Below are 112,019 nucleotides of genomic sequence, written 5' to 3'. Positions count from 1 at the left end.
CGAGGCACTCCCTACATAATGCACAGACCGCCCGATACCAACGACCCGTTATGACCCAGAGGTTGCCTGCATGTCCAACCCGCTTCTTCAGCTGATCGTCCTTGCCGGGATCGCGATCTTCCTGATCCTACGGCTGAAAAAACGTGCTGGGGACGCGTGACGGCTTTGAGCCGCCGCAGGTCGACCAGCCGACGGCCAGCACCACGCCCGCCCGTTTCGAGGTGATCGAGGGGTCTGCTGACGAGGTCGATCACGACATCCTGGATCATGCCGAGGCCGGCGGTGCCGCGGCCAAGGCGCTGGCCGCGATGAAACGGGTCGAACCGTCGTTCGGGCTGCGCGATTTTCTGGGCGGTGCCCGCAGCGCCTATGAGATGATCCTGATGGCCTTCGAACGGGGCGATCTGACCGAGGTGCGCCCGTTCCTGTCCGATCCCGTGGCAGAGGCGTTCCAGTCGGTGATCGACCAGCGCGTGGCCAACGGCCAGACGGTCGAGGCGACCTATCTGGGTACCCGCGACACCAAGCTGGCCGCGGCCGAGTTCGACCCCGCGACCGGTCTGGCCGAGATCTCGATCCGATTCGTAGGAGAGCTGATCGCCGCGACCCGCGACGCCGACGGCACGGTGATCGATGGCGATCCCAAGGCTTCGCGCAAGCAGAAGGACACTTGGACCTTTGCGCGCCGCATGGGCCAGGACGATCCGAACTGGCAGCTTGTCGCGACAAGCTGATGCGCCGGCGCAGGGGCCTGACGCCCGAAGACCGGGACCTGTGGTCCCGCGTCGCCCGAACCGCAGAGCCGCTTGACCCCAAGCGCAAAGGACAGGCCGCCGATCTGGCGGCCTTTTCCGCATTCGTCGCACCGCCCGCGGTCGCCCCGGCCGCCGCGCCGCCGCAGCCGCAGGCGATGCCCCGGTTCCGCATCGGTCAGGCCGCCAAGCCCGCGACCCCCGTCGTCGCGCGCCCTCAGACCCCGACCGAACATCTGGCCCAAGCTGGGCTGCGAATGGATGCCCGCACGCATCGCAAGATGAGCCAGGGCAAGCTGCGCCCCGAGGCCCGTCTGGACCTGCACGGGCTGACGCTGGCCGCGGCGGGACCGGAATTGCTGCGGTTCATCCTGTCCTGCCATGCGTCAGGGCTGCGGCTGGTGCTGGTCATCACGGGCAAGGGGCGGGGCGATCACGGCCCGCTGCCGACGCGGCCCGGCGCGCTGCGCCATCAGGTGCCCTATTGGCTGCACAGCCCTCCCCTGGCGGCGGTGGTCCAGCAGGTGACGGCCGCGCATTTCCGTCATGGCGGCGACGGCGCCTATTACGTCTATCTGCGCAGGCCGCAATGAAAGACGCCCCCCGAAATCGGGGGGCGCTGGCGTCAGGTCAGTGTGGTCGCGTCAAAGCCTGACGTTGGACTTGGGTCCGGCAAAGTACCAGATGATCAGGCCGACCACCGGCAGGATCACGATCAGCAGGATCCACAGGATCTTGGACTTGTTGCTGGCATTGGTGTTGATGATCTGCGCGATCGCCCAGACATCCAGTGCAAAGATGATGACGCTGAAAAGCCAACCCATGTGATCCGTCCCCTGTTGTGTTCAGCCAGCCAACACCACAGGCTGGCCGCAGGTTCCCCCGTTCACAGCACGTAGCGCGACAGGTCGGTCGACCGCGACAGATCGCCCAGATGGCGTTCCACGAAATCGGCATCGACGCTGACCGACTGGCCGCTGCGGTCCGGGGCGGTGAAGGACAGCTCCTCGAACACCCGCTCGATCACGGTGTACAACCGGCGTGCCCCGATGTTCTCCACGGATGCGTTCACCTCGGCCGCGATGCGGGCCAGGGACGCGATGCCGTCCTGGGTGAAATCGACCGTCACGCCCTCGGTCTGCATCAGCGCGGTGTACTGGCGCGTCAGGGCGTTGTCGGTCTCGGTCAGGATGCGGATGAAATCCTCCTCGGTCAGGGCGCGCAGTTCGACCCGGATCGGCAGGCGGCCCTGCAACTCGGGCAGCAGGTCCGACGGCTTGGCCACATGGAACGCGCCCGAGGCGATGAACAGGATATGGTCCGTCTTGACCGCGCCGTATTTCGTGCTGACCGTCGTGCCCTCGATCAACGGCAGCAGGTCGCGCTGGACGCCCTCGCGGCTGACATCGCCGCCGCGCGCCTCGGCACGGGCGCAGACCTTGTCGATCTCGTCGATGAAGACGATGCCGTTCTGCTGCACGGCCTCCAGCGCGGTCGCCTTGACCGCGTCGTCGTCCAACAGCTTGTCGGCCTCCTCGGCAATCAGCAGCTCATAGCTCTCCGCCACTGTCACCTTGCGGCGCACCTTGCGGCCGCCGAAGGCCTTCATCAGCCCCGACAGATCCATCATCCCGCCCAAGGGCTGGCCCGGCTGGCCCGGCATTTCCATCCCGCCAAGCGGGTTGGAATTGTCCTGCACCTCCAGCTCGATCACCGTGTCGTCCAGCTCTCCGCGCTTCAGCTTGTCGCGGAACATCTGGCGGGTGCCGTCACGGGCGTCCTTGCCGGCCAGCGCCTCGACGACACGCTCCTCGGCGGCCTTGTGGGCACGGGCCTTGACCGCCTCGCGCATCCGCTCGCGCGTGTCGATCATGGCGGCGTCCGTCAGGTCGCGGATGATCTGTTCGACATCGCGACCGACATAGCCCACTTCGGTGAACTTGGTCGCTTCCACCTTGATGAAGGGCGCATTGGCCAGCTTGGCCAGGCGGCGGCTGATCTCGGTCTTGCCGACGCCGGTCGGTCCGATCATCAGGATGTTCTTGGGATACACCTCGTCGCGCAGGTCGTCGCCCAGCTGCTTGCGGCGCCAGCGGTTGCGCAGGGCCACGGCGACAGCGCGCTTTGCATCGCTCTGCCCAATGATGAACCGGTCCAGTTCGGACACGATCTCGCGGGGGGTCAGGTCACTCATGTCGTTCTCCACGGGGTCCGGCGCCGTGCACCGCGCGCCCCTTCTTCTTTGTCCAAATACCCATCAACCGATGGTTTCGACCGTCAGACGCCCGTTGGTATAGACGCAGATGTCGGCCGCGATCTGCATTGCCTTGCGCGCGATCGCCTCGGCATCCAGATCGCTCTCCAGCAGGCCCCGCGCCGCGGCCAGGGCAAAGTTTCCGCCCGACCCGATGGCCGCCACATCATGTTCGGGCTCCAGCACGTCGCCCGCACCGGTCACTACCAGCAGGTCGGTCCCGTCGGTCACGATCAGCATGGCCTCCAGGTTGCGCAGGTACTTGTCCATGCGCCAATCCTTGGCCAGATCCACGCAGGCGCGCTGCAGCTGACCGGGCGCGGCCTCCAGCTTCTTCTCCAGCCGTTCCAGCAGGGTGAAGGCATCGGCGGTCGATCCGGCAAAGCCCACGACCACGTCGCGCCCGCCGGGGGTCAGGCGGCGCACCTTGCGCGCGCTGCCCTTCATCACGGTCGGACCGACGCTGACCTGCCCATCGCCCGCCACGACCACCTTGCCGCCCCGGCGGACCGCCAGGATCGTGGTGCCATGCCAGCCGGGAAACTTGTCATCAGCCATTGCGCGCTCCGTTCTGTCTACGTTGGGGCAGCAGATATGGACGCCCCGCCCGGCTTGCAACCCGTTGAAAACCGTCCGGTCCCCCCCTAGCGTCGCGCCATGAGCGATCTGCTGCTGACCGTATATCTGCATCCGCCCGTCCTGCAGACCGCGCAGGCGGGCAAGCTGGGCATCCTGAACCGCATCCGCGCGCTGCTGGAACCCCGGGGCTGGCAGATCCGCATCGAGCGGTCCGGCCCCGATGCGCGCGCGCAGGCGCCCGACCGCCCCGGCCATGCGCTGTTCAACATGGAACGTCCGACCCATGACCGCGCGCTGACCTTTCGCCTCGCCTATCACTATCCCTACTGGCGGCTGGAGCGGTTGGCCGAACGCTGGCGCTGGCCCATCGCGCAGGCCGCGTTCGATCCCGCCCGGATCGAAGACGGTGCTGCGCACAACTTTGCCCGCCGCCTGCGCGACCGCGTGCTGCCGGGGCCGGACCCGGTGCGGGGCGATCACATCCTGATCCCGCTGCAGGGCCACATCCGCCGCCAGCGCAGCTTTCAGTCGGCCAGCCCCGTCCAGATGATCCGCGCCGCCGCCCGCACGGGCCGGCCCTGCATCGCGACCCTGCACCCCAAGGAGGTCTATGACGATGCCGACCGCACGGCCCTGGACCGCCTGGCCCGCGATCATCCGAACCTGACCATCGGCGGCGACACGGGCGCGCGCCTGCGCGATTGCGCCTTCGTCGTGACCCAGAACAGCGGGGTGGGCTTCGACGGGCTGATCCTGGGCAAGCCTGTCGTGCTGTTCGCCCTGTCGGATTATCATCACGTCACGCTGGATGCGGGGCACCTGGGCGCCGACCGCGCCGTGGCGATTGCCGCGGACCACGCACCCCCGACCGCGAAGTTCCTGGACTGGTTCCTGCGCCGCACCAGCCTGGACATGATGGCGCCCGATGCCGACGACCGCCTGCTGGCGGCGATGAAAAAAGGCGGCTGGCCCGTCTGAGGGGCCGCCGCCTTTCGCACAAATCAGGCAGAGATCAGACGGATTCGTCGATCCAGCTTTTCAGCGCGGCCTTAGGAGCGGCGCCCATGCGGTTCGACACGACCTCTCCGCCCTTGAACATGAACAGCGCGGGGATACCGCGCACGCCCAGGGCCGCGGCCTGTTCGGGGTTCTCGTCGACGTTGATCTTCACGATCTTGACCTTGCCCGCGTATTCGTCGGACAGCTCTTCCAGGGCGGGGCCGATCTGCTTGCAGGGACCGCACCATTCGGCCCAGAAATCGACGATCACGGGGGTGTCGGCCTGACGCACTTCGGCGTCGAATTCAGCGTCGTTCACATGCACGGTGGCCATGTTCGGGCTCCTTTTGGGGGTGGGCCGGACGGGCCGGCAGGTCGGGTTCTGTCCAACAGGTATGGGCCGCATGGGGACGGGTCAAGGGGCAGGGGCCGCCTTGACCCAACCCCGCCATCACCCGGTCCAGCAGCGCATCGGGAAGCGTCATCAGGCTACGCGTCGCCGTCCACAGCACCGCCATGCGGATCGGGCGGTCCGGCCAGATGCCCCGCAGCGCCGCGCGATAGGCCGCCATCTGCCGCAGGATGCCCTCCGGCACGGCATCGGCATCCTGTGGCACGTCGGCATTGGTCTTGTAGTCGACGGCCGTGATCAGCGCGTCGGTCACCACCAGCCGGTCGATCACCCCGTTCAGCGTCCCCAGGCCTGCGACGGGCGCGGTCAGCGCGACTTCGGACAGGATGCGGGCGCCCTCTCCGGGCTGCAGAACCTGCGTCAGGGCCGGCGCGGACAGGACCGCGTGGGCCTCGTCCAGCAGGTCGGCCATGTCGGGGGCGTCGGGCAGGCCGCCTTCGGCCCCCGACAGGATCGCACGGGCGATGCGCGGCCAGTCGGATGCGGTATGGGCGGGCAGATGCTCCAGCAGCAGGTGCAGCCGCGTGCCGCGCAGCATCGCGGCGTCGCGGTCGCCTGCGCTGGTCCCGGCCAGCACCTTGGCGCCCCCCAGCCCGCTGGCCGTCACCGGGCCTACGAAATCAGGCGCGGGCGGGGCCATGCGCAGCGCCCAGTCCGGCGCCGCGACCGGCACGGCCGCATCGGGGGCTGGGCTTTCGGCCTCTGCCGGCCAGTCGCCCCAGGACAGGCGCAGCCCGGTGCCGACGCCTTCGATCGGCAGGTCCTGACGCGTCAGGGCGGTGCGGCCCGCGCCTTCGGCGACCATCGCGTGCCAGCTGTCCATCCCCTCGCCCGTGTCGCCGGCTGCGGCCACGATCAGCCAGCTTTCGGCCCGCGTCATCGCGACATACAGCAGGCGCCGCCGCTCCTCCTCCTGCCGCCGCTGCCATTCGGCGACGGCCATCGCGACCGCGTCGCAGCGTTCGGGCGCGGCGCCGCGCCAGACCGGCATGTCGTCCAGACGCACCAGCGCCTGGCGGTTGTTGGGCTTGCGGACCTGGGTCTCGGGCAGGATCACCACGGGGCTTTCCAGGCCCTTCGACCCGTGCACCGTCATCACCCGGATCAGACCGCCCGCGCCGCCGGGCAGCTGTCGCTTCACCTCGACCTCGTCCTGGGCCAGCCAGACCAGGAAGCCGGTCAGGGACGGGGTTTCCACCTGCTCATAGGCCAGGGCCTGGGACATCAGCTCGTCGATGCCGTCCACGGCCTCGGGGCCAAGGCGGGCCAACAGGGCGGCGCGGCCGCCATGGCGGGTCAGCAGCCGGGCGATCAGGTCGTGCGGGCGCAGATAGTCGGCCTGTCCGGCCAGATCGTTCAGCACCGCCTGTGCGTCCACGTGGGACGATTCGCGCAGGCGCATCCACAGGTATTCGCGCGACCGGCGGCCATGGGCCAGGCGGTACAGGTCGTCCTCTGACAGTCCGAACAGCGGAGAGCGCAGCGCAGCCGCCAGCGACAGGTCGTCCTCGGGCGTGGCCAGCACCGACAGGGTGGCGATGATGTCGCGCACGGCCAGCTCGCCCGCCAGGCGCAGGCGGTCGGCCCCCGCCACCGGCAGGCCCGCCGATTTCAGCGCCGCGATTAGCGCCGCGAACAGCGTGCCGCGCCGCTGGACCAGGATCTGGATGTCGCCCGCATGCAAAGGTCGTGGCTGGCCCGATTTCGCGTCGATGATGGGACTGCCCAGCATCGCGCGGATCTGGATCGCGACATGGCGGGCCAGCTGCGTGTCGGCGTCGTTTTCGGACGGCGCATCGACCGGGCGGGTCCAGTCCTCGGGGTCGGTCCTGTCGGGCTTGGGCAGAGCGGGCCAGATGTCCACGCGGCCGGGCAGGGCCGCCTTGAAGGCCACGTGCCGTGGCGGATCGCCCAGGCCCGTCGCGGCCTCTCCCTGGAACACCGCGTCGACCAGCGCCAGCACGGCGGGCGACGACCGAAAGCTGTGGGCCAACCCGCGCTGCTGCATGGGCGCCTGCACGGCCTGGAAATCGGCGGCGAAGCGGTCGCGCATCGCCTCGAACACGGTGATGTCGGCACCCTGGAACGAATAGATCGACTGTTTTCGGATCGCCCACCACGAACAGCGTGCGGGGCCGGTCATGTGCGCCGGCGCCGCTGGTGAATTCGTCGGTCAGGCGGCGGATCACCCGCCACTGGCCAGGGCTTGTGTCCTGCGCCTCGTCGACCAGGATATGGTCGATGCCGCCGTCCAGACGCCACAGCACCCATTGCGCCATGCTGGATTCCTCCAGCAGCGCGGCGGTGCGGCCGATCAGGTCGTCGAAATCCAGCCAGCCCTGCGCCGCCTTGGCCGCGTTCATGCGCGCCGCGAAGGCATGCCCGAACCGGTGCAGCGCCAGCGTGCGTTCCGCCGCCGCCAGGGCCAGCGCCTGCGGGCGGGCCAGTTCGACCCGCTCCATCAGGGCGTCCAGATCGTCCATGAAGGGGGCGCAGGGGCCGGTGGCCATGGCCTTGGTCGGGATCTTGCCGGTCTTGGCGCCGAACGGCACCTTGGCGCTGCCGCCGAACAGCAGGCACCCGAACAGGCGGGACAGGTCGTCCATGCCGGGATCGCGCCAGTTCACCTGCGCCAGCGCCTCGGCCAGCTTGACGTCATTGGCGGAACTGCCCCGCAGCGGCGGAATCATCGCATCGGCCAGATCACCTTCGCCGCCGGTGAAGACCCCGGCCAGCAGGCTGTCCGCCGTCAGGCCGGGGGGCAGGTCCAGCGCGGCCCAGATCGCCGCCCGCGTCGGGGGCGTCCGCGTAATCGGCCAGGGACAGCCCGGCCAGGAACCCGTCCAGGTCGTCGCCCCCCTGAAGGCGGGTCAGGTCCGCGATGGCGGGGTGGGATTCCTCGGCCATCGCCTCGATGATCTCGGCGCGCATGGCGCGGGCGCTGCGGTCGTCCAGTTCCGCGAACCCCATCGGCACTCCGGCCTCCAGCGGAAAGCGGCGCAGGACGGCGGCGCAAAAGCTGTGGATCGTCTGCACCTTGAGGCCGCCCGGCGTCTCGATCGCGCGGGCGAACAGGCGCCGCGCGGCGGGCAGGTCGGGGTCACCCCCCCTCGCCCAGCTGGGCCAGTTCGGCACGCAGGGCAGATTCGGGCAGCATCGCCCAGGTGCCAAGCCGCGCCAGCAGGCGGTTCTGCATCTCGGTCGCGGCGGCCTTGGTATAGGTCAGACACAGGATGCGTTCGGGCGGCGTCCCCGCCAGCAGCAGCCGCGCGACCCGGTCGGTCAGCACGCGGGTCTTGCCCGACCCGGCATTGGCCGTCAGCCAGGTCGAGCGCAGCGGATCGGCCGCCGCGATCTGGTTCAGCGTCGCCTCATCCATGATGATCGCCCACCTTCCGCGGCGCCGCGGCATCGGTCAGCGCCCATTCGCCGTACCGCGCCAGGTGATCGTAATCGCCCGCATAGGACGTGCTTTGGGGCGCACGCATCGCGGTGAACCCGGCCTCTCCGGTCACATAGGACCGCAGCAGGCGGACGAAGCCGTCCCAGGTCTCGGCCTCGATCAGGTCGTCATGCTCGCGCGGGTGGGTCTTGCCCTCTCCGCCCAGCTGGATGTAGCGCAGGCCCGCCACGTCCACCGGGCCAAGCGCGTCGAACCCGCCGCGGCGCGCCATCGCGGCCTCCAGCATCAGCTGTTTGTCGAAATGGCGGATCATCGCGTCGGTCGGCGGCGTGCCGGACTTGTAGTCATAGACCACGACGCGGTTGTCGGTCAGCAGGTCGATCCGGTCGGGCTTGGCGGTCAGGGTGATGCCCAGGTCCGCCACGGGCACCTTGCCGCGATGCTCCACGACCATCGGCCGCCCCTCGGCCAGGCGGGTCAGCTCGTCCGCGACGATGCGGTCGGCGATCCGCGCGATGCGCGCCGACCAGAAGGCGCGGGCGGCGGGCCAAGGCACCTCGTCCGCCAGCACCCGGTCGGTCAGCGCCAGGAACCGGTCCCTGAGAACCTCTGGCGAGGTGTCGGGGGTGGGACGGCTGTGCAGCAGCGCCTCGACGATGGCATGCAGGGTCTGGCCGCGCAGCGACGCGTCGGGCTGCGGGCGCAGCGGCGGCAGCGCGCGCAGGCCCAGCACGCGCTTGGCATAGACCGCATAGGGGTCGCGGATCAGCAGCGACACGTCCGTCACCGGCAGGTCCGGGAACAGGGGCAGCGGCGGGATGGGCGAGGGGCGCGCCGCCGGGGGCACCGGGGCGGGGGGCCGCGCCACGGCCTGTGCCAGGGCCAGCCATTCCGCGCCGCGCGCCCGCATCCGGGCCAGCGCCTCTGGACCGCTGCGATCCGGCAGCCCGCCCATCAGGTTCAGCATCCGGTTCAGCCAGCGCGACGGGATGGTCTCGGCCTCGGCATCGCGTTTCGCGCGGGTCAGATAGACCCGGTCGGCAGCCACGGCCTGCTGAAAGTCGTGCGCCGCCAGCCCGATCTGGCGTTCGGGCAAAGGCAGGCCCGCGGCGGCACGCATCTGGCGCGACAGCCAGGGGTCGGGCGACAGGGGCCTGCGGCCAGCCCCCTTCGTTCAGGCCGGACAGGATCACGGTGCCGTGGCCGTGCAGACGCGCCTCGCGCGGGCCGTGGATGCGCAGGCAGTGATGCGCCTCGACATCGTCGCGCACCGCCTTGGCCTGCAGTTCGGTGACCAACAGCGCGCTGAAGTCGCCCGGGCCGATGTCGGGGCCAAGCGCCGCGTGTTCCACCAGATGGTCCAGCACCGCGCGGGCCATCTGCCCGGCCTTGTCCTGCCACAGCTGAGAGCGTTCCGCATCGCCATCCGGTCCCGCCGCCAGGGCCTGGGCCAGGTCCAGCAGGTCGGCCAGCCGATGGGGCAGGGGCCGCGGCGCCCGGTCGCGGGCCACGGCGGTGATGCGCGACAGCATCGCGGCCAGCCATTCCGCCCAGATCTTGCGCGTGCCGTCGCCCTTGGTCGCCCAATCGGCCAGCGTGGCGGCATCGGGAAAGGCCGGGCCGTTCCGGCGCAGCTGCAGTTCCAGCTCGCGCGTCTCGCGCAGCATGTCGTTTCGCCCGATCGCGGTCGATCCGGTCGCGGTCAGCGGATGCTTCAGCAGGATCAGCAGCCGGTCGATGGTCAGCGGCTGACCGAACAGCGCGGCCACCTGGCGCAGGAACAGGCCCGGCGCGGTCAGCGGCAGGGGCCGGCCCGCGCTGTCGTCGGGGCGGATGTGCCAGCGGTCCAGCGCCGCGGTGACGCGCCGGATCAGGCCGCTGTCGGCCGCGATCAGCGTGACCTGTTCGCCGCCGCGTTCGGCGGCGTCGCGCATGATCAGGGCGATGGTCTCGGCCTCCTGGCCGGGCTGGTCGGCCTCGATCAGGGTCAGATCCGCGGTGGCGGCGATCAGGTCGGGCAGGGCAGGGCCCTCGGCGATCCACTGGTCGGTGACCGGCGCGGGCCGCAGCGCCAGAGAGATCAGCCGGTTGCGCCCTCGGATGGCGGCCGCACCGCGGTCCAGCGCTGCGGATAGCCCGCCTCCGCGATCAGCGGCGCGAACCGCGCCTGCGGATGATCGTCGGCGCGCTCCAGCCCATCCCAGACCGGGGCGGGCTGGTCGAAATCGAAACCGGGCAGCACCACGGCGCCGTTGGGCAGCGCCGCCACCGCCTGCATGTACAGACGCGTCGCCCCGTGCGATCCGGTCGACCCTGCGACGATCACCGGGCCCTGCGGCAGATCGATGCCTTGCGGCCAGTCGCGGGAGGCCGCCTCGGCCGCGGCGCGCTGGCGGGCAGGGCGGTCCTGGGACGGATCGCCCAGGTGGAACTGGGCCGCGATGCGCAGGAAGGCCAGTGCGTTCTGCCAATGGCGGGCATGATCGCCGGTGTCGATCGCCTCCAGGTCGGACAGGTCGCGGCCTTCGGTCTGCATCTCGACCATCAGCTGGGACAGGGACTGCGCCAGCACCGGGATCGAATGACCCGCCCCCAGATCGGGGCGCAGGGCCAGCATCTGCGCGATCAGCCGCGCCAGTTCCAGCCGCCGCGCCAAGGGCGGCACCGGTGGGTCCGGCATGACCAGGGGCCCCGGGTCGACCCCGGTGATCGACCGGATCTGCGGCAGCAGCAGCGGCCCCGCCCTGTCGAAGGCGCGATACAGCGCCCCCCGCGTGGACGCGGCGTTGACGAAGACGGTGACCCCGGCCAGCGCCTCGGGCGGCTGGTCCGCCATCCGCTCCAGCAGGCCCCGCACGAAGGCGTCGGCAAAATCCACGCCGGGGGGCAGCGCGTAAAGACCGCGCATCTCAGCCATCCAGCAGCGCCTCGGCCAGGGGGATGGCGGCGGGATAGCCCACGTCGCACCAGCCGCCGGGATGGATCAGCCCATGCGCGCGCCCGTCCGCGATCATCAGATCCCACAGGCGGTTCAGCGAAAAGACCGCATCGCCAATTTCGGCCAGCCGATCGGTGCGGATGATCTGGGCGCCTGCATAGACATAGTCGCCCCGCCGGTGCAGGCGACCGCCATCCAGGCTGAAATCGCCCGCCCCCTGTCGCGCCGTGGCCTGGGCCAGCGGCACCAGCGCCAGCAGCGCGTCCATGCGGTCGTCCCACGCCGCCATCAGCGCGACAGGACGTTCGGCCCGGTCCAGACCACGTCGGGGTTCAGCGTCATCACCGGCCCCGGTCCCATCAGGGGCAGCGCCTGGCGCAGCCCGCCGCCGGTGTCCAGGATCAGGTCCGCCTCGGCGCTGATCGCGACCTCCTGACCGGCCAGGTGGCGTTCGATCTGATCGCCCAGGTAATGCGTGTTGACCACGATGGGTGCGGCGCCCGCGTCGCGGCCCAGGTCCAGCGCGCGGTCCAGCAGGGTGCGTCCCGAAACCGGGATCAACGGTTTCGGCCGGTCGTCGGTCAACGGACGCATCCGCGTGCCCAGGCCCGCGGCAAAGATCATCAGGGACGGCATCGGGCGATCCTTTCGCGCAGGGCGGCGTCTGGGGCGGGCACATTAGCCAACATGGCCCGCAGAGGCGCCAGCGCCGGATGCGCCAGGTCGCGCTGCAGATGCGCCCAGACCCGCGGCATGAAGGCCAGATAACGCGGCTTGCCGTCCCGGATCGCCAGCCGGGCAAAGACACCCAGGATGCGCAGCGCCCGCTGTGCACCGATCAGGGCATAGGCCGCGCGAAACGGGGGCCTCGGCCAGGCCGGTCGCGGCCAGATAGCGGGTGATCTGTGCCTGTTCCGTGGCCGGGTCCACGTCGCGGCGCGCGTCCTGCAGGGCGGATACCAGGTCATAGGCCGGGTGCGCGGCCACCGCGTCCTGATAGTCCAGCAGACCCAGGGGCGCGTCGCCGCGCCAGACCAGGTTCTCGGCATGGAAATCGCGCAGGCTGATGGCGGGGGGGCAGATCGCCGCACAGGCGGTCGTGCAGATCGGTGATCAGCGTGGCCAGGTCCGGCAGGTCGGCCCCCGGATAATAATCGACGAACAGCGCCGCCAGATCGCCCATCGCCGGCCCGTCCAGCGGCGCCACGAAAGCGGGGACCGGCTGACGGTGCAGGTCGACCAGCAGGTCGGTGATGCGGTCGTGGATCTGCGGACCCAGATCGGGCCTGTCGGCCAGCACGCGGGCCACCAGATCGTCGCCCAGATCCTCCAGCAGCAGGAACCCCTGATCGGCGTCCTGCGCCAGAACCCTGGGCGCGCCGAACCCGCGGCCGCGCAGCCAGTCGGTCATCGTCAGGAACGGCCCCACGGACCCCGACGGGTCGTCCATCAGCACGCCCACCCCCGGCAGCCGGAAATACCGCCTGGCCGAGGCATCGCCCGCCAGGGGCAGCACCCGCGCGTCGCCATGCCCCGCCGCGACGACGAATGTCGCCCGCGCCGTCAACCGGTCCGCGCCGGGGAACGCCATGTCGATGCGGCGCAGGTCAGGGTCCGGGTCTCCGCCGATCGCGATGATGATGGCGCCGGGCGGGACGCGCTCCAGCCGGTCGGGCCATTCGATCAGGCAGATCGCGTCCTCCATCGCTTCGTCCAGGCCCAGTTCGGTCAACTCGGACGGGTCGGTCAGGCGGTACAGGTCGGCATGCCAGATCTGCGTGCCCATCGGGTCGTCATAGGTCTGGACCAGTGTGAAGGTGGGGCTGGGCACGTCCTCGGCCGCATCGCCCTGGCGGGCGCGGATGAAGGCGCGGGCGAAATGCGTCTTGCCCGCGCCCACCGGACCGTCCAGCAGGATCGTCGCCGGGGGGCGCGATCTGGGCGGCCAGCATCCGGGCCAGGGCTGCGGTCAGGGTCTCGGTGGCGATCAGGCGCGTGTTCATGCCCCGGTTCTAGCCTGTCGCGCGGGCGGGGGAAACAGGGCGTGGATGGACGGCGCGCGCGAATGCGCTAGGCTGGCGGCGAAACCGACCGGAGGCCCCATGCTGCGCACCGCCCTTGTCCTGACGCTGGCCCTGTCGGGGCCGGCACTGGCCACCCAGGAATACATCCTGCCCACCCTGTTCGACGTGGCGCGGGTCGCGGCCGACGACGTGCTGAACATCCGGGCCGAGCCGGATGCCTCCGCGCCGATCATCGGCACGCTGGCCTTTGACGCGACCCACGTCGAGGTGGTCGAGCAGCGCGCCGGCTGGTCGCGCGTCAACACCGGAGAGGGGTCGGGCTGGGTGTCCGACCGCTATCTGGATTACCGCGTCGACGTCTGGCAGGACGGCGCCCTGCCCGCGGCGTTCCAGTGCTTTGGCACCGAGCCGTTCTGGGCCTTCATCCCGCAGGGTGACAGCGTGGTGCTGGGCGGTCCCGACATGCCAGAAGACACGCGCCCCGTCCGGGCGGTCCTGTCCACCGGCATCTTCCGCGACCCGACCCGCGCGGTGGTGGCCGATGGGCTGACCCTGACCGCCATCCCGCAGCTGTGTTCCGACGGCATGTCCGACCGCCTGTTCGGAATGCGCGCGCATGTGGTGATCCACGGCGATACGCCGCGGATGCTGTCGGGGTGCTGCTCGATTCAGCCCTGAAGGCCCAGCACGTCCATCATGTCGTACTGACCCGGCCCCTTGTCCTGACCCCAGACCGCCGCGCGGATTGCGCCCCGGGCAAAGATCGCGCGGTCGGTGGCCAGATGGCGAAGGACGATCCGTTCACCGTCGGCGGCAAAGATCACGTCATGTTCGCCCACCACGTCGCCGCCGCGGATGGCCGCGAAAACCGATGCTGCCCGCAGGCCGGGCCCCGGTGATGCCGTCGCGGGCGGGCACGCGCAGGTCGTCCAGCGCGGCGCCGCGTCCCTGGGCCGCGGCTTCTCCCAGCATCAGGGCGGTGCCCGACGGGGCGTCGACCTTGTGGCGGTGATGGCTTTCGACCACCTCGATGTCCCAGTCGGTGCCCAAGGCGGCCGCGACCTTGCGGGTCAGCCCGACCAGCAGGTTCACGCCCAGGCTCATGTTGCCGGCACGGATGATCGGCGCGTGGCGGGCGGCGGCCGCCAGCGCGTCCAGGTGCCGCTGCTCCAGCCCGGTGGTGCCGACGACGTGGACGGCGCGCGCCTGGGCGGTCAGTTCCGCGAATGCCACCGTGGCATCGGGGCTGGTGAAGTCGATCACCGCCTGCGCCTGGGCGATGGCCGTCACCCGCGTCGTCGCTGACCGTGACGCCGGCCGGCGCGCCCCCCATCGCGGTGCCGATGTCCTGCCCGATCCAGTCGTGGCCCGCGCGGTCCAGCGCGCCGACCAGCCGCAGGTGGTCGCTGTCCAGGATCAGGCGGATCAGCATCCGGCCCATCCGGCCCGATGCCCCGGTCACCACGACGCCCGGCCGCTGCGGCTGATCGGTGTTCTGCAAATCGCTCATGGTCCACCCCTGTTGGCTTTGGGGCGTGATACAAGGTTGCGGCCCACGCCGCGACCCCCTACATCGGGACGCATGGCACAGAACCGCAATTCCCAAGGTCAGGGCCCCAAGCAGCGCCAGCTGCGCGTGGGCGAACTGATCCGTCGCACCCTCGCCGACGTGCTTGCGCGCGCGGACGTGCACGACCCCGACCTGAACCGTCATTCCATCACCGTGGCCGAGGTGTCGATGTCGACCGACCTCAAGGTGGCGACGGCCTATGTGCTGCCGCTGGGAGGCCGCGACGCGCCCGAGGCGCTGGCCGCGCTGCGCCGCAACACGCCGGAACTGCGCCATCTGGTCGCCAAGGCCATGACGCTGAAATTCGCGCCCGAGCTGCGGTTCCAGCTGGACGAGACCTTCGACCGCATGGACGACACCCGCCGCCTGTTCGAGGACGAGCGCGTGCGCCGCGACGTCGCCGCCCGGACCGGGACGACGATGACGCCTGATCTGCCGCGTCTGGCGGCAGTGGCGGTCGGAATGCTGGTCGCGATGGCGCTGCCGTCGGGGGCCGCGCAATGCGAACGCGTGGACCATGATGGCCAGGGCTATGTGCTGTGCCAGGTCGAGGCCGCGCAGGAACCCGCCCTGCGGCTGTTCCAAGACGGCCCCGACGGCGCGCCCTTGCGCAATTTCGCCAATGTCCGCCGCACGCTGGACGCGGGTCAGACGCTGTCGTTTGCCATGAATGCGGGCATGTTCCATGCCGATTACCGTCCGGTGGGTCTGCTGGTCGTCGACGGGGTTGAACTGTCGCCCATCGTCACCGGCGCCAGCCGCGACAATTTCGGGATGCTGCCCAACGGCGTCTTCTGCACCGGCGGCGCGCAGCCCTTTCAGGTCATCGAAAGCGTCAGCTTTGCTGAGACGCGCCCCGATTGCCGACTGGCCAGCCAGTCCGGGCCGATGCTGGTCATCGACGGCGATCTGCATCCGCGGTTCCTGGCCGACAGCGACAGCCGCTATATCCGCAACGGGGTCGGCGTGTCGCCCGACGGGCAGACCGCGTGGTTCGCGATCTCGAACAGGCCGGTGACGTTCCACGAATTCGGGCGGTTCTTCCGCGACGGGCTGGGCGTCCGCGATGCGCTGTATTTCGACGGCTCGATCTCGCGGCTCTATGCGCCGTCGGTGAACAGGGCCGATTTCGGGCGCAGCATGGGGCCGATTATCGGCCTGGTCGAGTGACCGGTTGACCCCTGCCCGCCGCGGGTCTATCCCCCGGCCCTTGTTTTTTCAGGAGTGATCATGGCGCGCAAGAAGGGCCGGGACATCAACGGCTGGCTGATCGTGGACAAGCCCGCGGGCGTCAATTCGACCGCGGTCGTGGCCAAGGTGCGTTGGGCACTGGACGCCAAGAAGGCCGGTCATGCCGGCACGCTGGACCCCGACGCGACCGGCGTCCTGGCCGTCGCCCTGGGCGAGGCCACCAAGACCGTGCCGATCGTCACTGACGCGCTGAAATGCTATGACTTCGTGGTGAACTGGGGGTCCGAGACGACCACCGACGACGCGTCCGGCAGCGTGGTCCGCACCAGCGACGACCGCCCCACCGCAGCGCAGGTCGAGGCGGCGCTGGCGGGCTTTACCGGTGACATCATGCAGGTCCCGCCCGCCTTTTCCGCCGTCATGGTCGAGGGCGAGCGGGCTTATGACCTGGCCCGCGAGGGGGTCGAGATGGAGCTGGCCGCGCGCCCGCTGTGGGTCGACAGCCTGACCCTGCTGGAGGCCCAGGCCGATACCGCCCGCCTGGAGATGGTCTGCGGCAAGGGCGGCTATGTCCGCTCGATCGCGCGCGACCTGGGCCGGGCCTTGGGCTGTCTAGGCCATGTCGCGCATCTGCGCCGCACCTGGTCCGGCCCCTTCGAGGCCAGCGCCGGGGTGGCCTTCGACCGCGTCGACCGTGATGCGCAGGATTGGCTGGAGACGCAGATCCTGCCGTTGGAGACGGGCCTGGCCGACCTGCCCATGCTGCGCGCCACGACCGAAGGCGGCATCCGCATCCGCAACGGCAATCCCGGAGAGGTGACCGGCGGCGCCGAATGGGGCGAGCTGGTCTGGGTCCAGGACGCTAGGGGGCCGGTCTGCATCGGTCGTTATCAGGGCGGCATGGTCCAACCCGACCGGGTGTTCAACCTGTGATGCCACCGGGGCGGTGGGCGCCCAGAAAGGGCCCCTCGCCCGCCGCGTCGATGCGGGTGATGGCGTCGTGGATCGGCTCGAACGTGACGCACATGGTCCAGGCGGTGGCGTGGATCATCAGATCCCCGGACACGGCCATCGCCACGTGGCCCGGCCAGAACAGCAGATCGCCCCGCGCGATCGTGTCGGTTGGCGCGAATGTCGCGCGCTGCAGGTCGCTGTCGCCGGGGCAGGCGATGTCGCAGGCGGTCAGCGCGGCCTGCACCAGCCCAGAACAATCGATCCCCGCCCGGCTGTTTCCCCCCCACAGATAGGGTGTGCCCAGCAGGCTTTCCGCGACCGGAACCGGGTCGTCGGCCGGGCCGTCGGCCAGATGCTGGACCGGGACATGGCCGCCGGTCGCCAGCGTGGCAAAGCGGCCCTGGACCTGGGTGACCGACACCCGCGCGCCCAGAGACAGCGAAAATCGCTCGGGCCGCTTCATGTCGGGTTCCAGATAGACATGGGTGGCCGGCGCGGTGACGCGGTGGGTGATGGGCGGCAGGCTGCCGCTCAGCGCGGTGTCGGCGATCCAGCCGCAATAGCCGTCCAGCGCCGCGCGCACAAAGCTCATCCCCGCCTCGCGGTCGATCACCGTCACGTCGGCCCCGAAGTTCAGCTGCCGGTCGCGGCGGCCTTCGGGGGCATCCAGCAGGTCGACCACCGGAATGATCACCCGTGCGGGCTGTCCCGGCACGAAGGACGGCCGGTCCAGGACGCCGCGCAGGCTGTCCAGGGCCACGCGGTCGGTGGCGGGCGTCAGACGGCGGTCCATCAGCGCGCCAAAATCTGCGGCAGCGCGGCAAGGATCGCGCGCGCGCCCTGTCCGACGCCGCCCTTGGGGCGGCCCGGCGCGGCGGTGGGCTGCCAGCCATAGATGTCGAAATGCGCATAGCGTCCCGCGCCCTCGGCAAAGCGGCGCAGGAACAGGGCGGCGGTGATCGACCCGGCCATCCCGCCTGCGGGGGCGTTGTCCAGATCGGCGATGCCGGGTTCGATCAGCGATTCATACGCGTCCCAGAAGGGCATCCGCCAGACCGGGTCGCCGACCTGCATCCCGGCGGCCTGGATCGCGGTCGCGGTCGCGTCGTCGTCGCAGTAAAGCGGCGGCAGGTCGGGACCAAGCGCCACCCGCGCCGCCCCCGTCAGCGTCGCCAGAGAGATCATCAGGTCGGGGCTTTCCTCGGCCGCATAGGTCAGGGCGTCAGCCAGCACCAGGCGACCCTCGGCGTCGGTGTTGTTCACCTCGACCGACAGGCCCTTGCGGCTGGCCAGCACGTCGCCGGGGCGGAAGGCGTTGCCCGCGACGCTGTTCTCGACCGCCGGGATCAGCACCCGCAGGCGCAGGACCGATGCCGCGCCGCTGCGCGCCAGCATCTTGAGCAGGCCAAGCGCGGTCGCGGCCCCGCCCATGTCCTTCTTCATCAGCCCCATCGAGGCGCCGGGTTTCAGGTTCAGCCCGCCGGTGTCAAAGCACACGCCCTTGCCGACGATGGTCAGCATCGGCCCCGCATCGCCAAGGCGGATGTCGATCAGCCGCGGCTCGCAGGCGGCGGCGCGGCCGACCGCGTGGATCAGGGGAAAGTTCTGCTTCAGCAGCTGGCCGCCGCAGATCACCTCAACACGCGCGCCCAGATCGTTGGCAAGACCGCGCGCGGCGGCCTCCAGCTTGTCGGGGCCCAGATCGCTGGCAGGGGTGTTGATCAGGTCGCGGGTCAGGAATTCGCCCGCGGCGATGGCCAGCAGGCGGTCGGCGTCCACGCCTTCCGGGCAGACCAGCCGCGGCCCCTGGACCGGCGCGCCCTTGTAGCGGGTGAACCGGTACTGGCCCAGCAGCCAGCCAAGCGCCAGCTGATCGGGGTCAAGACCCTGCGGGATGCCGGCCAGATGCCAGTCGCCCTTGGGCAGGGCATGGGCGCGGGCCAGATGGAACCGGTCGCGGCCGGCCTGCGCCCGCTCGCCCAGGCCCATGATCGCGCCGCGCAGCCCACCCGACGCATCGGGCAGCAGGCACAGCTGTCCCGCCTTGGCCGCGAAACCGCAGGCCTGGGGCCAGTCGCCCGCGTCCTGGGGCAGGGGGTCGCCGGTCCAGACCAGCCACAGCGGCAGGGTGGCATCAGAGGCGGGCGCGAATTCGGGGGTCATGGGCAGGTCCTTGGCAGTTCGGCGCACAGCCTACAGCACCGCGCCCCGACTGCAACCTCAGGCCAGGGCCGTCCGGTCCCAGATCGCCGTCAGCGACCGGTTGCCCACCCGCAGCAGGCGCGCGCGGATCGCGGCCAGCGCCGGCACGTCGCCGCGTTCGGCGGTGCTGCCCAGGTCCATCGCGACGCCGGCCAGCGACAGCAGGCCGATCTGCCAGGCCAGGCGCGACATGCGTTCGGCATGCGCCGCCGCCTGTGCCAGGTCCGCGTCGTCCAGCGCACCGTCCACCGCCGTCAGCGCCGCCGCCAGCTGTTCCAGCGCCAGGCCGATGACATGCTGGGCCGATGTCTCGCCCAGCTCGGCCACGATTTCCGCGACGCGGCGGCTGTCCACGCGGACCGCCTCTGATATGGCCAAAGCCGAAATTTGTGCCATCCGCACCTCCAGGGGATCTGTCCCCGCACGCGCCGACCATGCGGGGCAAGCGGTGAAGAAAGCCTTGAGGCGGGATCAAGAAAAGGCTCGAATTTGTCTCAATCCCGGCCTATCACCCCTGTCAGAAAGCGAGGTGCCAGATGAACGACCTGTCTCCGTTGCCGCAATATCTGGTCAAGCGTTTCCACGGCTGGAAGGCGACGTCCTATGCCGAGAACGCGGCCTGGTTCCGCCGGCTGGCGACCGAAGGACAGCGCCCGCGCGCGATGGTCATCTCCTGCTGCGACAGCCGCGTGCACGTGACCAGCATCTTCGGCGCCGATTCGGGCGAGTTCTTCATTCACCGCAACATCGCCAACCTGGTGCCGGCCTATGCGCCCGACGGGTTGCAGCACGGCACCTCGGCGGCGGTCGAATACGCCGTCACGGCGCTGAAGGTCGCGCATCTGATCGTGGTGGGCCACACCAATTGCGGCGGCGTCAAGGGATGCCACGCGATGTGTTCGGGCGCCGCGCCCGAGCTGGAGGAGAAGACCAGCTTCGTCGGTCGCTGGATGGACATCCTGCGCCCCGGCTATGACCGCGTGAAGGACCTGCCCGAGGCCGAACAGGTCAACGCGCTGGAGCGCGAGGCCGTGCTGGTGTCGCTGGAGAACCTGATGACCTTCCCCTTCGTCCGCGCGGCGGTCGAGTCCGGGGAAATGTCGCTGCACGGTCTGCTGCACGACATCAGCGAAGGCACGCTTTTGCAGGCCGATGACGGCGGCAGGCGGTGGGTGTCGATCTGACACCCGCCCGCCCGGCGCGTCTTCAGGCGTCGGGCCGCCAGCGGATGACCCGCCAGACATACAGCGCGACAAAGCCCAGAACGATCGCCGTGGACAGCGGATCGATCAGGTGGCTAACGGCCTCATAGCCGTTTTCAAGGACATAGCCGGCGATGGCCAGCCCGCCCGTCCAGATGAAGCTGCCGATGGCGGTGAACAGCAGGAACCGCCCCACCGGCATCTGCGCCAGCCCCGCGGGGACCGAGATCAGCGTGCGGATCGTGGGCAGGAAGCGGCCGAAGAAGACCGCAGCCCCGCCATGCCGGGCGAACCAGCCCTCGGCCGAGGTCAGCTCGTTGGGCGTCAGCGTCAGCCAGCGGCCATAGCGGACCACGACGCGGCGCATCCGCGCCGGGCCGTAGGCCACCCCGATCACGTACCAGAACCACGCGCCCAGGGTCGATCCGACCCCGCCCGCCAGGATCGCCAGCCACAGGGGCGTGCCGCCGCGGGCGGCGTTGAACCCCGCCAGCGGCATGATCAGTTCCGACGGGATCGGCGGAAAGATGTTTTCCAGCAGCATCAGGGCAAAGATCGCCCAGGCCCCCCCGCTTTCCAGCAGGCCGGTGATCCATTCGAACAAGGATCAGCCCTTCTTCAGGATGCGGTTGCCCAGCAGTTCGGCGATCTGCACCGCGTTCAGCGCCGCACCCTTGCGCAGGTTGTCGCTGACGCACCACAGGTTCAGGCCGTTCTCGACCGTGCCGTCCTGGCGGATGCGGCTGACATAGGTGGCGTATTCCCCCACGCATTCGGACGGGGGTGATGTAGCCGCCGGGCTCGCGCTTGTCGATCACCATGACGCCGGGCGCCTCGCGCAGAATGTCGCGGGGCCTCGTCCTCATCCAGGAAATCCTCGAACTCGATGTTGATCGATTCCGAATGGCCGACGAAGACGGGGACGCGGACGCAGGTCGCGGTGACCTTGATCGACTTGTCCATGATCTTCTTGGTCTCGGCGACCATCTTCCATTCTTCCTTGGTCGCGCCGTCTTCCATGAAGACGTCGATCTGCGGGATCACGTTGAAGGCGATCTGCTTCTGGAACTTCTTGGGTTCCTTTTCCTGACCCGGCACGTACATGCCCTTGGTCTGGTCCCACAGCTCGTCCATGCCCTCCTTGCCCGCGCCGCTGACCGACTGGTAGGTCGAGACGACGACGCGCTTGATGCGGGCGCGGTCATGCAGGGGCTTGAGCGCGACGACCATCTGCGCGGTCGAGCAGTTGGGGTTCGCGATGATGTTCTTTTTCGCATAGCCCTGGATCGCGTCGGGGTTCACCTCGGGCACGATCAGCGGCCACGTCGGCGTCGTAGCGATAGAGCGAGGAGTTGTCGATCACCACGCAGCCCGCGGCCGCGGCCTTGGGGGCGTGGATCTTGGTCGCATCCGATCCGATGGCAAACAGCGCGATGTCCCAGCCGGTCCAGTCGAACTGCTCGATGTCCTTGATCTTCAAAGTCTTGTCGCCAAAGCTGACCTCGGTGCCCTGGCTGCGGCGGGACGCCAGCACGGCGATCTCGTCCACGGGGAACTGGCGTTCGTCCAGGATGTTCAGCATTTCGCGGCCCACATTGCCCGTGGCGCCGGCGACGACGACTTTGTAACCCATTTCGGGGGAGCTCCTTTTTCTGCGGTCGGGGGCATTTACCGCAAACGGCCGCGCAACGCCAGCGCGCGTTGCAGGCCCACACCCGGTCGCGGGGTTCCGGCAACAGGTCGGGCGGCCCCGGCGACTGCCGCGAAACGCCGCAGGGACGGCTTGTGCGCGCCCGGCTGACCGGACGCGCACAAGCGTTTTTCAGAACCGCAGGCCCAGGCCCGCGCCGACGGTCGCCTGCGATCCGGCGTCATGGCCGATGCGGCTGTCCAGCGTCACCCAGGCATCGGCCTGGTCGGACAGGGCCGTCTGGGCCGACAGGCCGATGCGGGCAAAGTTGCGGTCCTGTCCATCCAGCGTCACGCGGCGGTCGTTGCCGGTGCTGTCGGTCACGCGGATGCGCGAGGGCGCCCCTTCGGCCAGATCGTGGACCAGCGTGCCTTGCGCCGACAGCGTCACGTCGCGCCCGGCCACGGCCAGATCGGTGCCGACGCGACCGCCCAGCTGGACCTCCAGGCTTTCGATGGCCTGGCCGGCATAGGTGACCGCGCGGCGGTCGCCCGACCCTTCCGAAAACCCGCCGATCCGGGTGCGGCTGTAATCCAGCCCCACGACCGGACCATAGGTCACGCCCGATGCCAGCGCATAGTCGCGCCCGGCCTGGACTCGCGCGCCCCAGGGTATAGGCATTGGGTCGACCAGTCGAAATCCCGTTCGACTATGGTCGCGCCCAGGCCCGAGCGCAGCACGAAGTCGCGCGTGCCCTCAAGGTCCGACTTGCCCCAGCTGACCGCGCCGATCACCCAGTCGTCGTTCATCGCATAGGCCGCGTCCAGCGACAGCTGATAGGCGGTCGATTCCAGGTCGTCGCCGCTGCGCAGGTCGTCGCCGGTGCGTGCATAGGCCAGCTGGCCGCCCAAAGACAGGCCGGGGGCCACCTGGTACGACGCGCCCGCCCGCGCCATCAGCGCAGCCCCGCCGTCGCGCCCAAAGGTCGCGCTGCTGTCCGGCGTGGCCAGGCCCTGCACCGCGATCGAGGGCGTGATCTGGCCAAAGGGCGCATCCGCGCCCAGGCGGTCACGCGTCGCGCGCAGCGACAGCGCCGCCAGGTCGGCCTGCTGACGCGTGGCTAGGTCGGCGATTTGCGCCGCCGACAGCGCCGCGTCCTGGGACGACGCCACCAGGTCGGCGCCCGTCTCCTCGACCAGCAGGCGGGTCAGGATGCGGGCATAGTCGCGCATGCGCTGTTCGAACCGTTCAGGGCCCAAGGCCGCCAGCAGGAACGCCCAGTTGTCCTCGGTCGGGTCATGCCAGGTCGAACCGCCGGGGATCAGCGGATTGTCGGTCTGGGTATAGCCGTCCAGGGCCCCCAGATCCCAGTTCGTCGCCTCCAGCCAAAGGATCGGGATGCCGTAGCCTTCGAACACGGCGGCGTCGGAACAACAGCCGGTGTTGATCGGATAGTCAGGGTTCCGTCCGGGGTTGCTGCGCAAGTCGATGCCCAGTTCGTCCGCGATGGCGTGCGCGCGGGTCCACAGCGACAGCAGCGCCGGGTTCTCCAGATATTCGGTCCCGGCATGGGCATACATGAAGTCGCCTGTGATCAGGCTGTCGATGTTGATCATCCCGGCCATGTCGTCGCGGCGACCGCCAAGGGTGTCGACGTAATGGGCCGCCCCCTGCAAGCCGACCTCCTCGGCGCCGAAGGCCACGAACTCCAGGCCGACATCGGTGGACAGCCCGGTCATGTGCGCCGCCAGTTCGGTCAGCACCCCCGCGCCCGAGGCATTGTCGTCGACCCCTTGCAGGTCGGGCGATGTTCCGGCGCTGTCGAAATGCGCCCCCCACCACGATGAAGCGGTCGCTGGCGCCGGGCATCGACACGACCAGGTTTTGCGACGGCCCCAGCGTGGCGCCAGACCGGCTGGTGGCGGTGAAGTCCTGACGCACGACCGCATTGCCGCCGAAGGACAGGCGGTCGCGCATGTACTGGGCCGCGTTGAAGAAGGTCGTACCGCTGTCCGGCGCACCCGTGAAGCGGCCCGGATAATTCAGCGCCAAGTCGCGCATCGTATCATAGCCATAGGCGCCGAAATCCTGCGCCAATGCCGGGGTGGCGCAGATCAGCGCCGTGGAGGCCAAGGCGGCCTTGATGGTTCTCATGGAGTTTCCCTGCCTGCTTTTGGTGTCCCCCGCGCGGGGGAAGCGCACAGGATTGCACAGCGCGCAGCACGTGCAAGGGCCGCCTCAGCGGATCAGCGTCAGGACGGTGGTCTTGGCGCAACAGATCGGCGACCCAGGCGCCCTCGGCCGCGAAATCATGCGGCACCTGCGCGGCATTGCGCCGTCCCGACAGCGACAGGCTGGCGAAGAAGTCGAAACCATAGAGCGTCAGCGATTCCAGATCGCTGCGCAGGCACAGATCGATCAGCATCGCGCCCGTCGTGGGCGGCGCGCCCAGCCGCCCGGCCAGCATGTCGATATCCGCCAGGGGGTGCAGGTAGAAGCCGGGGCTGGACGCGCTGTCCCAGTCCAGCCGCTTGCGTTTGGGCGACATCCACAGGATGCGGCCGGGGTTCAGGCGCGCACGGTCCGTGTCCAGCAGGCGCGTGGCCAATCCCAGCCAGTCGGTGCGCGTGCCGTGGCTGGCAGGGCTGGGCATCGGCGCGCGGTTGATGCGGATGACCCTGTCGGCCGCATCGATCCGTGCCCCGTGTGCCTGATCGGCCAGCGCGCGGGCATTGCCGATCAGCGCGACATGGCGGCCCGACAGGTCGGCCAGCAGCGCGGATTGCGGGACCGACAGCGCGGCCAGGGGCGCGTCGCGGCGCATCAGGCGCGCCGTGGCAAAGGCCAACCGGTTCACAGCAGCGACCGATAGACGTCGACGATGGCCCGCGCCTCGCCCTCGATGGCGTGGTTCGCGCTGACATGGGCGCGGGCGGCCTGACCCGCCGCGGCGCGGCCTGCGTCGTCGTCCAGCCAGCGGGCCAGCGCGGCGGTCAGGGCGGGGGCGTCGTCTTTCGGGGACCAGGCTGCCGGTCTGGCCGTCGCGGATCAGCGCCTCGTAGGCGCCGACGCGGGCGGCGACGGTGGGGACGGCGCAGGCGGCGGCCTCCAGCGGCGTCAGGCCGAAGCCCTCCCAGCGGGCAGGGGCGGCAAAGAGGTCCAGTGCCTGGTAATGCGCGATCACCTGGTCCCACGGCAGTTCGCCCAGGAAGCGGATGCGACCGTCCAGCCCGGCCGCCTTGATGCGCGCCTGCAGGTCATCGGCAAAAAGCGCGGTTGTCCGGGGTGATGCGGCCGGTGAAGATGATCTGCACCCGCGGACGCGAGGGCAGCAGTTCCAGCCCCGCCCGCACCAGCAGATCGACGCCCTTCTGCGCGCGGATGCGGCCGAAGCAGCCGATCAGCACCGCGTCCGGGTCCAGGCCCAGCCGCGCGCGCAAAGCGGCACGGTCCGGGGCAGGGTGGAACACGTCCGTGTCGACCCCGTGCAGGATCACGGTCGCGGGGCGTTCCAGATAGCTGGCCGCCTGGGGCGAGGTCGCGATCAGCGCGTCCTGTTGCCGGATCAGCCAGCGGGTAAAGCCGGTGTGCCTGCGCTGCGCGGCGGACGTGAACAGCAGGCGGTACCGGCGCCGCAGCAGGCGCCGCAGGATCAGGCCCAGCGCCATCTCGGTGTTGCGGCGTGCGTGCCAGACCCGCCATCGGTCGCGGGGCAGGGTGGCCGCGCGCATCAGGGGAATGTGCGGGACATCCGCGGGCAGGCCGGGGCCGGTCGCGCGGATGTCGATCATCCGCGCCTGGACCGGGATCAGTCGCACCACCGTCGCCGTCACCCCGGACAGGCGACGTTTCAGGTTTGGTGCGACGATCAGCGGGTCAGTCATGGGCGGCGGCCTCGGGCGTCAGGAAATACAGCAGGAACCCGATCGCCAGCGGGATCAGGAAGAACAGCCACAGCATAGCGAAGGCCTGCGCGGGCGCATAGGCACCCTGTGCCGCGGCATAGACCGGGCGCGACGCGAACTGCATCACCCCGACCCCACCGATGGAGATCATGTTGAGGAAGGTCATCCCGCGACCCACCAGATGTGGTGGGAGGAACGATCGTCCATGCGCCATCAGCAAAGGATAGGCCGACCCGAAGAACCCCAGCACGACCAGCAACGCGGTCACCGCGGGCAGGGGCAGGGCGGGGGCCTGCCACATCACCGCCAGCGTGACGATCATCACCGCGGAAAACAGCATCGTCGCACGGCGCGCGCTGCCGGCCAAGCGGGCGGCGGGTCCGACGGCAAAGCTGCCCGCGACCATGGCCAGGCCCATCGCCAGCGTGACGCGGCCGATCTGGGTCGCGTCGGCGCCATGCACCTGCTCCAGCCAGGGGGCGGCCCACAATCCGCGGATCGCCGCCGTCACCGCATAGTTCACGCCGAACAGCGGCACGATGAACCACAGCGCGCGCAGGCGCAGGATCTGACCGATCGAGCCCTGCGGATGCCCCGCGCCCAGCCGCGCCGGGTCGCGCACCGCCGCCAGGACCAGCGCGGCCACCATCAGCGTCACGGCCGCAAGACCCCACAGGGTCTGGCGCCACCCCGCGGCCTCGATCACCCAGACCAGGGGCGAGGCACCCAGGATGTTGCCCAGCGATCCGAACCCCACCAGCACCCCGGCCAGCATCCCGAAGGACGCGGGCGGGTATTCGCGCGCGAAGATGAAATACGGCCCCATCAGCGCCGGAGAGCAACCGATGCCCAATGCGGTCATCGCCAGATGCAGGTGCCACGGCGCGTCTGCCATCGCAAAGATCACCGCGCCTCCGGCCCCGCCCACCGCCATCAGCCACGCCACCGTGCGGCGCGGTCCGAACCGGTCCAGCGCCGCCCCCACCGGCAGCTGCATCAGCGCGAAGGCGATGAACCACAGCCCCGATGACAGGGCCAGATCGCCGGGGCCGGCGCCGACCTGATCCTGCAGCACCGGGGCCAGCACGGCCAGAAAGGCCCGATAGAATTGCGACAGCATATAGGCCAGCACCAGGCTGACCAATCCGGCCTTGAGCATGAATTCGTTCCTCCGTTCCCCGGCGCCACGCTGGGCCAAGGACGCGGAAGCTGCAAGACGTGCAAATCACGCCGGGGGCGGCGGGGCGTTATTCGGCAGGGGCGGCTTCCGCGTCGGGGGTCGTGTCGCTGGTGCCCGCGGCGGCAGCCTTGGCGGCGGCGGCCTCGGCCAGGCCCGGCGTCACGGGCTGGGGTGCTGCCGCCCATCCCCTCCAGCCGGGCGATCAGTTCGGGAACCTGCGGGCCAAGCCGGTCGCATGCATCCGCCTCCTCGACCACGGCAAAGGCCGGGCGGACATAGTCGCGGTCATAGCTGACCGGGTCCAGCCCCAGCCGTTCGGTCAGAGCATCCGTGGTGCCGGCCATCAGCTGAAATTCCGGACCGCTGACATCGTGTTCGGGGCATTCCGCGGTGATCACGGTCATCTGCGCGACGTCGCGCGCCAGTGCCTGCGCCTCGTCGTCGGACAGCCCCGACACGTCCGGCAGCGGTACCACGACCCGGTCGCCCGGCACCCCGTCCGAGGTCTGCGCCAGGGCGGGTTGCGTCAGCGCCGCCGCGGCGGCGATCATCAGGACAGTCCAGCGGGTCATCGCATTCCTCATTCACAGGGCTGGTCGGGCGACAGGGTCGACCAGCAGCCCCCCGGGCGCAAGGCAAACTGTCGTGAGCGCCCGTTCCCCGCCGCGCTTGACCCTAGGGCGGGCGGCGTCTAACCCGAAGCCGCAGCCTGCGCTGTCGCGGCTGGCACCTGAAGGAGGGATCATGTCCGACCGCTATTCGCTTCTCATCCTGCCCGGCGACGGGATCGGCCCCGAAGTCATGGCCGAGGTGGTCAAGGTCATCGACTGGTTCCAGGCGAACCGCGGCATGGCCTTCGACGTGACCCATGACCTGGTGGGCGGCGCGGCCTATGACGTGCATGGCGTGCCCCTGGCGGATGCGACGATGGCCAAGGCCCAGGCGGTGGATGCGGTCCTGCTGGGTGCGGTCGGCGGCCCGAAATACGACGTCCTGGATTTCAGTGTGAAGCCCGAACGCGGCCTGCTGCGCCTGCGCAAAGAGATGGACCTGTTCGCCAACCTGCGTCCGGCGCAGTGCTTTGACGCGCTGGCCGACTTCAGCAGCCTGAAGCGCGAAGTGGTGGCCGGCCTGGACATCCTGATCGTGCGCGAGCTGACCTCGGGCGTCTATTTCGGCGAACCCCGCGGCATCCATTCCGACGACAACAATCCCGACAACGAGGGTGGCCGCGTCGGCATCAACACCCAGCGTTACACCAGCGGAGAGATCCGCCGCGTCGCCCGGTCCGCCTTCGAACTGGCCCGCGCACGCGGCAACAAGGTCTGTTCGATGGAAAAGGCCAACGTGATGGAATCGGGCATCCTTTGGCGCGAGGAGGTCCAGTGGGTGCATGACAACGAATACCCCGACGTGGCCCTGTCGCACATGTATGCCGACAACGGCGCGATGCAGCTGGTGCGCGCGCCGCGCCAGTTCGACGTGATCGTGACCGACAACCTGTTCGGCGACCTGCTGTCGGACGCGGCGGCGATGCTGACCGGTTCGCTGGGCATGCTGCCGTCCGCGTCGCTGGGCGCGGTAATGGCGAATGGCCGGCCCAAGGCGCTGTACGAACCGGTCCACGGATCGGCACCCGACATCGCGGGGCAGGGCAAGGCCAACCCGATCGCCTGCATCCTCTCCTTCGCCATGGCCCTGCGCTATTCCTTCGGCGAGGGTGCCGCGGCCGACGCGTTGGAGGCCGCGGTCGAGCGTGTGCTAGCCGACGGCCTGCGCACTGCCGACCTGATGGGGCCCGACGGCGGCACCCCGATCAGCACGGCGCAGATGGGCGATGCCATCGTCGCCGCGCTGGAGGCCTGATTGGCTCTGACCGCCAATGTCAGGGGCGCATTGCTGCAGCTTGCGGCGATGGGCCTCTATGCCACGCATGACGTGGTGATCAAGTCGCTGGGTGCCATCTATCCGGCGATGCAGATCCTGTTCTTCGCATCGCTGCTGTCGTTCCCGCTGGTCAGCATCGTGCTGATGCGCGACCCCCAGCCCGGCACGCTGCGCCCGGCCAATCCGGGCTGGGTGATCCTGCGCACGTTGTGCGCCGTGGTGGCGGGGATGGCGGGGTTCTTCGCCTTCTCGACCCTGCCGCTGACGCAGGTCTATGCGATCCTGTTCACGACGCCCCTGCTGATCACCATCCTGTCGATCCCGCTTCTGGGCGAGAGGGTCGGCTGGCACCGCTGGGCCGCCGTCATCGTCGGCCTGACCGGCGTGCTGATCGTGCTGCGCCCGGGCGGGCAGGAGATCCAGCTGGGCCACATCGCCGCGATGGCCGGCGCCACGGCCAGCGCGTTGGCCGCGGTGATCATCCGCCGCCTTGGCCGGGCCGAACGCCCGATGGTGCTGATGATGTGGCCGATGCTGGGCAACTTCTTCGCGACCGGCGCGGCGCTGTCGGTCAGCTATCAGCCGATGGAGCTGGTGCATCTGGCGATGACCGGCATCATCGCCGGGCTGGGCCTGATGGGCGGGTTCCTGGTCATCATGGCCTATCGCACCGGAGAGGCCGCGATCGTAGCGCCCATGCAGTATTCGCAGATCCTGTGGGCGACCGGCTATGGCTGGTTCCTGTTCGGAGAGGGCGTCGACCCCGCCACCCTGCTGGGCGCGGGGGTGATCATCGCCTCGGGCATCTACATCGTCTGGCGCGAAGGCCGCGGCGTCAGCGCCAATCGCCCCGCCACCAGCGCCCGCCTGCGCGCCGAGACGGTGACGGCGCCGAAATCGACGATCCTGCAAAGATTGTGGGCGCCCCGTCGCTGATGGGGGCTTGCATTCTCCGGATCGTCGCGCTACCTGCCCGTCCTACGGTCGGAGCGTAGCGCAGCCTGGTAGCGCACCTGCTTCGGGAGCAGGGGGTCGGAGGTTCGAATCCTCTCGCTCCGACCATTTCCCCGATTGTTCTGTGGCGAATAGTTCTGCCTTTTCTGTTAGGCAGTGTGCCTTTCTGACCTGCCAGCTTGACGAAAGCGGACGGTCAGCGGTTGGCGCTGCAACGACGCGAAGAGCCCATAGACGACACTCATGCCGCCTGCAGCGAATGCAGATGCAGCAAGAGTGATCGACCCAAACCGGACCTTGGTCCCGGCAAGGCCAACTATGGTTTAGGGCGACGCTCATCCCATAGCGGTCATTCGTCATGTGAGGCAAAGGGTGCCGCTCTGCCGTTTCGGGTGGGAACAGCGAACTCTCTCCGCACTGCGTATCTATGTTGCGAAACTGACCAATGCCTTGCCATCGACATGGCCGAGGTGGAGCTGGAGCACGGCACGGATGACGAGACGCGCGATATGGCGCAGAAGATCATCGACGCGCAAAAGGAAGATATTGCCGAGATGACGGCCATGCTGGACCGCATGGGCGTTGAAGTGCCGGAATAATAGGGTGGGCCCGCCTTGCGCGGGCCTGTTCTTTACAGAAGGGCTGAGACAGCCTCGCGTTCCTCCTCCAGTTCGGCGATGGTGCGGGCCATCATCTCGCGCTGGAAATCGGTAAAAGTCAGACCTTCGACGCGTTCGTATGTGCCGTTCGCACAGATGACCGGAACGCCGAACATCAGCCCCTCGGGGATACCGTATTCGCCGTTCGAGTGGACGCCCATCGACATCCATTTGCCCCCCGTGCCGTGAATCCAGCCATGCATGTGGTCGATGGCGGCATTTGCGGCGGACGCGGCCGAGGATGCGCCCCGCGCCTCGATGATTGCGGTGCCGCGCCGGGCCACGTTCGGGATTAGGGTGTCGCGATACCATGCGTCGTCGCCGATCATGTCGGGCAGTTTGCCGCCCTGCGCGGTGGCTTCGGTCCAATCCGCGAACATGGTGGGGGAATGGTTGCCCCAGACGGCCAGCCGGTCGATCTCGGCCACGGCGACGCCCGCCTTCGTGGCCAGCTGCGTCAGCGCGCGATTGTGGTCAAGCCGGATCATCGAGGTGACGTTCTCGTTCGGGAAGTCGGGCGCGTTGGCGGCAAGGATCATCGCGTTGGTGTTCGCGGGGTTGCCGACGACCACGACCTTCGCGTCACGCTTGGCGGTCTCGTTCAGCGCTCGGCCTTGGGCGCGGAAGATCTCGGCATTGGCCGACAGCAGATCGCGCCGCTCCATCCCCTTGCCGCGCGGGCGCGAGCCGACGAAGAACGCCGCATCCGCATCGCGGAAGGCCGTCGCCGGATCGTCGGTCACCATGGTCTCGACCAGCAGCGGAAAGGCGCAATCCGCCAGCTCCATTACCACGCCGCGCACGGCATCCTGCGCCTGCGGCAGGTCCAGTAGTTGCAGGATTACCGGCTGGTCGGGGCCATAGACGTCGCCCTTGGCGATGCGGAACAGCAGGGCATAGCAGATCTGGCCGGCGGCGCCGGTGACGGCGATGCGTTTGGGGGTAGATGTGGTCACGGTGTCCTCCTAAAGGTTGCGGGGAATAGGTAGGCCCGCGGAAGACAACCGTCCAACGCATCGTTCCGTTTGGATCAATCGCCTTGTTCGATGAATGACGCGACACCCTCGCGGAATGCGGCCAACCCGCCTTGCGCCGGATGGCGGACATAGGTGGCGGAAACGCCCAAGCCCTGCGCCGCGCGTTCGGCCACGCGCCCGATACAGAGGATGCGCGGCGGGCGTTTCCACGCGATCAGCGCATGCAGGGCGGGCATGTTGGCGGCAATCTCGGCCACGGCCGGCGGGCGGGTGCGGCCATCGGCATGATGAGGATGCTGCATGACGGCGTTCCAGAACAGCGGCGGCGGGTCCGACACGGCGGCCCAGATCGCACAGGCGGTCGGCCCGTCGGGCAGCGCATGGCGGGTCGGCTGAATCAATGGCAGGCCGAGACGGTGCAGCGCCTCCTCGCCGCAGAACGGGATGCCGGTGCGACGCGCGCCGCGTCGTGCCATCGCCTCGCCCAGCCACAGCGGCGCGCCCTTCGGCATCGCCTCCAGATAGACGCGCAGGTTGCAGCGGCGAATTTCAGGGGCACCCGCAGCCTCCACCGCCGGATCATGGTCGCGGTAAGGGTTGAACAGCCGATCGGTGGACGCAATCGCCATCAGGGCGCGCAGCACCTCATCCAAGAGCGCGATCCAGAAACGCTTGGGCGGCTCGGCTCACATGGCGGCCGGTGGGACGCACGGCGTTGAAATGGCGCGGCGGGATGGGGAACTCGATCTCGAACAACCGACCCGCTGCCAAGGATGCCTCTATCACCACGCGCGACAGGGCGGTGACGCCAGTGCCCGCCTCGACCGCCGCACGGACAGCCTCGTTCGAGGGAAGCTCCATCCCCACGCGTGGCACGATCCCCGCCGCCGCCAGCGCCTGTTCCAGAATGGCGCGCGTGCCAGAGCCCTGTTCGCGCAGGATCCATGTCCCCGCTGCCAGATCGGCCACGGGCTTTGCAGCCACCACGACCAGTCGGTCCGTTGCGGCGGGGATCAGAGTAAACGCGGGCGAGGTCACCTCATCCTCGACAAAGCCCAGATCGGCCTCACCCTCGGCCACCGCCTGGCACGCGTCATGGGTGTTCAGGATGCGCAAGGTCAACGCGATCCCCGGATGGGCGGCCTGGAAGGTCTGCATAACCTTCGGCAGCCAGTAATTCGCGACCGTCTGGCTGGCCACCAGCCGTAACCGCCCATGATGCAATCCCATCGAGGCCGCAAGGAACCCCGCCGCATCCTCGGCCCGCGCCACCACCGCCCGCGCCTCGGGCAGGAAGCTGCGGCCCAGATCGGTCAGCATGATGCCGCGCCCCACGCGGTCGAACAAGCGCACGTTGTGGCGTTCCTCAAGTGCTGCAATGGCGGCGCTGGTGGCGGACTGGGTCAGGTTCAGCGCGCGGGCGGCCTCGGTCACATGCTGACGTTCGGCCACGGCGATGAAGATCCGAAGCTGTTCCAGCGTCATGCGGCAGTCCCCAGATGCGACAAGGCGAAGGCCACGAGGAACCCGAGCGTGACCAGAAGGCCGGTCTCGCCGCGTTCGCCCTCTACCGCCTCGGGGATCATGGTATCGGCAATCATGGTCAGCAGGGCGCCGGCGGCCAGCGCGTTCACCGCCGCCAGCAGATAGGGCGGCGCATCCCCCAAGGCCGCTGCACCGATCAGCGCCGCCGCGCCGGAACACAGCACGATCGCCGTCCACAGGCCGAACACATACCCCGCGCCGCGCCCCGCAGCCTTCATCCCGACGGCGCTGGACAGACCTTCGGGAAAGTTCGACAGAAAGATCGCCGCGAACATGGCGATGCTGACGCCGCCGCCGTCCAGCATGCCCACCCCCAGCACGACCGATTCCGGTATCCCGTCCAGAAACGCCCCCGCCGCGATGGCCAACCCGCCGCCCTGTGCCGCATGCCCCTGCTGTTTTCCCGACCGCTTGCGATGGTGCCCGCCATTCCGCGATATCAGCGCGTTGGCCACCGTATACAGCACCGACCCCGCCACGGCCCCCAGCACCACCGGCCAGATGCCCGCCTTGCCGAACCCGTCCAGGATCAGGTCATAGCTGACGGCCGAGATCAGGACCCCGCAGCCGAACGCCATGAACCCCGTCGTCACCCGTCTGGGAAACGGTGCAAACCATGCCAGCGCCACGCCGATCAGCAGCGACGATGCGGCCGCCAGCCCCCACAATCCCGCCTGCATCCAGATCGCCATCGTCGTCCCATCGTCTAATCCGATCATTCGGACAAGTTTAATCCGTTGGACCGGTCGCGCCAGCCCCCTTATCTCCACACCCAAGGAGAGACCCTATGACCTTCGAGAAAATGCGCGCCGTATCGCTCGGCCTTCAACCGTTCAGCCGCCTCGACAGCCCGCGCGAGGTGGTGCGCCAGTTCACCCCGAACTGGTTCGCCGCCACCATGGGCACCGGCATCCTGTCCATCGCGCTGGCGCAAACCTCGTTCCGCGCGGTGGGCGAGGCGCTGTGGATCCTCAACATCGGCCTTTTCGCGCTGTTCACCGTGCTTTACGCGGCGCGGTGGGTGTTCTTCTTCGACGGGGCGCGCCGCGTCTTCGGCCATTCGGTCGTGTCGATGTTCTTCGGCTGCATCCCGATGGGGCTGGCCACGATCATCAACGGCCTGCTGATCTATCACGGCGCGGTGGGGCTGGCGGAAACGCTGTGGTGGATCGACGTCGCGATGGCCGCCGCCTGTGGCATCGCCATCCCCTATCTGATGTTCACCCGCCAAAGCCATTCCATCGACCAGATGACCGCCGTCTGGCTTCTGCCCATGGTCGCGGCCGAGGTGGCGGCAGTGACGGGCGGGCTTCTGGCCCCGCATGTCGGGAACGGCCTGACGGTGCTGTGGGTGTCTTATACCCTCTGGGCGCTGTCGGTGCCCATCGCGATGAGCGTGCTGGTGGTGCTGGTCCTGCGCCTTGCAATCCACAAGCTGCCGCATGCGTCGATGGCGGCCTCGGCCTGGCTGGCGCTTGGCCCCATCGGCACCGGCGCGCTTGGCCTGATGACCCTGGGCGAAGCTGCGCCCGCCATCTTCGCCGCGCACGGGCTGGACGCCTATGTCGGCGCAGCGCAGGGCGTCGGTCTGATCGGCGGGATGATCCTGTGGGGCTACGGCCTGTGGTGGTTCGCGATGGCTGCCCTGATCACCGGGCGCTACCTGCGCGAGGGGCTGCCGTTCAACCTCGGCTGGTGGGGCTACACCTTTCCCATCGGGGTGTTCGCGGTGGCGACGCTGAAGCTGGGCACGCTGATGCCCATCGGCTCGATCAACGTCTTCGGCCTGATGCTGGTGGCCCTGCTGGCCGTGATCTGGACCATCGTGGCCACGCGCACCGTGCGCGGGGCGTGGCGGGGTGATCTGTTCGTCGCTCCTTGCCTGAAGAAGGATTGAGATGATCGCAACACGGCGCACCGTTCCGGCGGGTGCTGCCGCCCTGATGCTGTCAGCATAAGACCGCAAAACAAAAACTATAAGCGGCAAATAATGCTTCGCATCCCTCGCGGCTCATCTATCGAATGCTAGGCAAAGCATTTCCTTCAGTTGGTTGAAGGCTTTGCTTATGCCAGTTCACCAAAGCAGACGCTCACGGGGGCTGGATAGGTCGACACAATGCGGGACGGTGCGGAGCGGACGGTCAGGGATAGACACCCGTGAAGCGGCTCTGATAACGCGGCGCGCAAAAGGAGGCTGTGGACACGCCAACCTCTTTTCATGCTAGGCTCAAAAGTAAGATCAAAACCTTTGGGAGGAGGCACAGTGATGATGGGTGATTTCAAGATAGGCCGTCGAAGCCTGCTGGCCGGAAGTGGTGCCATCTTGTCCGTGATGGCCAGCGGTGTCCGTGTGCAAGCTCAGGAAAGTGTGACGGCCCTGCCTGACTATGTCAGTTGGAAGGACGCCGATGCACTGATCGTGCACTCCAACAGCACGATCGAGATGGAGCGGTCTGCGTTTGGAACCTCTGCGTTTACGCCTGAGGACAGGCTGTATGTCCGCAACAATGTGGCACCGCCTCCTGCTTCCATTCTTGACGATCGCGATGCATGGGAAGTCAGCATCGACGGCGTGGCAGAGCCTCGGAGCCTGACGCTGGCCGAACTGAAGACAATGGGGATCACGACTGTTGCCATGGTCCTGCAATGCTCCGGGAACGGCCGTGCCTATTTTGAGCACGAGCCGTCCGGCACACCTTGGCAGGTTGGTGCTGCAGGCTGCGTCATGTGGACGGGTGTGCCCTTGAGAGTTGTGGTTGACGCTCTGGGGGGAGTTGCGGAGGGGATGGAATACGTGACCGGCACGGGTGGAGAGACGCTTCCCGAAGGACTTGATCCGCTGACATTGCTCGTCGAGCGGTCGGTGCCCCTGGATGCGCTCGATGATATCTTGCTGGCGTGGGAGCTGAATGGGGAGCCGATTTCCCTAGCCCATGGCGGTCCGCTGCGCATGGTCGTCCCCGGGTTTACGGGCGTCAACAGCGTGAAATACGTCACCAAGGTCGCCATGACCGCGGAGCAGTCGCCAGCGCTGATCCAGCAGACGCGCTATCGGTTGCAGCCTGTGGGTGAAGAAGGCGGCCCGGACCATCCGTCGGTCTGGCAGATGTCGGTCAAATCCTGGATCACCGGCCCGTTGGATGCGACCCAGGCTGGTCGCGTTCAGGTCACGGGTGTGGCGTTCGGCGGAACAACCAACGTCGCATCAGTCGAAGTATCTGCGGATGATGGCCAGACGTGGAGCACAGCAGAGTTCATCGGACCTGATCTCGGGAAATTTGCGTGGCGTCCCTTTGTGGCACAGATGGATCTGCAGCCCGGCACGTATCGGCTGGTCAGCCGGGCCACGGATGCGGACGGAAACCAGCAGCCTGAGCAGACTGAGCCCAACGACCCCGGATACAACCATAATGGGTGGCGCGCGCCAGGCATCGAAATCGAAGTGGCATGACACACGCGGCTGGCGGTTCGTGCCGGACACCCCTCAGATCAACGGAAAACACATGAACAAGACACTGAGTGCCGCGGCCATTTTGCTTTCATCCTTGTCAGGTATGGCTGTAGCTGAAACAGACTCTGCCCGGATCGACATGGGCAAGGCACTTTTCACACAAGGGGCAGAGCCGTCCTGCTCGATCTGCCATACCCTGGCCGATGCCGAGACAATGGGAGAGATCGGGCCGAACCTCGACACCATGCGTCCCGATTATGACCGCGTCATGCGGGCGTTGGTGAACGGCGTCGGACCGATGACGCCGTATGATAGCCTGACGGACGAGGAGTTGGACGCTCTGTCCCACTATGTCGCAAGCGCGACCAAGGCAGACAACGTCGAGCCCTGAGATGATCGATGGCTCTTCTCCACGACGGAACTGAACGAAAAACCCCCCGCTTGCAGGCGGGGGGTTACGTTTAGCGTCTTGCTCATTCCATCGCCGTTCAAGCCGGGACTTCAGGCTGACGATGAGGGTTCGCATTCAATCGCATTGCGTTGGACAGATCTGCGGTCAGGTCAGACCTCATGCTTTAGAGATGCTGGATCGTGGACCCCTTCAGCGGGTCCAGCCTTCGGTTTCCATCAGCGCCTGCGCCTCGTCCGTAACCAGAAAGTCCAGAAAGGCCTGCGCCTCCGGGTCAGCATCCGGCGCGATGGCGACGTTCAGGTCGCGCCAGATCGCGCGGTCCTCGGACAGCGATACGGCCTCGATAACGTCGGGATTGCGCGCGGTCCAGTCCGGCCAAGTGATCCAGGCATCCGCGTCCATATCGGTGAACGCCTTGAAGCTGGCGCCCGACCCGTGCTCGAACGCCACAATGTTGCGGCGCATGCCCACAACATCGTCCAGGTTGCCCGTTCGCCCTGCGATATCCTCCCAAACTCCGGTGCCCGATGTGTTGCCGACGCCGGCGCCCTCGGTCACGACGATCTTGACGCCGTCGGCCAGAAGATCGTCGAAGCCGGTGATGCCCTTGGGGTTGCCGGCCTTCACCGCGATGATGGCGGGACGCAGGTAGATCGGCTGAACCTGATCGGACGAGAACGAGGTGTAGGTTTCCAGAAACGCCGTCATCGACTGCTCGGACGTCCCCCAGATGATGTCGGCATCGGCCTGCGCCTGATCGGACCATGTGGGTTCCGGTCCGAAGGTGATTGCAACCTCGGTGCCCGTTTCGGCCTGCCAGACATCGGCGACCTTCTGCAGCGCGCTATGCGGCCCGCCCGCACCATAAAGACGCACAACGCCGTCGCCAGCTTCACGCGCGATCGCGGGCGCATCCGTGGCTGCGTCCTGGGCAAGGGCGGGGGTGGTCAGGGACAAGCTCATGGCCAGAAGGGATATCATTTTCATCAAGGCACTCCGGTCGAACAGGATCGCGTCGGCCTGATGCCGACGCCATGTGACGTCTAGAACGCTGCAGCTGGCGTAAACGCCCGAACGGCTTCGCCGTTTTCTGCCATTTCTACGTCACTCTTGCGTGTGGGGCACGGCTGACGCGTGATAAATGCTGACTAGTCAATTCGATCAAAAGGTCAGCGCTGACGCTGGCGCGCAGGAACGCATCCGCTGCGCAGCTGACATCGCCCTGTGTCGACGTAACGCCTGAGAGCCGGCGTGCCAGCAGCGCGAAAAGGCCATCGTCGCCGAATTCGTAGCGGCGTTCGAGTAGGTGTGTGTGAGTGGCCGCGCTTTGATAAGAATATGGGATGACGAGCGGCTGCTTCCGGACTCTAGACCTGTAAATATCAGGAATCTTTAGCGGCGGCTTTCCGCCCAGCACGTCGCTGATGCTGCAATTGCGAACGGTCTTAGCGTAGGCGCACTCAATGGCCGAAAGGTCCGCAAAGCAGCCGGTCGCCTGTCGTCCTCATCCGTCCGCTATGCGGGACCTTCCTGCCGTTCGCTGCACTTGCAGCCTGATCACTGCTGAACGAAGTGGAAAAGGCTTGGGTAGATGAAAGCGGACTGTAAGAACCAGAGAGGTCTATCTGCAGGTTCGCGGTGTCAGACCAAAGAGATGGCATGAACTTCAAGCCGCTTCTTTTCTAAACGGTGAGTATCACCGGCTGAGGATGTGCAGCTCGATCTCTGGAAACTGCACCTTGAGAAGTTCAAGTGCCTCGAGCGAGGTCAGTTCGAGATAGGCCTGGTCATCGGCCCAAAAGGCCATGTGCGGCTCGGGCGAGAACGAAGTCATGTATTCATGTAGGTCGTTCATGGTCTTTCGGCTGATCGGTCCGACGGCAATATTGATGATCATGGTTGGGTCTTTCTCAAAATATCGGATAGCCTAAAAATGGCGGTAATCTCATCCCTGGCAGCTGACGCAGCGCAGGAATGTCGGATCAAGGCTCAGACGCTCGAACGGGATCGGCTGTCCGCAGTCCTCGCAAAAACCGAAATCGCCGGTATCGATCCGCCCGAGAGCCGCGGCGATGGCCCACATGCGGCCGTGGCGGCGCGCCTCGACGGCGCTGGCCATGGCCAGGTTCTGCATCGCATCCATCCGTGACAGACGGCCGATGCTCTGCTGGTCCAGTTCAACAGACTTGCGGCTCTCCGCCGTGTCATCGGATGCCTGCTGTAGCTCGGACAGTTCCAGTCTCAGAAGCGGTGCAAAATAGGCCGCAACATCCTGGGGGTCCAATCGTCTCACCTCATGGCTCAGGGTTGATCCGTCGGAGTGCCTGCGCCCGGTAGGCCGGACGCGGACTGTTCGCGTGAGTAATGTCAGCGATAGAGCAGGACGGGATCTTGACCGCCTGTACCATCGCCGTTGTGGTCGAGCCGATGATCAGGTTGCGGATACGGCTATGACCGTAGGCCCCCATCACCAGCAGATCGAAGCCCTCGGAGGCCACGATGGCCTCGAGCGCTTGGTCCGGCTCACCCTGGACGGTGCGCGCCGTCGCGGACAGGCCAGCCGCGCCCAGAGCAAGGACGGCATCGTCCATACGCGCACCGATCGGGCCGCTGCCATTGTCGACATAGAGGAGCGTGATCTGCAGTCCTTGGAAGACCGCGCTTTTCGACATGCGCTCAATGGCCTTCATGGCCGACGGGCTGCCGTCATAGGCGACCAGCACCTTACCGATCTGCTTGAATGCCCGTGAGGCGACGAAGACCGGCACTTTTGACGCGCGCACGATCCGTTCCAGGTTCGACCCAAGGTGACCGGCGGCAAAATCCGCGCCCTCGCCGCGCTTACCGATGACGATGGCGCGAAGGTCGGGCTCCACCTCCTGCACCGCCTCCAACAGATCGCCCTTGCGTAGATGAGGGACAACCGGTCCGACGCCATCGGCTTCGAGGATTTTCTGGGCGTCCTCCAGGATTGCCCGGCCCTTGGCCTGTGCCAGCCGGGCCCGGCTTTCATCCGCGGCGGTCAGTTCGTCCAGCAGCGCAGATCTGGCACCTAAGGTCAGCGCCCCGGACAGGTTCTGGGCGCTGCCGCTTTCGCGGCGCCCCATGACGTGCATGACATCCACGGTGGCATTCAGCCGGCCCGCGATCCAGGCTGTATGGTGACAGACGCTCTCCGAATAGGCCGAGCCGTCCAGCAATGCGAGTATTTTGTTGGTCATCGTCATCTCCTCCCTCAATGTGCCATCAGCTTGTCGATCGCACCGGGCTTGTCATGGATGGCAAGCTTGTCGACCAGCGTTTCGGACGCCTCGTTCATGCCGATCAGCTCGACATCAGCGCCTTCGCGGCGGAATTTCAGGATCGCCATGTCCAGGGCTTGGACCGAACTGATGTCCCAGATATGCGCGCGGCTGACGTCGATGACGACCTTTTCTACGGTTTCCTTGAAGTCGAAGGCCTCGGCAAAGTCTTCGGACGAGCCGTAGAACAGCTGACCTTCGACGATGTAGGTCCGCTCACGCCCATCCGCCGACAAAGACTTGGAGATCCGGAACAGCTGGGCGATCTTGGCAGCAAAGAAGATGCCGGACAGCATCACGCCGACCAGGACGCCGATGGCCAGGTTGTGGGTGTAAACCACGGTGAAGACCGTCGCGATCATCACCACCGAAGATGAGCGCGGATGGGTTCGCAGATTGCCGATCGACGACCAGCTGAACGTGCCAATAGAGACCATGATCATGATCGCGACAAGCGCAGCCATGGGAATGATGGCGACCAGGCCACCGAGGCCCACCACCATGATCAGCAGGGCCACCCCCGCGGTAAAGGACGACAACCGCCCCCGCCCGCCAGATTTGACGTTGATGATCGACTGACCGATCATCGCGCAGCCCGCCATGCCGCCGATGAAGCCGGTCGCTGTATTGGCGATGCCCTGACCCACGCACTCCTGATTGCGGTTCGAGCGGGTATCCGTGAGGTCATCGACGATGTTCTGCGTCATCAGGCTTTCCAGCAGGCCGACAATGGCGACCGCGATGGAATAGGGCAGGATGATCATCACGGTCTCAAGGTTCAGTGGGATATTGGGGATCAGAAACACGGGCAGCGTGTCGGGCAGTGCGCCCATATCGCCAACGGTGCGCACATCCCAGCCCGTGAACCAGACCAGTGCTGTCAGAACCACGATGGTCACCAGCGGCGACGGGATCGCCGTCGTGATGCGCGGCAGCAGGTAAATGATTGCCAGCCCGGCCGCGACCAGCGCATAGGTCAGCCAGGTAATGCCGGGAACGGAAAGGTCCAGCTCGGTCAGCTGAGCCATGAAGATCAGGATCGCCAGCGCGTTCACGAACCCGGTCATCACCGATTTCGAGACATAGCGCATGAAACGGCCCAGCTTCAGAAGGCCCGCGCCGATCTGCAGAAGACCCGCCAGCACGGTCGCTGCCAGCAGGTATTCAAGCCCATGATCACGCACCAGCGTGATCATCAGGACGGCGGTGGCCGCGGTCGCGGCAGAGATCATGCCGGGCCGACCGCCGACGAAGGCGATCAGCACCGCGATGGAAAAGCTGGCATAGAGCCCCACCTTGGGATCGACACCGGCGATGATGGAGAAAGCGATGGCTTCGGGGATCAGGGCCAAGGCCACCACCACCCCCGCAAGCACATCGCCGCGGACGTTGCCGAACCACTGGTTCTTGTATTCGGAAAGAGAGATCATGAATGGTCCAATACCCTGTCATGGAGGGCCCTTTTCCTTCGGGCGGTCCAAACTGTTGGCAGGGTTCATCAAAGGATTATCCGGCGGATTGGCGGCCGGAAGAGCCACCCGGGCTCTCACCGGGTCCTTGCGCTTGCTGATGTAAGGATGAGCCGATCATGCGATCAGCTCACCCCGGTCTCATGGCTCGTGAAGCGTATCTTCTTGCCCGCCTTCAGGAAGGAAGAACCGGTCGTCATTGGCCAGGTCGATGAATCTATCTGCCAGCGCCACCAGCGGTGGCGGAGGTGCGATGCTGTTGGGAACCGAAAGGCTGGAGATCAGCGTCACGGGCACGTCCAGCACCGCCAGACGTTCCAGAAGCGGGACCAACTTTGCATCCCCCGCCAGCATCACAAGGCTATCGCCTTTTTCCGCAGCCGTCAGGGCATCGGAAGCCAGGGCCACGAGGTTGGAACCGTAGCGTTCGCGGACATACCAGGGCTCGTTGAAGTCATCGGTGCCGTGGCGCTCGATGTCGTGGCGCTCCAGCCATTCGAAGAACCGCGCGGTCCGGGTCTGTTCGGCGCTGTCGCGGCTGTCTCGATAGTAATGCGCCGAGACAGTCGTTCCGTCCGCGCTGAAATGCGCGACCAGTCTCTGGAAATCGATCAGCCGACCAAGCTTGGTCTTCAGGCGATCGACATGGCTGCCGTCGATCAAAAGCGTCGTTCGCGCCAAAACTGGCGTGTCTGTGTTCATGGGGTTCTTGTAACTCGCCCGAGCATGCCCCGCGTGTCGCGGATGGCGCATTGGAGGACGTGTAGCTCGGTCAGGTTGCCGGGGGATAGGCGCCCGGAGAAGCCATCCCATCGCAGTCGACGGGATCCGATTCGCAGTTCTAATGCCATATCGGACCGGGTTTCACAACCACGTGCTTTGCCATGATACAGGGCCGGGCCGTCGATCGTTCGAAGTGCCTACCGCGATCTTTGTCCCGACCTTCCTCCGACTGCCTGCCAGAATTTAGGGTCGATTTATCGACGGGCTTCCGTATGCTCACGCCAAAAGATGAACGACGGGCATGCGAGAAACGACATGTCCGCGTCGAGCAGAAAGACAGTGACAGTGATGAAATTCGTATCCATGTTCAGTCCGTGGCGCCAGGCACTGGTCGTCATGGCGTTGATGGTCACGCAGGCCAATGCGGCACCGTTCGCGGCCTATGTGATGGACGCGCGCACCGGCGAGGCCATCTATCAACAGAATGCCGACACCAGGCTGCACCCCGCGTCCCTGACCAAGATGATGACGCTCTACATGACATTCAGCGCCGTCGAGCGCGGCGATGTCCGGCTGGACAGCAAGTTCAAGATTTCCAGAAACGCCGCGAACGAGCCGCCTTCAAAGCTGGGCCTGCGTCCCGGCCAGGAGATCGAGCTGCGGTATCTGATCCGCGCGGCAGCAGTCAAATCGGCAAACGACGTTGCCACTGCGATCGGGGAGAACCTGGCCGGCTCAGAGGAAGCATTCACCCGGCAGATGACCCAGATGGCTCGGGCGCTTGGCATGAACAACACCCAGTTCCGCAACGCGCACGGCCTGACCAGCGAGGGGCATTACTCGACCGCCCATGACATGAGCATTCTGGGGCGGCACCTGTTCTACGACTTTCCGCAATACTACAATCTGTTCTCGCGCCGCTCTGCCGATGCGGGCATTGCGCGTGTCTCGGCCACCAACCGTCGTTTCCTGGATGCCTATGACGGGGCCGACGGAATCAAGACCGGATACACCCGCGCGGCTGGTTTCAATCTGACCGCCTCGGCGCGACGCGGCAACAAGCGGCTGATCGCGACGGTCTTTGGCGGCACGTCTACCGCACAGCGCAATCAGACCGTTGCCAAGCTGCTGGACGACAACTTTCCCCGCATTCCCGATCGCGTGCGTGAAACCCCGCCCCAGGCTCCTCAGGTCCGGACCGTGTCACGCCGCGCACAGGTGACAGCCAGCGCCGCCGCGACCCGACCAGAGCCGCACCGGATGGTCCTTCAGGCCTCCCTGGCACCGATTGCCCGTCCGGCCGGTCTGGCAGGTACGCCTGAAAAAGACGCACCGTCGCGGTCTGATCGGCTGGCCCTGGGCAGCAGTCCGCGACCTGACAGCCGCGCAGGTGTCGGAACTGTCGGAGCGAATACGACCTCCGCTACAGATATGCAGTCAAAGAGGCGCCCTTCGGCGCTGGCCTTGGCAGCATCGTCCCGTCCCGGCACGAACCCTCGTGCGCAGGGCGCGGTCCTCGCATCAGCGAATGATAGCGACGGCTGAGCGCAGGGATCGTCAGAAATCCGCTTTGAGCTTTCTGCTGATCCCGAAGCAGAGCAGCGTGATGGCTCCGCACCACAAGCCTAGAAACAGGCTTTGCGTGGGAAAATCGATGCCCGCATCGATCAGCATGCCGGTGATGCCGGGTCCGATGGCGGTCGAGATGACCATGATCGTGGTGGCCAGCGATCGGATCGCGCCCAGATGCGCCGTGCCATAGAGCACCGGAAACAGCACCCCCCAGAGCGAACTGGCCATGCCTTGGGTGATGCCCACCACCCCAAGAGCCACATACCAGACCCATACCCCATCGGCAGGCCCGATCAGGGCGACGCCAAGGCCCATGGGCACGACCAGAAGCGGCAACAGGCGTAGCGGTCCGAACCGGTCTGCCAGCCAACCAGAGGTGAAGGCGGCGATGACAGTGGCTACGCCGAACGCGGTATAGCCGGGGGCCATTTCCGGCAGGGTCCACCCCTTCACGTCCGCGATATGCGCCTGATGAAAGAAGATGACCGTCGAAATGAAGCCCGGTGTCAGCAACACCGGCAGCAGAGCCGGAAGCAACCAGTGCCGCGCGGCGTCCCGGCGGCGCCATTGGCGGCCCATGAGGCCGGGTCGGGCAATCTGGGCCTGATGTTCCACCGGGTTCCGTCCCTTGGACAGCAGCAAAAGCAGCAAGGGGATCACGATCAGGCACAGGACGCCGGCCACGACCAGCCAGGTGCTGCGCCAGCCGATGCCGCCGATCATCATCACCACCAGCAGGGGAACGAAGATCTCTCCGGCAGGGTGGCCCAGGTTCGTCAGGGACACGGCCTGGCCGCGGCGGGCCTCGAACCAGCGCCCCATCGCCGTCATCGCCATGTGGCTGAACATTCCCTGCCCGCAGAACCGCAGCAGGAAAAGGGCAACGCCCAGAACCGCGACCGATGGGGCCCAGGCAAGGGCGACGGCGGCCACGGCGAACATCAGCGTAACGGCCGGGGCCAGCCGCGACAGGGGCACCGTATCAGCCAGTGAACCGCGCCAAAACATCAGCGCCGCCGCAGACAAGGTGGCGACCGTGTAAAGGCCGCCCCAACTGCCATCCGTCAGACCGTGACGATCCTTGATGAAGTCTGCAAACAGCGAGATGAACCACGTCTGCCCGAACGCCGACGTGAGGGTCAGAAGAAAGCCCGCAGCCAACCACCGCGCATTGTCGCGCACAAACTGGATCATTCTGCCTCTGCCTTGAATGTCGGAATTTGCATGACCTGCAAGAACGGCTTCTCTCACAGCCAGTCTTGCGAATGCAATCAGCCATGCGATCGTTACTTGCGGCAGGGCCGATCCATCAGAAACAGCCGGGATGATGCCGCAGCCCATCGGCCCGTCATCGAGCACTGTTGATCTTTGGGCATTTTTCCGTCTATGAAGGAGCCAGACGCAAGGACCCGGTGCAATCCCGGGTGGCTCTTCCGGCCGCTCATCCGCCGGATCATCCTCTGATAAACCCTGTATGACAATCGGACCGTCTCTGTGGAGACCCTCCGGTGCAGGGCATTGGACCGCGTATGATCTCAAGATCCAGGTGCCGGAACCGGCGAGTTCTCAAGGTCCGCAGCGAAATGCTGCGGCGGCCATGGCCGCTTGGAGTTTGGTGCCGTTCGCAAACCGATCTCAATCGCGCAGTGATCCCACCCGTCGAGGCGGCTGCTGCAGATCCACCACATTTTTTATGAACGCAAAGGAGCCTCCCTTGCCTGGCACGCCACGCATGGTCAAGATCGCCTACGTTACCGACCGCACCTTCCTGAAGCCGACGCTTCTGTCCGTCTGGAGCCTGCTGCAGCACCTGCGAGGAGACGCCGAACTGCACTTCTGGGGCGATGGCCTCACGTCTGAAGACTGGGCGAATGTCGAGGCGGTTACTGCTGGACACGCAGGGCTTACCTTAGTGTGCAAGGATATCGGCAGCGGATACCTGGAAGGCGCACACGGACCGACGGATTACATCTCTGCGGCCACGATGGGCCGCCTGTTCATCCCGCGGCTGATCGACAGCTATGTCCTCTATATCGACGGCGATACGCTGGTCACGGGCGATGTTGGGCCCTTGTTCCAGTTTGATTTGAAAGACGCCTATGCTGGCGCGGTTCGTGATTATCACATCACGCATTGGCTTTCCGAGCCGGAAAAGACGACGGCGGACCGGGCTGCACGACTGAGGGAAATCCGGCAGTTCATGGACCCGGCGCGTGTCGAGGACTACTTCAACGCGGGCATCCTTCTCCTGAACTGCGACGCGCTTCGGGCGCATCCCGCTCTGTTGGCACAGATGGAAGACGTCGTCGCGGCATCGGCCTGCACGCATGGGGACCAGGATCATCTGAATGCCCTGTTCGCGACCGATGTGCTGCAGCTGGATCCGGCGTGGAACGCCTCCTGGGGGCGCATCCGCCGGCACAGGGGGCTGCTAGCCCGATCGGGATCGGCCATTGAAGGGGGGGGGCCGGACCGCCCCGTCATTCTGCATTATCATGGGCCGAACAAACCTTGGCGGGACCGCCGGTGGGACGTCTGGTCCTCGCGCGGCCGTGCGACGCTGCTCTATCGGCGTGCCATGCACCGCTTCGTGCGGCAGTATCCCCACCTAAAGCCACACTGATCCTCGGTGTGGAACCGGCTCAACGCCACCCCCATCAGATCACTGCGGGAATTCGCCTGACATGTCCAAGCATCCAGACCCCATGGCCGATAGCGCACCCCGCGCACTTCTTGTCGGGCACTTCTCGACCGTCGGCGACGTCGAGGTCCTGCGACAGACGGAACGTCAGTTGCAGACACTGGGGATAGCCTATGACGTCACGCCCTATACCGACGCCCGCGAGGCGGTCGACAGCACCTGGCTGAACCGCTTCACCTTGGACCCCACGCGTTACTCGCACCTGTTTGTCATCTGCGGTCCGTTTACCCCGGCGATGGCCGTTCAGCACGAAAGCATCTTCGGTCGCTTCAAGCACTGCGTGCATATCGGGGTGAACCTGACGATGGTCGAACCGCTGTCGGCCTTCAATCCGTTTGAGGTCCTTCTGGAACGGGACAGCGACAGGACCGTGCGCGCAGACCTGAGCTTTCGCGAGGCGCCGTCCCGTGTTCCCGTCGTTGGGCTGTGCCTGACCGGGTTCCAGAAAGAGTATGGCGATCGCCACCGGGGCGCACTGGCCGAGGAGAAGCTGCGCCGGCTGATCGCAACTTCGGGGGCGGCGTTCATCGAGATGGACACGTCCGTGCCGGCTGCCACGAACCGGTTCGGCCTGTCGAACGCGGCACAGTTTGAATCCATCTGCAGTCGGCTTGACGTCATGCTGACCACGCGGCTGCATGGCATGGTGCTGGCCCTGAAAAATGGCATACCGACCATTGCCATCGATCCCGTTTCCGGCGGCGACAAGGTGACCCGCCAGGCACACAAGCTGGGGTGGGACGAGGTCTTCGATCCTGATCAGGTCAGCCACATGGATCTGCTATCAGCACTGGAGCGGTGCCTGTCTGAGGCGGGACGTGCAGACGCGCGGCTCGTGCGCGAGAGTGCCATCGCATCGCTGGACGGCTTCGACGAGGAATTTGCTGCTGCACTGGACGCTCATCCCAATCCCAGTTTGCGCGATGACCTGATACCAAGGGTCGGGCGGGTTCGCGCATTGCGAAAGCGGTTCAAGGCGTGGAAGCGGCGCCGGCGGGCTCAGAGCCGCGGGTAAGAAGACACTTGTCTCCCAGGTGAGCAGTTCACCAAAAACTTGAGCCAGTTCGGTTCGGCAATTTCTTCTCTGCTTTGACTAGGCAGTCGTCGTACACCGGCAGCATGGGGCAAGCGGATACTGAACGGCTGCTAAAGGTCGACTGCACGTGCTGCACCTGCATTCGCTGCGGCAGCTATGAGTGTCGGCGATGGGCTCTTCGCGTCGATGCTGCCTGGCAGTCGAGAGGCTGCTTTTCAGAGATATGGTGATCGCGGGCACCGCGATCGCTGATCCAGGAGACAGCCGCGCCTCCGCTTCGCTCTGGCACCGCTGACGATCTTTCATTTCTTTTTTCCGCCTGCCATCCGGCCGGCGATCCGAACACGGGCTCTGGTGCCGCTGCGCGTCAGCCTCCACGGAGAAATCCGGTTCCTCCCACGCGCGGGGCGCGCGGGTCCCTCCCAATTTCACCGCTCCGGCCCCGTGTGTCAGATCGCCGGCCGGCCGCAGGTCGGCACCCGGGTCTTGATGGATGGCAACGGCCGGTGCATCGACAACATCTTCATCGAACGCCTCTGGTGGTCCCTAAAGTATGAATGCGTTTGCGGGGCGCATTCCAAGACCTGCAGGCATCGCTCTATTCAAACTAGCCTTTTACGCAGAGTGGGGTATTCCAAACCGAACGATCACAGGCTGTTTTTCGCGTTACAGGATGATTTTGACCGTCTGCCCGATAGAGGAAGTTCGATTTTGGCACACGTCCATGCTACTGTCTCTGCATGAACATTCTCGGCATTGATTTCACAAGCAGCCCCTCTCGGCGCAAGCCGATTACTTGTCTTCGGTGCACACTAGAGGGAGATCATCTGCTCACGCAGTCCCTTGAGGAGTGGTCTGACTTTGACGCGTTCAACGCAGCTTTGGCGCAACCCGGGCCGTGGATTGCAGGAGTTGATTTTCCTTTCGGTCAGGCCCGCCGCTTTGTCGAGACTGCCGGCTGGCCATCGACCTGGGAGGGATATGTTCGACACGCGAGCCAGCTTGGCCGCGACGGCTTTCGCGGAGCATTGGAAGCGTACAAAGAGAACAGGGCTGCGGGCGATAAAGAGCATCGTCGTGCAACCGACAAGCAGGCGAGCTCGATCAGTCCACAGAAGCTTTACGGCGTGCCTGTCGGTCTGATGTTCTTCGAGGGTGCTCCCCGTCTTCTTGCTTCAGGCGTGACCATCCCTCACCTCCATGCCGGTGATGCGCAGCGTGTCGTCGTTGAGGCCTATCCTGGCGTTCTGGCCCGCCAATTTATCGGTCGCCGTAGCTACAAGAACGATACGCGCAGCAAGCAAAATTCCGATCAGCGGCAGGCTCGCCATAGTTTGCTTCATGCTCTTCGTGACGCGGCGCCAGCGCGATACGGCTTCGACGTCATCGCCCCCGATAACCTGTGCGACGATCCGGGCGCCGACCATCTCGACGCTCTCCTCTGCGCCGTTCAGGCTGCTTGGGCTTGGCGGCAGCGTGATGCGAGGTTTGGCGCGCCGGATGTCGTAGACCCATTGGAAGGATGGATCGCCGATCCGCACATTTCCGATCGTCCTCCTGCGCACCAGTACCCTCAGCCTGCTGTTGCAGTGGCTCATCATCCAGAAAGTCACGAACTGGATGACTGGGCGTCCTACGGCCCCAAGAACGCGGAGATCAGCCAGCTCGTCAGTTGCCTCGCTCTGGAACATGGACTGCGGGTCCGCGAGATCGAGGATCTGATCCTGCAGGCACTGAAGGACCGGCTTGCCCTGGAAGAGACCTGTCCGAAATCGTGACGCTGCACTCTTTACAGAAGGTGCGTTTCGTCAAGAGTTGAGGATGACGGAGCCAGCAGTTGCAGGGGGAGGATCGCATGTCTGAGCGGCGTGCCAACCGGCGTTTCGTCAAGAGTGATGGGATCGCACCCGTCGATGCTCATCAGCGCCCGCGCGATTACCTGACGCCGGATGAGATGAGGCGGCTGCTGATCGCGGCCCGGTCCGGACGGCACGGACCGCGCGATCATGCCATGCTGCTCCTCATGTATCGACATGGGCTACGGGTCAGCGAATTGATTGCGTTGCGCCGCAGTGATCTTGATCTGAAAGCGGGACATCTTTGGGTTCACCGCCTGAAGCGCGGTCTTGCCACCAGCCATCCGCTGGCAGGCAATGAGTTGCGCGCGATCCGGCGCCTTCTGGTCGGACGGCAGGACAGCCTGTCCTGGCTGTTCCTGTCCGAGCGCGGTCAGACATTGACGCGGCAGGCCGTCAACTATCTCGTGACGGTCATTGCGGCACGGGCCGGGCTCGGGGCTGTCCATCCGCACATGCTGCGCAATTCCTGCGGGCATGCCTTGGCCCATGCCGGGCGCGACCTGCGCCTGATCCAAGATTATCTTGGCCATCGCGATCCCCGGCACACGGCACGCTATACCAGAACGGCAGCGACGCGCTTCGAAGGGCTTTGGTAGTATTCCAATCCGATCGTGATGCTGAGGATAAGCCGTTGGTTCGATGCGGTCAGGTCGTCATCTTCATGAGCTTATGAACAACACGATGACAGTTCGCGCAGAGGCACTGAAGGTCTGCAAGTCTGGTGCGATGGCCAGCTGTCATTTCCGAAATGGTGGTGGCATTGTGGTGAACCTCAATGCAAGCCTCACCCTCCGGTCCGCCATAATGGTCCATCGGATCGAAGTTACATTTTTCGCAGAAGAGCCTTCCGTGCTCTTGTCGGAATGAGTCACGTTTGGCCTGCGCCGCGCCCCGTGCCCGCTCGCGGCGGAGGTGGTGGACCAGTTGCTGACTTCCCTCCGACCACGTCAGATCTTCAGCCGTGAATTCTAGAATAACAGGCAGTTCCTGATCCTTCGGAACAACGGCATAACCGGCCCTTCGAAGAACTCTGAAACAGGGAGTGCCTTCTCCACCCGAGAAGTGGCTCGGCAATACTGAATAGCCTAGCGCTAGCGTCGCGGCACGCCCGAAAACGACCTTAGGTGGGAGGCGTTCGCCGTCATCCGTTATCAGGTCGAACGAGCGTGAGTCCGTAAAGGGTGACGACCATCCCTGATCAAGGGTATCAAAAACGGCTTGGCGCACATGCTCGGCAGTCACTTCGTGCAGCCTTGCCGAGGGCAGTCGACCTGCAGAGGCGTTAGGGTTGTCTGTGCGTGTTGCTCCGCCGTGAGAGAGAAGTCGCGCGAAGCCTGTTTGCTCTGCCTTGTTCAGTACCGCGGACGGGAAGTATCGGCGGGATTTAGAGCCTTTGGCTCCGCCCGCTTGATCACGAAACTCCTGATAGCGTTTCCCGTGGCACGATCGCAGAGCAATGAAGCCCTCATGCAATAGAGAGCCTTCCCTGACCGGGATTTTCTCTCCAGTAATCTCAATCAGGAAGTTAGCTCGCGGGCTTGACATGCCAATGTCCAGTTACGGCCGAGGGGCCTATCATCAGGGTGTTCAGGTGATTTTGCCGATGGTTTACGACATTCTAAACAGCTCATGACCTATTTACACCCATTTGTCTGTGGCCCTAACTGAACGTCGTCACAACTAGTGTAGAACAATGCCTTGGAAGGATCTTGTCCAAAGCGCGGTTATTCAACAGGTTCGTTACTTCTTTAAGGCACGTTGCGCAGTTTGCCAGTGAACACCGGCTGACTTTGCGGCATAATTGGTTGTTGACTTCTCGCCGTAAGCTTTGTCGATCAGATCGATTTTATATTTCTTTTTGCTATTCCGGGGTGGCACTTCCCGGCCGGTTATTTTGATCCATCGAGAGATTGTATCGCGCGTTACACCGTGCCGTCTGCTGAGTTCTCTGAATGAATGATGGTCGTCCCAGTCACGCCCTACGTCTTCATAAATATCGATTCCGGCAGCCGAAAGCGCCTTTATTGCCCCATTGCGGTCAAGGATAAAGAGGTTTGCAAATTGCACCAGTGATCCCAGATCATTGTAAAGCTTGCAGACTTCCTCTGCCTCAGGAATTTCTCGTGAGACGTGGCCTCTTTGCTGCATAGTTAAGCTGCTATGAAGCCACGGCGATTTCTTGGAGAAACTTATCTGCTGCCACGCATTTTCAAAATCGGATGCAATACTGGCCAGCTCTTCGGCTGAAAGAACTCTCCGACGTCGCCTTAGGTTTTGCAGCGGCGAAACTTGGCCGCAGTCGCTTTTGTCCGAACGTGTCGCCTGTGTCTCATCGATCACTGCATCGGTAGAGGAGTGCCGCGGCAATGCGGCTAAGGAGCCTTCGGCCCGATCTTCCATCACCGGATCAGGTGCAGCGTTTTCGGGGAATTGCTCCGCGGTCACGTCGTTGGTCCATCTTGCTTGTAAGCTCCACAATCGTGTCTTGCTTCTCACCATACGCCAAGATTTTTCGTGACTTTGGCCCCCGCCTCTCACTTTGGCCCGGTCCCGCACGGGCCAAAGTGAATGAAGTGCAAGCCGGATGACGGAAATGGTTGCCATGTGATTCGTTTTTCGAATCTCTGAGCAGAGAGCAACTACGCGGACCAAGGACTTGCAGCAGCCCATGAAGGTCAATCTCGAACACCACGAGCTTCTCAAGTGTCGGCTTCGGCTGACGGGATCTTCGATGGCGAAGATCGCCCGGCTACTCGGCATTTCCCAAAGCAGCGTCACAGTGGTCAGCCAGGGATATCGACGATCGCATCGCGTGCAGCGAGAGATCGCGGAACAGCTCGGCACGACCCCAGAGGAGCTCTTTCCGGACCGCTACATCTCACAGGAGGGTCGATCAGCCGAAAGTAGCTGACAACGGGACATGAAAAAGGGGCACCTGCTGGTAACAGGATCGCCCCTCTTAGATGTCGATTGAGACCCGACACCAAAGTCATCCCCCGAGTCGAACAAAAAGTCAACCTGCCGGGCGGTCGTCCGGCAGGGCTGTTCAACACATCCACAGAAAAGGGGGATCATGACTGCCCGGTCCGGTGTGACTGGCAGCGTGACCGGAACATCATGAAACAGAACCTGATCTACATCGGCCCTGAGCCAAGCCACGCGACGCGGGCCATCTCGCGCCGTTCCAAGGCCAGTCTACGCGGAGCGCTTGTCGTGAAGCTGCCGGGCTTTGAGCGTCCGCGCATCATCCAGTTTGAGAGCGCGCTTGAATACGCGTTCCTCTGCCTGATGCTGGTGCGCACTGACATCCACCATATCTGGGACCAGCCGACGGCGGTGCAATACGCCGACGCCAGCGGGCTGCCAGCGAAGCACGTCTTCGACTTCCTGGTCACTACGACAGGGGGAGAACGTGTTGCTGTGGCTATCAAGCCGATGCAGAGGGTAATCCAGCAGAACTTCGTCTCTGAGCTGGAGCGAGTTGCCGCCGCAACGCCGAAGCAATTTGCGGACCGCGTCATGCTGATCACGGATCAGCACCTCGATCGCCGTGCAGCTGCCGAGGCCGCACGCCAGCTGGCCCGGTCGCGCCCACCTTTTACGGAGGTGGCAGCATGACAATCCGTTTCCGGTTCTCGAAGTCTGACCTGATCACCGCCGCTGGCGTTGCCATGCGCCCGTTGGAAATCGACGACAAGGGCGGCCTCTTCGAGCGGCTCGGTCAGCCGGGCATCACGGAACGCCTGACGCATGAGGAACTGGCGGACCTGCTGCGACAACCCGACACCGCCTATATCGCCGGCTATTTTGATCGCGCCAAGCAGGACCTGCGCGGTCGTAAGCCGACCGATATCATCAATGGGATTGCACATGATGTTCGGCGGCTGGTCATCTGGCGCAAAGCGGTCTGTGATGCCTTTCTGGCCTTTGAGGCAGCCGGGGAAATCAATCGGACTCATGCAGGGTACGCTGAGGGCCGTGCCAAGCTTTCCTGCGAGGTGGAGCGGCGGGTCGGCGAGGGCATGGCGGCGGCAAAGCTGGTCCGACCGGGTGCCGAAATCATCACGCGCCAGCTTCCGGGGAGCCGCACGGCATTCCAGTGGGTGCGCGACTATGAGGGAGCCGGATATTCCGCCGTTGCCTTAATTCCGGAAACTCATCGCTGCGGCAATCGCATCCCGCGATGGTGTCATCACTCGGAAGCCTTGATGAACCAGGTCATCGAGATCTACGCCGATACGCAACGGCCCACCAAGGCAGCGGCGGTGGCTGACACGCGGCAGCTGTTCGTCCGCGAGAGCGAGCGCAGGGCGGCTGCTGGAGCCCCCACGCTTGTCGTCCCGTCTGCGGCCAGTCTCAGACGGCGTTTGGGTCTTGCGGATCCGTATTACGTCCATGCCAAGCGCTATGGCACGGCGGCCGCGAACGCCAAGTTCACGCTTTTTGAGACAGGGGTGGACGTGACGCAGCCGCTTGAGCGTGTCGAGATGGACGAGAACCGCCTCGATGTGATCTCGCTCCTGACGCTGTCGGGCATCTGGGATCATCTTCCGCCCGAGCGGCAGGAGCGGTTCGAGGCCGGTCGGCGTTGGCTCTATGTCGCGATCGACTGCGCAACGAGATGCATCCTCTCCATGCGCCTGGCCGAGACACCGAACTCCAGCGATGCGGTCAGGGCGCTGCGGGACATCTTCGTCGACAAGACGCCAATGGCGCGGTCGGCCGGATGCGAAAGCACATGGCATCATCATGGCGGGGTGCAGGCACTGGTCACCGACCAGGGGACGGCATTCACGTCCGATGACTTCCAGGGCGCTGTCTTGTCCCTCGGCGTTACTACGCTTCTGCCGCCTGCCGGGAAGCCATGGCTTCGTGGCCATATCGAAACGTTCTTTCGGACGTATGGCCACCAACTGATGCCCTTGCTGGCCGGAAGGACCTTCTTCGACACGATCCAGCGTGGCGATTATCCGTCAGAGCAATTGGCCTGCCTCTGCGACGACGATCTGATCACAATCCTGCTGACCTACGTCGTCGACATCTATCACAACCAGGGGCACGGCTCACTTGGGGGAGAAACCCCCAACGAGGCTTGGGCGCGACTGGTGGCCAAGTTTGGAACACCTCCTGTCCCGGACGGCCTGACGCTGCGCCGCGCATTTGGCCGGCCTCTGGAGCGCAAGCTGCGGGGCGACGGGGTCTTGCTTTCGGGGCTGACCTACAGCTGCGAGGCGCTGCGGGAGGCGTTCCTGCACTCCCCGCAGCGAAGCGTAGAGATACGCGCGGATCTGCGGGACATGGGCTGGATTGCCGTGAAGGTGGGCGCCACTTGGCATCCCGCTATCGCGAACCAAACTGGCTTTGACGGTGTCAGTTACGATCTGATGCAGGAGGCGACCCGGACCTTGCGCAGCAAGCATCGGAAAGATGCCGAACTCGACGCGCCGAAAGTCCGAAGGGCCATCGAACGGATCTCGGACATCAACCGCCGCGCGTTCGCGCTGAGGGAGCTGACCCCGTTCCATGTCACCGACCTGGACGTGGAGCGCCATCAGGCCGCCCTGCAGTATCCCGTCCGATCCGATGCGGAGCGGCTTGGGCACATGACTCCGTCTGCCGATCCCCTAGCCGACGGCATTCAGATCACGCCGCGAATGCCCATGCCGCCGGACCTGCCCAAAAGCAGTTCCGAGTCGCCGGCACAGGAGCGCACGCGCAAAAACCGTTGGAGGTTCGATGATGAGCAGTGACCGGATCAAATATACCGCCCGGAGGATCGCGCTTCTGCGCGGTCATTTCATCCACCACGACCGTTTTGAGCCGCTTGAGGCTCGCTTCTCCCTCCTGATCGAAAAACGCCTGGCCGACTGTGAGGCGCGACAGACGAGCGAAGCGCATGGACTGGCCCTTTCGGGCCCGTCCGGCGCAGGGAAGACATCAGCGATGGTTCAGCTCATGGTGCGGAGCCGCAAATGGCTTGAGCGATCCGGTCATGAGAATTTTTCGATCGTCAGTATCAGGGTGCCGGCACCGGCGACGCTGAAGTTCGTCGGCCAGACTCTACTGCGGGCCCTCGGCTACCAGATCAGTTCCGAACGGCAGGCCTGGTACATCTGGGACCTGGTGCGGCATCACCTGAAGGAGCGGAAAGTCCTCTTCGTCCATCTGGACGAGGCTCAGGATCTGGCATCTCGGGGAACGCGGCATGAACTCAACTCAGTTGCTTCCATGCTCAAGACGCTGATGACAGACCCGGAATGGCCGGTCGGCATCATTCTTTCGGGCACGCCGGAGCTCGAGGACATTCTGAACCATGATCCGCAGCTGGCTAGGCGCATGGATACGGTGCATTTCGAGAGCCTGTCGTCGGTCGCGCATGCAAACGATGTCCTAGACCTGATCGAAAGCTACTGCAGCAAGGCAGAGCTTGCGCCCGGCCCGGACAGTCTCGAGCTCGCGCACGGGGAGCGGTTGATCCACGCTGCCGCAAACCAGTTCGGCCTGGTCATCGAGTTGATCGTCGCGGCTGTCGAGCAGGCGTATCTGGCCCGTGCACCCCAGCTGACCCGTGCTCATTTCGCCCATGCATATCACCTCCGCACGTCCTGTGACGACACGTTCAACCCGTTCATCATTCCCGACTATGTGCGGATTGATGCGCGACAGGTTTTTACGCGGGAGAAGCGCTAATGTTTGGCAGGCTCGCACGCCTTCCTCTGACCGTCGATATGGTGCCCGGCGAGTCCGCCACCTCATTAGGCTCCCGTCTTGCGCGCCGGAACGGGGTGCAGCGACTCATCACCTTCTGTTCCGATGTCGGCATCGACTATTTTGCCTTGGCGAATGGCGATCCCCACGAGGTTGCGCGTCTCGCGGCACTCGCCGGCGTTAATCCTGGGTGTCTTCAGAAGGGCACCCCCCAGCTCATCGAGCCGGGATGGTTCCGCCTTGGCAAGGAGCGGATCAAGTTCACCGCTTTCAGCCGCACCTCACTGCGAAGCTGCCCGGCCTGTCTGAAGGCCGGCCTCCATGTATATCATTCAGGCCATCATGGCCTGTGGCAACTGACCTCTGTTCGGACCTGTCCGGTTCATGGCTGCTATCTTGTTCCACTACCACCACGTCAGAATGGCAATGACACCTTCGACATCATGCGGATGCTTGAGGAGTACGTTCCGGTCGCACCGGCCCCTGCAAGGGCTGATGATCTGGAACTGGAGCGATACCTGCGTCAGCGGGGTTCAGACAGGTGCAGGAGAAGGTTGGCTGGGCCGCTTGCCATTTCATGTCGCGGCGCAGACCTGCGAGGGGTTCGGGATCCTCCTCACCCATGGGGCGGATGCCAAGCGCGATCTGGTTGCGCCGGCTGAATGGGCAGCTGCCGGAACGGCGGGGTTTCGGGTGTTGCGCGAGGGGCCGGATGCGTTTCGCGCCAGGCTCAAGAATATTCAGATAGCGCAGCCACTCGATAACACGCTTTACCGGACCCGCTTTCGCGTGTTCTTCGAGTGGCTGCGCTACCGTGACGATGATCCGGATTTTGATATCATCCGCGACATCGTCCGGGAGTTCGTATTTCGCAACTTCCCCATCGCGAAGGGCCAGGTCGTGCTGGGGCAGCCCTGCCCGGAGCAGTATGTGCACTCACTCGCAACGGCACGCAACACCTTCGGCATATCCGGCTGGAAGCTCGGGAGGCGGCTGTCAGCGATTGGCCTGGCGCAGCGCAGCAGCGTGAGCAAGCGGTTTGTCCTGAACGAGTATGCGCCGGCCGATGTCGTCCGCGGCATCGTCACGGAGGTCGACGCCCTGCTGAATGCGACGGAGGCCGCACATCGCGTCGGCATCGATCGGATGATGATCACGAAATTCACCGACCGAGGGCTGATCCCAAAATACTACCCGGACCACAACGCTGCGCCTCTGTATCACCCCCGGGATCTGGAGGCGTTCCTCGGGCGGCTGCGGAGTCTGGCCGCTAGTAAAACTCCCTCAGAACAGCATCTCGACATTCCAACAGCGTCGAGATGGCTCAGCGTACCGACAGACCGAGTGACCCGGATCATTCTCGACCATCGGGTTCCTCTATTCGCGAATGAGACAAAGGCTGCGCGCTTCCGGGATTTCAGAGTTTCCGTGCCTGACCTTCAGCAGGAGATTTACCGGGCGCAAGATGGCGTTCTGAGGCCGGCCGATGCAGCAAAGGTCCTGGGTATCAGCGTGAGGACCGTCCGAAGCCTTCTCGACCGAGGAATTCTGGAGCCCCGCACGGTCCGTGAAGAACGAAGCGCACGAAACCGTCGCTACGTCTCGATCAGCTCGATCGAGACGTTTGCCGCCGAATACATCACGGTCGTCGATCTGGCGTCGCAGTCCGGTCGCCTACCTGGGGCAGAAGCCATCCTGCAAACCGATCGCGGTGTTCAGCCACTTGATTTGGACAGCCGCTGTAACATGATCTTCAAGCGCGCCGATGTGCCAGCTTTAAGCGCGTCCACCGTCTCGAACGTAAAGGCAAGCAGAAGAGCGTTTTCCAATGGGTAACATGACTGTTCGAAGAATCCCGGACCACGTGCACGATCACCTGCGCGAATGCGCACGGAGTAATGGCCGGAGCCTTGAAGCCGAAGTGCGGGGCAATCCTGACAAGCGCCTACACCGCGAGCAAAACCGGAGGCTTTGGTCAGCAGCTTAGGCGGCATTTTGAAAACGCAGGCGTTTTCGGCGATGAGCTCAGCGCCTATCAAAGAAGCGAAACTTCAGACATTAGCACTAGCCGGCACCCTAAAGTCTAAAGACTGCTTCTCAGAGATATGGTGATCGCGGGCACCGCGATTGCTGATCTAGGAGACAGCCGCGCCTCCGCTTCGCTCTGGCACGGCTGACGATCTTTCATTTCTTTTTCCGCCTGCCATCCGGCCGGCGATCCGAACACGGGCTCTGGTGCCGCTGCGCGTCAGCCTCCACGGAGAAATCCGGTTCCTCCCACGCCAAGGCGCGGGCCCCTCCCAATTTCACCGCTCCGGCCCCGTGTGTCTGATCGCCGTCCGGCCGCAGGTCGGGCTGCGCCCACCCTGCTTTGCCCTTCGGATGACATGAAGTCATCCAAAGTGAAAAGCAGCGATGGCTTCGCCACTGGCGGAACAGGAAGGAGCGCCACGACATGTCGGACCAGTTCGGACCACGGGCCAGAGATTGGGCTGCGGCCCATCAGAGGCAGACCTTTGTGACAGGAAAGGCAGGCCCGCCTTTGCATCGGAAACAGGCCCCATTGTTTTCAAGCAATTTTTCCCACCGCTGAAGGCAGGACTATCTGACACCTGCCACCCGATTGTTGATTGCCACTGAAGTCTTCCTCAAGTGGCCACTATTCTTCCTTTGCGGCAGCAAGGCTGTCGTAAGGCTCGAAGAGTTTTCGCTCGCGCCTCCAACCGAAGTCTCTATCTAGGATAGCTGTCTGCTAATGTCGCCGCACCAATCATGGGGCCAGTAGCATGGGAAGAAACGATCAGAAGTCTGAAAACACGAACGCAGAGCACGAGCAGCCGCTGGCAACGCGCATCGCTTCCTTACAGGAAAGGGCAAGATTGCGCGGCAGCGAACAAGCGCTCACATCGGCCGAGCTGAAGGCGTTTATGGATGATCAATGGGGCGAAGGTGAGGACGAGGATCGCTAACCCAAATCGCCTATCAGATCACCCGCTTACAATTTCGGCCCAAAGCTGCCATTCAGCAGCCTTCAGGCGCTGAGGGTTAGCGCTTCCAAACCTGACACTCATGCATAGCGCAACCAGCTCGGCTGACCTCACCTAGTCCCGAAGAGCCGGACTGTCTCGTCTGACAGCCCGGCTCTCGTAGCCTCAAGCCGCAACAGTGGCTTTTGTGGGCTCTTCCAGCCGGCCGGACAGCCGAATGAGGCCAATGCTCGCTGCGACGATGAGCGCGCCGACGAAGGGTGCCGCGATGAGGCCCATATGGTCCACCACGACCCCGCCCACGGCCGCCCCCAGGGCGATGCCCAGATTGAACGCTCCGATGTTCAGGCCGGAGGCCACGTCGACCGCATCCGGGCTGACCTGCCGCGCGATCTGCACGACATAGGCCTGAAGCGGCGGAACGTTGGCGAAGGCGAAGCCGCCCCAGAGAGCCACGACCGCGGCAGCGGCGACGGGATGGGGCAGAGCCAGGCCGAAGGCGGCCAGGAGGACCGCAAGACCCGCGAAGATCACCGTCAGCGCCGGGACCGGTCCCATGCGGTCGGCCAGCCTGCCGCCCAGGATGTTGCCCACGGCGACCGAAGCCCCGTAGAGCAGGATCACCAGGCTGACCGCGCCGGCCGACAGGCCCGTGACGTCGGTCAGCATTGGCGCCAGATAGGTGAAGGCGATGAAGTTGCCGCCATAGCCCAGGGCGGTGATCAGATAGACCAGCAGCAGGCGCGGCGAAGTGAGCACGCGGGCCTGTGCCCGAAGGCCGGGCGAGGCGCTCTGCGGCAGATCGGACGGCACCAGCACGGCGCTGGCGATCAGGCCGATCACGCCGAGAAGGACGACGCCGAGGAAGGTCGCCTGCCAGCCGAAGGACTGGCCGATCCAGGTGCCCAGGGGCACGCCAGTCACGAGGGCCACTGTCAGGCCGAGGAAGACCATGGCGATGGCGGAACTCTCCCTTTCGCGCGAGACGAGGCCAGATGCGATGGTCGAGGCGATGGCGAAGAAGACCCCATGGGCAAGCCCGGTCAGGAAGCGCGCCACGATCAGGCTGCCATAGCCGGGGGCGACCGCGGCGAAGACGTTGCCCGCGATGAAGAGCGCCATCAGCGCCAGGAGCAGCGTCTTGCGCGGCAGCCGGCCGGTCAGCGCCGTCAGGACGGGCGCGCCGATCGTGACGCCGAGGGCATAGAGGCTGACCAGGAGGCCGGCCGAAGGAAGCGACACGCCGAGGCTTTCGGCGATGGTGGGAAGCAGGCCGACGATGACGAACTCGGTCGTGCCCACGGCGAATGCGCTGATTGTCAGCGCCCATAATGCCAGCGGCATGGGGATCTCCGGATGGATTGAACTCGACCGGAGAGATGCCATCTGTCAGTCTTTGCGTGAACGACCGGCATTGCAAAGGGCTTTTGCGTATGGCGCACGACCTGCCGCAGACGGCGGACCTCGCCGCCTTCATTGCGGTGATCGAGGACGGGGGGTTCGCCGAGGCGGGGCAGGCGGCTCGGGGCTGCGCCCTCGACGCTCAGCCGGACGGTGACGCGGCTGGAGGCGCGGCTGAAGGTGACGCTGCTGCGTCGATCCACCCGTGGGATCGAACTGACGCCGGAGGGGCGCGACCTGCTGGAGGCGGCGCGCGAGATCGTGGGGCGGACCGAGGCGCTGTCGGATCTGGCCACGGGCGCCCGCGCCCCGCGCGGACCGCTGCGGATCAATGCGCCGGTGCCCTTCGTGCTGCATGTCATCGCCCCGCGTCTGGCGAAGTTTCACGCGCTATACCCCGAGATCGGGCTGACCGTCGACATGACCGACAGCATCGTCGATCTGATCGACGCCCATGCCGATGTCGCCATCCGCTTCGGCCCGCTGCCCGACAGCGACCTGCTGCACCGGCCCCTCGGGCGGGCGGAGTGGCGTCTGGTCGCCGCGCCGGACTATCTTGCGCGGGCGGGGCATCCAGAGCGCCCTGCGGATCTGGCGACGTTGGAGCAGGTGCGGTTCTCCTCCCCTGCGCATATCAACGTTCTCCGGTTTCACGGCATGGCGGACCCCGTCTCTCCGCGCGTCTCGGTGACGGCGGCGAATGGCGAGGCGGTTCGGCAGTTCGTCCTGGGCGGCATGGGCATCGCGCGGTTCTCGGACTTCATGATCGACGCCGACATCGCATCGGGCCGCGTGGTCGAGCTGTTTCCGGGTCAGCTGGACATCCCGCCTCTGGCCATCAGCGCGCTTTATCTGACGCGTGCCTCAGGGCTGCGGCGATTGGGTGTGTTTCTCGACTGGCTGGCCGACGTGGCGGATCCGTCTGAGCGGGATGCGGTAAGCGCAGCCGTCAGCCCATCGCCCGGGCGATCTTCGAGCGAATGAAAGATAATTCGCTAGCCGCCCAATGCTGCCGGTCGGCTTCTGGCGGGAGCTGCGGTGCAGCTTCCCCAATTCAGATGTTCGTGCTCGGCGCGGCGAGGGTTACCACAGGAAATTGCCCGGCGGCGGGCAAGGTTCTCGCGTAGGAGCGCCACTAGGTCGCGGCACAGCGAGACGCCGTTATGGACGCAGTCCTCGATCACATCGCGCCCGGCAGTCATCGAGCCTACGACGACCCCGCGCCCCGCCCGGGCATTGACCCCGTAAGTGCATGGGCCGAAGATCGGGACGGCAGCAGGAGGGCCGGCGATCTGCAACCTCTACAATATAACGGCCACGCAGGAAGCGATGATCCGCTTGGTGAAGGGGTTGACCGACCGGGCGGGCAATGTCGCCCCGGGAAGCGTCTATCCCGACCAGATGGCGCCGATCATCCGGCATGGCCAGGACAGGCGGGAACTGGTCAAGGCGCGGTGGGGCATGCCGTCACCGCCTTCAGTGCTGAAGACCGCCCGCGATCCGGGGGTGACGAATGTGCGCAACCTTTCCTGTCCGCACTTGCGCCGCTGGCTCGGGTGCGGCCATCGCTGTCTGGTGCCGGTCACCAGCTTCTCGGAGCCCCGAGGCAAGGGGCTGGGTGTGCAATGGTTCGCGCCGAGTGAGACGCAGACCGGCGGGCAACGATCTGGTCTGCTCGGCCTGGGACATCCTGTCGGGGGACGTGAAGCCCGACGTGGATGTGCTCATCATCGACGATGCCGGCGATCACGCCGCGCTTCAGGCGGCGGACCTGATCGCGGCCACGGGTGCCGCGGTCGAGATCGTGACCCCCGACCGCAGCTTCTCGCCCGAGGTGATGGCGATGAACCTCGTGCCCTACATGCGCAACCTTCAGCGGAGCGACGTGACCTTCACCGTCACCTGGCGGCTCGTGTCGGTAGAGCGCGAAGGAAACCAGCTGCGCGCCACGCTCGGCAGCGATTACGGAGACGTGACGCGGCAGCGGCTGGTCGATTAGGTTGTGGTGAACCATGGCACGCGGCCGCTGGACGATCTCTATTTCGATCTCAAGCCGCACTCGAAGAACCTGGGCGAGGTCGATTACGACGCCCTCATCGCCGGCGCCCCCTAGCCCGAGCCGCGTTGGCCGGACGCTTCGTTCCGCCTGTGGCGGATCGGCGACGCGGTGGCCGCCCGCAACACCCATGCCGCCATCGACGACGCTCTGCGGCTGGTCAAGGACCTCTGAGCGCCGCGGGGCACCGGATGCTAAACGACGAGCCGGGACCCATCCAAGGCTTGCGCGGACATGAAGGAGGCCATCTTCGCTGCATTCCGCCGGCCGTGCCGGGCCGTGCCAAAGCCAGCCAGACCGACAGTGCCGAGAGACTGAAAGGGCCCCATGCCAGCTCCGGCGCAGCTCGCCTTCCCGACCGTCGATGATCGGTTCCACCACGCCCTCACGCGCCCCGGCGACGACGCGCTCAAGGCCGGGGGCCGCAGCCTTGCGCCCGGCTCCCGTCAGTCCTCCGCGCGCAAGGCCGGTAGGCCGACGCCCGTCGCCTCGAAGCCGCCATCCGCCGCCAGCACCTGACCGGTGATGTAGGAGGCCTGATCGCTGCACAGAAAGGCAATGGCCTCGGCGATCTCGGCCTCTTTCCCGTAGCGGTTCAGGGGGATCGCGTCGTGATAGGCGGCGCGGATCGCGGGGCTGTGGACCGCCAGAGCCAGCTTGGTGTCGACCGGCCCCGGCGCCACGCAATTGGCGCGCACGCCGTGTTGGCCCAACTCGGCGGCCTGCTGGCGGGTCAGATGGATCACCGCCGCCTTCGAGGTGCCGTAGGCCACCCGCAGCGTGCTGGCCCTAAGCCCCGAGATCGAGGCTATGTTGACGATAGCCCCCCGGCTTTGCACCAGATGCGGGATCGCGGCCTGCGAGCACAGGAACACTCCGTCCAGGTTGACCGCCATGATCCGGCGCCAGGCGGCCAGATCGGTCTCGGCCAGTGGGCGGAAATCGGCGACGCCCGCGTTGTTGACCAGCGCGTCGATGCGGCCCGACCACGCGATCGCCTGCGCAACCATCGCGGCGACCTGACCGGGGTCCGATACGTCGCAGGCAACGGCGAGGGCTCCGGGCAGCGCCGGGGCGGCGCGGTCCAGTTCCTCGCCGTCGATATCGGCCAGCATGACGCGCCAGCCGCGCGACGCCAGCAGCCGGGCGGTCGCAAGGCCGATGCCGCGTGCGGCTCCGGTGACGATGGCGGTCCGTTCGGTCATGGCAGCTCCTTTCGCAATCTCATTTCAGCACGCCGATCAGCCACAGGGACATCTGCGGCAGGGCCGCGACGACCGCCAGCCCGACCAGCGTCGCCACCAGGAAGGGCAGGGCGCCGCGCGCCACCCGCTCGATCGGCAGGCGCGAGACATTGGCGGCGACGAAGAGGTTCACCCCCACCGGCGGCGTGATCAGCCCAATGGCAAGATTGATCATCACCACGACCCCGAACCAGACTGGGTCCCAGCCCAGCTCGTGCATCACCGGCAGCACGATGGGCAGCGTGATGAACATGACCGTGATCGCGTCCATGAACATGCCCGCGACCAGCAGGATCAGCATGATGACCAACAGGATCACCCATTGATTGTCCGACAGCGCCAGAAGCCCGCTGGAATAGGTGCCGACCAGATCCTCGACCGTGATGACCCATCCGAAGAGCCCCGCATAGGCCACGATCAGCATCACCGTCGCCGAGGAGGCCGCCGCATCGGCCAGCGTGTCGTAGAGCGCGCGGATCGACAGGCTGCGATAGATCAGCCCGCCGACCAGCAGCGCGTAGACGGTCGCGACCAGCGCGGCCTCGGTCGGGGTGAAGACGCCCGAATAGATCCCGCCCAGGATCACGACCGGCGTCATCAGCCCCCAGAAGCTATCCTTGAAGCTGCGCCACAGGCGCGCGCCATAGGGCAGGCCGGCATGGGAATCAGGGATCAGGCGGCCGAGCGCTGGGCCTGCGCCCTTGGGGGCGATGAAGGGCAGCACGGCCAGCATCGTCAGCCCCATGAACAGCCCCGGAATGATCGCGGCCAGAAACAGCTGCGAGATCGAGACCTCGGCGATGACCCCGAACAGGACCAGCCCGATCGAAGGCGGGATGACGATCGACAGCGCCGCCCCGGCGCTGACCAGCCCCGCGGCATGGGCGCGGGTGTAGCCGTCCTCCTCCATCCCCTTTATGATCATCGGCCCGATCGCCGCGACCGAGGCCGGGCCAGACCCGCTGACCGCGCCCCAGAAGAGGCACACGACCGTGCCCACCACCCCCATGCCGCCGGGCAGCCCGCCCACCAGCACGCGAAAGAAGCGGATCATTCGCTCGGCAATGCCGGTGCTGCCCATCAGTGCCCCGGCCAGGATGAAGAACGGGATCGCCAGCAGCGAATAGCGGGCCACCCCTGCCGTGATCAGATCGCCCGCCAGATCCAGTCCGAAGCCCATCCGCCACATCGCGTAAAGCGCCGACAGCCCAAGCGAGAAGGCCACCGGCACGCGCAGCGCCAGCAGCAGGAAGAACAGCACGATCATCTGCGTGCCGGGACCCAGCTCAGGCATGATCGGCCTGCGCCTGCCGGAACTCGTCGGCCGCGTGCTGGACGTAGCGCCAGGCGATCAGGAGGAAGGCGAAGGGCAGCGCCGCTTGGTAATACCAGACCGGAATCCGCAGCGCGTAGGAGGTGAGGCCGTTGCGATAGAGCACCGTCAGCGCCCCCCAGGCCAGCCAGGCCGAGGCGACCAGCAGACCGACCGAGGCGATCACCGACAGCACGACGACCGCCTGCCCCGCCCGGCGCGGCAGCATCGAAACGACTGCCGTGACCGCCAGATGCTGGCCCTGCCGCGCCGCGATGGCGGCGCCGAAGACGGTCAGCAGCAGGAACCCGTTGGTCAGCAGTTCCTCGGACGAAGCGAGCGAGTAGTTCGTGGCATAGCGCACGACCACGTTCACGAAGCCCAGAAGGGTCATGCCTAGGAACAGGATGGCGCAGATCAGCCGCTCGGCCTCGCGCGACAGGAAGGACAGCATTCGCATCTCCGGCGGGGGATGGGGGCGCTTGGCCCCCCGGTTCAGTTCGCCTGAGCGACCGCCTCGGCGATCGCGTCCTGGAACGAGGCGACCAGCTCGGGGCCGACTTGCTGGGCCCATTGGTCGAAGGCGGGCTGCGTCGCCTCGCGGAAGGCGGCGAGTTCCTCGGGCGTCGGCTCGTAGACCTCCATCCCCTTCTCGCGCAGGAAGGCAACGCCGGTCTCGGTGCCCTCGCGGGTGATCTGGCGCTGATACTCCATCGCTTCGGCGGCGACCTCGCGCAGCATGCCCTGCGTCTCGGCGTCATAGGCGTCGAACTTGGCCTTCGAGATGCCGAGGAAGATCGGATCGTAGGAATAATGCCAGGTCGTCAGATACTTCTGCACCTCGTAGACCTGCTGCGGGATGATGACGGCGCCGATCGGGTTCTCTTGCCCGTCCACGACGCCTTGCTGCAACGCGGTCAGCGTCTCGGTCCATTGCATCTGCTGGGGATTGGCGCCAAGCGCGTTCATCACGTCGATATACATCGGCCCGGCAACGCGCATGTTGAGGCCGGCCATGTCGGCGGGGCTGCGGATCGGGCGGGTGTTGTTGGTGACCTCGCGAAAGCCGTTCTCGCCCCAGGCCAGAACCTCGATCCCCTTCTCGCGCAGGATCTCGCGCAGCGCCTCGGCCGGGCCGCCCTCGGCGGTGGTGGCGTCGACCTGATCGTAATTCTCATACATGTAGGGCAGCGAGAAGACCGCCATCTCCTGCACCAAGGGCGTCACGTTGATGGCCGAGGTCATCACGAAGTCGAGCGCGCCCCGGCCCACCATGTCGGCCTGACGCATCTGGTCGCCACCGGCCAGCTGGGCGTTTGGGAAGACGCGCAGCGACATCTCGCCATCCGAGCGTTCGGCCAGCAGTTCGCCGAAGCGCTCGGCGCCCTTGTGCCAGGTGGTGCCGTCGCCGGTGTTGTGCGACAGGCGCAGCGTCTCGGCCAGCGCGGTGCCCACGCCCATCGTCGACACCAAGGCCGTGGCCAAGGCCAGCCGTCCCCATCCCATCCGTGACATCGCAATCCCTCCCTGAACGCGCCACCCTCCCGTGGCTTTCGGTTCATATCATGGAATGACACGACGCGCCGTGGCAAGAAAAAACTTGCGTAGCCGCCGTGTGTCTTGTCATTCTGGCCCAAACAAGCGGGAATCTTGATGAATCAGCCAAGAACTTCGGTTCATATTGTGGATCAGGGCGACACCGGCACGCAAAGCGTGGACCGGGCGCTGCTGCTGCTGAACCGCATCGGGGCCACTGATGGCGCCAGCCTGGCGGCGCTGGTCGCCGAGACGGGGCTGAACAAGGCCACGGTCCGCCGTCTCGCGCTGGCGCTGATCCGGGCGGGCCTGGTCGAGCAGGACGCCGCCAGCCGCTATCATCCAGGTGAGCAGCTGCAGGTTCTCGGCGCGCAGGCGGCGCGGCGCTCGGGCCTGATGGCGGCGGCTGGGGAAAGCGTGATGCGGCTGGCGCAGACCACCTGCGACGCGGCGCTTCTGTCGGTGCGGCGCGGGGCCAGCGCCCTCTGCCTGATGCGCGAGGAGGGCAATCATCCCCTCCGCAGCCACGCGTTGGTCGCGGGCCAGTCCCATCCGCTCGGCGTCGGCGCGGGCTCACTGGCGATGCTGGCCGCGCTGCCACGGGACGAGGCCGAGACGATCCTGCGCGCCACCGGCCCCGTCGTCGCCGCGCGCTATCCCGCCCTGACCCCCGAGCGGATGCGCGATCTGCTGGCGCGGACGCGCGCGGAGGGCGTCGCCCTCAACCCCGGTCTGGTGATCGAGGGCTCGTGGGGCCTCGGCATCGCGCTGCATCACCCGGACGGGCGGCTCGTCGGCGCCCTCTCGATCGCCACGATCGAGGCTCGGATGCGCCCGGACCGCCTGCCCGACCTGACCCGCCTTCTGCGCGCCGAGGCCGCACGCATCGAGGCGCGCCTCGCCCAGCCAACAAAGGACAGACTCGCATGACCGACCCGATGCCCGATCCCATGATTGTCGGCTGGAGCCATACGCGCTTCGGCAAATCCGACGCCCCCGACACCCGCGCCCTGATGGCCGAGGCGATCCCCGAGGCGCTGGATCATGCCGGCATCGCAGCGACCGATGTCGACGGCATCTTCACCGGCGTCTTTAACAACGGCTTCTCGCGTCAGGACTTTCAGGCCGCGCTGGTCGGGATGGCGGTGCCGGACCTCGCCCATGTGCCCGCCACGCGCTACGAGAACGCCTGCGCCACCGGCTCGGCCGCCCTTCACGGGGCCATGGATTTCATCGCCGCAGGCCGGGGCCGCATCGCGCTGGTCGTCGGCGCCGAGAAGATGACCGCGACCCCAACCGCCGAGGTGGGCGAGATCCTGCTAGGCGCCAGCTTCCACGCCGAGGAGGCGCAGATCGACGCCGGCTTCGCGGGCCTTTTCGGCCAGATCGCGGCCAGCTATTTCCAGCGCCACGGCGACCGCTCGGAAGAGCTGGCGATGATCGCGTCCAAGAACCATCAGAACGGGCTGCGCAACCCCTATGCGCATATGCGCAAGGACCTGGACGTCGCCTTCTGCAACACCGTCTCGGACCGCAATCCGCGCGTCGCGGGTCCACTGAGGCGCAGCGACTGCTCGCTGATCTCGGACGGGGCGGCGGTGCTGGTGCTGGCGGATGCCGAGACCGCGATGACGATGCCCCGCGCCATCGCGTTTCGCGCCCGCGTGCAGGCCAACGACCCGCTGGCCTTGTCGCGCCGCGACGTGCTGGAGATGCGCGCCGCCCGCAGCGCGTGGCGGCAGGCGCTGGACCGCGCGGGCGTGACGCTGGACGATCTGTCGCTGGTCGAAACGCATGACTGCTTCACCATCGCCGAGATGCTGGAATACGAGGCGATGGGCCTGACCGAACCCGGCCAGGGCCACCGCGCGATCCGCGAGGGCGTGACCCATCGCGATGGGCGGCTGCCGGTGAACCTGTCGGGCGGGCTGAAGTCCAAGGGCCACCCCATTGGCGCGACCGGCGTCTCGCAGCATGTCATGGCGGCGATGCAACTGACCGGCGAGGCCGGCGAGATGCAGCTGCCCGGCGCAACCATGGCCGGCGTTTTCAACATGGGGGGCGCGGCGGTGACGAACTATGTCTCGATCCTGGAGCGCGCGCGATGATCCCCGTCTCGGACCGGGTGATGAACCTTGGCCATTTCCTGACCCAGAACGCCCGCCGCCTGCCGGATGCCCCGGCCCTGATCCATGGCGAGGATGTCACCAGTTGGGCCGACATGCACGCCCGCGTGGGCGCCTTGGCCCATGCGCTGGCGAAGGATTACGGCGTCGCAAACGGCGACCGCGTTCTGGTGCAATCCGTCAACTGCCTGCAGATGCTCGAGACGATGCTGGCCTGCTGGCGCATCGGCGCGGTCTGGGTGCCCGCCAACTTCCGCCTCTCGCCCGGCGATCTGGCCTGGCTGGCGCAATCCTCGGGCGCGCGGGCCATGTTCTGCGGCGCGCAGTTTCCCGATCACGCCGCCGCTTGCGCCGCCCATGTCCCCGCGATCATCCCCATCGGCGCCTCGCCCCTAGGTCCCGATCACGACGCGTTGATCGCCCGCCATCTGGGCCGGATGCCGCCCGAGGCGCCGGTCGCGCGCGACGATCCGGCCTGGTTCTTCTACACCTCGGGGACGACGGGCCATCCCAAGGCCGCCGTCCTGACCCATGGCCAGATGGCCTTCGTCGTCACCAACCACCTGTGCGATCTGATGCCCGGAACGACCGAGGCGGATGCCTCGCTCGCCCTCGCGCCGCTGTCCCACGGCGCGGGCATCCATGCGCTGACCCAGATCGCGCGCGGCGTGCCGACGATCCTGCCCACAAGCGAGCGCTTCGATGCCGCGGAGATGTGGGCCCTGATCGAGCGGCATCGCGTGACGAACATGTTCACCGTCCCCACGATCCTCAAGCTGCTTGTCGAGGATGCGGCCGCCGCCCGCCACGACCATTCCAGCCTGCGCTACGTCATCTATGCCGGCGCGCCGATGTATCGCGCCGACCAGATCCGGGCGCTGGAGGTGCTCGGCCCGGTGCTGGTCCAGTATTTCGGCCTCGGCGAGGTGACCGGCAACATCACGGTGCTGCCCCCCGCCCACCATTCGGCCGACGACGCGGCCATGCGCATCGGGACCTGCGGCCTTGCGCGCACCGGCATGCAGGTCCAGGTCCAGGACGCCGAGGGCCGCGAGCTGCCCTTCGGCGAGACGGGCGAGATCGCCGTGATCGGCCCCGCCGTCTTCGCCGGCTATCACGACAACCAGGTGGCCAACGCCAAGTCCTTCCGGGACGGCTGGTTCCTGACCGGCGATCTGGGCCATATGGACGCCAAGGGGTTCCTCTATCTGACCGGCCGGTCCTCGGACATGTTCATCTCGGGCGGATCGAACATCCACCCGCGCGAGATCGAGGAGAAGCTGCTGACCCATCCCGACCTCTCCGAGGCGATCGTCCTGGGCGCCCCCGACCCGGTCTGGGGCGAGGCGGGACTGGCCGTCTGCGTGCCCCGCGCGGGAGCGGACCCCGACCCGCAGGCGGTGCTGGACTGGCTGGCCCCGCGCCTCGCCAGCTACAAGCGGCCCAAGCGCCTGCTGATCTGGGACGCGCTGCCCAAGTCCGCCTATGGCAAGATCACCCGCAAGATGGTCCGCGACGAGTTGATCGCCCGCAACCAGTGGCCGCAGGCGACGTGGTGAGCCATCCCGGCCCTGCCGACCGCCAGCGGGTGCAGATCGCCCCCTGCCGCGCTCACCCGTTGCGCCTGCGGCTGAAGGCCGGGCTGCCGCTCGACCGCGCCATCGCCGCCGCGGCGCGCGAGGCGGGCGTGACCGGCGCCTGGCTGCAGCTGGACGATCTGCTCTGCACGGCGCTGTCCTTCGTGATCCCCGCCCCGCCCCCCGGCGACGGCCGCGTTGCCTTCTACAGCGCCACGCGTGTTCTGCGCGGCGCCCGGATCGTGACCGCGGGCCTCCATCTGGGCGAGGCCGGCGCGATCCACGCCCACGGCATCTGGACCGACGCAGCCGGCGCCGCCCATATGGGCCACCTCCGCCCCGAAGGAACGCACCTCTCCCGCCCCGCCTGGATCACCGGCTGGCGCCTCGACGGCGCCTTCTTCCGCCGCCGCTTCGACCCCGAGACGGGCTTTCCCCTCTTCACCACCCACCGCAAGGCCCGCCGCCTTTCCTCGGGACGGCCCGCCCGCCTGATCCGGCTACGCCCCCATCTCGACCTCGCGCCGACCCTCGCCGCGCTGAGCTGCGCCGGAACGCGCTTCCTCGGCCTCGGCAGCCTCGTCGGCACGCGCTTCGCGACCGGCGCGCCCCTGCCCGGCCCGGCGACCGAGATCCTGATCCTTGGCCAGGACCGCAGTCGGCTTTGGGTCGCGTCCGTGGGCGAGGACGGCACGGCGCATCAGGGTTGGCTGTCCGGCACGAACAGAACCTGCATCACCGCCGAGCTGCTGCTGATCGACGAATGACGGCAGCCCTGGACCGCTTTCGTTCGTTTCCGGAGTCGCGCGCAGGTCCAGCCTGCTCAACTGCAGTTATCTCGGCTTAGAGTGAACGCAAGATCGCTTGCTATCCAAAGGACCACAGAGCGCTCCTTACGCCGATGCCTTAGCTCTACGCTGGCAGCGGCTCTGCGGGGCAAAACCGTCGCTCTAAGGCTGAACGCGCGTGGTAAGAATCTTCATACCGGCCACTCCAAAGCCGAGTGCAAATGCGCCCTCAAAAATTCGCCTCAAGCGCAGATAAAGGCGGGTCATCGCTTTCGATGAAAAAAGCAGTGCGTAGCCGTGAAAGATCACGAAGCTCTGAGTGCTAACGGCGGCGATGATAATCAAAAGTTCTGAGGGCGCGGTGCCCGCCGGGATCCCCATTGAGTAAAGCGAACCGAAGAACAGCACAGCCTTGGGGTTGGTGATATGCAGCATAAGCCCCTTCGCGAATAGCGTGGGCGGGCTTCCGGTCATCGATTTCATCTGGACCATTTTTCGAGACAGGGCGGATCTCGCAGATTTATAAGCTAGGTACATGAGATAGGCCGCTCCCCCATAGCGGATCATCTCGAACAGCCAGACATTCGCGAGCATAATGGTGCCCAATCCAAGCGCGGCGGCAACCGACCAGATCACTGACCCGGCTGTGATGCCGGATGCGATAGGCAAGCCGGAGGAGCGACCGGATGTCATGGACGTTCCTGCAATCGCCAGCGTCGCGGGACCTGGGCTGGCGCTGGCACTAAACGCAGCTAGCATGATCAAAGGTAGGTTAGCTTCCAGAACCATGATTGTCCCCGATGTTTTTCCGGCCATTTTACGACGGTATGGCACGCAGTGGAACTGGCACCCTTTGCAATTCACCGCGGCTGACCTGATCGTCCGCTACAGGCTCCTAGCGTAGATGCTGCCGCCTTTGCCGACGGGGGGCACTGAGCCCCCTTCGGTCGATATATGGCCTCTACTGGTGCCGGCTTGGGCGCAGACGCCGAGCCTGCGGGATGATATGCTTGCTTTGTCGACACTATCGAAGAAGGGCGGGCATGGCGGACAGGAGGTGTCACCATGTCCATCGATCTTCTTCCCGCCGTCAGGCCCGCACGCGTCAGTTGGAACAAGGGCCGCATCGTCGGTCAGAAGCGGCCGCTTCTTCCGCGGCACGTATGGTCGATACGGGTCCGGCTTGAAATGTTAGGTAATGCCCGCGACCTCGCGCTGTTCAACATGGCGATCGACAGCAAGCTCCGCGGGTGCGACCTCGTGGCTCTGAGGGTCCGAGACGTTTTCGCGGCAGGGCACGTTAAGGAGCGCGCCTCGATGATCCAGAGCAAGACGGGAAAACCTGTCCGGTTCGAGATTACCGATACGACCCGCCAATCCCTGGACCACTGGATCCGAAACCCCGAGATGATTGGCCTCGAATTCTTGTGGCCAAGCCGGATCCACGGAAGTGCGCACTTGTCGACACGGCAGTATGCCAGGATGGTCCGGGGCTGGGTCATGTCGCTTGGTCTGGAGCCGAGCGCTTACGGCACTCATTCGATGAGGCGCACCAAAGTCGCCCAGATCTACAAGAAAACGGGTAACCTGCGCGCTGTTCAACTGCTGCTCGGCCACACGAAGATGGACAGCACGGTGCGCTATCTCGGGGTCGATATCGAGGATGCGCTGTCGCTGTCAGAGGCGATAGACCTGTAGCCATTCTGCCGATCGGCACTATTCGTGTCGGTCGGCCCTTAGCTGCCAGACGGCCCCTGTCGGGCGCTGCCTTGCGGCATCTCCAGACCGGACATTCGCGCTCGGTGCAGCGAGGTTGACGAATTACAGGCTGCTATTACGGGACAATCCGGACATTCAGCATTGCGTTACACTGCCCTGATCAATTCGGTCGTGAAGGCTTGCAGTCGCGATGTGGCGCACACAAGGTTAGCCATTGGCAGGCCGAGGCTGCGTCTGCAAGCGCCGCAACCTTTTGGTCGGCCGTTGACATTAATCCGCGCAGCCGGCAATTTCGCGTCTCCACCAGGGGTGTTCCGACAAGGAGCTGAGATACTGCTAGGCCGCGAGGCAGCGCAGGGACCCTATGAACCTGATCCAGTTCACACTGGCGTAGGGACGGTGCGGGTGCTCTGGTGGCCGGCTTCGGTCACGCGTTGGCAGCACTCATTCCCCCTTCCAGTTCGTGCTGGGTCTCCGATGCTTTACAAAGCCAGGAGCCTGACATGACATCCCACCCCACCCTCACCGTTACCACTGGACCGCTGCCCGCTTCGATCAAGGCGTTCAGGCCGGGTGTTCTTTATCCCGACATGCGGGTGCCAATGCGCACGATCGCATTGCATCCGAGTGCAGCCGAGCCGCCGGTGACCGTCTACGACTGCTCCGGCCCTTACACTGATCCGGGGGCGGAGATTGCCATCGACCGTGGCTTGTCACGTCTTCGGGAAGGCTGGGTTGCGTCGCGCGGGGATACCGAGGCCTATGAAGGCCGCTCGGTTCAGCCTGCGGATAACGGGTTCGTTTCACCAGATCGGCTGACTCCGGTGTTCCCGGCGCCGCATCGACCGATGCGTGCGAAGGAGGGTAAGGCCGTCACACAGATCGCCTACGCCCGGGCGGGTATCGTGACGCCGGAGATGGAGTTTGTCGCGATCCGCGAGAACCTCGGCCGCGAGGCTATCCGAGAGAAGATGGCCCGTGACGGCGAGATGTATGGTGCCTCGGTGCGCGATTACGTGACCCCGGAGTTCGTCCGTGACGAAGTGGCCCGCGGCCGTGCGGTCATTCCTGCCAACATTAATCACTCGGAACTGGAGCCGATGATCATCGGCCGGAACTTTCTCGTAAAGATCAATGCCAACATCGGCAACTCGGCCGTCACCTCCTCGATGGCGGAAGAGGTGGAGAAGATGGTCTGGGCCATCCGCTGGGGGGCCGACACCGTGATGGACCTCTCGACGGGCCGTAACATCCACAATATTCGCGAATGGATCGTCCGCAACGCGCCAGTTCCGATCGGAACCGTGCCGATCTATCAGGCTCTTGAAAAGGTCAGCGGCGTGGTTGAGGACCTGACATGGGAAATCTTTCGCGACACTCTGATCGAGCAGTCCGAGCAAGGAGTGGACTACTTCACCATCCATGCGGGGGTGCTGCTTCGGCACATTCCGCTGACGGTGAACCGCGTGACGGGGATCGTCAGTCGTGGCGGCTCAATCATGGCCAAATGGTGCCTACACCATCACCGCGAGAGCTTTCTTTACGAGCACTTCGAGGAAATCTGCGAGATTGCGCGGGCGTATGACGTAACGTTTAGCCTCGGGGACGGGCTGCGGCCAGGCTGCATCGCCGATGCCAACGATGCGGCGCAATTCGCGGAGCTGGAGACGCTGGGCGAGTTGACCCAGATCGCCTGGAAGCACGATTGCCAAGTCATGATCGAAGGCCCGGGCCACGTGCCCATGCATAAGATCAAGGAGAACATGGACAAGCAACTGGAGGTGTGCGGCGAAGCGCCTTTCTATACGCTTGGGCCGCTGACAACCGACATCGCGCCGGGTTACGATCACATCACCTCCGGCATTGGGGCCGCTATGATCGGCTGGTTCGGCACCGCGATGCTTTGCTACGTGACCCCAAAGGAACATCTGGGTCTGCCGGACCGTGACGACGTGAAAACCGGGGTCATCACCTACAAAATCGCGGCCCACGCCGCCGACCTTGCCAAAGGGCATCCCGCGGCGAAGATCCGCGACGACGCGTTGTCACGGGCCCGCTTTGAGTTCCGGTGGGAGGACCAGTTCAACCTTTCCTTGGACCCGGATACCGCACGGTCTTTCCATGACCAGACCCTGCCGAAGGAGGCGCACAAAGTCGCGCATTTCTGTTCGATGTGTGGGCCGAAGTTCTGCTCCATGAAGATCAGCCACGACATCCGAGAGGAGGCGCGGGCGCAGGCAGGGATGGTCGAGATGGCGAAACGGTATCGCGACGGAGGCGATCTTTACATTCCCGTGGAAGAGGATGCCGTGGGTTCATAGGTGCGAACGGATTGAGGCGCCGGCTTTCAGGGCGGCGCCTTGCCAATGGAGCGCATGTCTCGAACGGTCGAGCTATGCGCTAATACGATTGATTGATAAACGTCAGCTTTGGCTCCCTAAGTCGATCAACCGCTCACGGCGACGGCACGGAGGCGCGGCAGGCTCCGACCCGCGTCCTCCGCCCTTACCAGCCGCTCGAAGCAAGATTGATGCTGCCTTGCGGCTTTCTAAACCGGACGTTCATGTCTTGGCGCAGCGAAACCAAGATAGCACGGTCTGCTGTGCGGGACATCCTGGACGTTGACGCAGAAAGTAGTCAGACCGAAGCCAGAATTTCAACGTGAGCCAATACGGCATAGCGATACCGGCAGAGCTGTCCCCGGAAGCGGCCACCTTGGCGTCGGAGAACAACACGTCGTTGCCGCAGGGCTTTCGCATGGCCAGCGCGCGGCGCTAATCGCGGCCAAGAGGGGGGCCTTCAGCGAAGTCCATGCCGTCCCGCTGTCCAGCGCGGCGGCCGCGCTTATCACACTGGCGGTGACCGTCTGGATCGCTCTTGCCGCTTACCGCCAGCCCCGCGCCGCCTCGAACCATTGATCTCCAGACAAGAAGCAGACTTCATGAAACTGATTGAAACGGACCGCCTCGTTCTTCGAAACTTCCGCCGTCGGGATGCGGACGGGCTGCTGGCTTATCTGAAATCCCCGGTCGCGAGCTGCTTTCTCTCGCTGACCCTTCAGGATATCGATGCCGCGACGGCCGAGGCTGATCGACGCGCTTCGGATGACGCTGAGATCGCAGTTTGTCGTAAGGAAGGCGATGAATTGATCGGGGATCTGTTCGCACACCCCGAGGATGACACCGTCTCGGTCGGATGGAACTTCAATCCAGCGTATGCTAGTCGCGGTTATGCATTCGAGGCCGCGCATGCCATCTTCGCGGATCTGTCCGAGGTTAAAGGCATCCGTCGCCTCTATGCCTATGTCGAGGACCACAACCTGCCCTCACAAAAGCTGTGCGAGCGCTTGGGCATGCGACGGGAGGGCCTGTTTCTCGACTACATCAGCTTCCGGAATGATAATGCCGGTCGGCCGGTAATCCTCCCCGTTTTAACGGGGTTTGGTCGTAGAACTCACGCAGCCATTTTCAGTTTCTGTGCGGGTGTTATGCCGCCGATGCCCATGTTGGGTCGCTCGTTGTTGTAAGTCCAGAGCCAGTCGGTTGCGATACTCTGTGCCTCCGCGATGGTTTCAAAAATGTAGAGGTCGAGCCATTCATGGCGGACGGTGCGGTTGTAGCGCTCGACGTAAGCGTTCTGCTGCGGTTTGCCGGGCTGGATGTGGGTCAGGACAATGCCCTGCTTTGCGGCCCAGATTGCCAAGGTTGCGCTGATGTATTCCGGGCCGTTGTCGACCCTGATGGCCATGGGCTTGCCGCGCCACTCGATGATCTGGTTCAGCGCCCGAACCACGCGCTCGGCCGGAAGCGAAAAGTCGACCTCAATGCCCAGACCCTCGCGGTTGAAGTCGTCGAGCACGTTCAGCAGCCGGAATTGGCGACCATCGGCCAGACGGTCGGCCATGAAGTCCATGGACCACACGAGGTTCGGCGCGTCTGGAACCGAGAGCACGTCCGGCTTGTGCCGCTTGATGCGCCGCCTTGGCTTGATCCGCAGGTTCAGTTCCAGTTCGCAGTAGATCCGGCGAACGCGCTTGTGGTTCCAGGCATGGCCACGGACATTGCGCAGATACAGGAAGCATAGGCCGAAGCCCCAGGTTCTGTGCGCCTTGGTCAGGCCCTCAAGAAGATCCGCGATGGTCTCGTTCTCGGCACAGCGCTTCGGGCTGTAACGAAAGCACGTCTCGCTGACCCCAAATGTGCGGCAGGCCAGCGCAATGCTGACCCCCTTCGTTGCCACCGCCCTCGCGGCCAACTCGCGGCGTTGAGCTGGCCGCGTCACTTTTTTCCCAAAGCTTCCTTGAGCAGGTCGGCCTGCATGCTCAGGTCCGCGAACATGCGCTTCAGCCGCCGGTTTTCATCCTCCAGCGCCTTCATCTGGCTCATCATGGACGCATCCATACCGCCATACTTCGCCCGCCATTTGTAAAAGCTCGCGCTGCTGATCCCATGCTCTCGGCACAGCTCCGGCACCGCAACACCGCCTTCGGCCTGGCGCAGCACAGCCATGATCTGCGGCTCGGTAAATCGGGTCTTTCTCATTCGAATCTCCTCAGCTCACGCTACGAGAAAATTCTACGAATAAACCCCCTTAACGATGGGGAGGATTACCAGCCGATCTACGAAAACACAATGCAATACGCATTACTCCGCCGGGAGTGGAATTCTTTCTGAATACGACAAGCCGAAGGCACGTCCGATAAGTCATGCGCAGAAGGTGATCATGAAACTACGATGTCCGATTGACGCAGAATGCTGCAAATATCGCTTTCCCCAGCTGTCTACTTGGGGCTCTTCACGTCGATCTGCCGCCTATTGAGACTGAAGGGGTGCCCGGCATCCACTGCAATCCGCGCACTCGGGCCATAGCCGCCGCTTAGGCTCATTCAATGCTGCGTAGCCGCAAGCCCGGAAGCTGCCGCGCAGGCTTTCCGTCAGCTCTTGGTCAATGCCTCCAGCCCAGCGAAGTGCAAGGGGGCGGTGTGCTTAATCATCTCTAGAAGGTAGGTCGTATTCTTCTGTGTCTCGGCAACCAAGGCTGGATCAAAGCCCTTACCCGTGAAGTGCGACAGGTCATTGGTGAACTTGAGGATCGCGGTTTTCTTGTGGGGATCGAAGTCGGTCTTCTCGAGCTTTCGATAGAGTTTGTCCTTAGACGGAATGTGAAAATCTAGGAAGGTTTCTAGGACTTTCCGAGCGACGTTCGGAATGTGGTAGCAGCTCAAAATTAAGCCGTCGCTTTGGAATGAGTAGAGCACCTTGAACAAGTAATGGTATTCGGTTGCATGGTCGATCAGAAGCTGATCGAGGGGGACAAGACGCGCGGAGCGGCCCACATCAGTCTCGGAGCATAGCACCATCGAGTAAGAGCATTGCTTCTTGAGGGCGCCCGGGAGGTTTTGGAACCAGTTGATCACGAGCCGTAAGAACTCGTAATTGTGAGTCAGGATGAACAGTTGTTTGGCGCCCTGTGCCGTGACTTTCAAAAACGAAAAAGCCTGATAGATCGCGCCTGAATCAAGGCTGGAGATCGGGTCGTCGATGACAACAACTCCTTCGGCTAGGTCGAAATCCTGATCCTTCAGTTGGACGAGAAAGTATAGGAATGCGATGGCTGTCTTTTCTCCCTCGCTCAGTCGCCTCGCGGGTTTACCTCGACGCAGGACGACGTAGCCGTCCTTACTGTTCTCAAAGACCAAATCGGTGCGGCCGAGGAACTGCTTCAGATGCGCGGTCAGCTCTTCGCCACCTTTGTGCTCGTTCGAGATCTGGGCCTGCTTACTGGTGATCGATAGCGTGATATCAGCGAGGCTCCGCTTGTCCGGCAAGCCATCGCCGCCATTCACAAGAAGCTCTTCCTCGGCCTTTTTGGCGGTGATCTTAGAGGCAGTCTCACCGACCTGCTCTTGGATTGTCAGGAGGTAATGGGCCTCGATCTCATCTCTCGCCGCATGTTTCTCAAGTTCAAAGCCCTTGTTTTGGCGTCGTGTCTTTGCATCACATCGGCAATCGATATGAGGGCCGCTTTCAGGGCTTCCGCATCTGACTCTACCTTAGCGTCATAGGCCTCGGTTCGTCGCGTCAGCTTGTCTACCAATACAGCATCGACAACGCGCACTCGCTGCCTGACAGATTCTAGCTCGGTCGCGAAGACCCTGGCGGCGGCGTCGTAATCAGCGCGAAGCTCGGAATATAGCGCGAGGCGATCCGGTAACGTGAACCCTTTGAGGGCTTCCAACACGCTGGAAAGCCATGCGCGCTCTTGGTCGATCTCGGCCTTGAGTTGTTGATCCTCCACGCTGAAGTGCTCCGCAATCGCCTGAAGCCGGGCAGCCGGTAATGGTTGCGAACAAAACTCGCAATTCTCGCTAGCATGAGTTTTGTGTAGGCCGATACCTTCTTTCCACCCAGGTGGCGATCATCGGATGAGTGGCCAAGCGCGAGATTACGGCAGACGAAGCGGAGCGTATCGTGAGGGCTTTACAACGCTGCGCCAACACTTGAGCAGCACCCACCGGACCGATAGTCTTATCGGTGCCGGGCTCGACGATGCCGGGCACATTGAGCTTGCCTACCTCAGGCAATTGCACTTGACGGACGGTCGCGCGATGGACCTCCAGTTCGACGTTACTGAGTAATTTCGGACTTGTAAGCTTCGCGAAGGCTCTCTCGGCGTCGGGCCTGCGATAGGTGCGAAGGGTTGAGCCGCTCGTCGCCTCCCCGATGGTCTTAGCTATGGATGAGAAAATTTTCCCCCGCTCGGTTTCCAGCTTGGCGACGGCAGTAGTGATATCTTGGAGCCGCTTGGTGCGATCGTCCCTCAATGCAATTTCTGCCTTGATCTCTTCTGCGACGGACTTGTTCTCCTCGCCCAAGATCAGGATATGGCGAAGGGGACCCTCAAACCGACCGATGTTGGCCTCTACAAAGTCGCTGTTGAAGACGCGGACATTCCTCGCGTATCTCTGGCCATGGCTCAACGGCCCGGATTGCGTATCGACATAAAATTCGAGGTGCGGGTAATCACTATGTTCCCCAGCCTGGAGGCAAGCGAGAAACCGTGAAAAGGTTGTCTTACCTGAGCCATTCTCGCCGTAAACGATGTTGAATCGGTCGAATGCCTTAAGCTCCGGCGGTGCGGCGTAGTTATCAAATACGCCGAGGCTTTTGATCTTCTTGATATGTGTGAGCACTTTCCCTCCGCGCTCTACGCGAGCACCTGTCGCGGAATGGTGTTGGAAATTTGTAGGTGAGATTCATTTCGACGATACCGCAACTCATGCATCGCGGTCTATGCAGGTATCGCTTCGCAAGGAACTCGCAAACGCCCCAACTGTTCACTGCGCACTGCATGAATGCCTGGTTTCGAGAGTATCTGCGGCAGGCATGTGGCGCTGCCGATAGACCGCTTACCGCCCCTCCGCGGCGGATCGGGCGCGGGTCGATGCTGCGTTTAGGCCGAATGACCGCTCCTGCACCGTAAAGGTCTTGTTTTGCCGCACCGCCGAAAGGCCGCTCTCCGCCAATCCTGTTGACCGTAGGGTTCATTGCCTTTCGTCCTAGCGAGCGTCCGCTCTCAGCGATAGCGCGGTTGCGATGCTACAACATTGGCAGGCGGTTCGGCACGGTCGCCGTCGTTCCTGAATCTAGCGCACCTAATGGCCGTGTCTGCGGCTTCCGTATCTGAGCTACTCCCCGATTCATGGACCGCCGGATGCTGAAGATTTCCCGTTCGATCATGGCAACAGGCTCGCTGTGCCACCAGAGTAAAACGGTGCCATCGTGCGCTGCTCTTCCATTTAACCACTGCTCGCCAGCACAGTCCAAGTACTTCCAGGCGCTGCTACACCCTGACGTAAAGGTCCAGTTTTGGATCTTACGCCCAGTCGTGATCCTTGATGTCCAGCTTTTGCATGCGGGAGGCAAGCGTGGTGGGGGGGAGCCCGAGCAGGGCTGCCGCTCCGAGCGGTCCCGAGACGCGCCCCTGCGCCTCTCGCAGCGCCGCGATCAGGTTTTGCCGGATCGCCTGCTGCATCTCGGCCTCGGTCCGCACGAGATTGTTGGGGCCGCTCACCGGCACGGGCGCTCCGAGGTCGAGAACCAGCTTGCCGCCGGCGGTCAGGATTACCGCCCGCTCGATCACGTTGCGCAGCTCGCGGACATTGCCGGGCCAGTCATAGGCCATGAGGCGCTGCATCACCCGCGTGGTCACAACGGGACGTTGCCGGTTCATGCGGCGGCAGGTCACCGCCAAAAGGTGATCGACCAGTAAGGGGATATCGTCGCGCCGGTCCCGCAACGGCGGGCAGGGCAGCGGGAAGACGTTAAGGAAGAGCGCCAGATCGGCGCGCAGGCGCCCGGCGGCGACCTCGGCCTCGACCGGGCGGGACAGCGCGACGACGACTCGGGCGTCCAGCGGCCGGGCGCGGGCATCACCAAGCCGGGTGACCTCGCCCGCCTGAAGCGCGGCGAGAATGCGGCCCTGAAGGTCCAGCGGCAGCTCGGCCAGATCCTCGAGAAACAGCGTGCCGCCATGCGCCAGTTCCAGCTTGCCGGGCCGGTCCCGCTGCGTGCCAAGCGCATGGGATCGGATATGGCCGAAAAGCTCAATCTCCAGCGCCTCAGGGGCGTGGGCGCTGCATTTCAGGTGGATCAGCGCGCGGCGGCTGCGACGGCTGGCCGTGTGGATCGCGGTCGCCACCAGAGACTTGCCGGTGCCAGGCTCGCCGGTGATCGTCACCGGCGCCTCGGTTGGGGCGACCAGGGCGATGCGGGTCAGGATCTGCTGCACCGCGCCCGAGGCACCGATGATCTCGTGATGCGCGCGCTCGGAGGTGATGGTCTCCTGCAAATAGGCGTTCTCCTGCTCGAGCCGGTCGCGGAGGGCGGCGACCTCTGCGAGGGCCTCGCGCAGCCGCCGCTCGTTCTCGTAGCGCTCGGTGATGTCGCGGAAGATCACCACGGCTCCGGCCAGGACCTTCTGGTCGTAGATCGGGGTCGAGACGTATTCGACGCGGATCGGCTTGCCGTCGCGGCGCCAGAAGACCTCGTCCTCGATCCGGTGGACCTGCTCGAAGCGGAAGCTGCGATAGATCGGGCAGTCGTGTTCGGGATAGCTGCGCCCGTCGAGGTGGTGGTGGTGGATCCATGGAATGGATGTCGCGGCCGAAAAGGTCGGTGGCGGTCCATCCCAGCATCTCCTGCGCGGCACGGTTCAGGAAGGTCGTCTTGCCCTCGGCATTGACGCCGTAGATTCCCTCGCCGGCGGCGTTGAGGATCAGCTGGTTCTGCCGCTCCAAATCGGAAAAAAAGGTCTGCGCGCGCTTCCATTCGCCAAGGCCGTTGCGAAAGTTGCGCTGCGCCTCGGTCGCCTCGGCCCGCTGATCCAGCTCGTCCAGATCGAGGAGAATCATGGTTAAAAGGCCCGGCGCGCCTTCGTCGAGGCTGGCGCGAATTTCGAGCCGCAGAGGCCGGCCGTTCGAGTCGGCTACCGCAATCTCCCGCGTCCAGGCGCTGCCGCGGTGGGATATCTCGTCGAGGAAGACCAGGAAGCGGGGAAGCGCGTCACCCAGATGCGGCGCGAAAGGGTGGGGCAGGCTCTGGAGGCGAAGGAGCCGTCGCGCCGCCTCGTTTGCCGACGTCAGCCGGTCGCTGGCGAGGTCGAGGATGGCCACCGGAGCGGCGACCGACAGTGGAGAATCAGGGCGCTGGCACATGCCATAACTTTCGGAACCACCACCTTCGCGTCAAACGAAATATCGTAGGTAACGATATTTCGTAGATTCCTGAGCGAACGCATTAAGAAAAAGACGCTTTGGAACATAGGTTTAGCTTTTTGTTCTCGGCTTATACCCATTGTTCACATACGCCTGCCGACTGTCGCATCCTCTGGCCAAGAACAACAGGAGAGGCTCAGGATGACGATCAAGGCACTGGGAGATCCATTTTCCGCCAAGACCGACCTCCGGCATGGCGCGGGATGCGGGTGCAAGGGCTGCACGGCCGAAGCGGCCGCGGCCGTGCCCGCCACCACCGAGGCGATGGTCGAGCGCGCGGTCGAAAGCGCGCTCGTCCGCTCGGTCTTCGGCCATAGCGACGTGTCGCGGCGGTCCTTCATGGGGATGGTCGGCGGCGGGGCGGTGGCGGCGGCCCTTGCGTCGGTCCTGCCGCTGGACAAGGCCAAAGCGGCCGTGCTGGAAACGCTCGGCACGCCGGAGAAGACAGACCTGAACATCGGCTTCGTCGCCATAACCTGCGCAACCCCGATCATCATGGCCGAGCCGATGGGCTTCTATTCGCGCTATGGCCTCAATGTTGAGGTGATCAAGACCGCCGGTTGGGCCGTTGCCCGCGACAAGTCGCTGTCGGGGGAATACGACGCCAGCCACATGCTGACGCCCATGCCGCTGGCGATGACGATGGGCGCGGGCTCGACCGCGCAGCCCTTCATCATGCCGGCGGTCGAGAACATAACGGCCAAGCGATCGTGCTGGCAAACCAGCACATGGACAAGCGCGACCCGAAGCAATGGAAGGGCATGACCTTCGGCGTGCCCTTCGAATATTCGATGCACAACTTCCTTCTGCGCTACTACGTCGCCGAGCATGGGCTGGATCCGGATCGAGACATCCAGATTCGCGTGGTCCCGCCGCCGGACATGGTGGCCAACCTGCGGGCGGGGAACCTCGACGGGTTCCTCTCGCCCGATCCCTTCAACCAGCGTGCGGTCTGGGAGGGGCTGGGCTTCATCCACCTGCTGACCAAGGATATCTGGGAGGGCCATCCCTGCTGCGCCTTCGCCGCCCCGGCGCGTTTCGCCACCGAGATGCCGAACACCTACGGCGCGCTGCTGCGGGCCATCATCGACGCGACGCAATATGCCTCCGACCCCGAGCATCGGACCGAGATCGCCGAGGCCATCGCGCCGACGAACTACCTCAACCAGCCGGTGCCGGTGATCGAGCAGGTGCTGACCGGCACCTTCGCCGACGGCCTCGGCAATGTCCGGCAAGAGCCGAACCGGATCGACTTCGACCCCTTCCCCTGGCAGTCGATGGGCGTCTGGATCCTGACCCAGATGAAGCGGTGGGGCTATGTCGATGGCGACATCGACTATCGCAGCATCGCCGAGCAAAGTCTATCTCGCCTCGGATGCGCGGGCGGTGATGCGCGAGCTGGGCTATGACGCCCCGGCCGAGGGCTACCGGACGCACGAGATCATGGGCAAGGTCTTCGACCCCGCCGATCCCGAGGGCTACTGTCCAGCTTCCAGATCGGACGTGGCGCATGAGCGGGACCCTGTCGCAGAACGGCAAGGCGGCCCTCCTGTCGCTGCTGATCCTGGCGGTCGGACTCATCGCGTGGGAGGTCTCGATCCCCGCCCAGCAAGCCGCGGGCGAATTGACCGAATACGAGCGCCTGATGGGCGGCGGCAGTGCGCGCGCGGGCATCCCGGCCCCTTCGCAGGTCGCTGCCAAGGCGTGGGAGCAGCTCAGCAACCCGTTCTACGACGCGGGGCCGAACGACAAGGGCATTGGTATCCAGCTGGCCCATTCGCTCGGCCGCGTGCTGACCGGATATGGCCTCGCGGCGGCCTTGGCGATCCCGCTCGGCTTCCTGATCGGCATGTCGCCTGTCGCCTACAAGGCTCTGAACCCCTTCATCCAGGTGCTGCGGCCGATCTCGCCCCTCGCCTGGATGCCCTTGGCGCTGTTCGTGATCCAGGACAGCGAGGCGAGCGCGATCTTCGTGATCTTCATCTGCTCGATGTGGCCGATGCTGCTGAACACCGCCTTCGGCGTCGCCGGGGTCCGGCAGGACTGGGTGAACGTCGCCCCGCACGCATGAGCTGGGCGCCCTGCGCACCGCGATGACGGTGATCCTGCCCGCTGCCGCGCCGACCATCATCACGGGCATGCGCATTTCCATCGGCATCGCCTGGCTGGTCATCGTCGCGGCCGAGATGCTCGTGGGCGGAACCGGCATCGGATATTACGTCTGGAACGAGTGGAACAACCTGGACTTGGCCTCGGTCATCTTCTCGATCCTCATGATCGGCATCGTCGGCATGATCCTGGACAGCGCCTTCGGGCTCTTGAGCCGGCGTCTGGCCTATGCTGAGTGACAGGAGCACATCATGACCAAACCCTTTCTCAGCATCGAGCGCCTGACCCAACGCTTTCCCGACGGCAAGGGCGGCCAGGTGACCGTCTTCGAGGATGCCAGCTTCGGCATCGAACGCGGCGAGTTCGTCTGCATCCTGGGCCATTCCGGCTGCGGCAAGTCTACGATCATGAACATCCTGGCGGGGCTGGCTGAGCCGACCTCGGGCGTCGTTGCCATGGACGGCTACGAGGTCAGCGGCCCCAGCCTCGACCGGGGCGTGGTGTTCCAGAACTACTCGCTGCTGCCTTGGCTTTCCGCGCTCGGCAATGTCCGCTTCGGCGTGCGGGCCCGGCACCCGGACTGGAGCCGCGCCCGCATCGACGAGCGGGCGCGGGAATACCTGGCGATGGTAGGCCTCAAGGGCGAGGCCATCGACCGCAAGCCAAAGCAGCTTTCGGGCGGGATGCGCCAGCGCGTCTCCATCGCGCGGGCCTTCGCCAATCATCCGAAGCTGCTCTTGCTGGACGAGCCCTTCGGCGCGCTGGACGCGCTCACCCGCGGCACGATCCAGGACGAGCTGCTGAAGATCTGGTCTGGCACAGGGCAGACCGTCTTCATGATCACCCATGACATCGACGAGGCGATCCTTCTGGCCGACCGCATCCTTCTGATGTCGAACGGCCCCTACGCCCGCGTCGCGGGAATCGGTCGAGATCACCATCCCGCGCCCGCGCGAGCGGACGGGCATCATCGAGCACCCGAACTACTACCCGATCCGCAACCATTTGGTGCAGTTCCTCGGCAAGCGCTCGAAAGAGCTGTCGGGCGCCCCCTCCAAGGGGCGGCCGCAATCCCCCGAAACCGTCCGCATCGACCTGACCGGACCCGGCGCCCCCGAGCCGGCGCGCCTCCGCGCCGTCCATCCCTGACCCCATTTTCAAGAAGGAGACCATCATGAAAGACCAAACCCACCTGCCGACCGCCCTGACCCGCGAGGACGTGACCGCCCAGATCCTGGCCGCCCGCAAGGCCGCCGGCATGACCTGGGAGGCCCTGGCCGAGGCCATCGGCATGTCCCCCGTCTTCACCCATTCCGCCGCCATGGGCATGAACGCCTTTCCGGCGGAAAAGGCCCAGGCGCTGGCGAAGGTGCTGGATCTAGACCCCGGCGCGGCCGAGCTGCTGTCCGAGCCGCCCACCAAGATCTGGAGCCAGGCGGTCCCGACCGACCCCTGCCTCTATCGCCTCTATGAGATCGTCGGGGTCTACGGCCCGACCATCAAGGCGCTGATCGAGGAGAAGTTCGGCACCGGCATCATGTCCGCGATCGATTTCGAGATGCACCTGACCCGTGAGCCCAACCCCAAGGGCGACCGCGTGAAGCTGGAGATGTCGGGCAAGTATCTCGGCTACAACGCTTGGTGAGATCGGGGCGGAGCGGTCGAGAGCTTCGGCTGCTCCGCCGACGTTTTGGATGAAGCGGATCCTGCGATGATACTCGACGTCTGATCGCCGGCTGGGAGATTTCGCCGGCGGTGGATATCGACTGACCCCGCTTGGCCTGGGCTTCGTCGATCTAGTGAAGTTGGTCCATGCCCCTGAGCGCGGCAATAACGCCGCGCTGGAACGACTGCAGTTCAGGAGTACGACGAAGCCATGGTCGGATACTTTGTCCTGCGACAAGTGTGAACCGGCAGGCCTCAAACAGGACGCGTCTGTCTGGACGTCTCTTTAGGCGCCTCTTAGCAGCAGTGCTTCACAATTGTCAGTCGGCTCTCCGCCTCAGGTTGATCGCGCTGCGACTAAAGCTGCGGCACTGACAAGCGGCTGCTTCCAAGTCATACGGGGAGGCTGTGCGCTGCACGACCAACAGGCCGCTATCCGCCCATTCTCGCTTTGTCCCTGTTGCTTGGCCCTCACCATAGCCCATTGAACCGGCTAACGGCTGTTCGCGTATACCGCGCTGTGTGCCTTGGATCACGGTGGCCAAGATAGTCCTGAATGAGTCGTAGGTCGTATCCGCGATTGGCGAGCGCGAAACCGCAGGAATGGCGCAGCATGTGGGGATGGATATGACCGAGACCGGGCCCGTTCTCCAGCCGCCGCGAGGATATAGTTTTACGGCCTGCCGGGTAAGCGGCTGCCGCCGTTCCGAAACGAACAGCCAAGGCAGAAAGTCGTCACGTTGGCCGAGCCAGCGTCGGATCGCCCGTAGTTCGTCTCCCTCGACGGGGTGCTCGACGCTCAGCCCGCGTTTTAGCCGCGGCACCCATAGGCGGGACTGCGCCAAATCGATATGATCCCGGTGTAGGGCAATTGCTTCGGAAACCCGCAGCCGTGCCGGAACATCATCAGGACAAGCAGATGATCCCGAGCGCCGTGCCGGCCAGCCTTGGCGCATGCGAGAAGCTTATCGATCTGAGCAAGGCCTAGATAGTCCCGACCCGCGCTCATGGGCATCGGCGGCCGCATTTGCATCACTTTTGACATTTCGCCGTGTGGACATAAGGTTTGACTGATCCGCTCAGGTCAAGAGAACATGCGGTCTGGTTCATTCTGTCAGCGCCAACTCTTTACGAAATGTATGTTCTGTAAAGAGTTTGGATCGCCTTGTAGCGGTGGGCTCGTCCAAAGCGGATTAGCTCTTAGGCTGCTGACCGATCGTTTTCGCAGCAAGGCGCCAGCGATGAAATGCCCGCCGCATCCTCTTGTCCCAATACACGTCAAGCGGGATCACGATGAGCAGGGGAACGAGGGCTGCAATACAGAGAGCTGAGACAATCAACATCAACGCGCGCGGGGTGAAATACTCGCCGGCGCCGGATTTTGTGTCCTCGGCGTTGCGCTCTAGCAGCCCCTCATAGATGTCGCCTTTGACGTCGGCGTCCAGCATCACCCACTTCTCACCATCCACCATGTCGATCAGGCGGAACAGCTTGGCCGGGTCGGTGATCTTGTTCTGCGCCTTGGTGAAGATCTGGCCCAGCATACCCTTTTGCTCGCCCAACTTTCGTAGCAGGGCGATGTAATGGGCCTCCTGCTCGGCCCCCTTGCGAAAGGTCAGGCTGGTCCAGTCATAGCCAGCGGGGATGCCGACATCGCGGTGATATGGCGGCTTGCCGTATCCGCCATTTTCAGGAAGATCAGATAGGTTAGCTGCTCCAGATAGTCGCCGTAGCCGACCCCATCGTCGCGCAGCGTCGTGCAGAAGCTCCAGACTTTGGAGACGATGGAGGCGGTGCTCATATTAATCCTCGTAAATGAGTAGGGTGTCGCTGTCGCGGTCCAGTTCCCATAGCTCGACATCAGCCGGGATCATGTGCGCCTGTGTGCGACGGAAATAGGCCAGCAAGGATTCATCGCGTCCAAGGCGCAGGCTGCGTTCGACGAAAAAGATCTTGCGGTATTGAGGCGGTGCCATGTGGAAATAGAACATTGCTTCGGCCCAGTTCTTCATCTTAGCACTGGGGATGCCGCCGCTGACGGTCCAAGTCTGGCATTTGCACTCCACGATCACCGGCGGATCGTCCGAGCCGAGATCGAAGGCGTGGTTCTTGAGAAGGTTGCCAAGGCCACAGGGCACCTTGTGGTTTAGTTCAGGACCACGATCTTGCGACACTTCGGCCTGTCGAGCGGCGGTACCGGCTCTCCGTCGCGCGTCCAGAGATCTATGCTGTCCACATGGATGCCCTCCGGCGCCATCCACCGAACCGTCTCTAGCTCAGCCGCTAGGTCGTCAGGATTAAGATCGGCGAGGCCGGCCTCCCGCGCCAAGGCTGTACCAAGCGCGTCGATGCCGCTGATCGCCTGGCTTCCCCTGCGCCGGCGGCTTTCGCCGTCGAGCATTAGGCCGAGATCGAGGTCCCGGCTGGTCGTGAGGTTGCGGCTGCCTATCCATAGGCGCCAGAAACGGTATGACTTCTCGTCCTCGTAGCAAATCAGCGCGGCCTTCGGGTGCCAGCTGTTTGAGCGCTCGCGATAGGGTATTTCTACCACAAATTGGTCGAGTACCGCCGCGATCCGGGGAAGCTTGGAACCGCGATGAATGCGTCCGCGCTGGACGATGAACCGAACTCGGTGGCGCAGCGTCTCAATTGCGCCGGCAAAGTCTGCTTTGTTCCACCGGCATTGTCGCGGCCGCGCGCATGCAGGTTGAGGAGCGCGCCACCCAGTACGATTGGATCGGCTGAATAGGCGGCAAACAGTGCGAATCGCGTACGCGTGAGCTTTGGCGGTCGCAGCAGTTCGAGAAACGCCTGCCCTGGGAAATCTTCTGGTGTCTTCTTCATTCGCCCACGAGATCGCTGAGTAACATCTGCACCCGGTCCCATCGATAGTGGAGCGGCTCGCCGCGCGGGTGATGATCATTGTCCCAGTCGGCTCGCAGGTCGAGGCCGAACTGATTGCGCGACAGCCGCGCACGGCGGCCCTTCCGATGAATTTCTGCATCACGGTACACTGCCTCGAGCCGCATTGGATCGCTATGCCCGGCTCGGATCCACGACAATGTATTTCCCAGCGCTACTGAGACGACAGGCGAGAATTCACTCTTGTCCTGCATGTCATCAAGAAAAGCCGTCCAGTCGAGCCGCTCTGCCTGCGCCCCCCATTGCTTCAGAACCTTCGGCAGCGCGTCGCGTTGGGTCGAGGAGCGCTTGCTACCGTCTAGCGTGTCGCATAGCGTCTGGCCCTGCGCAGCATAGACAGCACGGCCAATTGCAGCCAGCGCGGCAGCTCGCCCCGCGCGTTCGAGCGCTGGCCGCTCGCTTTTGACGAGGTCGCGGATCTGGGGGCTCCATGCGGTCCGGCTCGATGACACGTCTTGCCCGACCAAGAGCGAGAAGATCGACGGTGCCCCCGGGTTCTTTGGCGAAGTGAGGCTCCGCAGCCGCTTCGCCAGGAACTTCTTCTCTTTTGGGGTGAGATCGAAGCTGAGCGTGCCTTCCCCCTCCTGATACCATTCTCCGGGGGGTTCGGGGCACGCAAAAGGCCAAGACATACCGTTCAGCAACGTACCCTCGTCGTCCTTCAGCGGGCCGCTGGCTTTACCAGAGATGATGCGTTCGACCTGATAGCGGCTGAGCGGCCCTGATCCGTCCTGCTCACGCACGATGCCCCAGCGTTGCAGCGCCCCCCAATATACCTGGCTGGGACGCTGCTCGACAGGTGAGGGGTAGTTTCGGATGCCGATGACACCGAACGGCTCATTCTTCAGCCGCCCAGTAAGCAGATATTCGCGGTGCTTCACACTGTCTTGGGTCTGCTGTCCCTTTGACGGCTTCCCTTGTTCATCTTTGTAGAGCCAAGGCACGAACAGGACGTAGCGCAGCCGGGTGTGCAGGACCGAGGTGCCAGGAAAAAAGCGGTCGGCATAGCGTTGATGGATGATCAAGAAGCCAATTTCGTCACGGACACCTTTTTGATCTGCGTTCATGAACTTGCGCGCCTCGCGCATGGCGTCTGCACGCCCAACCGGCTCGCCAGCTCCGACACGGTCCCCTCGCCTTTCAGCGCCTCAAGTGCCACCTTCGCCTCGAACTCAGGGGCGTGCCGCTTTCGTCTCGACATCGTCGATCTCCTTCGTGATGAAGATCTGCAGACAGCAAAAACAGAGCTTACGTCAGTGCCCAGCTTTCAGGGGGCACCTCAGAAGTCCAGGTCCGCACCGCCGTTATAAACGGCGACGCTGCGCTCGGCATACCCATAACCGAGGCCGTAGGATAAGTCCGTCCGGGAAAAGGGACTCCGACCATAAGCCGATTTGTGTAACAGGGTCGATGGACACTTTCTTCCATTTCCTGCGGAACAAGCGGCGAGCAGAGCATTGCTATAGGTCCCTGAGCGGTTGAACCATCAGCTGATTTCATGGTGTGATGGCGGTCGGGACAAGGGGGGCGGGTATCCGATGCGACGGGAGGATGGGCCGCGCTCTGTGATCGGCAGGTCGGGCAATGCACGGCGCATCTGGGTCGTGCTGGTGGTCATGACGCTTTGTCTTGCCGTGGCCATCGGCGGAAACGTCCTTCTGGCGCGATACTATATCGTCGCGACGGTGCCGCAGGGAGAGAACATCCTGCGGCTTGCCGTGTCGGGCCTTCGCGGAGAGCTGGCGCGATACGAGCGGCTGCCCGACCTCATGGACCGGAATCCCGTTCTGGTGCGCGCGCTGGCGCCGGATGCGGATCCGGTGCGGTTGGCCGCGGCGAACCTCTATCTGCGTCATCTGGCACGGCTGATGGGGCTGTCGGATGCCTATGTCATGGCACCTGACGGCATGACCGTGGCCGCCAGCAACTTCGATCAGGCGTTCAGCTTCGTGGGCGAACGGTTCGACTATCGCCCTTATTTCACCGATGCGCTGGCTGGGGGGCAGGGGCGGTTCTCGGCGCTTGGGACGACCTCGGGCAAGCGGGGGTATTACTTTGGCCGGGCGCTCAGGGACCGGGGGCGGATCGTCGGCGTGCTGGTGCTGAAGGTCGACATGGATGCGATCGAGGACAGCTGGCGTGCCGCCGAATACGAGATGATCGTGACCGACGGCGAGGGGATCGTCTTCTGGCCAGCCGCCGCGACTGGCAGTTCCGCTCGATCGCGCCGCTGACGCCCCGGACGCGGGCGCGCATCGCCGCCACCCGGCGCTATGATGACGAACCGTTGCTGATGCTGCCCCTGCGCGTGGCGGGCGAGGCCGCAGGTCATGACATCCGACGGCTGGAGCTGCCCGAGACGCGGCGCGAGTTCCTGACCGTCTCCGAGGCCATGCCCGAGGCCGACTGGACCGTGCATGTGCTGCTGGACACAGCGCCCGCCCGGCGGCAGGCGCTGATCGGGACGCTGGCGGCGCTGATGATCCTGGGCGTGGGGGTGGCGCTGCTGACCGCCTGGGCGCAGCGCCGGGCCCGCCTGCGCGAACGCCTGTCGATCCAAGCCGAGGCCCAGGCCCAGCTGGAAGGGCGCGTTGCCGCCCGCACGGCCGAGTTGGCGCAACTGAACGCCCGCCTTGGCGCCGAGGTCACGGAACGTCGCGCCACCGAGGCCGAGCTGCGCCGCACGCAGCGCCATCTGGTGCAATCGGCCAAGCTGGCCGCCCTGGGGCAGATGTCGGCGGCCCTATCGCATGAGCTGAACCAGCCTTTGGGCGCGGTGCGCAACTTTGCTGCCAACGCGGTGACCTATCTGGACCGCGACCGCGCCGCCGATGCGCGCCTGAACCTGACGCGCATCCTGTCGCTGACCGATCGCATGACCGAGATCGGCCGCACCCTGCGCAACTTTGCCCGCAAGCCCAATGCTCAGCTGTCCGACGTGGACCTTCATGACGTGCTGCGCGACGCGCTGGAGGTGATCGCCTGGCGCATCGACCGCCAGCCCGTCGCGCTGGTCGTGGACATGCCGCCGGGGCCGTTGCGGGTGCGGGCGGGGCCGGTGCGGTTCCAGCAGGTGGTGGTGAACCTGGTCGCCAATGCGCTGGACGCGCTGGACGGCCGCCCCGACGGCGCGATCCGCATCGAGGGGCGGCGGACGGACGGGCGCGTCCTGCTGACCGTCAGCGACAACGGCCCCGGCATCGCCCAGGGGTTGGAGGATCGCATCTTCGATCCGTTCTTCTCGACAAAGGGGGTGGGCAGCGGGCTGGGGCTGGGGCTGTCGATCTCTTTCAACATCATCAAGGATTTCGGAGGCGAATTGCGCATTCTTCCCTGCGACCGCGGCGCGGCCTTCCGCATCGACCTGCCCGAGATCGCGCCATGATCGCGGGCCGCATCCTGCTGGTTGATGACGAGCCCGACATGCGCCTGTCGACCGCCCAGGCCCTGGAGCTGGAGGGGTTCGAGGTCGAGGAGGCCTCCGATGCCCAATCCGCACTGGACCGGCTGGGCTTCGGCTTTGCGGGCATCGTGGTGACCGACATCCGCATGCCGGGCATGGACGGGCTGACCCTGATGAGCCGCATCCGAGAGATCGACGTGGACATCCCGGTGATCCTGGTGACCGGGCATGGCGACATCCAGCTGGCCGTGCGGGCGATGCGCGAGGGGGCCTATGATTTCGTCGAAAAGCCATTCGACGCCGCGCAGCTGGCCGAGATCGCGTCCCGCGCGATGGATTACCGCCGGGTCGTGCTGGAGAACCGCGTGCTGCGGGCGGCGGCGGGGCAGGCCGACGACCTGGAGACGCGGCTGGTCGGGCGGTCCAACGTGATGATCGACCTGCGCCGCCGCCTGCGCACGATCGGCCCGACCGAAGCCGACGTGCTGATCGTCGGAGAGACCGGCACCGGCAAGGAGGTCGTGGCGCGCGCCCTGCACGACCTGTCGCCGCGCGCGGGGCGGCCCTTCATTGCCATCGACTGCGCGGCGCTGCCCGCGTCGCTGATCGAATCGGAACTGTTCGGCCATGAGGCGGGCGCCTTTCCCGGCGCCCTGCGCCCGCGTTACGGCAAGTTCGAACATGCCCGCGGTGGCACCATCCTGCTGGACGAGATCGGCTCGATGCCCCTGGACGTGCAGGGCAAGCTGCTGCGCGTGGTCCAGGACCGGGTGATGTTCCCCCTGGGCGCGGATGAGGGGCGGGCGCTGGACGTGCGCTTCATCGCGACCTCGCGCCAGCCGCTGGAGGAGGAGGTCGCGGCGGGGCGGTTCCGCGCCGATCTGCTGTACCGGCTGAACGTGGTGACGCTGACCATGCCGCCGCTGTCCGCGCGGCGCGAGGACATCCAGCTTCTGTTCATCAAGCTGGTGCAGGAGGCAGCCGCCCGCCACCGCCGTGCCGCCGTGGCCGTGCCCCCCCGCCCTGCTGGCCGAGATCGCCGAACGCGCCTGGCCCGGCAATGTCCGCGAATTGCGCAACGCCGCCGACCGCCACGCCCTGGGCATCGCCCTACAGCCGGCCGAGGATCGCAGCCCCGAACAGCAGCGCCTGGCCCACCGGGTCGCGGCCTTTGAACGCGACGTGATCGTGGCGACCCTGGCCGCGCATGGCGGGCGGCTGAAGCCGGTCTATGAATCGCTTGGCCTGTCGCGGAAGTCGCTTTACGAAAAGATGCAGAAATACATGATCGACAAGACGCATTACGTCGATGCGGGCGACGATCCCGACCTGTGATGGGGGGATTTCCACCCACGCGATGACGCCGATGTTACCGAATCCACCCATCGCCGCGACTTGGCGGCGCTTTTCCCGCGCGCCCGGCGCATGGCGGCATTGCGTGCACGGCATGGCATGGCCTAGCTGAAGGGGCTTTGTTGGGCCGCCACGCGCAAGACGTGCGGCCCCGGAAAAATCTGGGAGGATTTTCATGCGTTTCATGACCGTCGCCGCGACCGTCGCGGCCACCTTCAGCCTGTCGCCCGCCTTTGCCCAGGATGACCGCGCCGACTGGCCCAGCAGCCTGACCATCGGTACCGCCAGCCAGGGCGGCACCTATTTCATCTATGGCACCGGTCTGGCCGGACTGATCAGCCAGAACCTGGACCTGAACGCCTCGGGCGAGGTCACCGGCGGCCCGGTGCAGAACGCTACCCTGGTCGAGACCGGCGACCACCAGATCGGCCTGGTCACCATGGGCCCCGCCTACGAGGCCTGGACCGGCAACAGCGAACTGGCGCCGGGGGTCGAGCACAAGGCCCTGCGCGCCCTGTTCCCCATGTATCAGACCCCGTTCGAGGCCGTCGCGCTGCAGTCGTCGGGCATCGCGGACGTCACCGACATGGCGGGCAAGCGCGTCTCGGTCGGACCGGCGGGCGGCACCGCCGCCACCTATTGGCCGCGCTTCTTCGAGGTGCTGGGCGTCGACGCGACCATCAGCTATGCCGGGGCCAACGACGCCACGAGCCAGGTCAAGGACGGCCTGATCGACGCCTTCGCCTTTGCGGCCGGCGTGCCGATCAGCGCCTTTGCCCAGATCGCGGCCGAGAACCCGGTCAACATCTTCGGCTTCACCGAAGAGCAGCGCGCGCAGATCCTCGAGGCGATGCCCGAAGTGGCCGCCTTCGAGGTGCCCGGCGGCATGTATCAGGGCTTCCCCGAGGGGCATGGCACGGTCGCCATGTGGAACTTTGCCGTCGCCCATCAGGACATGCCCGAAAGCCTGGCCTATGAGATCACCAAGCTGGTGATGGAAGGCAACGAGGCGATGATGCAGATCCACGCCACCGCCGCCGAGACCCTGCCCGAGAACGTCGACAAGAACACCTTCCTGCCCTACCATCCGGGCGCCGTGCGTTACTTCGACGAGGTCGGGGTCGAAATCCCGGCCGAACTGCGCGGCTGAGCGCATTCTCCGGGGGCTGCGGCCCCCGGATCCCTTTCCCTTTTCCCCCATGATCGGACCGACTGCCCGGACCCCGTCCGCGCGGTCCTTGCCGACGGAGACCCCTCATGTCAGTTGATGCTGCATCTGCGGCAGGGACCGGACCCGTCATCGCGCAGGGCGTCGATGACGAACCGATGGCCCCCAACCAGCGCGACCCCCGCGCCGGAACGGGTGTGCTGATCGCGGTCCTCTGCGCCGCCTATACGTTGTTCCACCTGTTCGTCATGGTCGTCTATCCGCTGGAGACCTGGACCTACCGCATGATGCATGTCTGCGGCGGCCTGATCATCGGCTTCCTGACCTATTCCGCGCTGACGCAGCGCAGCGACACCGCCACCGCCCCCGCACGCCGCGGCATGGCCGAACGGGCCCTGCTGGGCGTGGCGGCCCTGGGCGTGGGCTATGGGCTGGCGGTCATCGCCTATGCCTGGGGCGCCTGGTGGCTGGCCGGGGTGGCGATGCCGCCGGCCTTCGGGTTCCGCACCTATGGCCTGCCGCTGGCCATCGGCACGGGCGCGGCCATCGTCGCGGGCTGGCTCTATTCGTCGCGGGACCGGTCGCGGATCTATCCGGGCGACCTGATCCTGTGCCTGGCCTCGATCGCGGTCCTGGGCTACATCCTGTTCGTCGTGGGCGCGCTGCGCATGCGGGCGGGCACGGCGATGGCGCAGCCGGGCGATCTGTGGGCCGCGGTCACCGGGGTCATGCTGATCCTGGAGCTGACGCGCCGCCTGACGGGCCTCGCGCTGGTGATCATCGTCGCGGTCTTCATCGGCTACAGCTTCCTGGGGCCCTGGCTGCCGGGCTTTCTGAACCATCGCGGCTATACGGCGACGCGGTTCTTCACCTACATCTTCACCGACCAGGGCATCCTGGGCGACCCGATCGCGGTCAGTTCGACCTACATCATCCTGTTCATCGTCTTCGCCGCCTTCCTGCAGGCGTCGAAGGTGGGCGATTACTTCGTGAACTTCGCCTTTGCCTGCGCCGGTCAGGCACGGGGCGGCCCGGCCAAGGTCGCGGTCTTCGCATCGGGCCTGATGGGCATGATCAACGGCACCTCGGCGGGCAACGTGGTCTCCACCGGCTCGCTGACCATCCCGCTGATGAAGAAGGTCGGCTATTCGCCGAAATCCTCGGCTGCGATTGAGGCCACGGCCTCCTCGGGCGGGCAGATCCTGCCGCCGATCATGGGCGCGGGCGCCTTTATCATGGCCGAGGTCACGGGCATCCCCTATACCGACATCGTCATCGCCGCGATCATCCCGGCGCTGCTCTATTTCGTGTCGGTCTACTTCATGGTTGACCTCCAGGCGCTCAAGCTGGACATGAAGGGCCTGCCCCGGTCCGAACTACCGCAGTTCAAGGTGCTGATCCGCCAGGTGTATCTGTTCCTGCCGATCATCATCCTGATCTATACGCTGTTCGCGGGCTATTCCGTGATCCGTGCGGGCGCGATGGGCATGGCATCGGCGGCGATGGTCAGTTGGCTGACGCCGCACCGCATGGGCCCGCGCCAGATCTTCAACGCGCTGGACATGGGCGCCAAGATGACCATCCAGATGGTCGCGGTCTGCGCCGCGGCGGGCATCATCGTGGGCGTCATCGCGCTGACCGGGGTGGGGGCGCGGTTCTCATCGCTGCTTCTGTCGATCGCGGATCAGAACCAGTATCTGGCGATGTTCTTCGCGATGTGCATCTCGATCATCCTGGGGATGGGCATGCCGACCACCGCCGCCTATGCGGTCGCCGCCGCCGTCGTGGCGCCGGGGCTGATCGCCCTTGGGGTGCCGGTGCTGGTCGCGCATTTCTTCGTCTTCTACTATGCGGTGATGTCGGCCATCACGCCGCCGGTGGCCCTGGCCGCCTATGCGGGCGCGGCCCTGTCAGGATCGGACCCGATGAAGACCAGCGTCGAGGCCTTCCGCCTGGGCCTTGCGGCCTTCATCGTGCCCTTCATGTTCTTCGGCTCTCACGAGCTGCTGATGCAGGGCGAATGGATCGACATCATCCATGCGACCGCGACCGCGCTGCTGGGCATGTTCCTGCTGTCGGCGGGGGTGATCGGCTACTACTTCGGGCACGCGTCGATGGTGGTGCGTCTTGGTGCTGATCGGGGCCGCGCTGTCGATGATCGCCGTGGGCTGGGTGACCGATCTCATCGGCCTGTCCGTGGCCGCCGCGCTGTTCCTCTGGCAGCGCCGGATGGTGACGCCCGCAACCCTGACGCATGGCCGCGCCGACTGAAACAAGGCTGCGGCCCCCGGATCGGGGCCGCAGCCGTCATGGCGGCCAGGTCACCTGTGCGTCCGGTGCTGCCGTTCACTCTCTGGCGCGCGCCAGCAGTTGCACGATCAGCTCTCGCGTCGCTTCCGCCCGGACCGGGTTGGGATAGTTGCGGTTCGCCAGGACCACGACGCCGATCCGTTCGGACGGCACCATCGCGACGTAAGAGCCAAAGCCGTTGGTCGCCCCCGTCTTGTTCAGATAGACGTCTCCCTCCAACTGGCGCGCGTCGACCTTGGTCATGGGTTGCGGCGACATCGCCATGTCCGACGAATTTCCGGCCGCCAGCGCAGCGGCATCCACGGGCCAAGGATACCCTTCCCAGATCATGGCCTGCGCGTAATGGGCGGTGTCGTAGTCCGACCGGCGCGTCCGGGCCAGCGCTGCCGTGATCTCGCCCTCCAGGGTAAGATTGTCCAGATGGGCGTCCAGGAAACGGGTCATGTCGGTCACCGACGACTTGATGCCATAGGCCTCGGCATCCAGCATGCCGGGGTTGACGCGGATCGGGCTGTCGTCGGTTCTGGAATAACCGAAGGCATAGCGCGCCATCTCGGCGTCGGGGACATCGACGAAGGTGCTGTCCAGCCCCAGTCCGGGAAGAAGGTCACGCGCCAGCGCATCCGTGTAGGTCGTCCCGAACTGCTCTCCCGCGATCAGCCCCAAAAGGCCGATGCTGACATTGGAATAGGCGCGCAGCGTGCCGGCCTCGCCCTGCGGCGTCCAGGCGTTCAGATAGGTCATCAGGCCGTCCATGTCCGTGACCGCGTCGGGCACCTGCAGGGGCAGGCCACCCGTGGCATGGGCGGCAAGGTCGGCCAGCGTCACCGCATCGAAGGCGCTGCCCGCCAGCGCAGGCATCCGGGATGACACCGGGTCCTGCAGGGACAAAAGACCGCGCTGTTCCGCAAGGGCCGCCAGGGCCACGGTGAACAGCTTGCTGTTCGATCCCAGCTCGAACAGCGTGTCGCGGTCGACGGGGCGCGATGCCGCGCGATCGGCCAATCCATCGGTGAAGAAGAACTGCTGTCCGTCGATCGTCACGCCGATGGCGATGCCGGGAATGTCGAATTCCTCGATGACGGGGCGAAAGACGCTTTCGCTGATCTGCTGGAATGCCTGCTCGGTCAGCTCTTGGGCATGGGCGGGGGTGGTCAGCAGCGCGGCTGCGACAGCCACGGTTCGGATGATGGTCATGGGATTCCCTCTGGCGTCGCGACGGCGCCGCGACATGAATTAATTTTGCCAGCCAGAGCTATTGTGATCTTGCATGGGCATCAAATCATGGTTTCTTGCCCTATCGTTGAGAAATTCTAATGGATGCGTGATGGATCGGCCCAACATCCCCCTGAATGCGCTGCGGGCCTTCGAAGCCGCGGCCCGGCACCTGACGCTGTCGAAGGCCGCGATCGAACTGTGCGTGACGCAGGCGGCGCTCAGCCACCAGATCCGCAACCTCGAGGAACGCCTTGGCGTGGCCCTGTTCCGGCGTGTGCCCCGAGGGCTGGTGCTGACCGACGAGGGTGCGGCCCTGGCCCCGGTCCTGACCGGATCGCTGGACCGGATCGGCGCGACGCTGGACCGGTTCTCGGGCGGGCGCTATCACGAGGCGCTGCATGTGGGCGTGGTCGGAACCTTTGCGACGGGCTGGCTGATCCCGCGCCTGGCCGGGTTCGAGGCGGCGCATCCCGAGGTGGACCTGCGCATCTTCGCCAACAACAACCGCGTCAGCATTCCGGGCGAAGGGCTTGATCTGGCCATCCGCTTTGGCGACGGGTCGTGGCATGGGCTGCAGGCCACCCGCATCATGGATGCGCCCCTGGCCCCCATGTGCGCCCGGACCGTGCCAGGACCATGTCCGGCCCCCAGGCGATGCTGGATCAGCCCCTGCTGCGATCCTATCGGACAGGCGAATGGGAACGGTGGTTCGCGGGGGCTGGGCCTGGCCTGCCCGCCCCTGCGGGGGCCGATGCTGGACAGCTCGATCGCCCTGGCGGACATGGCGGCGGAGGGGCACGGGATCGCGCTGCTGCCACCTGCGCTTTTCGGCCACTGGACGGATCGCGGCCGTCTTGTGACCCTGTTCGACCATTCCATTGTCGCAGGCGCCTATTGGCTGACCCGCCTGCAATCCAGGCCGGAAACCAGCGGAATGCGCAGCTTTCGAGAGTGGCTGTGCCGGGAGGTGGCGGATCAGCCGCCCGCGACGGGCTGACTGCCCCTGCGCGACCGATCAGGTGCGGGGCAAAGCCGTCGTGTCAGTCAGGCCCATGCGACCTTCAGGGGTGGCAGGACGGCAATGTCTTCGATGGCATAGGCGATGCCGTCCACCAGCAGGCCGTCGGGCATCTCGTACCCAAGCGGCTGGCATGCGATCTGCCTGAAGCCCAGCGTCCGTGCCAGACCTGCGCTGGCCGTGTTGGGCGCGGCATGACCGGTCGTCACCAGACGTGCGTCCAAGGCCCCAAAGGCAGCCCGTATCATCGCGTTCACCGCTTGGGCCCCATATCCCTGGCGGCAGGCAGAGGACCGCACCCAGTAGGACAGTCGGAACTGGCCCCGCCGCCACTGCGGGATCAGATCGACGGCGCCGACACAGACGCCCGAGGCCCATGCAAGATAGGACAGCCGCTCGCGTCGTTGTGCAGCCTCCACCGCTTCCGCCAACCGCTCTGACTGCCACCGGGCATCCCGTTCCTGTCCGGGGTTCCCCATCGTTCCGTGAAACCATGGCACCAATTCTGCATGGCTTTCGCCCCTGGCCCGCGCCACCGCGGCGGCGTCATCAACGCTCGCGGGGCAAAGATCCAGCCGGGATGTCCGAACGATCCGCGGCAGGACATATGACGCGGGATCCTTCAGGCGCGCGTAGGGCGGGGGCATGCGCTTCTCCATGGTCTGCGAACATGATCATCGCCCGGATCGACAGTTGTTGGAATAAGACTGTCGTGCGCCGAACACGTGCCTGCATTCCCGACCAGATCGCGAACTGCTACAGGTGGGCTTGTCGCGGACCGGGCTGTGCCCCAGAAACGCATCGCGACCGTCCCGATGGAAAGCACAATGTCATGCCCGCCCGCATCGCCCACCTGTCCCTGCTGGTCCCGGACTACGACGCGGCGCTCGACTTCTTTTGCCGGATCGGTTTCGAGTGCCGGGAGGATACCGAACTGGGCGACGGCAAGCGATGGGTGCGGATTGCGCCCCCGGGTGGCGATACCGAGATCCTGCTTGCCCGGGCCGTCGGAGACCGCCAGACCGCGACGATCGGAGAGCAGGGCGGCGGGCGGGTCTGGCTTTTCCTTGAGACGGACGATTTCGCGCGCGACTATCAGCGCCTCCAGGCCGCGGGCGTGACGTTCGAGACGCTTCCGCGCGACGAGCCTTACGGGCGTGTCGTCGTCTGGAGGGATCCCTGGGGAAATCGTTGGGACCTGATCGAACATGCCCGTTCCAACCGCGACGGAACGGGCAGCTGAAGTCCGCGTCGCGCCGGTATCCTCGATATGGATCGCGGGTCTCAGGACGGCGGTACCCGCGACGCGATCCTCGACGCACCCATCCGCCGCGCCCTCCGCTACGGCCGATGATGTCGCATCTACTGCCTTTCCCCCTCCGGCCATCACGGATCGTGCCCATCCGCGGCTGCGGCACGCCCGCGACCGCCGCCTGATGGATCGTGCGCGTGATGCGCACAGGGAATACCTTGGACAGCACCCGTGCCACGCGGTCCGTCCTCAAGTGACAGCGTCGAGGCCACCAGGGCGGGCATAGCATAATTGCCGGTGCCTCCCGCCGCATGGCGCCAAATTCATTGCCCGGAAAGCACAACCGCGTCCGGGGGGCCGGCAGTGCAGCAACCAGACCCCACCGACCGTCGATACAGGACCACGCGGCGGTGCCTCACCCCCTGTGCACCCCTGACATCGGCCCAAGGTGCCACCCGTGACGCAGATGCGCCACAGGGCGGCGGGCGCGACATCGATGCCCTTGCGCGGCCGCGACCAGTAGGAGCACTATGATTCCAGACGACGATGGGTCCGGTCATGTGCCCGTGGTGCAGGCGGTGGCCGGTCCGAAACCGACATGCCCGCGGGGCGTGCCCCTGCCGTGAAAGGCCCCCGATGTTCGACAATGCAGATGCCATCCTGCTGGCCCGGATCCAGTTCGCCTTCACGGTCAGCTTCCACTTCCTGTTCCCCGCCTTCACGATCGGGCTGGCCAGCTTTCTGGCGGTCCTGAACGGGCTGTGGCTGTGGACAAAGGACCACAAGTACCTGGATCTGTTCCGATACTGGGTCAAGATCTTTGCCCTGGCCTTTGCCATGGGCGTCGTGTCGGGCATCGTGATGTCCTATCAGTTCGGCACGAACTGGTCAGCCTTTTCCGACAAGGCGGGGCCAGTCATCGGCGCGCCGATGGCCTATGAGGTCCTGTCCGCCTTCTTCCTGGAGGCCGGGTTCCTGGGGATCATGCTGTTCGGGCGCGACCGCGTCGGGCCCACGCTGCACATGATCGCCTGCGCCGCGGTGGCGTTGGGCACGGCGTTCTCGGCCTTCTGGATCCTGTCGGTCAACAGCTGGATGCACACCCCAGCGGGCTTCGAGATCGACCCCGAGACGGGGCAGTTCCTGCCCACCGACTTCTGGCAGGTGATCTTCAACCCGTCCTTTCCGTTCCGCCTGATGCACACGGTGACCGCGGCCTATCTGACCACGGCCTTCATCGTGGGGGGCGTGGCGGCCCTGCACCTGCTGCGCCATCGCCACCGCCGCGACAAGGTCAGCCCGGCAACGCGGACCATGTTCAGCATGGCGATGTGGATGGCCGCGATCTTTGCCCCGGTCCAGATCGTGCTGGGCGATTTCCATGGCATCAACACGCTGGAGCACCAGCCGGCCAAGGTCATGGCGATGGAGGGCCATTTCGAGAGCCATGACGATGGCGCACCGCTGTACCTGTTCGGCATCCCGAACCAGGACGAACAGCGCTTGGACTATGCCATCGGCATCCCCAAGCTGTCGTCCCTGATCCTGAAGCACGACCTGAACGCACCGCTTGCGGGCCTGGACACTATCCCGCGCGAGGATCAGCCCCCCGTGGCCATCGTCTTCTGGTCGTTCCGCATCATGGTCGCGCTTGGCTTTGCCATGCTGGGGATCGGTGTCTGGTCGCTGTGGGCGCGCTGGCGGGGGATGCTGTTCGACAGCCCCATGCTGCACCGCGCCGCCCTTGTGATGTCGCCCGCGGGGCTGATCGCCGTGCTGGCCGGATGGGTCACGACCGAGGTCGGGCGGCAGCCCTTCACCGTCTATGGTCACCTGCGCACGGTGGACAGCGCCGCACCCCTGGACGCGGCCGCGGTGGGGGCATCGCTGGTGGCCTTCATCATCGTCTATTTCGCGGTCTTTGGGGCGGGGACATACTATATCCTGCGTTCTGATGAGCCGCTCTCCGGCAAATAACGAACCGCGGCTGAAGGATGTGACCAACAGCCCGACGCGCACGGCGGGCACCACGCCCGCCCAGCAGCACCCGACCCGCAACGTCCAACCCGGAGAGTGACCATGCCCCTCGCAGAAGGCGTTTCGCTGGATCTGACCGTCATCTGGGCCTTCGTCATTGCCTTTGCGGTGCTGGTCTATGTCGTGCTGGACGGGTTCGACTTGGGCTTGGGCATGCTGTTCGCGGTCGAACCCGAAGGAGAGGACCGCGACATCATGATGAACTCGGTCGCGCCGGTCTGGGACGGGGAACGAGACCTGGCTGGTCCTGGGCGGGGGCGGGCTGTTCGCGGCCTTTCCACTGGCCTATGCGCTGATCCTGCCGGCGCTGTATGCGCCAATTATGGCGATGCTGCTGGCGCTGATCTTCCGCGGCGTCGCGTTCGAGTTCCGCTGGCGCACCAAGCGCTGGCGCAAGGTCTGGGACGTGGCCTTCATCGGCGGATCGGCGGTGGCCGCGCTGGCGCAGGGCATCACCCTGGGCGGGCTGCTGCAGGGTATCGACGTCGACAAGGCCGCGCGCGAATATTCCGGCGGCTGGTGGGACTGGCTGACGCCCTTTACGCTGATGTCGGCGTCGCGGTCATGGTCGGATACGCCCTTCTGGGCGCGACGTGGCTGGTAATGAAGACCGCCGGCCCCCTGCAGGAGCGCATGCGCAAGCGGGCCTGGGTGCTGGGTGTCGGCACGGTGATCTTCATGGGCGTGGTCAGCCTGTGGACGCCGTTCCTGCAGGACGGCTATTACAGCCGCTGGTTCGGCGGCTGGAACATCGTGCTGGCAGCGGGGGTGGGTGCTGCCGTGCTGGGCCTAGCCTTCGGCATGTTCACCTCGCTGATGGTGCGTCATCACGACTACTGGCCGTTCCTCTGCGCGCTGGGGATGTTCATCCTTGGCTTCGTCGGGCTGGGGATCTCGATGTTCCCCTACATCGTCCCGGTCGAGGTCACGATCTGGGAGGCCGCCGCCCCCCCGCAACAGCCAGATCTTCATGCTGGTCGGTGCGGCCGTGCTGATCCCGGTGATCCTGACCTATACCGCCTATTCCTATTGGGTGTTCCGCGGAAAGATGGACCCCAAGGAGGGGTACCACTGATGCCGCAATCCCTGCGGCGACTGGCGTGGTTCGTGGCGATCTGGCTGGCCAGCGTGGCGGTGATCGGCACCGTCGCCTGGATCATCCGCCTATGGATCGCCTAGCCCAGATAGGCGCGCAGTCCCGGCGGCGGATCGTCCAGCAGCGGCCCGGTGGGGCGGGGCGGATGGACGCGCCCCTCCTCGACCAGCAGGGTGTCGGGCGCGAAGGCGCGGGCATCCTCGGGGTCATGGGTCACCATCAGCACGGTCGTGTCCGCCGCGACCTGCGCCAGAAGCGCCAGCATCTCGGCCTTGAGCGCAGGACCCAGGGCCGCGAAGGGCTCGTCCAAGAGCAGCAATGGCCGCGCGCGCAGCAGGACGCGGGCCAGGGCGACGCGGCTCTGCTGACCGCCCGATAGGCTGTCGGGACGCCGGTTCCCGGTTCCGGTCAGTCCGACGTGATCCAGAACCTCCAGGACACGCGCCTTCTGGACGCGATCCAGCCGCAGGTCCGGGCGCAGGCCCATGCCCACATTTTGTTTCACGCTTAGATGCGGAAACAAATTGTTGTTCTGAAACAGGATCGACAGCGGTCGCTTGCCAGGCGGCAGCGCGGTGATGTCGGCGCCGTCCCACAGCAGGCGGCCCCGGGTCGGCGTCAGAAACCCCGCGACCAGCGCCAGCAGCGTCGACTTGCCGGAACCCGACGCCCCGATCACCGCATGGCGGCCCCGCGGCACGGTCAGGTCGGCGGTCAGCGTGAAGTCGTCCTGACGCAGCAGGATGTCCTGGAACTCAAGTGCCATGGCGTCCTCCCCGGTCGAAGGCCCAGAAAAGGCCCAGGCTGAGCGCCATCAACAGCAGAGCGCAGGCCGCCGCATCGGCCATCCGATAGCCGTTCATCAGCTGATAGAGCATCAGCGGCAGCGTCGGGTTGTCGCCCGCGAAAAGTGTGATCACACCCAGATCGCCCATGGCCAGCGCCGCGGCCAATCCCGCGCCGAACCCCAGGGGCCGGGCCAGGCGCGGCAGGACCAAGAGCCGCAGCCGTGCCCAGCCCCGCAGGTCCAGCGATGCGGCAAGCTGGCCGTAATCCTGTTCCAGCGCCCGCGCCGCCGGGATCAGCGCGCGCAGTGCGAAGGGCAGGGCCATCGCCGCGTTGATCAGCGCCGTGACCGGCAGGGCCATCTGCTGGGGCGTGACCGTGCCGCGCAGCAGGATGAACAGCCCCGTGCCCAGCACCAGCGGAGAGGCGATCAGCGGCAGCATGCCTGCGGCCTCGACCCAACGGGCCCCGCCGCGGGCGATGGTCAGTGCCAGTGCCAGCGCCGCCCCCGACGACAGCAGGGCCGACGTCACCGCCATTGCGATGGAACGCAGGGCCGCATCCCAGACCTCGGGCGGCAGGCCGGTCAGGCGCGGCAGGCCCGTGGCCGCGACCGAGATCAGCGGCGCCAGCAGGAACATCGCCGCCGCCGTGATCACCGCCGCATCCGCCAGCCGCCGCCAGCCGCCGGGCGCGGGCGGCCCGCCCATCGCGTCCAGCCCTGCGCCGAACCCCGCCGGAACGGCAACGCGGGCGGCCAGCGCCGCCGCCCCGATGCAGATGGCGATCTGCACCATCCCCAGGGCCGCCGCGCGCCCCAAGTCGAAATCAAAGCGGAACGCCTGATAGATGGCCAGCTCCACCGTCGTGGCGCGCGGCCCCCCGCCCAGGGCCAAGGCCACCGTGAACGATGTCAGGCAGACCAGGAACACCGCCAGCCACACGCCGGGCAGGACGCCGCGCAGCATCGGACGTTCCAGATGGCGGGCGATGTCGCGGGGCGCGAAATCCAGGGACGCGGCCAGCCGGAAGCGTTCCGCGGGAATCGCCTGCCAGCCCTGCAGGATCAGCCGCACCGACAGCGGCAGGTTGAAGAACACATGCGCCAGGATCACCCCCTGCCAGCCATAGATACCGATGGCGGGCAGGCCCAGGGCCTCCAGCGCGCCGTTCAGCGCACCGTTGCGCCCGAAGATCGCGATCAGGCCCAGGACCGCCACGATCACCGGCAGGATGAAGGGCGCGCCCAACAGCGTGACCAGCAGCCCGCGCCCCCGGAACCGCCGCCGCGCAAGCGCGCGCGCGACCGGGACGGCCAGCGCCGCCGACAGGGTCGCGGACAGCGCCGCCTGCCACAGGGTGAACCAGACCGCGCGCAGATCCCATTCGGTGAGCCCCGACAGCCCGCCCGCGACCCAAGCCACCGCCGCCAGCGTGCCCAGGATCAGGGCGGCCAGCGCGCCCGCGATGGCGTGGCCGATGCTCAGCGGAAGGCCCGCTGCCATTCGTCCAGGGCGGGGGCGCGCAGGGCTTCTGCCTCGTCCTCGGACAGGAACAGGGTCTTGTCGGGGCGGGGCAGGTCGCGCATCACCTGCGGCCAGTCGGCTTGCGGCAGTTTTGCCGGCAGGGACCAGTTGGCCAGCGGGATCGTCGCCTGGAAATCGAGGGTCAGCACCCAGTCCATGAAGGCTTGCGCCAGCTCCGGCTGATCGGTGCCCGCGACCTGGGCCACCAGTTCGGCCATGAAGTAATGCCCCTCGGGGAAGATCGCGGCGCGCTTGGTGTCGTCCTCCTCGGCGGCGATGTGATAGGCGGGCGAGGTGGTGTAGGACAGGACCATGTCCGCCTCTCCGTCGGTGAACAGGCCATAGGATTCGGACCAGCCGCGGGTGACGGTCAGCACCTTGGGGGCCAGCTTGGCCCAGGCCTCGCCCGCCTGATCGCCATAGACCGACTTGACCCACAGCAGCATCGCCAGACCCGACACCGAACTGCGCGGGTCCTGGATGACGATGCTGATATCCTCGGCCTCCAGCAGCTCGGCAAAGCTGGCGGGCGGGTTCTCCAGCCGGGTGCTGTCATAGACGAAGGCCGTCTCGCCCCAGTTGTAGGGCAGGAAGATGTCGTCCTCCCATGCGATGGGCAGCGACAGGTCGGACGTGTCCTGCCCGTGCGGTGCGAACAGACCCGATGCGCGGGCGCGCGCGGTCATGTCGGTGTTCAGGCCGAAGACGATGTCGGCCTGGGTGCCCGCCCCCTCCATCAGGATGCGGGGCAGCACGTCGCCGGTCACGAATTGCAGGTCGCAATCGCAGATCGCCTCGAACCCCTCCTCGATGGCGGGGCCGGGGCCCCATTCGCTGGTGACGCTGTCGCCGGCATAGACGGTCAGGACGCGATCCTGGGCCAGGGCGGGGGTGGCCAGCAGCAAAGCGGGGATCAGGACGGATTTCATCGGCAGCCTCTCTTGTCGGAATGTCGAAAAGAAGGGGGTGCGCACCTTCCCTCCGCCGGTGTGAGCCGGATCAGGTTCAACGGGTCCGCTGTCGCGTCTCAGCCCGCATGGGGCACCCCGAGGTGATCCCGAATGTAGAGGTTTCGCGCGCCCGCGCAAGCGGATAGAACCCGCCCATGACCAAGGACATGTCTGATCAGCCCACGCCGATGATGGCGCAATATCTTGCAATCCGGGAGGCCAATCCCGGCGCGCTGCTGTTCTATCGCATGGGCGATTTCTACGAGATGTTCTTCGACGACGCGGTCGCCGCCGCCGCCGCGCTGGACATCGCGCTGACCAAACGCGGCACCCATGCGGGTGAGCCCATCCCGATGTGCGGCGTGCCCGTCCATGCGGCCGAGGGCTATCTGCTGACGCTGATCCGCAAGGGTTTCCGCGTGGCCATCGCCGAACAGATGGAGGACCCCGCGGAAGCCAAGAAGCGCGGGTCGAAATCGGTCGTGGCGCGCGACGTGGTGCGGCTGGTGACGCCGGGCACCCTGACCGAGGAATCGCTGCTGGAGGCGCGGCGCCACAATTACCTGGCGGCCTTCGTGGTGGTCCGCGAGGAGGGCGCGCTGGCCTGGGTCGACATCTCGACCGGCGCGTTTTCGGTGATGGATTGCCCCCTGCCGCGTCTGGCCCCCGAGCTGGCGCGGCTGGCCCCGCGCGAGGTCCTGGCCTGCGACACCGGGCTGGAGGAGCTGATCGGCGATGCGGGCGCGGTGATGACCGACCTGCATGCCAGCGCGTTCGACAGCAATGCGGGCACGCGGCGGCTCTGCGCGCTCTATGGCGTCGAGACGCTGGACGGGTTCGGCAGCTTCACCCGCGCCGAACTGGCCGCGATGGGCGCCATCGTCGATTATCTGGACATGACGCAGAAGGGCCGCCTGCCGCTGCTGCGCCCGCCCATGCGCGAACGCGCGGGCGGCACGATGCAGATCGACGCCGCGACCCGGCGCAATCTGGAGCTGACCCAGGCCCTGTCGGGCGGGCGCGAGGGATCGCTGCTGGCGGCCATCGACCGCACCGTGACCGCGCCGGGCGCGCGCCTCATGGAACGGCGGATCAGCGCTCCGTCGCGCGATCTCGCGCTGATCGCGGCGCGCCATGATGCGGTGGCGGCGCTGGCGGGGGATGCGCGGCTGCTCTCGGATCTGCGCGGCGCGCTGGCGCGGGTGCCGGACATGGACCGGGCGCTGTCGCGGCTGGCGCTGGACCGGGGCGGGCCGCGCGATCTGGCCGCGATCCGGGCGGGGCTGACGCAGGGCGCGGCGATCGCCGTGCGGCTGCCCGGCGACGCGCCGCCCGTGCTGCGCGATGCGGCGGGTGATCTGGTCGGCCATGAGGGGCTGGTTGACCTCCTGGACGATGCGCTGGTGGCCGAGCCGCCTTTGCTGGCGCGGGATGGCGGCTTCGTGGCCGAGGGGCATGACGCCGATCTGGACCAGACCCGTCGCCTGCGCGACGAGGGGCGGGGCGTCATCGCGGGCATGCAGGCCGATTACGCGGTCCTGGCCGGGGTCGGCAGCCTGAAGATCAAGCATAACAACGTTCTGGGCTATTTCATCGAGACGACGACCACCCATGCCGAGCGCATGATGGCCGCGCCGCTGAACCAGACCTTCATCCACCGCCAGACCACTGCGAACCAGATCCGCTTCACCACGGTGGAACTCAGCGAACTGGAAACCCGCATCCTGAACGCCCGCGACCGCGCGTTGGAGATCGAGCGGGGCATCTTCGACCGCCTGCGGACGGCGATCCTGGATCAGGCGGCGCGGATCGGTCAGGCCGCCCGCGCCCTGGCCGAGATCGACCTGGCCTGCGCCTTCGCCGATCTGGCCTCGGGCGAGGGCTGGGTCCGGCCGCGCGTCGATGACAGCCGCGCCTTCGTCATCGAAGGCGGCCGCCACCCGGTCGTGGAACGCGCGCTGCGCCGGAAGGCGGAAAGCTTCGTCGCCAACGACTGCGACCTGACCACCGGGGCCACGCCCGCGATCTGGCTGCTGACCGGGCCGAACATGGCGGGCAAGTCGACCTTCCTGCGCCAGAACGCGCTGATCGCGGTGCTGGCGCAGGCGGGCGCCTTTGTTCCCGCGCGGGCGGCGCATATCGGGCTGGTCAGCCAGCTGTTTTCCCGTGTAGGGGCCGCCGACGATCTGGCGCGGGGGCGGTCCACCTTCATGGTCGAGATGGTGGAAACCGCCGCGATCCTGAACCAGGCCGATGACCGCGCGCTGGTGATCCTGGACGAGATCGGGCGCGGCACCTCGACCTGGGACGGGCTGTCGATTGCCTGGGCGGTGATGGAGCATCTGCATGCCGCCAATCGCTGCCGGGCGCTGTTCGCCACGCATTACCATGAGATGACGGCGCTGTCCGCCAAGCTGGAGGGTGTCGAGAACGCCACCGTCACCGTGCGCGAATGGCAGGGCGAGGTGATCTTCCTGCACGAGGTCAGGAAGGGCGCGGCCGACCGCAGCTATGGCGTGCAGGTCGCGCGCCTGGCGGGCCTGCCCGCCTCCGTCGTGGAACGCGCCCGCACCGTGCTGACCGCGCTGGAAAGCGGAGAGCGTCAGTCGGCGCGCCCCGTGGCACTGATCGACGACCTGCCGCTGTTCCGCGCGGCCCCGCCACCCGCGCCCAAGGCCCGCCCGTTGGACGACCGCCTGAAGGCGGTCCATCCCGACGCCCTGTCCCCACGCGAGGCGCTGGACCTGATCTATGAACTGAAAGCCCTGTCCGAGGAGACGCGCCCATGAGCTATAACACCTTCGGCCGCGAGTTCCGCTTTACCACCTGGGGCGAAAGCCACGGCCCCGCCCTGGGCGCGACGGTGGACGGCGTGCCGCCCGGCGTGCCCCTGACCGAAGAATACATCCAGCGCTTCATGGACCGCCGCCGCCCCGGGACGTCGAAACACACCACGCAGCGGCGCGAACCCGACCAGGTCCGCATCCTGTCCGGCGTCTTCGAGGGTGTCACCACCGGCACCGCGATCCAGCTGATGATCGAGAACACCGACCAGCGGTCCAAGGATTACGGCGACATCGCGACCAGCTTTCGCCCGGGGCATGCCGATATCACCTATCATCTGAAATATGGGGTGCGCGATTATCGCGGCGGGGGCCGGTCTTCGGCGCGCGAAACGGCGGCGCGGGTTGCGGCGGGTGCCGTGGCGCAGGCGGTGCTGGGGGCGCTGGTGCCCGATCTGCGGATCACCGGCTACATGGTGCAGATGGGGGCGATGCATCTGGACCGCGCGCGGCTGGACTTGGGCGCGGTGAACGATAATCCGTTCTTCCTGCCCGATGCGGGCGCGGTCCAGGCCTGGTCCGATTACCTGGACGGCATCCGCAAGGATCAGAACAGCGTCGGCGCGGCCATCGAGGTCTGTGTTCAGGGCTGCCCGCCGGGCCTCGGCGCGCCAGTCTATGCGAAGCTGGACACCGATCTGGCCGCCGCGATGATGTCGATCAATGCCGTGAAGGCGGTCGAGATCGGCGAGGGCATGGGTTCGGCCGCGCTGACCGGGGTGGCGAACGCGGACGAGATCCGCATGGGGCCGGACGGGCCGGAGTTCCTGTCGAACCATGCGGGCGGGATTCTGGGCGGCATCTCGACCGGACAGGACATTGTCGTGCGTTTCGCGATCAAGCCGACCAGCTCGATCACCACGCCCCGCCGATCGATCAACTCACGCGGAGAGGAGATCGACGTGATCACCAAGGGCCGCCACGACCCCTGCGTGGGCATCCGTGCCGTGCCGGTGGCCGAGGCGATGGCCGCCTGCGTGATCCTGGACCACCTGCTGATGGACCGGGCGCAGACCGGCGGGGTGCGTGGTCAGATCGGCTGATCGGACAGAAACGCGTCTACTTCGGTACGGGTGGGGATGGCATCGCCCGCCCCCGCCCGCGTGACCTTGACCGCCGCCGCGGCCGAGGCCAACCGTAGGGCGGCAGGAATATCCGCCCCGCCGTCCAGCGCCGCCGCGAAATAGCCCGCGAAGGTGTCGCCCGCGCCCGTGGTGTCCACCGGCGTCACGCGGAACGAGGGCTGCTCATGCACCCGGCCGGTGGTCAGGTCACGATATTCGGCACCCTCCGCGCCGCGGGTGATCAGCAGGCCCTGCACGGGCAGGTCGCCGGGGACGCCCGCGAACAGCTGCTCCGCCTCTCCGGCGTTCATCGCCAGGATCGAGACAT

At 65.7% G+C, this 112,019-nt stretch carries 97 protein-coding genes, 1 tRNA gene, 17 pseudogenes, 2 riboswitches and 3 other annotated features (1 of these 120 running past the window's edge); of the genes and pseudogenes, 56 read left to right on the top strand and 59 right to left on the bottom strand.

Going from position 1 to position 112,019, the window contains the following annotated elements:
• Positions 1–70 precede the first annotated feature (70 nt).
• Together F1642_RS08230 and F1642_RS08225 are read left to right on the top strand one after the other, a co-directional pair.
• Positions 71–734: pseudogene (locus F1642_RS08230) on the top strand (Tim44/TimA family putative adaptor protein).
• Positions 734–1,345, top strand: coding sequence for a Smr/MutS family protein (locus F1642_RS08225; protein WP_194885970.1), 612 nt, complete (start codon positions 734–736; stop codon positions 1,343–1,345). The pseudogene F1642_RS08230 and the gene F1642_RS08225 overlap by 1 nt, the downstream one beginning before the upstream one ends.
• 51 nt (positions 1,346–1,396) lie before the next feature.
• Here the strand turns inward: F1642_RS08225 and F1642_RS08220 are convergent, their stop codons facing one another.
• The 3 genes from F1642_RS08220 to hslV all read right to left on the bottom strand — a co-directional run bounded on the left by F1642_RS08220 (position 1,397) and on the right by hslV (position 3,564).
• Entirely contained in the window at positions 1,397–1,576 is a 180-nt protein-coding gene (locus F1642_RS08220) for a PLDc N-terminal domain-containing protein (protein ID WP_045981940.1), read from the bottom strand.
• 62 nt (positions 1,577–1,638) lie between these two features.
• Positions 1,639–2,946, bottom strand: coding sequence for an ATP-dependent protease ATPase subunit HslU (hslU, locus tag F1642_RS08215; RefSeq protein WP_046000841.1), 1,308 nt, complete (start codon positions 2,944–2,946; stop codon positions 1,639–1,641).
• Positions 2,947–3,009: 63 nt separating this feature from the next.
• On the bottom strand, positions 3,010–3,564 hold the full coding sequence (hslV, locus tag F1642_RS08210) for an ATP-dependent protease subunit HslV (protein ID WP_046000500.1): 555 nt from the start codon (positions 3,562–3,564) through the stop codon (positions 3,010–3,012).
• Between the two features lie 99 nt (positions 3,565–3,663).
• Here hslV and F1642_RS08205 point away from each other — a divergent pair, with 99 nt between their 5' ends.
• The gene (locus F1642_RS08205) at positions 3,664–4,563 is read left to right on the top strand and encodes a hypothetical protein (RefSeq protein ID WP_194885969.1); all 900 of its coding nucleotides are present in this window, start codon (positions 3,664–3,666) and stop codon (positions 4,561–4,563) included.
• 34 nt (positions 4,564–4,597) lie between these two features.
• On the opposite strand, the gene trxA is transcribed toward F1642_RS08205, so the two are convergent.
• From trxA to F1642_RS15760, 3 genes and pseudogenes are all read right to left on the bottom strand, one after another.
• A complete protein-coding gene (gene trxA, locus F1642_RS08200) occupies positions 4,598–4,918 on the bottom strand; it encodes a thioredoxin (RefSeq protein WP_046000498.1) in 321 nt (106 codons plus the stop codon).
• Positions 4,919–5,039: 121 nt separating this feature from the next.
• Positions 5,040–8,408 (bottom strand): annotated as a pseudogene (addA, locus tag F1642_RS08195) (double-strand break repair helicase AddA); the annotation flags it as partial.
• Entirely contained in the window at positions 8,368–9,519 is a 1,152-nt protein-coding gene (locus tag F1642_RS15760; protein ID WP_255522273.1) for a PD-(D/E)XK nuclease family protein, read from the bottom strand. The pseudogene addA and the gene F1642_RS15760, both read right to left, overlap by 41 nt.
• A gap of 79 nt (positions 9,520–9,598) precedes the next feature.
• Here F1642_RS15760 and F1642_RS15755 point away from each other — a divergent pair, with 79 nt between their 5' ends.
• Positions 9,599–10,534, top strand: a complete 936-nt coding sequence (locus F1642_RS15755) for a hypothetical protein (protein ID WP_255522272.1) — start codon at positions 9,599–9,601, stop codon at positions 10,532–10,534.
• Here the strand turns inward: F1642_RS15755 and F1642_RS15750 are convergent.
• From F1642_RS15750 to tsaE, 4 genes and pseudogenes are all read right to left on the bottom strand, one after another.
• On the bottom strand, positions 10,480–11,316 hold the full coding sequence (locus F1642_RS15750) for a hypothetical protein (RefSeq protein ID WP_255522271.1): 837 nt from the start codon (positions 11,314–11,316) through the stop codon (positions 10,480–10,482). The two genes, F1642_RS15755 and F1642_RS15750, sit on opposite strands and share 55 nt — an antisense overlap.
• Positions 11,309–11,961, bottom strand: a pseudogene (locus tag F1642_RS08185) (nucleotidyltransferase family protein). Before F1642_RS08185 ends, F1642_RS15750 begins: the two are co-directional and overlap by 8 nt.
• A 54-nt stretch (positions 11,962–12,015) precedes the next feature.
• Entirely contained in the window at positions 12,016–12,375 is a 360-nt protein-coding gene (locus tag F1642_RS16495; RefSeq protein ID WP_370582865.1) for a phosphotransferase, read from the bottom strand.
• Entirely contained in the window at positions 12,302–13,237 is a 936-nt protein-coding gene (gene tsaE, locus F1642_RS16490) for a tRNA (adenosine(37)-N6)-threonylcarbamoyltransferase complex ATPase subunit type 1 TsaE (protein ID WP_370582835.1), read from the bottom strand. Before tsaE ends, F1642_RS16495 begins: the two co-directional genes overlap by 74 nt.
• A gap of 202 nt (positions 13,238–13,439) precedes the next feature.
• Between tsaE and F1642_RS08175 the strand changes: the two genes are divergently transcribed.
• On the top strand, positions 13,440–14,039 hold the full coding sequence (locus F1642_RS08175; RefSeq protein ID WP_046000494.1) for an SH3 domain-containing protein: 600 nt from the start codon (positions 13,440–13,442) through the stop codon (positions 14,037–14,039).
• Here F1642_RS08175 and dapB read toward each other — a convergent pair.
• Positions 14,030–14,871 (bottom strand): annotated as a pseudogene (dapB, locus tag F1642_RS08170) (4-hydroxy-tetrahydrodipicolinate reductase). The gene F1642_RS08175 and the pseudogene dapB sit on opposite strands and share 10 nt — an antisense overlap.
• A 72-nt stretch (positions 14,872–14,943) precedes the next feature.
• On the opposite strand from dapB, the pseudogene rbfA reads away from it, so the two are divergent.
• From rbfA to truB, 3 genes and pseudogenes are all read left to right on the top strand, one after another.
• Positions 14,944–15,282: pseudogene (rbfA, locus tag F1642_RS08165) on the top strand (30S ribosome-binding factor RbfA); the annotation flags it as partial.
• A 69-nt stretch (positions 15,283–15,351) separates the two neighbouring features.
• Positions 15,352–16,101, top strand: coding sequence for a phosphodiester glycosidase family protein (locus tag F1642_RS08160; RefSeq protein ID WP_045981950.1), 750 nt, complete (start codon positions 15,352–15,354; stop codon positions 16,099–16,101).
• Positions 16,102–16,161: 60 nt separating this feature from the next.
• Positions 16,162–17,055, top strand: a complete 894-nt coding sequence (gene truB / locus F1642_RS08155; protein WP_194885968.1) for a tRNA pseudouridine(55) synthase TruB — start codon at positions 16,162–16,164, stop codon at positions 17,053–17,055.
• Here truB and F1642_RS08150 read toward each other — a convergent pair.
• From F1642_RS08150 to F1642_RS08140, 3 genes are read right to left on the bottom strand one after another with little or no spacing between them, the layout of a single operon-like run.
• Entirely contained in the window at positions 17,045–17,869 is an 825-nt protein-coding gene (locus F1642_RS08150) for an NlpC/P60 family protein (RefSeq protein WP_194885967.1), read from the bottom strand. The two genes, truB and F1642_RS08150, sit on opposite strands and share 11 nt — an antisense overlap.
• Positions 17,869–19,239 carry a M17 family metallopeptidase gene (locus F1642_RS08145; RefSeq protein WP_046000490.1) on the bottom strand — a complete coding sequence of 457 codons (1,371 nt, stop codon included), beginning with the start codon at positions 19,237–19,239 and terminating at the stop codon, positions 17,869–17,871. Before F1642_RS08145 ends, F1642_RS08150 begins: the two co-directional genes overlap by 1 nt.
• 57 nt (positions 19,240–19,296) lie before the next feature.
• Entirely contained in the window at positions 19,297–19,674 is a 378-nt protein-coding gene (locus F1642_RS08140; protein ID WP_045981954.1) for a hypothetical protein, read from the bottom strand.
• Between the two features lie 140 nt (positions 19,675–19,814).
• Between F1642_RS08140 and F1642_RS08135 the strand changes: the two genes are divergently transcribed.
• Positions 19,815–20,462, top strand: a complete 648-nt coding sequence (locus F1642_RS08135) for a carbonic anhydrase (protein WP_046000489.1) — start codon at positions 19,815–19,817, stop codon at positions 20,460–20,462.
• Between the two features lie 22 nt (positions 20,463–20,484).
• On the opposite strand, the gene F1642_RS08130 is transcribed toward F1642_RS08135, so the two are convergent.
• From F1642_RS08130 to F1642_RS08100, 7 genes and pseudogenes are all read right to left on the bottom strand, one after another.
• Positions 20,485–21,084, bottom strand: a complete 600-nt coding sequence (locus F1642_RS08130) for a DedA family protein (protein ID WP_045981956.1) — start codon at positions 21,082–21,084, stop codon at positions 20,485–20,487.
• Between the two features lie 3 nt (positions 21,085–21,087).
• Positions 21,088–22,113: pseudogene (locus tag F1642_RS08125) on the bottom strand (aspartate-semialdehyde dehydrogenase).
• A gap of 189 nt (positions 22,114–22,302) precedes the next feature.
• Positions 22,303–22,791, bottom strand: coding sequence for an autotransporter outer membrane beta-barrel domain-containing protein (locus tag F1642_RS08120; protein ID WP_194885966.1), 489 nt, complete (start codon positions 22,789–22,791; stop codon positions 22,303–22,305).
• Positions 22,728–24,059, bottom strand: a complete 1,332-nt coding sequence (locus tag F1642_RS08115) for a M28 family peptidase (RefSeq protein ID WP_194885965.1) — start codon at positions 24,057–24,059, stop codon at positions 22,728–22,730. Before F1642_RS08115 ends, F1642_RS08120 begins: the two co-directional genes overlap by 64 nt.
• Before the next feature lie 308 nt (positions 24,060–24,367).
• Positions 24,368–24,967, bottom strand: a pseudogene (locus F1642_RS08110) (glycosyltransferase family 29 protein); the annotation flags it as partial.
• Positions 24,964–25,994 (bottom strand): annotated as a pseudogene (locus tag F1642_RS08105) (glycosyltransferase family 4 protein). The pseudogenes F1642_RS08110 and F1642_RS08105, both read right to left, overlap by 4 nt.
• Positions 25,987–27,174, bottom strand: a complete 1,188-nt coding sequence (locus tag F1642_RS08100) for an MFS transporter (RefSeq protein ID WP_194885963.1) — start codon at positions 27,172–27,174, stop codon at positions 25,987–25,989. Before F1642_RS08100 ends, F1642_RS08105 begins: the two are co-directional and overlap by 8 nt.
• 765 nt (positions 27,175–27,939) lie before the next feature.
• On the opposite strand from F1642_RS08100, the gene leuB reads away from it, so the two are divergent.
• The 4 genes from leuB to F1642_RS08080 all read left to right on the top strand — a co-directional run bounded on the left by leuB (position 27,940) and on the right by F1642_RS08080 (position 30,635).
• A complete protein-coding gene (gene leuB / locus F1642_RS08095; RefSeq protein ID WP_045981962.1) occupies positions 27,940–29,061 on the top strand; it encodes a 3-isopropylmalate dehydrogenase in 1,122 nt (373 codons plus the stop codon).
• A 6-nt stretch (positions 29,062–29,067) separates the two neighbouring features.
• On the top strand, positions 29,068–30,018 hold the full coding sequence (locus F1642_RS08090) for a DMT family transporter (protein WP_084693835.1): 951 nt from the start codon (positions 29,068–29,070) through the stop codon (positions 30,016–30,018).
• Positions 30,019–30,067: 49 nt separating this feature from the next.
• Positions 30,068–30,144 (top strand) — tRNA-Pro (locus F1642_RS08085).
• A 353-nt stretch (positions 30,145–30,497) separates the two neighbouring features.
• The gene (locus F1642_RS08080; RefSeq protein ID WP_081995029.1) at positions 30,498–30,635 is read left to right on the top strand and encodes a DUF305 domain-containing protein; all 138 of its coding nucleotides are present in this window, start codon (positions 30,498–30,500) and stop codon (positions 30,633–30,635) included.
• A gap of 32 nt (positions 30,636–30,667) precedes the next feature.
• Here F1642_RS08080 and F1642_RS08075 read toward each other — a convergent pair whose 3' ends face one another.
• The 4 genes from F1642_RS08075 to F1642_RS08060 all read right to left on the bottom strand — a co-directional run bounded on the left by F1642_RS08075 (position 30,668) and on the right by F1642_RS08060 (position 33,909).
• Positions 30,668–31,651: a malate dehydrogenase gene (locus tag F1642_RS08075; RefSeq protein WP_042250303.1), complete on the bottom strand. Its 984-nt coding sequence runs from the start codon at positions 31,649–31,651 to the stop codon at positions 30,668–30,670.
• A gap of 74 nt (positions 31,652–31,725) precedes the next feature.
• On the bottom strand, positions 31,726–32,325 hold the full coding sequence (locus tag F1642_RS08070; protein WP_197054766.1) for a hypothetical protein: 600 nt from the start codon (positions 32,323–32,325) through the stop codon (positions 31,726–31,728).
• Positions 32,318–33,157 carry a LysR family transcriptional regulator gene (locus F1642_RS08065; RefSeq protein WP_042250307.1) on the bottom strand — a complete coding sequence of 280 codons (840 nt, stop codon included), beginning with the start codon at positions 33,155–33,157 and terminating at the stop codon, positions 32,318–32,320. The genes F1642_RS08070 and F1642_RS08065 overlap by 8 nt, the downstream gene beginning before the upstream one ends.
• Positions 33,154–33,909 (bottom strand): ZIP family metal transporter, encoded by a 756-nt coding sequence (locus F1642_RS08060; protein WP_042250310.1) that lies wholly within the window; start codon positions 33,907–33,909, stop codon positions 33,154–33,156. Before F1642_RS08060 ends, F1642_RS08065 begins: the two co-directional genes overlap by 4 nt.
• Positions 33,910–34,004: 95 nt before the next feature.
• On the opposite strand from F1642_RS08060, the gene F1642_RS08055 reads away from it, so the two are divergent.
• From F1642_RS08055 to F1642_RS08045, 3 genes are all read left to right on the top strand, one after another.
• Positions 34,005–35,114 (top strand): TDT family transporter, encoded by a 1,110-nt coding sequence (locus F1642_RS08055; RefSeq protein ID WP_042250311.1) that lies wholly within the window; start codon positions 34,005–34,007, stop codon positions 35,112–35,114.
• Positions 35,115–35,483: 369 nt separating this feature from the next.
• Complete coding sequence (locus tag F1642_RS08050; RefSeq protein ID WP_042250312.1) at positions 35,484–36,668, top strand: sulfite oxidase; 1,185 nt, start codon at positions 35,484–35,486, stop codon at positions 36,666–36,668.
• A gap of 52 nt (positions 36,669–36,720) precedes the next feature.
• Positions 36,721–37,059: a cytochrome c gene (locus tag F1642_RS08045; RefSeq protein ID WP_042250314.1), complete on the top strand. Its 339-nt coding sequence runs from the start codon at positions 36,721–36,723 to the stop codon at positions 37,057–37,059.
• 210 nt (positions 37,060–37,269) lie between these two features.
• Here F1642_RS08045 and F1642_RS08040 read toward each other — a convergent pair whose 3' ends face one another.
• From F1642_RS08040 to F1642_RS08015, 6 genes are all read right to left on the bottom strand, one after another.
• Positions 37,270–38,067 carry a substrate-binding domain-containing protein gene (locus F1642_RS08040; protein WP_042250316.1) on the bottom strand — a complete coding sequence of 266 codons (798 nt, stop codon included), beginning with the start codon at positions 38,065–38,067 and terminating at the stop codon, positions 37,270–37,272.
• A 709-nt stretch (positions 38,068–38,776) separates the two neighbouring features.
• Positions 38,777–38,977, bottom strand: a complete 201-nt coding sequence (locus tag F1642_RS08035) for a hypothetical protein (RefSeq protein WP_194885962.1) — start codon at positions 38,975–38,977, stop codon at positions 38,777–38,779.
• Between the two features lie 48 nt (positions 38,978–39,025).
• Complete coding sequence (locus tag F1642_RS08030; protein WP_194885961.1) at positions 39,026–39,364, bottom strand: TraR/DksA family transcriptional regulator; 339 nt, start codon at positions 39,362–39,364, stop codon at positions 39,026–39,028.
• Between the two features lie 10 nt (positions 39,365–39,374).
• Positions 39,375–40,301: a universal stress protein gene (locus F1642_RS08025; protein ID WP_194886247.1), complete on the bottom strand. Its 927-nt coding sequence runs from the start codon at positions 40,299–40,301 to the stop codon at positions 39,375–39,377.
• Positions 40,302–40,315: 14 nt separating this feature from the next.
• On the bottom strand, positions 40,316–41,812 hold the full coding sequence (locus F1642_RS08020; RefSeq protein WP_194885960.1) for a SulP family inorganic anion transporter: 1,497 nt from the start codon (positions 41,810–41,812) through the stop codon (positions 40,316–40,318).
• Between the two features lie 74 nt (positions 41,813–41,886).
• Positions 41,887–41,942: a sequence feature (sul1 is cis-regulatory element that is thought to sense ions involved in sulfur or methionine metabolism; They are found in Alphaproteobacteria), on the bottom strand.
• 50 nt (positions 41,943–41,992) lie between these two features.
• Positions 41,993–42,553: an NYN domain-containing protein gene (locus F1642_RS08015; protein WP_194885959.1), complete on the bottom strand. Its 561-nt coding sequence runs from the start codon at positions 42,551–42,553 to the stop codon at positions 41,993–41,995.
• 72 nt (positions 42,554–42,625) lie between these two features.
• Positions 42,626–42,684, bottom strand: a sequence feature (sul1 is cis-regulatory element that is thought to sense ions involved in sulfur or methionine metabolism; They are found in Alphaproteobacteria).
• A 205-nt stretch (positions 42,685–42,889) separates the two neighbouring features.
• Between F1642_RS08015 and F1642_RS16485 the strand changes: the two genes are divergently transcribed.
• On the top strand, positions 42,890–44,119 hold the full coding sequence (locus tag F1642_RS16485; protein WP_370582833.1) for a D-alanyl-D-alanine carboxypeptidase family protein: 1,230 nt from the start codon (positions 42,890–42,892) through the stop codon (positions 44,117–44,119).
• A 12-nt stretch (positions 44,120–44,131) separates the two neighbouring features.
• Here the strand turns inward: F1642_RS16485 and F1642_RS08005 are convergent, their stop codons facing one another.
• On the bottom strand, positions 44,132–45,487 hold the full coding sequence (locus tag F1642_RS08005; protein ID WP_255522270.1) for an MFS transporter: 1,356 nt from the start codon (positions 45,485–45,487) through the stop codon (positions 44,132–44,134).
• A 61-nt stretch (positions 45,488–45,548) separates the two neighbouring features.
• Positions 45,549–45,604, top strand: a sequence feature (sul1 is cis-regulatory element that is thought to sense ions involved in sulfur or methionine metabolism; They are found in Alphaproteobacteria).
• 274 nt (positions 45,605–45,878) lie between these two features.
• Between F1642_RS08005 and F1642_RS08000 the strand changes: the two genes are divergently transcribed.
• From F1642_RS08000 to F1642_RS07985, 4 genes are all read left to right on the top strand, one after another.
• The gene (locus tag F1642_RS08000; protein ID WP_194885958.1) at positions 45,879–46,769 is read left to right on the top strand and encodes a glycosyltransferase family 8 protein; all 891 of its coding nucleotides are present in this window, start codon (positions 45,879–45,881) and stop codon (positions 46,767–46,769) included.
• A gap of 82 nt (positions 46,770–46,851) precedes the next feature.
• Positions 46,852–47,862 (top strand): polysaccharide pyruvyl transferase family protein, encoded by a 1,011-nt coding sequence (locus F1642_RS07995; protein ID WP_194885957.1) that lies wholly within the window; start codon positions 46,852–46,854, stop codon positions 47,860–47,862.
• Between the two features lie 761 nt (positions 47,863–48,623).
• Positions 48,624–49,661, top strand: a complete 1,038-nt coding sequence (locus tag F1642_RS07990) for a DUF429 domain-containing protein (protein WP_084693806.1) — start codon at positions 48,624–48,626, stop codon at positions 49,659–49,661.
• A gap of 77 nt (positions 49,662–49,738) precedes the next feature.
• Positions 49,739–50,338: a tyrosine-type recombinase/integrase gene (locus F1642_RS07985; protein WP_194885956.1), complete on the top strand. Its 600-nt coding sequence runs from the start codon at positions 49,739–49,741 to the stop codon at positions 50,336–50,338.
• Between the two features lie 49 nt (positions 50,339–50,387).
• Here the strand turns inward: F1642_RS07985 and F1642_RS07980 are convergent, their stop codons facing one another.
• Entirely contained in the window at positions 50,388–51,287 is a 900-nt protein-coding gene (locus F1642_RS07980) for a hypothetical protein (RefSeq protein ID WP_194885955.1), read from the bottom strand.
• Positions 51,288–51,482: 195 nt separating this feature from the next.
• The gene (locus tag F1642_RS07975; protein WP_194885954.1) at positions 51,483–52,187 is read right to left on the bottom strand and encodes a helix-turn-helix domain containing protein; all 705 of its coding nucleotides are present in this window, start codon (positions 52,185–52,187) and stop codon (positions 51,483–51,485) included.
• Between the two features lie 223 nt (positions 52,188–52,410).
• Here F1642_RS07975 and F1642_RS07970 point away from each other — a divergent pair, with 223 nt between their 5' ends.
• From F1642_RS07970 to F1642_RS07935, 8 genes and pseudogenes are all read left to right on the top strand, one after another.
• Positions 52,411–52,653 carry a helix-turn-helix domain-containing protein gene (locus F1642_RS07970; protein ID WP_046000476.1) on the top strand — a complete coding sequence of 81 codons (243 nt, stop codon included), beginning with the start codon at positions 52,411–52,413 and terminating at the stop codon, positions 52,651–52,653.
• Between the two features lie 206 nt (positions 52,654–52,859).
• Complete coding sequence (locus tag F1642_RS07965) at positions 52,860–53,360, top strand: Tn7 transposase TnsA N-terminal domain-containing protein (RefSeq protein ID WP_232303319.1); 501 nt, start codon at positions 52,860–52,862, stop codon at positions 53,358–53,360.
• The gene (locus F1642_RS07960) at positions 53,357–55,492 is read left to right on the top strand and encodes a DDE-type integrase/transposase/recombinase (RefSeq protein WP_194885953.1); all 2,136 of its coding nucleotides are present in this window, start codon (positions 53,357–53,359) and stop codon (positions 55,490–55,492) included. The genes F1642_RS07965 and F1642_RS07960 overlap by 4 nt, the downstream gene beginning before the upstream one ends.
• Positions 55,482–56,432, top strand: coding sequence for an ATP-binding protein (locus F1642_RS07955; RefSeq protein ID WP_194885952.1), 951 nt, complete (start codon positions 55,482–55,484; stop codon positions 56,430–56,432). The genes F1642_RS07960 and F1642_RS07955 overlap by 11 nt, the downstream gene beginning before the upstream one ends.
• Positions 56,432–56,836, top strand: a pseudogene (locus tag F1642_RS16480) (TniQ family protein); the annotation flags it as partial. The gene F1642_RS07955 and the pseudogene F1642_RS16480, both read left to right, overlap by 1 nt.
• 109 nt (positions 56,837–56,945) lie before the next feature.
• Entirely contained in the window at positions 56,946–58,286 is a 1,341-nt protein-coding gene (locus F1642_RS07945; protein ID WP_255522268.1) for a helix-turn-helix domain-containing protein, read from the top strand.
• On the top strand, positions 58,279–58,437 hold the full coding sequence (locus F1642_RS16475; RefSeq protein ID WP_194885949.1) for an Arc family DNA-binding protein: 159 nt from the start codon (positions 58,279–58,281) through the stop codon (positions 58,435–58,437). Before F1642_RS07945 ends, F1642_RS16475 begins: the two co-directional genes overlap by 8 nt.
• A gap of 799 nt (positions 58,438–59,236) precedes the next feature.
• Positions 59,237–59,419 carry a hypothetical protein gene (locus tag F1642_RS07935; RefSeq protein WP_157020470.1) on the top strand — a complete coding sequence of 61 codons (183 nt, stop codon included), beginning with the start codon at positions 59,237–59,239 and terminating at the stop codon, positions 59,417–59,419.
• A gap of 183 nt (positions 59,420–59,602) precedes the next feature.
• Here F1642_RS07935 and F1642_RS07930 read toward each other — a convergent pair whose 3' ends face one another.
• Positions 59,603–60,781, bottom strand: coding sequence for an MFS transporter (locus F1642_RS07930; protein ID WP_194885948.1), 1,179 nt, complete (start codon positions 60,779–60,781; stop codon positions 59,603–59,605).
• Between the two features lie 210 nt (positions 60,782–60,991).
• Here F1642_RS07930 and F1642_RS07925 point away from each other — a divergent pair, with 210 nt between their 5' ends.
• Positions 60,992–61,822, top strand: coding sequence for a LysR family transcriptional regulator (locus F1642_RS07925; RefSeq protein ID WP_370582832.1), 831 nt, complete (start codon positions 60,992–60,994; stop codon positions 61,820–61,822).
• Positions 61,823–62,492: 670 nt separating this feature from the next.
• Positions 62,493–63,068, top strand: a pseudogene (locus F1642_RS07920) (N-methylproline demethylase); the annotation flags it as partial.
• A gap of 272 nt (positions 63,069–63,340) precedes the next feature.
• Here the strand turns inward: F1642_RS07920 and F1642_RS07915 are convergent.
• The 4 genes from F1642_RS07915 to F1642_RS07900 are packed head-to-tail and all read right to left on the bottom strand — an operon-like array spanning position 63,341 to position 66,965.
• Positions 63,341–64,099: an SDR family NAD(P)-dependent oxidoreductase gene (locus tag F1642_RS07915; protein WP_194885947.1), complete on the bottom strand. Its 759-nt coding sequence runs from the start codon at positions 64,097–64,099 to the stop codon at positions 63,341–63,343.
• 19 nt (positions 64,100–64,118) lie between these two features.
• Positions 64,119–65,432 (bottom strand): TRAP transporter large permease, encoded by a 1,314-nt coding sequence (locus tag F1642_RS07910; protein ID WP_046000470.1) that lies wholly within the window; start codon positions 65,430–65,432, stop codon positions 64,119–64,121.
• Complete coding sequence (locus tag F1642_RS07905) at positions 65,425–65,910, bottom strand: TRAP transporter small permease (protein ID WP_232303317.1); 486 nt, start codon at positions 65,908–65,910, stop codon at positions 65,425–65,427. The genes F1642_RS07910 and F1642_RS07905 overlap by 8 nt, the downstream gene beginning before the upstream one ends.
• Positions 65,911–65,945: 35 nt before the next feature.
• Complete coding sequence (locus F1642_RS07900; protein ID WP_046000469.1) at positions 65,946–66,965, bottom strand: DctP family TRAP transporter solute-binding subunit; 1,020 nt, start codon at positions 66,963–66,965, stop codon at positions 65,946–65,948.
• Between the two features lie 138 nt (positions 66,966–67,103).
• On the opposite strand from F1642_RS07900, the gene F1642_RS07895 reads away from it, so the two are divergent.
• Genes F1642_RS07895 through F1642_RS07880 form a run of 4 tightly spaced genes read left to right on the top strand, consistent with a single transcriptional unit; the run spans position 67,104 to position 71,456 of the window.
• Positions 67,104–67,916, top strand: coding sequence for an IclR family transcriptional regulator (locus F1642_RS07895; protein WP_046000468.1), 813 nt, complete (start codon positions 67,104–67,106; stop codon positions 67,914–67,916).
• A gap of 8 nt (positions 67,917–67,924) precedes the next feature.
• A complete protein-coding gene (locus F1642_RS07890; RefSeq protein WP_046000829.1) occupies positions 67,925–69,094 on the top strand; it encodes an acetyl-CoA acetyltransferase in 1,170 nt (389 codons plus the stop codon).
• On the top strand, positions 69,091–70,671 hold the full coding sequence (locus F1642_RS07885; RefSeq protein ID WP_194885946.1) for an acyl-CoA synthetase: 1,581 nt from the start codon (positions 69,091–69,093) through the stop codon (positions 70,669–70,671). Before F1642_RS07890 ends, F1642_RS07885 begins: the two co-directional genes overlap by 4 nt.
• Entirely contained in the window at positions 70,668–71,456 is a 789-nt protein-coding gene (locus F1642_RS07880) for a hypothetical protein (protein WP_157020469.1), read from the top strand. Before F1642_RS07885 ends, F1642_RS07880 begins: the two co-directional genes overlap by 4 nt.
• A 183-nt stretch (positions 71,457–71,639) precedes the next feature.
• Here the strand turns inward: F1642_RS07880 and F1642_RS07875 are convergent, their stop codons facing one another.
• Positions 71,640–72,266 carry a LysE family translocator gene (locus F1642_RS07875; protein WP_046000465.1) on the bottom strand — a complete coding sequence of 209 codons (627 nt, stop codon included), beginning with the start codon at positions 72,264–72,266 and terminating at the stop codon, positions 71,640–71,642.
• Between the two features lie 276 nt (positions 72,267–72,542).
• On the opposite strand from F1642_RS07875, the gene F1642_RS07870 reads away from it, so the two are divergent.
• From F1642_RS07870 to F1642_RS07860, 3 genes are all read left to right on the top strand, one after another.
• Positions 72,543–73,175 (top strand): tyrosine-type recombinase/integrase, encoded by a 633-nt coding sequence (locus F1642_RS07870; RefSeq protein WP_046000464.1) that lies wholly within the window; start codon positions 72,543–72,545, stop codon positions 73,173–73,175.
• A gap of 316 nt (positions 73,176–73,491) precedes the next feature.
• A riboswitch (TPP riboswitch) is annotated at positions 73,492–73,611 on the top strand.
• Between the two features lie 88 nt (positions 73,612–73,699).
• A complete protein-coding gene (gene thiC, locus F1642_RS07865) occupies positions 73,700–75,517 on the top strand; it encodes a phosphomethylpyrimidine synthase ThiC (RefSeq protein WP_046000463.1) in 1,818 nt (605 codons plus the stop codon).
• Positions 75,518–76,137: 620 nt separating this feature from the next.
• Positions 76,138–76,722, top strand: a complete 585-nt coding sequence (locus F1642_RS07860) for a GNAT family N-acetyltransferase (RefSeq protein WP_084693801.1) — start codon at positions 76,138–76,140, stop codon at positions 76,720–76,722.
• Here F1642_RS07860 and F1642_RS07855 read toward each other — a convergent pair.
• The 5 genes and pseudogenes from F1642_RS07855 to F1642_RS16470 form a co-directional block, all read right to left on the bottom strand.
• Positions 76,650–77,737 (bottom strand): IS3 family transposase gene (locus F1642_RS07855; RefSeq protein WP_139599857.1). Its coding sequence is split into 2 segments (ribosomal slippage): positions 76,650–77,488 and positions 77,488–77,737, totalling 1,089 coding nucleotides; the frame shifts between segments, so codons are not numbered across the junction. The two genes, F1642_RS07860 and F1642_RS07855, sit on opposite strands and share 73 nt — an antisense overlap.
• 392 nt (positions 77,738–78,129) lie before the next feature.
• Positions 78,130–79,589 (bottom strand): annotated as a pseudogene (locus tag F1642_RS15015) (AAA family ATPase).
• A complete protein-coding gene (locus tag F1642_RS15005; RefSeq protein WP_206692706.1) occupies positions 79,564–80,388 on the bottom strand; it encodes an AAA family ATPase in 825 nt (274 codons plus the stop codon). Before F1642_RS15005 ends, F1642_RS15015 begins: the two are co-directional and overlap by 26 nt.
• A 683-nt stretch (positions 80,389–81,071) precedes the next feature.
• The gene (locus F1642_RS15730; protein ID WP_370582830.1) at positions 81,072–82,406 is read right to left on the bottom strand and encodes a sigma 54-interacting transcriptional regulator; all 1,335 of its coding nucleotides are present in this window, start codon (positions 82,404–82,406) and stop codon (positions 81,072–81,074) included.
• Positions 82,387–82,608: pseudogene (locus tag F1642_RS16470) on the bottom strand (histidine kinase); the annotation flags it as partial. The gene F1642_RS15730 and the pseudogene F1642_RS16470, both read right to left, overlap by 20 nt.
• Before the next feature lie 504 nt (positions 82,609–83,112).
• Between F1642_RS16470 and F1642_RS16465 the strand changes: the two are divergent.
• From F1642_RS16465 to cynS, 5 genes and pseudogenes are all read left to right on the top strand, one after another.
• A pseudogene (locus tag F1642_RS16465) lies at positions 83,113–84,380 on the top strand (CmpA/NrtA family ABC transporter substrate-binding protein).
• A gap of 101 nt (positions 84,381–84,481) precedes the next feature.
• Positions 84,482–85,042, top strand: a complete 561-nt coding sequence (locus tag F1642_RS07835; RefSeq protein WP_255522264.1) for an ABC transporter permease — start codon at positions 84,482–84,484, stop codon at positions 85,040–85,042.
• Positions 85,043–85,064: 22 nt separating this feature from the next.
• Positions 85,065–85,319: an ABC transporter permease gene (locus F1642_RS15710; RefSeq protein ID WP_255522262.1), complete on the top strand. Its 255-nt coding sequence runs from the start codon at positions 85,065–85,067 to the stop codon at positions 85,317–85,319.
• 12 nt (positions 85,320–85,331) lie between these two features.
• Entirely contained in the window at positions 85,332–86,258 is a 927-nt protein-coding gene (locus F1642_RS07830) for an ABC transporter ATP-binding protein (RefSeq protein WP_255522261.1), read from the top strand.
• Positions 86,255–86,725, top strand: a complete 471-nt coding sequence (gene cynS, locus F1642_RS07825) for a cyanase (protein ID WP_046000456.1) — start codon at positions 86,255–86,257, stop codon at positions 86,723–86,725. The genes F1642_RS07830 and cynS overlap by 4 nt, the downstream gene beginning before the upstream one ends.
• 491 nt (positions 86,726–87,216) lie before the next feature.
• Here cynS and F1642_RS16460 read toward each other — a convergent pair whose 3' ends face one another.
• The 8 genes and pseudogenes from F1642_RS16460 to F1642_RS07795 form a co-directional block, all read right to left on the bottom strand.
• Positions 87,217–87,468 carry a tyrosine-type recombinase/integrase gene (locus F1642_RS16460; RefSeq protein WP_370582864.1) on the bottom strand — a complete coding sequence of 84 codons (252 nt, stop codon included), beginning with the start codon at positions 87,466–87,468 and terminating at the stop codon, positions 87,217–87,219.
• Positions 87,426–87,701: pseudogene (locus F1642_RS16455) on the bottom strand (tyrosine-type recombinase/integrase); the annotation flags it as partial. The gene F1642_RS16460 and the pseudogene F1642_RS16455, both read right to left, overlap by 43 nt.
• A 237-nt stretch (positions 87,702–87,938) precedes the next feature.
• Positions 87,939–88,289 carry an N-6 DNA methylase gene (locus F1642_RS15000; protein WP_206692704.1) on the bottom strand — a complete coding sequence of 117 codons (351 nt, stop codon included), beginning with the start codon at positions 88,287–88,289 and terminating at the stop codon, positions 87,939–87,941.
• 71 nt (positions 88,290–88,360) lie between these two features.
• Positions 88,361–88,546 (bottom strand): type I restriction-modification system subunit M N-terminal domain-containing protein, encoded by a 186-nt coding sequence (locus tag F1642_RS14995; RefSeq protein ID WP_064503555.1) that lies wholly within the window; start codon positions 88,544–88,546, stop codon positions 88,361–88,363.
• A gap of 1 nt (position 88,547) precedes the next feature.
• Positions 88,548–88,919, bottom strand: a complete 372-nt coding sequence (locus F1642_RS07810) for a hypothetical protein (protein ID WP_176695102.1) — start codon at positions 88,917–88,919, stop codon at positions 88,548–88,550.
• Positions 88,892–89,296 carry a hypothetical protein gene (locus F1642_RS07805; protein WP_194885945.1) on the bottom strand — a complete coding sequence of 135 codons (405 nt, stop codon included), beginning with the start codon at positions 89,294–89,296 and terminating at the stop codon, positions 88,892–88,894. The genes F1642_RS07810 and F1642_RS07805 overlap by 28 nt, the downstream gene beginning before the upstream one ends.
• Complete coding sequence (locus F1642_RS07800) at positions 89,290–89,589, bottom strand: hypothetical protein (RefSeq protein ID WP_194885944.1); 300 nt, start codon at positions 89,587–89,589, stop codon at positions 89,290–89,292. The genes F1642_RS07805 and F1642_RS07800 overlap by 7 nt, the downstream gene beginning before the upstream one ends.
• Positions 89,586–90,755 carry a DUF6361 family protein gene (locus F1642_RS07795; RefSeq protein ID WP_052715225.1) on the bottom strand — a complete coding sequence of 390 codons (1,170 nt, stop codon included), beginning with the start codon at positions 90,753–90,755 and terminating at the stop codon, positions 89,586–89,588. Before F1642_RS07795 ends, F1642_RS07800 begins: the two co-directional genes overlap by 4 nt.
• A 477-nt stretch (positions 90,756–91,232) precedes the next feature.
• Between F1642_RS07795 and F1642_RS07790 the strand changes: the two genes are divergently transcribed.
• From F1642_RS07790 to F1642_RS07770, 6 genes and pseudogenes are all read left to right on the top strand, one after another.
• On the top strand, positions 91,233–91,901 hold the full coding sequence (locus F1642_RS07790; protein WP_194885943.1) for a cache domain-containing protein: 669 nt from the start codon (positions 91,233–91,235) through the stop codon (positions 91,899–91,901).
• 59 nt (positions 91,902–91,960) lie between these two features.
• A complete protein-coding gene (locus F1642_RS07785) occupies positions 91,961–93,052 on the top strand; it encodes a sensor histidine kinase (RefSeq protein ID WP_255522375.1) in 1,092 nt (363 codons plus the stop codon).
• Positions 93,049–94,245 carry a sigma-54-dependent transcriptional regulator gene (locus F1642_RS07780; RefSeq protein ID WP_370582828.1) on the top strand — a complete coding sequence of 399 codons (1,197 nt, stop codon included), beginning with the start codon at positions 93,049–93,051 and terminating at the stop codon, positions 94,243–94,245. The genes F1642_RS07785 and F1642_RS07780 overlap by 4 nt, the downstream gene beginning before the upstream one ends.
• 7 nt (positions 94,246–94,252) lie before the next feature.
• Positions 94,253–94,405, top strand: a complete 153-nt coding sequence (locus F1642_RS16450; RefSeq protein WP_370582827.1) for a helix-turn-helix domain-containing protein — start codon at positions 94,253–94,255, stop codon at positions 94,403–94,405.
• A 193-nt stretch (positions 94,406–94,598) separates the two neighbouring features.
• On the top strand, positions 94,599–95,573 hold the full coding sequence (locus F1642_RS07775) for a TAXI family TRAP transporter solute-binding subunit (protein ID WP_045982785.1): 975 nt from the start codon (positions 94,599–94,601) through the stop codon (positions 95,571–95,573).
• Positions 95,574–95,680: 107 nt separating this feature from the next.
• A pseudogene (locus tag F1642_RS07770) lies at positions 95,681–97,660 on the top strand (TRAP transporter permease); the annotation flags it as partial.
• Between the two features lie 277 nt (positions 97,661–97,937).
• Here the strand turns inward: F1642_RS07770 and ampC are convergent.
• Positions 97,938–99,098: a class C beta-lactamase gene (ampC, locus tag F1642_RS07765; protein WP_194885941.1), complete on the bottom strand. Its 1,161-nt coding sequence runs from the start codon at positions 99,096–99,098 to the stop codon at positions 97,938–97,940.
• A gap of 130 nt (positions 99,099–99,228) precedes the next feature.
• Here ampC and F1642_RS07760 point away from each other — a divergent pair, with 130 nt between their 5' ends.
• Positions 99,229–100,116: a LysR family transcriptional regulator gene (locus F1642_RS07760; protein ID WP_255522259.1), complete on the top strand. Its 888-nt coding sequence runs from the start codon at positions 99,229–99,231 to the stop codon at positions 100,114–100,116.
• 47 nt (positions 100,117–100,163) lie between these two features.
• Here the strand turns inward: F1642_RS07760 and F1642_RS07755 are convergent, their stop codons facing one another.
• Positions 100,164–100,784, bottom strand: a complete 621-nt coding sequence (locus F1642_RS07755) for a GNAT family N-acetyltransferase (protein WP_194885940.1) — start codon at positions 100,782–100,784, stop codon at positions 100,164–100,166.
• Positions 100,785–100,969: 185 nt separating this feature from the next.
• Here F1642_RS07755 and F1642_RS07750 point away from each other — a divergent pair, with 185 nt between their 5' ends.
• The 4 genes and pseudogenes from F1642_RS07750 to F1642_RS07735 all read left to right on the top strand — a co-directional run bounded on the left by F1642_RS07750 (position 100,970) and on the right by F1642_RS07735 (position 104,605).
• Entirely contained in the window at positions 100,970–101,380 is a 411-nt protein-coding gene (locus F1642_RS07750; protein ID WP_194885939.1) for a VOC family protein, read from the top strand.
• A gap of 645 nt (positions 101,381–102,025) precedes the next feature.
• Positions 102,026–103,466 (top strand): annotated as a pseudogene (locus F1642_RS07745) (cytochrome ubiquinol oxidase subunit I).
• A gap of 2 nt (positions 103,467–103,468) precedes the next feature.
• Positions 103,469–104,501: pseudogene (gene cydB, locus F1642_RS07740) on the top strand (cytochrome d ubiquinol oxidase subunit II).
• The gene (locus F1642_RS07735) at positions 104,501–104,605 is read left to right on the top strand and encodes a DUF2474 family protein (protein ID WP_139598676.1); all 105 of its coding nucleotides are present in this window, start codon (positions 104,501–104,503) and stop codon (positions 104,603–104,605) included. Before cydB ends, F1642_RS07735 begins: the two are co-directional and overlap by 1 nt.
• On the opposite strand, the gene F1642_RS07730 is transcribed toward F1642_RS07735, so the two are convergent.
• Genes F1642_RS07730 through F1642_RS07720 form a run of 3 tightly spaced genes read right to left on the bottom strand, consistent with a single transcriptional unit; the run spans position 104,602 to position 107,763 of the window.
• Positions 104,602–105,288: an ATP-binding cassette domain-containing protein gene (locus F1642_RS07730; RefSeq protein WP_194885937.1), complete on the bottom strand. Its 687-nt coding sequence runs from the start codon at positions 105,286–105,288 to the stop codon at positions 104,602–104,604. The two genes, F1642_RS07735 and F1642_RS07730, sit on opposite strands and share 4 nt — an antisense overlap.
• The gene (locus tag F1642_RS07725; RefSeq protein ID WP_194885936.1) at positions 105,278–106,813 is read right to left on the bottom strand and encodes an ABC transporter permease subunit; all 1,536 of its coding nucleotides are present in this window, start codon (positions 106,811–106,813) and stop codon (positions 105,278–105,280) included. Before F1642_RS07725 ends, F1642_RS07730 begins: the two co-directional genes overlap by 11 nt.
• On the bottom strand, positions 106,792–107,763 hold the full coding sequence (locus tag F1642_RS07720) for a thiamine ABC transporter substrate binding subunit (RefSeq protein WP_194885935.1): 972 nt from the start codon (positions 107,761–107,763) through the stop codon (positions 106,792–106,794). The genes F1642_RS07725 and F1642_RS07720 overlap by 22 nt, the downstream gene beginning before the upstream one ends.
• Before the next feature lie 30 nt (positions 107,764–107,793).
• A riboswitch (TPP riboswitch) is annotated at positions 107,794–107,893 on the bottom strand.
• 58 nt (positions 107,894–107,951) lie between these two features.
• Between F1642_RS07720 and mutS the strand changes: the two genes are divergently transcribed.
• Both mutS and aroC read left to right on the top strand, forming a co-directional pair.
• Entirely contained in the window at positions 107,952–110,573 is a 2,622-nt protein-coding gene (mutS, locus tag F1642_RS07715) for a DNA mismatch repair protein MutS (RefSeq protein ID WP_194885934.1), read from the top strand.
• On the top strand, positions 110,570–111,670 hold the full coding sequence (aroC, locus tag F1642_RS07710) for a chorismate synthase (RefSeq protein ID WP_194885933.1): 1,101 nt from the start codon (positions 110,570–110,572) through the stop codon (positions 111,668–111,670). The genes mutS and aroC overlap by 4 nt, the downstream gene beginning before the upstream one ends.
• Here the strand turns inward: aroC and F1642_RS07705 are convergent.
• Positions 111,658–112,019 carry the 3' portion of a ribokinase gene (locus tag F1642_RS07705; RefSeq protein ID WP_194885932.1) on the bottom strand. Its footprint extends 517 nt past the window's final position, so only the last 362 of its 879 coding nucleotides appear in the window; its start codon lies beyond the right edge, outside the window; its stop codon occupies positions 111,658–111,660. The genes aroC and F1642_RS07705 overlap by 13 nt on opposite strands.

The organism is Paracoccus sp. NBH48 (genome assembly GCF_015390265.1).
In the GTDB taxonomy this organism is placed as follows: domain Bacteria; phylum Pseudomonadota; class Alphaproteobacteria; order Rhodobacterales; family Rhodobacteraceae; genus Paracoccus; species Paracoccus marcusii.
The sequence above is the reverse complement of the archived record's forward strand: the minus strand, read 5'-3'. Positions and strand labels throughout refer to the sequence as shown.

Excerpts from the sequence above, each read along its gene's own strand:
- F1642_RS08225 (WP_194885970.1), top strand. The coding sequence starts at position 734 with ATGCGCCGGCGCAGGGGCCTGACGCCCGAAGACCGGGACCTGTGGTCC.
- F1642_RS08220 (WP_045981940.1), bottom strand. The coding sequence starts at position 1,576 with ATGGGTTGGCTTTTCAGCGTCATCATCTTTGCACTGGATGTCTGGGCG.
- hslU (WP_046000841.1), bottom strand. The coding sequence starts at position 2,946 with ATGAGTGACCTGACCCCCCGCGAGATCGTGTCCGAACTGGACCGGTTC.
- hslV (WP_046000500.1), bottom strand. The coding sequence starts at position 3,564 with ATGGCTGATGACAAGTTTCCCGGCTGGCATGGCACCACGATCCTGGCG.
- F1642_RS08205 (WP_194885969.1), top strand. The coding sequence starts at position 3,664 with ATGAGCGATCTGCTGCTGACCGTATATCTGCATCCGCCCGTCCTGCAG.
- trxA (WP_046000498.1), bottom strand. The coding sequence starts at position 4,918 with ATGGCCACCGTGCATGTGAACGACGCTGAATTCGACGCCGAAGTGCGT.
- F1642_RS15760 (WP_255522273.1), bottom strand. The coding sequence starts at position 9,519 with ATGCGTGCCGCCGCGGGCCTGCCTTTGCCCGAACGCCAGATCGGGCTG.
- F1642_RS15750 (WP_255522271.1), bottom strand. The coding sequence starts at position 11,316 with ATGGCTGAGATGCGCGGTCTTTACGCGCTGCCCCCCGGCGTGGATTTT.
- F1642_RS08175 (WP_046000494.1), top strand. The coding sequence starts at position 13,440 with ATGCTGCGCACCGCCCTTGTCCTGACGCTGGCCCTGTCGGGGCCGGCA.
- F1642_RS08160 (WP_045981950.1), top strand. The coding sequence starts at position 15,352 with ATGACGCCTGATCTGCCGCGTCTGGCGGCAGTGGCGGTCGGAATGCTG.
- truB (WP_194885968.1), top strand. The coding sequence starts at position 16,162 with ATGGCGCGCAAGAAGGGCCGGGACATCAACGGCTGGCTGATCGTGGAC.
- F1642_RS08150 (WP_194885967.1), bottom strand. The coding sequence starts at position 17,869 with ATGGACCGCCGTCTGACGCCCGCCACCGACCGCGTGGCCCTGGACAGC.
- F1642_RS08145 (WP_046000490.1), bottom strand. The coding sequence starts at position 19,239 with ATGACCCCCGAATTCGCGCCCGCCTCTGATGCCACCCTGCCGCTGTGG.
- F1642_RS08140 (WP_045981954.1), bottom strand. The coding sequence starts at position 19,674 with ATGGCACAAATTTCGGCTTTGGCCATATCAGAGGCGGTCCGCGTGGAC.
- F1642_RS08135 (WP_046000489.1), top strand. The coding sequence starts at position 19,815 with ATGAACGACCTGTCTCCGTTGCCGCAATATCTGGTCAAGCGTTTCCAC.
- F1642_RS08120 (WP_194885966.1), bottom strand. The coding sequence starts at position 22,791 with ATGCCTATACCCTGGGGCGCGCGAGTCCAGGCCGGGCGCGACTATGCG.
- F1642_RS08115 (WP_194885965.1), bottom strand. The coding sequence starts at position 24,059 with ATGCGGTCGTGCGTCAGGACTTCACCGCCACCAGCCGGTCTGGCGCCA.
- F1642_RS08100 (WP_194885963.1), bottom strand. The coding sequence starts at position 27,174 with ATGCTCAAGGCCGGATTGGTCAGCCTGGTGCTGGCCTATATGCTGTCG.
- leuB (WP_045981962.1), top strand. The coding sequence starts at position 27,940 with ATGTCCGACCGCTATTCGCTTCTCATCCTGCCCGGCGACGGGATCGGC.
- F1642_RS08080 (WP_081995029.1), top strand. The coding sequence starts at position 30,498 with ATGGCCGAGGTGGAGCTGGAGCACGGCACGGATGACGAGACGCGCGAT.
- F1642_RS08065 (WP_042250307.1), bottom strand. The coding sequence starts at position 33,157 with ATGACGCTGGAACAGCTTCGGATCTTCATCGCCGTGGCCGAACGTCAG.
- F1642_RS08060 (WP_042250310.1), bottom strand. The coding sequence starts at position 33,909 with ATGGCGATCTGGATGCAGGCGGGATTGTGGGGGCTGGCGGCCGCATCG.
- F1642_RS08055 (WP_042250311.1), top strand. The coding sequence starts at position 34,005 with ATGACCTTCGAGAAAATGCGCGCCGTATCGCTCGGCCTTCAACCGTTC.
- F1642_RS08050 (WP_042250312.1), top strand. The coding sequence starts at position 35,484 with ATGATGGGTGATTTCAAGATAGGCCGTCGAAGCCTGCTGGCCGGAAGT.
- F1642_RS08045 (WP_042250314.1), top strand. The coding sequence starts at position 36,721 with ATGAACAAGACACTGAGTGCCGCGGCCATTTTGCTTTCATCCTTGTCA.
- F1642_RS08040 (WP_042250316.1), bottom strand. The coding sequence starts at position 38,067 with ATGAAAATGATATCCCTTCTGGCCATGAGCTTGTCCCTGACCACCCCC.
- F1642_RS08035 (WP_194885962.1), bottom strand. The coding sequence starts at position 38,977 with ATGATCATCAATATTGCCGTCGGACCGATCAGCCGAAAGACCATGAAC.
- F1642_RS08025 (WP_194886247.1), bottom strand. The coding sequence starts at position 40,301 with ATGACCAACAAAATACTCGCATTGCTGGACGGCTCGGCCTATTCGGAG.
- F1642_RS08020 (WP_194885960.1), bottom strand. The coding sequence starts at position 41,812 with ATGATCTCTCTTTCCGAATACAAGAACCAGTGGTTCGGCAACGTCCGC.
- F1642_RS08015 (WP_194885959.1), bottom strand. The coding sequence starts at position 42,553 with ATGAACACAGACACGCCAGTTTTGGCGCGAACGACGCTTTTGATCGAC.
- F1642_RS16485 (WP_370582833.1), top strand. The coding sequence starts at position 42,890 with ATGTCCGCGTCGAGCAGAAAGACAGTGACAGTGATGAAATTCGTATCC.
- F1642_RS08005 (WP_255522270.1), bottom strand. The coding sequence starts at position 45,487 with ATGGGCTGCGGCATCATCCCGGCTGTTTCTGATGGATCGGCCCTGCCG.
- F1642_RS08000 (WP_194885958.1), top strand. The coding sequence starts at position 45,879 with ATGGTCAAGATCGCCTACGTTACCGACCGCACCTTCCTGAAGCCGACG.
- F1642_RS07995 (WP_194885957.1), top strand. The coding sequence starts at position 46,852 with ATGGCCGATAGCGCACCCCGCGCACTTCTTGTCGGGCACTTCTCGACC.
- F1642_RS07990 (WP_084693806.1), top strand. The coding sequence starts at position 48,624 with ATGAACATTCTCGGCATTGATTTCACAAGCAGCCCCTCTCGGCGCAAG.
- F1642_RS07985 (WP_194885956.1), top strand. The coding sequence starts at position 49,739 with ATGTCTGAGCGGCGTGCCAACCGGCGTTTCGTCAAGAGTGATGGGATC.
- F1642_RS07980 (WP_194885955.1), bottom strand. The coding sequence starts at position 51,287 with ATGTCAAGCCCGCGAGCTAACTTCCTGATTGAGATTACTGGAGAGAAA.
- F1642_RS07970 (WP_046000476.1), top strand. The coding sequence starts at position 52,411 with ATGAAGGTCAATCTCGAACACCACGAGCTTCTCAAGTGTCGGCTTCGG.
- F1642_RS07965 (WP_232303319.1), top strand. The coding sequence starts at position 52,860 with ATGAAACAGAACCTGATCTACATCGGCCCTGAGCCAAGCCACGCGACG.
- F1642_RS07960 (WP_194885953.1), top strand. The coding sequence starts at position 53,357 with ATGACAATCCGTTTCCGGTTCTCGAAGTCTGACCTGATCACCGCCGCT.
- F1642_RS07955 (WP_194885952.1), top strand. The coding sequence starts at position 55,482 with ATGAGCAGTGACCGGATCAAATATACCGCCCGGAGGATCGCGCTTCTG.
- F1642_RS07945 (WP_255522268.1), top strand. The coding sequence starts at position 56,946 with ATGATCTGGAACTGGAGCGATACCTGCGTCAGCGGGGTTCAGACAGGT.
- F1642_RS16475 (WP_194885949.1), top strand. The coding sequence starts at position 58,279 with ATGGGTAACATGACTGTTCGAAGAATCCCGGACCACGTGCACGATCAC.
- F1642_RS07935 (WP_157020470.1), top strand. The coding sequence starts at position 59,237 with ATGGGAAGAAACGATCAGAAGTCTGAAAACACGAACGCAGAGCACGAG.
- F1642_RS07930 (WP_194885948.1), bottom strand. The coding sequence starts at position 60,781 with ATGCCGCTGGCATTATGGGCGCTGACAATCAGCGCATTCGCCGTGGGC.
- F1642_RS07915 (WP_194885947.1), bottom strand. The coding sequence starts at position 64,099 with ATGACCGAACGGACCGCCATCGTCACCGGAGCCGCACGCGGCATCGGC.
- F1642_RS07910 (WP_046000470.1), bottom strand. The coding sequence starts at position 65,432 with ATGCCTGAGCTGGGTCCCGGCACGCAGATGATCGTGCTGTTCTTCCTG.
- F1642_RS07905 (WP_232303317.1), bottom strand. The coding sequence starts at position 65,910 with ATGCGAATGCTGTCCTTCCTGTCGCGCGAGGCCGAGCGGCTGATCTGC.
- F1642_RS07900 (WP_046000469.1), bottom strand. The coding sequence starts at position 66,965 with ATGTCACGGATGGGATGGGGACGGCTGGCCTTGGCCACGGCCTTGGTG.
- F1642_RS07895 (WP_046000468.1), top strand. The coding sequence starts at position 67,104 with ATGAATCAGCCAAGAACTTCGGTTCATATTGTGGATCAGGGCGACACC.
- F1642_RS07890 (WP_046000829.1), top strand. The coding sequence starts at position 67,925 with ATGCCCGATCCCATGATTGTCGGCTGGAGCCATACGCGCTTCGGCAAA.
- F1642_RS07885 (WP_194885946.1), top strand. The coding sequence starts at position 69,091 with ATGATCCCCGTCTCGGACCGGGTGATGAACCTTGGCCATTTCCTGACC.
- F1642_RS07875 (WP_046000465.1), bottom strand. The coding sequence starts at position 72,266 with ATGGTTCTGGAAGCTAACCTACCTTTGATCATGCTAGCTGCGTTTAGT.
- F1642_RS07870 (WP_046000464.1), top strand. The coding sequence starts at position 72,543 with ATGTCCATCGATCTTCTTCCCGCCGTCAGGCCCGCACGCGTCAGTTGG.
- thiC (WP_046000463.1), top strand. The coding sequence starts at position 73,700 with ATGACATCCCACCCCACCCTCACCGTTACCACTGGACCGCTGCCCGCT.
- F1642_RS07860 (WP_084693801.1), top strand. The coding sequence starts at position 76,138 with ATGAAACTGATTGAAACGGACCGCCTCGTTCTTCGAAACTTCCGCCGT.
- F1642_RS07835 (WP_255522264.1), top strand. The coding sequence starts at position 84,482 with ATGAGCGGGACCCTGTCGCAGAACGGCAAGGCGGCCCTCCTGTCGCTG.
- F1642_RS15710 (WP_255522262.1), top strand. The coding sequence starts at position 85,065 with ATGACGGTGATCCTGCCCGCTGCCGCGCCGACCATCATCACGGGCATG.
- F1642_RS07830 (WP_255522261.1), top strand. The coding sequence starts at position 85,332 with ATGACCAAACCCTTTCTCAGCATCGAGCGCCTGACCCAACGCTTTCCC.
- cynS (WP_046000456.1), top strand. The coding sequence starts at position 86,255 with ATGAAAGACCAAACCCACCTGCCGACCGCCCTGACCCGCGAGGACGTG.
- F1642_RS15000 (WP_206692704.1), bottom strand. The coding sequence starts at position 88,289 with ATGCTGGGCCAGATCTTCACCAAGGCGCAGAACAAGATCACCGACCCG.
- F1642_RS14995 (WP_064503555.1), bottom strand. The coding sequence starts at position 88,546 with ATGAGCACCGCCTCCATCGTCTCCAAAGTCTGGAGCTTCTGCACGACG.
- F1642_RS07800 (WP_194885944.1), bottom strand. The coding sequence starts at position 89,589 with ATGAAGAAGACACCAGAAGATTTCCCAGGGCAGGCGTTTCTCGAACTG.
- F1642_RS07795 (WP_052715225.1), bottom strand. The coding sequence starts at position 90,755 with ATGCGCGAGGCGCGCAAGTTCATGAACGCAGATCAAAAAGGTGTCCGT.
- F1642_RS07785 (WP_255522375.1), top strand. The coding sequence starts at position 91,961 with ATGCTGCCCCTGCGCGTGGCGGGCGAGGCCGCAGGTCATGACATCCGA.
- F1642_RS07780 (WP_370582828.1), top strand. The coding sequence starts at position 93,049 with ATGATCGCGGGCCGCATCCTGCTGGTTGATGACGAGCCCGACATGCGC.
- F1642_RS07775 (WP_045982785.1), top strand. The coding sequence starts at position 94,599 with ATGCGTTTCATGACCGTCGCCGCGACCGTCGCGGCCACCTTCAGCCTG.
- ampC (WP_194885941.1), bottom strand. The coding sequence starts at position 99,098 with ATGACCATCATCCGAACCGTGGCTGTCGCAGCCGCGCTGCTGACCACC.
- F1642_RS07760 (WP_255522259.1), top strand. The coding sequence starts at position 99,229 with ATGGATCGGCCCAACATCCCCCTGAATGCGCTGCGGGCCTTCGAAGCC.
- F1642_RS07755 (WP_194885940.1), bottom strand. The coding sequence starts at position 100,784 with ATGCCCCCGCCCTACGCGCGCCTGAAGGATCCCGCGTCATATGTCCTG.
- F1642_RS07750 (WP_194885939.1), top strand. The coding sequence starts at position 100,970 with ATGCCCGCCCGCATCGCCCACCTGTCCCTGCTGGTCCCGGACTACGAC.
- F1642_RS07735 (WP_139598676.1), top strand. The coding sequence starts at position 104,501 with ATGCCGCAATCCCTGCGGCGACTGGCGTGGTTCGTGGCGATCTGGCTG.
- F1642_RS07730 (WP_194885937.1), bottom strand. The coding sequence starts at position 105,288 with ATGGCACTTGAGTTCCAGGACATCCTGCTGCGTCAGGACGACTTCACG.
- F1642_RS07725 (WP_194885936.1), bottom strand. The coding sequence starts at position 106,813 with ATGGCAGCGGGCCTTCCGCTGAGCATCGGCCACGCCATCGCGGGCGCG.
- F1642_RS07720 (WP_194885935.1), bottom strand. The coding sequence starts at position 107,763 with ATGAAATCCGTCCTGATCCCCGCTTTGCTGCTGGCCACCCCCGCCCTG.
- mutS (WP_194885934.1), top strand. The coding sequence starts at position 107,952 with ATGTCTGATCAGCCCACGCCGATGATGGCGCAATATCTTGCAATCCGG.
- aroC (WP_194885933.1), top strand. The coding sequence starts at position 110,570 with ATGAGCTATAACACCTTCGGCCGCGAGTTCCGCTTTACCACCTGGGGC.